Origin of the sequence: Aeromonas sp. QDB34, from assembly GCF_027705405.1 — a bacterium.
Classification (GTDB): Bacteria; Pseudomonadota; Gammaproteobacteria; order Enterobacterales; family Aeromonadaceae; genus Aeromonas; species Aeromonas hydrophila.
Genome location: NZ_JAPDBT010000001.1, coordinates 1 through 113,589, shown reverse-complemented (window position 1 = coordinate 113,589; position 113,589 = coordinate 1). Strand labels below are relative to the sequence as shown.

Here is a 113,589-nt window from a genome sequence, read left to right as displayed (position 1 = left end):
ATATCGGCAAACATGGCATCCACGTCGTCGCTGGAGCGCAGGGCAATGGCACGCTCCACCACGTCCCGGGTCAGATGCGGGGCAAAACGGGTCATGAAGTCATACATGTAGGTACGCAGGAAGGAGCCCTTGCGAAAGCCGATCTTGGTGGTGCTGTGGGCAAACAGGTGGCTGGCATCGAGCGCCACCAGATCGGTATCGACCTGGGGATCCAGCGCCATGGTCGCCATTACGCCGATCCCCACCCCCAGCCGGACATAGGTCTTGATCACGTCCGCATCGGTGGCGGTAAAGACGATGTTGGGCTCAAAGCCGGCCCGGTTGAAGGCGGTGTCGAGTTCGGAGCGGCCGGTAAAGCCGAACACATAGGTCACCAGCGGGAAGCGGGCGATGTCGGCGATGGAGAGCTTGCCCACCTGGGTCAGCGGGTGGCCCTTGGGCACGATCACGCTGCGGTTCCAGTGGTAGCAGGGCAGCATGATGAGATCTTCGTACAGGTGCAGCGCCTCGGTGGCGATGGCAAAGTCGGCCTGGCCCTTGACCACGGCTTCGCTGATCTGGGTCGGCGTGCCCTGGTGCATGTGCAGGGAGACTTTGGGAAAGCGCTTGATGAAGCCCTTGATCACATCAGGCAGCGCATAACGGGCCTGGGTGTGGGTGGTCGCAATGTGGAGCGTGCCCTGCTCGGGGTGAGTGTGCTGACTCGCCACCGACTTGATGCTCTCCACCTTGCCCAGGATCTCGTTGGCAATCTTGATCACGTCCCGCCCAGCCGGGGTGATCTGGGTCAGATGTTTGCCGCTGCGCTCGAAAATCTGGATCCCCAGCTCATCTTCCAGCATGCGCACCTGTTTGCTGATCCCTGGCTGAGAGGTGTAGAGGCTCTCTGCCGTTGCCGACACGTTCAGTCTGTGGTTGGCAACCTCAACGATATAACGCAATTGTTGGAGTTTCATGATGTTAGGCTCTAAAGGCGACTTGAACTAATACTAACAAACTTTTGCCTGATAGCCTTTCCTTCTTGGCCATTTATGGCTGTGCCTGCGCCAGCAAAAAATCCCGCAAGGCGCGGTTCGCCATGGAGAGCGGATCCCCCCGCCGCCACGCCACGCACAGATCGAGAAAGATCGGGGGAGCAAACGGGATCCCGGTCAGGGCGGGCTCTTCGTCCAGCGCCATCCGCAAGAAGGTGGTCACCGCAAACCCCTGCTTCACCACCGCCTTGAGCAGCGGGATGAGGTTGCTCTCAAAGGCGATATCGGGCTCGCAGCCCAGCTCCTGGGCCAGCGCTTCCATGTGCTCGCGGTGATAGAAGCCGCGGCGAAACATCGCCAGCTCCTGGCTGAAGAACTCGCTCAGCGATACGCTCCGGACCTGACGCAGCGGATGCTCCTCCCCCACCACCATCAACATCTCTTCACGCAGCAGCTGGGCCCCCTCCAGCGCTGGCGGCAGATCGCTGGTGATGAGGATGGCAAGATCCAGCGAGCCGTCCACCATGCGGCTCAACAGCTCGCGGGTGCCCGCCTCCTCCACCCGGATCTTGAGGCCGGGGTAGCGATGCTTGAAGGCCATCAGGAGCGGCGGAAAGTAATAGGAGCCCATCATGTAGGGGATGCCGATGCGCACCTCTCCACGCTCCAGCCCCTTGAGCTCGGCCATCTCGGCCTCGGCCTGATGCATCTGGCGCAGCAGGCGCTCGGCATGGCGGCAGAGCACCTCCCCTTCCGGGGTGAGCCGCACGTTGCGATCCTGACGGTCGAACAAGCGCAGCTCGAGCTGCTGCTCCAGCTTGGCGATGGCCATGCTGATGGCGGGCTGCGCCACGTGCAACCCGTTGGCCGCCTTGGTAAAGGAACCGGCATCCCGTACCGCCAGCAGATAGGTGAGCTGTTTCAGGTCCATATCAATTTGTCTTATCAGATGGATAACTTAAATATATTATATTTATGTTCTGGCGCGCACTAACCTGCAACAAAGCTGTCAGGACAATTGCATATGATCGAAGTCGGTAGTCGTGAATGGATCCGCGCCACCCTGGCCCTCAGCCTGGGCTCCTTCCTGGTGTTTCTCAATCTCTATCAAACCCACCCGCTGCTGCCGCTGCTGGCCGAGGTGTTCTCCGTCAGCTCGCTGTCGGCCGGCTGGACCCTGGCCGGCTGCACCGCTGGGCTCGCCACCTCGCTGCTTGTCTGCGCCCGGCTGGCGGATCGCTTCGGCCGACGCAGGATCATGCTGTGCAGTCTGACCGGCGCCATCCTGCTATCCCTGCTCATCAGCCTGGTCAGTCAATTTGAACAACTGCTGCTGCTACGGATCCTGCAGGGGGTCCTGCTGGCGGGGCTGCCCGCCACCGCCATCGCCTACATGGGGGAAGAGTTCAGCAAGCGGGCCCTGCTCTCCGCCGTCGGCGTCTACATCGCCGCCAACTCGTTGGGGGGCATCGCCGGCCGGGTGGTCGGCGGTCTGCTGGCTGGCTGGTTTGGCGACTGGCAGCACACTTTTCTCGGCATCGGCCTCATCAGCCTGGCGTTGCTGCCTATCGTCATCTGGCTACTGCCGGCCCAGACCCGTTTCGTGCCCGTCATCGCCAAGCCGGGTCAGTTTCGCCAGGCGATCGCCAGCCACCTCGGCAATCCGCTGCTGGTGGGGGCCTACCTCATCGGCGGCCTCAACTTCATGGTGTTTCTGAACCAATACAGCTACCTCACCTTCCTGCTGGCCAGCCCCCCATTCTCCTTGCCTACCCAGTGGCTCGGCATGCTGTTTCTGACCTATCTGTCGGGGACGGTGGCCTCCTCCCTCAGCGGCCGCTGTGCCCATCGCTGGGGCGCGCAGCGCCTGCTGCTGGTCGGCATAGCCCTGATGGCGCTCGGCAGCGCCCTACTGCTGGGCGGCTCGCTCGGCGCCATCCTCTCAGGCCTGCTCATCTCGAGCTTCGGCTTTTTCCTTGCACACGCCTGCGCCAGCGCCTGGGTCGGCCAGCACGTGGAGTGCAACCGGGCGCTCGCCTCGTCGCTCTATCTGGTGGGTTACTATCTGGGGGCCAGTCTGGGGGGGCTCTATCTGCACCCTTTCTGGGAACAGGGAGGGCTTGGGGGATTGGTGCTCGGCATCGAGCTGGTACTGGTCATCACGGCGGGGTTGAGCCTCTGGCTTGGCCACTTGAAGGGGCGCCCCGCCCGCCCCCGCATCTGCCATCCCTGATGCTATCTCGGCTATGAAACGGGGCCGGTCAAGCGGCCCCGTTTCATCAAGGCTGGTCGTAGTAGCCGGCAGGCACCGGCACCACGGCGCCGCTCACCAGCTCTTCCTCGATCACCTCGGCCAAGGTGCGCAGATGAAATTTGATCTGCCCAGAGGCCAGCATCACCACCACGTCAGGATTGCGCTCATCGCGCAGGTTACCGGTTTTGAAGGGCACCTCGGGATGGGCTGCCAACAAGGCGTCCAGCGAAGGCACCACCAGTTCGATATGTTCCAGCCCAGCCTGGTGGTTGCGACCCGGTTTGGGCGCCGCCAGCTCGATGCAGGGCACGATGCCATGGGTGTGGGGCACCGGTTGATGCAGGCGGTAGGTGGCGATGGGCCGTCCGCCAATCATCCCCTCCACCAGCAGGTCACCATGGCTTGCCAATAGAGCCTTCAGAGCCTGGTATTCCGACAGGGTGGCGGCCCGGTAGCAGAGGTGGTCCACCTCGATGGCGGCGGGATGGATGGCGAGGGCTTCCAGCTCGGTCAACAGCTGGCAAACAAATGGGGCCATCGGCCCCAGTGTGGTATCGAGTGAGTGCGACATAATCACCATTTCTTCTTGGGTTGGAACAGGACGTCCAGCTCGTCCGCCTCTTTGTCCTTGATGCTTTGCAGCTCTTTCTCGCTGTGCTCCTGCAGGTGGGCATCGAGTCCGGCCAGGCCCTGCCGCATGTCCTCTTCACGGGCCATCAGGTAGGGATCCTTGTCGGTGACGCTGGCCAGGGCTGAAAGCCCCTTGGTGTAGAGCTGCCGGCAAGTGCCGAACTGCCCCTGGATCTGGGCATCCATGGCCCGCTTCACCAGGTTGGCGATGTTGATCTTGAGCTGCATCAGCTCGAGGCGGCGATCCTCTTGGGCAAAGCCCTGCGGATCTATCTTGCCCTTGTTGTGTTCGACCCGCAGCACGGCCCGCATCTTCTTGACCAGCTGCAGCATCTGGATGGCCTGGCGATCAGACTCCGGGGTCTTGAAGTGCCCCTCATCCTGGCTGCTGTAGTTCTCCTGCACGTTCTTGATCTGGGTCTGCACGTCGGCAATGCGCTGCTTGAGCTGGCCGCTCGGCATCACCAGGGCGATGGCGCGATAGGCATCGAGGATCCGGTGCTGCAACAGCAACACTATGTTCTTGGAGAAGGGCACCAGGTTGACGTTAAGCAGCATCTATTCGGTTTCATCCACCACCGACTTGTGGCGGGCGATGGCGTGACGCTTGTCGGCCTCTGCCTTCTGCTTATATTGCTGCACCACGTTATAGGCGATGACCAGAAACAGGAGTGCGCCAATAGACAGCAATACCAAGGTTAAAATCATAGGAAGTCCAAACTCCTGTCCCAATCCAATTGCGTGATCCTACAACAGCTTACCTAGTTAAGGTAGTCCGCAGCGCGGAGCTTGCCCCCGATTTGTTGTGCCCAGACGGGCAGGAGCACAAGGGAAAGCCAGGATCACGCGGCGCTGGCGACACCGCCATTACCCCTTAGTATCGCCCATCGGGCCCATTACTTGAGGTTGAACCCTCTGGATCGCAGGAAATCCTGCATGAAGGGGCGTGCCTCCTTGCCCAGGATGCCCCGGATCTGGCCGCTCCAGCTCTGCTGCTTGTTGTTGCTGCTGCGGGACTGGTAGTAAGCCTCGATCTGCTGGTCGTAGCCGGCAAGCAGTTCGCGATCCAGTTCGGTCTGATAGCGGTTTTCATGCACCACCAGGGCCCGAGGCAGGCGGGGTTTCTGTTCGGGCGCCTGGGCGGGGTGGCCGAGGCAGAGGCCGAACAGCGGGATCACCTGATGCGGCAGCCCCACCGCCTCGCTCACGGCGGCCGGATTGTTGCGGATCCCACCGATATAGACGCCGCCAAGACCCATGGATTGGGCTGCTAGCAGGGCATTCTGGGCCATCAGGGCGCCGTCGATGGCACCGATCAGCAGTTGCTCCACAAAGCCGGTCTGGGCATCCGGCACCACGTCGCAGTGGCGATGGTAGTCGGCGCAAAACAGCAGGAACTCGGCGGCCTGGGCCACGTAGGCCTGGTGCCCCGCCAGTTCGGCCAGGCGGCTGCGCAGCGCCTTGTCGGTCACCCGGATGATGCTGTTGGCCTGCAGGAAGCTGGAGCTGGAAGCGGCCTGGGCCGCGCTCAGGATCTGGTCGAGCTGAATGTCGGTGATGGGCTCGGCGGTGAATTGACGAATGGAGCGATGGGCGAGAATAAGGTCGAGAGTCGGGTTCATGTTGCCTCCAGAGACGAAGCCCACACTCTACCCAAAAACAGCGAGGGGCCCAAGGCCCCTCGCATTAACACCGCAGCAGAGTAATCCGCTAGCCTGCCAGCGGATAGCGGCCAGCCTTGCAGCTGACCATGAAACAGCTCTCTTCCACCTGCGCCACCGTCATCGGCTTGCTGAACAGGAACCCCTGAAACACGTGGCAGCCCTGGGTGCGCAGGGCGGCGAGCTCGTGCTCATCCTCCACCCCTTCAGCCATGATGCCAAGACCCAGGCTGGTGGCCATGGCGACGGTAGCGCGGATCACCGGCAGGTTGAGGCCCACCACGAAGGAGCGATCCAGCTTGATGGTGTCGATGGGCAGCCGGTTGAGATAGGCCAGCGACGAGTAGCCGGTACCGAAATCGTCGATGGCAATCTTGATCCCCTGCGCACTCAGAGCGTCGAGGATCTCGATGCACCCCTTCATGTCCAGCATCAATACCGTTTCGGTCAGCTCCAGCGTCAGCAGGCTGGCCGCCACCCCGAACTCCTTGAGCTGCTGGGCCACCAGTTCAGGCAGGGCGGAAGAGAGCTGGAAGCCGGAAAGATTGACCGACACCGGCACGTTTACCCGCCACTCCCGTTGCCAGTGGGCCATCTGGGCCAGCGCCGTCGACAGCACCCAGCTGCCTATCTCGCGGATCAGCCCCATCTCTTCCGCCAGCGGGATGAACTCCACCGGCGAGACGTGGCCCAGCACGGGATTGTGCCAGCGCAGCAGCGCCTCGTACCCAAGCAGCTTGCCCTGTGCCACATCCACCTGAGGCTGATAGCAGAGGCTCAGCTCCCCCCGCCCGATGGCCTTGGCCAGGAACTGCTTCAGGGTCAGCTTGCGATGCAGAGTCTGCTGCATGCTGGGGGTGAAGCGCTGCCAGCGCAGCCGGCCCATCTGCTTGGCCTGGTACATGGCCATGTCGGCGCGGGTGATAAGGTTGTCGCCGTCGTCCGCATCGTCCGGATAGATGGCGATGCCGATGCTGCCGCCGATGGTCACCTCGGGCACGCCGCTCAGCTGCAGCGGCTTGGTCATCTGGGAGAGCATGAGGTCGGCTACCTCCTGCGCCCGATCGCTCGAGTGGCTGAGCGGCACCAGGGCAGTGAATTCGTCGCCACCGAGCCGGGCCAGCTCCACATCGCGCGGACAGATCTGCTTGAGCCGGCCGGCAACCCGCTCCAGCAGCCGATCACCGGCCTTGTGGCCGTAGTTGTCGTTGACCAGCTTGAAGTTGTCCAAGTCCATGAACACCAGCGCAAAACGCCCGCCCAGCCCGCAATAGGCCTCCAGCGATTTCATCAAGCCATAGCGGTTGAGCAGGCCGGTCAGCGAGTCGTGCCAGGCCAAGTGACGGTGTTCCAGCTCTTCCAGCTTGCGGTCGGTGATGTCGCGCATGGTGAGCAGGATCTGGGCCCCCTGCTGAATGTGGCGAAACTGGTACTGAAACCAGCGCATCCCCTTGAGGGTGCGGCACTCCCCCTCGGCCACCACTTCATCGAGGCGGGAGAGCTTCTGGTAGAAAGCCTCATCATTGCCGGAGAAGAGCTGGGAGAGGTAGCGGATCTGGTTGCCGAAACACATGTCGAAATGGTGGTTGCCGCTCTCCAGCTGGCCCTGATTGTCAAACAGACAGGCCAGGGTATCGCCGGTGGCGAGCGAGGACTCCTGATAGAGGGTATCGGCGTCGATCACCGCTTCGGTCATCATCATCAGCCGACCCGCCAGCTGGATGCCGGAGAGACGCAGGTAGATCTGCTTTTTCACGCCCTTGGGGGAAAGGGTCCACCACTCGCTGTAGCTGCGCCCCTGCTGGAAATCCCCGAGGTAACGCTGCAGCAGCAGATCGATGGCCTGTGCCATGTCGGCCGAGAAGTCGCGCGATTGCAGTTCGCCCAGCGAGCTTGCTTCCCACACGCTCAAGGCGGCGCGATTGGCCCAATAGATGTGGTGATGCCGGATGTCATAAACCCAGATTGGGGTATGCAGCACATCCATCCCGTTCAATAACCGTTCGTCTAGCGTATTCATCTAATATGGTGATTCATGATGTGTGATCACAGGGAAACCCAGCGACGGAGGACCCTCCCGGGCACCCGGTGCTGGTACAAAATCGGATCCAGCCCATAATGTGAAACAAGCATGCGCAAAGGGCTGACTTCATATGAAAACGCTACATGTGAAACCCATGGTCAGAAAAAACGGACTCACGTTGGTATTGTTGGGCATCATAGTAACCATTACTATGATTTTTATACTTTTTTTATTCGGTGAACAACCACTAATCCCCCTCGTCTCCGGCCTGCTGGCGGGTCTGATGATGATATTTATCGGCTCATTGAAGCTGATTGAACCACATTTCAGTCTCTCGCTCTGTCACGATTGTCTGCAATATCACCATAAATACGGCGGTTGGATCCTGAAATGGAGAAATATTCAGCGAATAGACCAGCCGCGCATTCATCTGGGCTGGGATCTGGTCCCCCTGCCCTATATCGGTTTGAAAATAAAAGATTACGACGATTTTTTGACATTGATCACACCCAGATTGGCAGTACGCCTGCTGACCGAGCAACGCAGCGTCTTGCTACAGGCACTGCGCAGCGAACAACCGGCCTGCAGCAGCGGGGGTTGTGCCTGTGCCTTTCAGGGCGAGGGATTGCTGGAAGAGAGCCATTTTCGCTCTCCCTCCGGCCAGCGCTATGAGGGGGTGATCGCCATGCTGGCCAACCGCATGGCCCGGCTGCGCGAGCTGCTCGGCTACGATCTGCTGGTGCCGGACAACAGCCTTGACCGGGATCCGGTCGAATTTGTCCGGCTGTTGCACCAGTACCAGCGGGAGTCGAATCTAATCCAGATCAATTAAACGCCGGATTGAGCTTGCCAAGGCGGGCGCCTCTTCTTAAGGTCACTGGCTTGTTACACCCAGAACACCGCTTATGAAGTACATCGAAGAGTTCTATCTGTTCGTCAAGGTGGTGCAAGAGGGAGGCTTCTCCCACGCGGCTGCCGCACTTGGCATGCCAACCGGCACCATCAGTCGACGTATTTCTCAGCTGGAAGAGCAGCTCGGCTGCTCCTTGCTACACAGATCCACCCGCAAACTCCGCCTCACCGACGAAGGATTGCGCTACTACGAGCGCCTGTGCACCCCGCTGGCCGCGATCGAGCAGGCCACTGGCGAGATCCAGGGCAAAGAGGCCGACATCAACGGGGTGATCCGTCTGGCGGCCCCCATCGCCCTCTCCAACACCATCCTGGTCGACATGCTGGCGGACTTTGGCCTGCACTACCCCGAGGTGCAGTTCGACATTACCCAGACCAACGACCACCAGCATCTGTTCGACAACGACCGGGATCTGGTGTTCTTCAACGGCGAGCTGCCACAATCCTTGCCCAACGCACTCTGCCTTGGCCACATCGAATACGGCCTGTTTGCCTCCCCGCTCTATCTGGAGAAGATGGGTACTCCGGCGCATCCCGCCCAGCTGGAAGAGCACGCACTGATCTACTGCTGGCCACACCAGCACTGGCAGTTGACCGATAGGGACGAGCAGACGGTACAGATCAAGCGCACCGCCAAACTGACCGTCAACCAGACCCAGGCTGCCGTCCGGGCAGCCAGACGCCACCTGGGGATCGTCAATGCCCCGCTCCACTACGTGCATCCCTTCCTGCAGGATGAGCAGCTGGTCCCGGTACTGCCCGACTGGAAAACCGGCAACCGGCCCTTCTATATGTTGCGCTGCCAGCCTCAGTTTGCCCCGCTGCGTGTTAAGATGTTCGCTGAATTTGTTGAAAAATATTCAGCGCGCTACCGGAATCGCCAATGGGACAATCAATTTTCACCGGCGACCAGCCTGTCCCATTGCATCTGACCGTTGGCGGGCCACACTTATAGCAATCCTCGTTGACCAGGCCAGCCTAACACTATGAATGTATTGATATGTGATGACTCAGGATTCGCCCGTAAACAGCTGGCCCGCGCCCTTCCCGCCGACTGGGACGTGACGCTGCATTACGCCGCCAACGGGCTGGAAGGGATAGAGCAGGTGCTGATGGGTCATGGGGATCTGATCTTTCTCGACCTGACCATGCCGGAAATGGATGGCTACGGCGTGCTGGAGACCCTCCAGCGGGAGGGGCTGCGCAACAAGGTCTTCGTGGTCTCCGGCGATATCCAGCCGGAAGCCTATCAGCGAGTGATGGGGCTGGGAGCGCTGGATTTCATCAAGAAACCCGCCGCACCGGAAACCCTCAGCGCCCTGCTGAAACAGCACGATCTGTGGCAGGCCAAAGGCGCCGCCACTGCCCATGACACCCGGCCCACCGGCCAGAGTGTCAGTGATGTCGGCAGCCTGGATACCGGCATCAAGATCAGTCCCGAGGTGCGCGACGTCTATCAGGAGCTCGCCAACGTCTCCATGGGCCAGGCCGCCGACCTGCTGGCCCGCCTGCTCAACGCCTTCGTGGTGCTGCCCATTCCCAACGTCAACGTGCTGGAAGTGTCCGAGCTGCACATGGCCCTCTCGGCCGCCGCCGACTCGGATACCCTCTCCGCCGTCTGTCAGGGCTTCATCGGCGCCGGTATAGCCGGCGAGGCGCTGATCCTGTTCCACGATTCCAGTTTCAAGGATCTGGCCCGGCTGATGAACCATCAGGGCGTGCTCGATCGCAACGCCGAACTGGAACTCCTGATGGATACTGCCAACGTGCTGATCGGCGCCTTTTTGCGCGGTTATGCCAGCCAGCTCGATACCCCCTTCAGTCAGGGCCACCCAGTGGTACTCGGCCAGCACAGACCCATCAACGAGCTCATCAACACCAACAAGAGCCGCTGGCGCCGCACCCTTGCCATCGAGATCAACTACCGGGTCCAGGATTACGCGGTGCAGTGCGATCTGCTGCTGCTGTTTACCGAAGATTCCATCGCCACCATGAACAACAAAATCATGCACATGCTCTAGGAGTGACCATGGAAATCCGTGAATTTCATTGGCTGATGAACATAGTCCAGAACCTGGATGTGGGGCTGGTGGTGCTCGACAAGGAGTACAAGGTGCAGGTGTGGAACGGCTTCATGGAGAGCCACAGCGGCCGGTTGGCCGGCGAAGTGCGCGATGGCGTGCTGTTCGAACTCTTCCCCGATGTGGATCGGGCCTGGTTCGAGCGCAAGGCCAACATGGTGTTCAAGCTCAACAACCGCGCCTTCAGCACCTGGGAGCAGAAACCCTATCTGCTGCGTTTTTCCAACTACCGCCCGATCACCGGCTCAGCTCCCCACATGTTCCAGAACCTCACGCTGGTGCCGCTGGCCGATTTTGGCGGTCAGGTGACTCACATCGCGGTAATGATCTACGACGCCACCGACGAGGCCATGCTGATGAGCGGCCAGCGCCAGGCGTGACCCGCTTTTTTCTCAACAATCAAACAGGGCGCCTTGGCGCCCTGTTTGATTGAGTGAACCTTAACGTACGACAAGGTACTCGGTGAAGGCATCGATCACCTCGTCGATGTCGTCATCGGTGATCTGCAGGTGGGTCACCAGCCGCATCTCGCCGTAACCGGAGAAGAGGATCCCCCGCTCCTTCATGAACGCGAGCAGCGCCTCGGCGTCCCCTTTCACCAGCCGCAGAAATACCATGTTGGTCTGCACCAGCGCGAGATCCAGCTCGATGCCGGGCAACGCGGCCAACCCTTCGGCCAGCCGTCTGGCACGGCGGTGATCATCCGCCAACCGGGCCACATGCTGATCGAGGGCAAACAGACCGGCCTGCGCCAGGATCCCCGCCTGGCGCATGCCGCCACCCAGCATCTTGCGCAGCCGTCTGGCGCGGGCGATGAAGACGCGAGAGCCCACCAGCAGCGACCCTACCGGTGCTCCCAGCCCCTTGGAGAGGCAGATGGAGATGCTGTCAAAGGGTGCGGCCAGCTCGTGTACCCCATGGCCGCTCGCCACGGCTGCGTTGAACAAACGGGCACCATCCAGATGCAGTTGCAACCCGCGTTCGTCGACGAACTTGCGCATCGCCTGCAGGTAGTGAAGAGGCAGCACCTTGCCGTTATGGGTGTTTTCAAGGCAGACCAGCCGGGTCTGTACAAAATGGGCATCATCAGGGGCGATCGCCGCGGCGACATCGGCCACTGCCAGCGAACCATCGGCCTGCATGGGCACCGCCTGCAGCGCGACCGAGCCCAGCACGGCGCTCCCCTGCGCCTCATAGCGATAGATGTGGGCCGCCTGACCCACGATGGCTCCCTCACCCCGCTGACAGTGGCTCATCACCGCCAGCAGGTTGGACATGGTGCCCGAGGGGACAAACAGTGCGGCCTCCTTGCCAAGCAGCTCGGCCCCGCGGGCCTCCAGTGCATTGACGCCGGGATCTTCCCCGTAGACATCATCCCCCACCTCGGCATGCAGCATGCTCTGACGCATGGCATCCGTGGGCTGGGTGACCGTATCACTTCGTAAATCGATATAGCGCATGACATCCCTCCTGAAGCAGGAGGATGACGTTAGCCAGCAGGAGCTGGCTTGGCAAGCGGGCCGTTTCCGGAATGTGAAGCCGGTGACGGCTTACCAGGGCAGCGGCTGGCCCTGCAGGTCGAGGAAGCCGCCGGACTGGGCCGGCGACAACTGGTTGATGAGATCAAGCAGACGCGGCGCCACCAGCGCCGGATCCTGCAAGGTCTCGGCCGCCAGTTCATCGAGAAAGGGTTGACTCATGGGGGTGGCCATCAGCCCCGGGTGCACGGTGACAACCCCGGCGGCGGGGAAGCGCTCCCGCCACTCGTGGGCCAACGTTCTTGCCCCCATGTTGAGCGCAGCCTTGCTCATCCGGTAGCTGTAACGGCTGCCCGTCTCGTTGGCGCCAAGACTGCCGGCCAGATCGGAAAGAGAGCAAAGCCAGAGGCGGGCATCCGGCGTCATTCGGCGGCTCAGGCAGGCGGCCAGAGCCAGCTGCGGCCAGGCGTTGGCAAGCAGGCTGTCGCACAGCCACCTGGGGTTGACCTCCTCCACCCGCCGCTCCGGCATGAAGTTGATGTCGTGCAGCAGGCCGATGGTGTTGATCACCACGCTCGGCAGCGGCGCCGTGTCATAGAGGGTGAACAAGGCATCGAAGGAGAGCACATCCACCTCCTGCAACGGGAAATAGCAGGCGGGATCCACGCCCTTGGGCAACTGCCTGCCGGCCAGCACCAGCTCCTCGCCACGGGCGGATAGCTCATGTGCCAGCGCCGCGCCCAATCCGCCGCTGCCCAAGATCAGATAGCCCATCACCCTCTCCCCGCTGCCCTCATCTGCTTTAGAGGGTATCAGAATAATCCCCGGCCGTTGCCCGGCCATCCCCATCCAGGCTCACGCCTCATGCAGGTGTTTGCCAAACTCCCGCGCCCGCGCCAGATCCAGAAATCCGTCAGCCTGCTTGTGACTGCGCAAGAACTGGTAGTAGGCGAGCAGGGTAACCAGCTCGCCTTCTGCGGGCAGGCGCTGCTGCGGCAACTGTTCCTGCAACAAGGTACCGGCGGCGCTCAGCGCTTCTCTGTCCACCACTTCCGCCTGCCGATAAAGGTAGCCGCAGCCGGTGGCAAGCCACTCCAGCGAGCAGTTGGCGGCCATGGCAATCTGGTTGGCCTTGCCAAGGCCGGGTTCGGCTCCTTTCAGATATTTACGGATCAGGGCCTCACTCAACCCCACCTTGCGGGCAAAGGCACTGATGCTGCCCGTCCCGATCAGGCTGTGCAAGCGCTCGGCAAAACCGTCCATTTCCTTCCCCTTCAGAACCAAAGTTCGAATTAACAAAAGCCGCATTATTGCCTTGCCAGCCAGAAGAGACCAAGATGCTGGCAGCATTTTTTCCCTTATCCGCCAAGGAGCCACCATGTCCGTATCCCGCCTCTCTCTGCATCCACAGGGCCCGACCTTTTCTCGCCTCATCATGGGTTACTGGCGTCTGATGGAGTGGCAACTCTCCCCGAACGCCCTGCTGGATCTGATGAAGTACCACCTGGATCTGGGGGTCACCACCATCGATCACGCCGATATCTATGGTGGCTACCAGTGCGAAGAGGCCTTCGGCAACGCCCTGCGCCTTGAACCCTCTCTGCGCAGCCGGATGGAGATCGTCAGCAAGTGTGGCATCGCCCTCACCGCCAAACCGGAACACGCGCTGAATCACTACAACACCGGCAAGGCGCACATCATCGCCAGTGCCGAGGCCTCCTTGCAAAAGCTGGCCACCGACCATCTGGATCTGCTGCTGATCCACCGCCCGGATCCCCTGATGGATGCCGACGAAGTGGCCGATGCCTTCATTACCCTCAAGCAGGCAGGCAAGATCAAGCATGCCGGGGTCTCCAACTTCACCCCTCGCCAGTTCGAGCTGCTGCAGTCGCGTCTGCCCTTCCCGCTGGTGACCAACCAGCTGGAGATCTCGCCGCTCAACCAGAGCACCACCCTGGACGGTACCCTGGACCAATGCCAGCAACTGCGCATCAAGCCGATGGCCTGGTCCTGCCTCGGTGGCGGGCGCCTGTTCCAGGCTCCCGAATATGCCCCGCTGCGTGCCGAACTCGAGCAGATCCGCCAGGAAGTGGGCGCCGAACAGATAGAACAGGTGGTCTACGCCTGGGTCATGATGCTGCCAAGCCAGCCGCTGCCGCTGATTGGCTCCGGCAAGCGGGAGCGAATTGCCGCCGCCGTGGCCGCTGAATCCATCGTCCTCAATCGCCAGCAGTGGTTCCGCATCCGCAAGGCGGCGCTCGGTTACGACGTACCCTGATTCGCCTGGCAAACGCCAGAAACAAAAACGGCATGGGGAAACCCATGCCGTTTTGCGTTATCGAGGCAGCTCAGCGATGACGCTGGGGGCGACCACGTGGTGCATCTGTCTTCGGCTTGGCCTGGTTGACTGTGATGGTACGGCCACCGATTTCGGTGCCATGCAAACCGGCGATGGCCTTTTCAGCCTCGCCATTGACAGGCATTTCAATGAAGCCAAACCCCTTGGACTGACCGGTATCGCGATCGATGATGATATCGACCTTGTCTACCTGCCCAAATTGGCTGAACACGGTTGTCAGTTCGTCGGCCGTCATCCGGTACGACAGATTACCTACGTAAATCTTCATGCCATCCACTCTCGATTCAAGGTGCCTTCTCTATCCAATCACCAACACAAAGGTAAGGGCACAACCCCCATGCCGGACCTGCCAGGGCATCATGCCTGGGCACTCCCCCGTACGGTTCACTCAAGTCATTGATCTCTTGGGTGAACAGAACGGGCAAGATCAATTCGAGTCACTGGCAGTATCTGAGCTTTGGGGAAGATTGTCGAGAAAATAGTCAGCTCATATGGGGAGCAGGGTATCCAGCAGCCCCTGCAGCGTGCGTCGACCATGCCAGGCGCGCTTAAAGCCAAAGCGATAGATGCCGGGCGCCACGACATGGGCGCCTTCCCGACTCAACCCCATCAGCGCAGTGGCGGCCGCCAACTGCTCATCGTTCAGCGCCAGATCCAGGCTGAAGGCCAGCCACTGACCATCGTGGCCCACCTTGCGATCCCGCTCGATCCCGACCAGTACCGATCTTGGCAAGGCCTGTGCCCGATCACTGCTGCCATTGAGCAGATAAAGATGCGTCTCGTCCCAGGCCAGCTCCGCCAGCCGCCAGCGCTGCCAGCTGCGAGGCAGTATCATCATCAGCAGCACTATGCCGCCAAACACCAGCCCCACCCAGGGCAGCAAGCCCATTTGCGGATAACCCAGACCGACGGCGGCCAGCACGGTGACCAGGCTCGCCAGCAACAGCACCACCATCACCGGATAGAAACGGCGAGCAGGGGGCATCAGCCAGACCAGTCCCTCTTTGTTCACCAGCTCACTGACCTTCATTCTCTTCTCCTCTTGCCTGTGCGTTCACACGCCCTGGATGCACCAATTTTGTCGCGCATTGTGCGCGAGCCCGACACCGGGATGCAACCGGGCTCGCTCATCGGGTGACGGCCTCACCGGACTCTTGGTATCATTCTCTTCATCTGAGCCCATTCGCATGCTTGTCGGGAGTCTCATGCTTGCCACCACCCTGCTCTTCATGGCCAGTACCTTTCTTGCCGAACCTCATCCCCACCAGGCTGAAGCGATTGGCGGCTACTCCGCCGGCTGCCTCAAGAACGGGGTAGCGCTGCCGCTGACCGGCCCCGGCTATCAGGTGATCCGCACCAAGCGACTGCGCTACTACGGCCACCCCGAGCTCATCGCCTACCTGACCACCCTGGCCAACCAGACCCGCATGGCCGGCATGCCGGATCTCTATATCGCCGATCTCGCCATGGCCCACGGCGGCCCCTTCACCTCCGGTCACCGCAGCCACCAAACCGGCCTTGACGCCGACATCTGGTTTCGCATGGCCAACCAGCCCATCTCAACATGGGAGCAGGATGCCCCCAAAGAGTGGGCGCTGATCGATGAGCCCAGCTACCGGGTGCTGCCCGGGCGCTTCGGCCCCCAGCAGCTAAACCTGCTGCGTTTGGCGGCAAGCAAGCCCGAGGTCGCCCGCATCTTCATCAACCCGGTGCTCAAGGCCGAGGTATGCAAACGGGCGCCTGATGAACCCTGGGTCGCCAAATTGCGCCCCTGGGTCGGCCACTTCAGCCACTTTCATGTGCGTCTGCGCTGCCCGGCCGGCAGCCCTGATTGCCAGCCTCAGGCGCCGATCCCGCCCGGCAACGGCTGCGGCGCCGAACTGGCCTCCTGGCTCAAAGACAAGCCGCAACTGCCCAAGGTTTCGATGGCTTATCACAAACCCAGGCTGCCCGCCCGTTGTGGCGGTTGACCACAAGCTGGTATGGTGAGCCGTTATCTGCAAAAAATGTCAATGGAGAACAACAAGATGGCCACTTCACTCTGGCAGAGGGCAACCCAGTCCCTGTTGGTTATGAGCCTGCTGCTGGGCCTGACCGGTTGCGGCATGAACAATATTCCGACCCTGGATGAGCAGGTCAAGGCGAGCTGGGGCCAGGTCGAAAACCAGTATCAGCGCCGTGCCGATCTGGTCCCCAATCTGGTGGCCACCGTCAAGGGTTACGCCAGCCACGAGCAGGAGACCCTCAAGGCAGTGACCGATGCCAGAGCCCGGGTGGGCAGCCTGCAGGTCAGCGATCCCGCCCAGCTCAAGGAGTTTGAAGCGGCCCAGAACCAGCTCTCCGGCGCCCTCTCCCGGCTGATGGTGGTGGTCGAGCGCTACCCGGAACTCAAAGCGGATCAGCAATTCCTCACTCTGCAGGCCCAGCTGGAAGGCACCGAAAACCGTATCTCGGTGGCCCGGCGCGACTACATAGAAGCGGTTCGTCAGTTCAATACCGAGATCCGCACCTTCCCCGGCGTTATCTGGTCCAAGCTGCTCTACTCGGATCTGGAGGCCAAACCCACGTTCAGCGCCAAGCCCGGTGCCGATGAGGCGCCCAAGGTCAGCTTCCAATGAAGCGCGTGATCCATGCCTTGTTGTCCTGCCTGCTGTTGTGGACGGCGGTGGTGTCCGCCGCCCCCACCTTTCCCGCCTTGAGCGGGCGAGTGGTGGACGAGGCCAACCTGATGTCCCGCAAGCAGGCACACCAGCTCACCCAGCAGCTGGCGGCATTCGAGAAGCGCAGCGGCATCCAGCTGGTGGTGGTCTCCATCGACACGCTGGCGGGCGACACCATCGAGGAGTACGGCTATCAGCTCGGCCGTCACTGGGGCATCGGCCAGAAGGGAAAAGATAACGGGGTGCTGCTGCTGATCGCCCAGGATGAACGCAAGGTACGCATCGAGGTGGGTTACGGGCTGGAAGGTGCCCTGCCCGATGCCATCGCCGCCAACATCATCCAAACCCGGATCCTGCCCGCGTTCAAACGCGGCGACATGGTGGCCGGGGTAGTCGCCGGCAGCCAGGCGATCATGCAGGCGCTGGCGGGCGAGTACAAACCGGTAGAGAACGCCAGCAAGGATAAGCTGGGCGGGCCCTGGCTGTTCATTCTGATGGTGATTGTGATGATCGTGCTGCACAACCTGCGTGGCGGTGGTGGCGGCGGCAGAGGTGGCCGGCGCCGCGCCGCTTACCTTGCCGGTGGCTTCGGTGCCGGTCGCTCCGGTGGTGGCTTTGGTGGCGGCGGCGGTTTCAGTGGAGGGGGCGGCAGTTTCGGCGGCGGCGGTGCCTCCGGTGGTTGGTAACAGGGATTAAGAGACAACACATGATTTCGAAACAGTTCTTTCACACGCTGCAGGCCAAGGTCAAACAGGCGGAGCAGGCAACCGATGCCGAGCTGGTGACCGTACTGGCCCCCGCCAGCGACGGCTATCGCTACATCCCCACCCTGTGGGCGGCGCTGCTGGCCATGCTCACCCCGCTGCTGGTATTCGAGCTCGGTTTCTGGCTCGGCTGGTACGAAATCCTGCTGGTGCAGTGGTCGGTCTGGCTGGTGCTGAGCATCCTGTTCCACTGGACCCCCATCAAGATGTACCTGATCCCCAAACAGGTTCGCCAGCACAGGGCTGCCCTGATGGCACGCCTGCAGTTTGTCGAACAGGGGTTGCATCGTACCCGGGACAGGCTGGGGGTGCTGATCTTCGTCTCGGTGGCCGAGCACTACGTGGAGATTCTGGTGGATGACGGCATCGCCCAGCACATCGACAATGGCCAGTGGCAGGAGATCATCGATGACTTCACCCGCCGGGTGCGCAACAAGGAGGTGGAGCAGGGTTTCCTCGAGTGCATCGAGCGGACCAGCGCCATTCTCACCGACGCCTTCCCCGCTACCCGTGACCAGAACGAGCTGCCGGACAGCCTGATCATCCTCCCCAAGCCCTGATCGGGTTTAAAAAACCGGCATTCTGTTCAAGGGATAGGCGTTCGATAAAGATTATGAAAAATAAGGGGAAAAGTGGTTGACCCAGGCAGCCCTTTCCCCTAAATTACGCCCCGTTCCAGCGCAACGGCGCTGCGAGCGAAAATTTGGTGAGGTGTCCGAGTGGCTGAAGGAGCACGCCTGGAAAGTGTGTATACGGCAACGTATCGAGGGTTCGAATCCCTCCCTCACCGCCAAATTTAAAGAACCGACCTGATGGTCGGTTTTTTGCTTTTTGGGTTTTCAGATGCGTAACTCCCGTTAGAAAAAGCAACCCCCCACAGGGGCAAGCAACGTTACCTGTGGCGAACGGCTGGCTTCCACCCCGAAAGGATCACGCAGAGTGACGCATCTCTCCCCATCACCCAATCTAAAAAAACTGGCTCAGGTGCCGGTTTTTACCTTTCAGCATTTGCAGTCTGATACGCCAGACCCCATTCTCGTCAAAATCCCGCGACAGCCCCCTCTTTTTCGGTAAAACGCCCTTCGTGGCCCGGCTCCTTGCCACCCGGGAAAGAAATCTGTCCATCAAGGTCAAGGCTCTGACTTTATTGCTCATCGATTGGATATCATTTTGAAAAACTGATACTTAAATAGCTACACTAGCCATTATCAATATTCAGGGATGTATAAAAAATGAGTTTAATCGGCTTGGTCCTGGCATTGATCGCCATCCTGGGCGGCAACATGATCGAGGGTGGACATCCCAGCGCCCTGCTCGATCTGCCCGCCTTCCTCATCGTGATCGGAGGTACCATAGGTGCCGCCTTGACCCAGTTCCCCTTCTCCGTTGTCGGCAGCACTCTCAAGCGTTTCAAGTGGCTGCTGGCCCCCCTCAAACTCGACATGCAGCAGCAGGCCGAACTGCTGGAAAACCTGGCCGGTAACGCCAGACGCAGCGGCATGCTGGCTCTTGAAGGCATGATCGACGAGATCAAGGATCCCTTCCTGCAAAAAGGGGTGCAGATGATGGTCGATGGCTACGAGAAGACCAAGATCCACGAGGTGCTGGAGAACGAGATCGAGTTCGAGCAAGAAGATCTCGAGCAGACCGTCAAATTCTATGAAGCCATGGGCGGCTACTGCCCGACCATGGGGATCGTCGGCGCCGTGTTCGGCCTGATCCACGCCATGGGCCTGCTGGATGCCCCTGACAAACTGGGTGGCGCCATCGCGGTGGCCTTTATCGCCACCATCTATGGGGTATCGGCCGCCAACCTCATCTTTTTACCATTTGGCAACCGCTACAAAGGGTTTGCCCATCAGATCCGCCACTACAAGGAGATGACCCTGACCGGTATCCTCTGCATCGTGGATGGCGAATCCCAGCAACGCCTGCAAGTCACCCTCGAACCCTATCTCGGAGGCCACGGTGGCAAAAAAGAAAAAGGCTGAAGCGCCGGAGAACCACGAACGCTGGCTGGTCTCCTATGCCGACTTCATGACACTGCTGTTCGCCCTGTTCGTGGTGCTCTACTCCTTTGCCATGGCCAAGCAGTCTGAAACCCGGGTGCTGATCCAGGGCTTCATCGAATCGCTGGGCAAAATTGGCCTCATCTCCCCTGCCGCGGGCTCCCCCGTGATGCAGGGCGGTACCGGGATCCTGGAACCCGAGTCCAAAACCACTCCCAGCAGCCCGAAGAAGGAGACGGTATTGGAGAAGGATGCCCCCATGGCCGCCTCGGACCCCTTCAACGAGACCATAGGTGCCTCGGAAAAGCCGAGCGCAACGGAATCATGGCCTCACAAGACCAAGGAGCAGGAGTGGGTGCAGGTCACCAAGAAGAAGCTGGAGCAACAGCTCAAGGCACAGATTGAATCCAAGGATCTGGAGGTGGAACAACTGGGCAGCCAGCTGGTGATCCGCATCGGCGAGAAGGCGCTGTTCCCGGCCGACTCCGCCTTCCTGCAGCCCCAGTTCATCCCGCTGGTCAACAAGATCTCCGGCATTCTGGCTGACATTCCGGGCAAGGTGGTGGTCACCGGCCACACCGACAACTCCCAGGCCCCGGTAGAGCTCTATCGCAGCAACTGGGAACTGTCGGTATTGCGCTCCGCCTCCATCGTGCACACATTGCTGACCAACCCCAAACTCGATGCCACCCGGGTCATCGCCCAGGGGGTAGCAGATGCCCAGCCACGCTATCCCAATGACACACCCGAGCATCGTCAGGCCAACCGTCGGGTCGAGATCACCCTCTCCCAGGGCAAGGCAGCCGAAGAGGCGCTACCCATCCTCAAACCCTGATCGAGCAGACCCCGCCTTGCGGGGTCTCTCATTTCACGATTAGTTTATTTTTCACACGATCCCGCCATTTCCGTCACATCCTAAAAGCGATTGAAAATGATTCTCAAATAGGAACATTGACTCCGCTAGCAAAATACGATTTTCCTCCCGATGATTAATAATTAATCCTTTGAAATGACATGTAAATCAGTACGAAAGTGGCATAATACGTAACATCCTTGTTAAGTCGCGTGATTAATTCGGTTAGGGAAAACTCCTATGTTTGCTGATATTGCTGTCCAGCATTGGGCTTTTGCTGTCTATGTAGTTGGGGCCATCTGCATCTGCCTGACCATGATCGGCCTTGCCGCCCTGCTGGGTGGTAGAGCCTATGGTCGTGCCAAGAACAAACCCTTCGAATCTGGCGTCGATTCGGTGGGCAATGCCCGTCTACGCTTCTCCGCCAAGTTCTATCTGGTTGCCATGTTCTTCGTCATCTTCGACGTCGAGGCACTCTACCTCTTCGCCTGGTCCGTCTCCGTTCGAGAAAGCGGCTGGGTCGGTTTCATCGAAGCCACCATCTTTATCTCCCTGCTGCTGGTAGGACTCGTCTACCTGTGGCGCATTGGCGCCCTCGACTGGGCACCGAAAAAGCGCGTCCTGACCGACAAGAAGCCAGACTGAATTACTGATTATCCCTTTGAGGTTGCACCATGAAGTACACCCTGACCCGGATCGACCCAGATGCGCCCGTTGAGCGCTACCCCCAGGAACAGCGCCAGACCGTCGAGGATCCCCTGGCTCAAGAGGCCTCACGCGGCATCATGATCGGGCGCCTCGAAGAGGTGCTGCAAGACACTGTCAACTGGGGCCGCAAGAACTCCCTCTGGCCTTACAACTTCGGCATCTCCTGCTGCTACGTAGAGATGTGTACCGCCTTCACCTCCCCCCATGATGTGGCCCGCTTCGGTGCCGAAGTCATTCGTGCCTCACCGCGCCAGGCCGATTTCATGGTGATCGCCGGCACCCCCTTCATCAAGATGGCCCCCGTCATCCAGCGTCTGTATGAACAGCTGCTCGAACCCAAGTGGGTCATCTCCATGGGTGCCTGCGCCAACTCCGGCGGCATGTACGACATCTACTCGGTTGTTCAGGGCGTCGACAAGTTCCTGCCGGTCGACGTCTATATTCCGGGTTGTCCACCCCGTCCCGAGGCATTCCTGCAAGCGCTGATGCTGCTGCAAGACTCCATCGGCAAGGAGCGCCGTCCGCTCTCCTGGGTGGTTGGCGATCAGGGCATCTATCGCCCTCAAATGCCTGCCGAGAAAGACCGCAAGCGTGGCGAGCGGATCAACGTCACCAACCTGCGCACGCCGGATGAGATCTGACCATGAAACTGACTCGAGAATTCCCCAGCAACTACGCCATGGCCCAGTGGCAACCGAGTGATCACAAAGACGCTCAGGTGATCGGCGAGCTGTTCGCCCATTTCGGTGCCGAACGTTTCACCATCCAGAATACCCGTACCGGCGTGCCGGTGGTCTGGCTCTCCCGCGAGCTGCTGCTGGATGTCATGGGCTTTCTGCGCAAGCTCCCCTCCCCGTTCGTGATGCTGTTCGATCTCAGCGCCACCGACGAGCGGATGCGCAGCCATCGCCACGATCTGCCCGACAGCGACTTCACCGTCTTCTATCACCTCATTTCCATCGATCGCAACGCCGACCTGATGCTGAAGGTGCCGCTCAAGGAAGGTGATCTGACGCTGCCCACCGTCAGCCGCCACTTCCCCAACGCCAACTGGTATGAACGGGAAGTGTGGGATCTGATGGGCATCAATTTCGATGGTCACCCCCACCTGACCCGCATCATGATGCCCAAGAGCTGGCAGGGTCACCCGCTGCGCAAGGATTATCCGGCGCGCGCCACCGAATTCGATCCCTTCATGCTCGATGCGGTCAAACAGGATCAGGAGCAGGACAACCTGCTGTTCAAACCGGAAGAGTGGGGCATGGCCCGTGGCAACGAGAACGAGGACTACATGTTCTTGAACCTCGGCCCCAACCACCCCTCCGCCCACGGCGCCTTCCGCCTGGTGCTGCAGCTCGATGGCGAGGAGATCCGCGACTGCGTGCCCGACATCGGCTATCACCACCGCGGGGCCGAGAAGATGGGCGAGCGCCAGTCCTGGCACAGCTACATCCCCTACACCGACCGGGTCGAGTACTTAGGGGGCGTCATGAACAACCTGCCTTACGTGCTGGCGGTCGAGAAGCTGGCGGGCATCAAGGTGCCACAGCGGGTCGACATGATCCGGGTGATGCTGGCGGAACTGTTCCGCATCCAGAGTCACCTGCTGTTCATCGGTACCTATATTCAGGACGTAGGTGCCATGACCCCGGTCTTCTTCACCTTCACCGACCGGCAGCGGATTTACACCATCATCGAAGCCATCACCGGCGCCCGTATGCATCCGGCCTGGTTCCGCATCGGCGGCGTGGCCCACGATCTGCCCGTCGGCTGGCAGCGACTGGTGCAGGACAACCTGTTGAGCTGGCTGCCCAAGCGGCTGATGGACTATGAGAAGGCCGCCATGCGCAACAGCATCCTGCGTGGCCGTACCATCGGTGTCGCCGCCTACAACACAGAGCAGGCGCTGGCCTGGGGCACCACGGGCGGCGGTCTGCGCGCCACCGGCCTCAACTTCGACGTGCGCAAGTGGCGCCCCTACTCCGGCTACGATCAGTTCGAATTCGAGGTGCCGGTCGGTGCCAACGGCGATGCCTACGATCGCGCCCTGGTGCGCATCGAGGAGGTGCGCCAGAGCATGCGCATCATAGAGCAGTGCATGAAGAACATGCCGGAGGGGCCGTTCAAGGCGGATCACCCGCTCACCACGCCGCCGCCCAAAGAGCGCACCCTGCAGGACATCGAGACCCTGATCACCCACTTCCTGCAAGTGTCGTGGGGCCCGGTCATGCCGGCCGCCGAGTCCTTCCAGATGATCGAGGCGACCAAGGGGATCAACAGTTATTACCTGACCAGCGATGGCTCCACCATGAGCTACCGGACCCGGATCCGCACCCCGAGCTTTGCTCACCTGCAACAGATCCCCTCGGTGATCCGTGGCCAGATGGTGTCGGACCTCATCGTCTATCTGGGCAGTATCGATTTCGTTATGTCGGATGTGGACCGTTGAGTAACGGCTGTTACCAAGACCCGTTACACGACAAAAAGGACAAGCCACAAAAGGTTAAGCCATGAGCCAGCAATGTCAGTGCCAACACAATCAGTCCCCGCAGGGACAGAGTTCATGCCAGAGCAAGGGGAACGATTTCGTCCTGAGCCAGGCAGAACGCGATGCCATCGAGCATGAGAAACACCACTACGAAGATCCCCGTGCCGCCAGCATTGAAGCGCTCAAGATAGTGCAGCAGGCCCGCGGCTGGGTACCTGACGGTGCCATCCACGCCATCGCCGCCGAGCTCGGCATCCCCGCCAGCGACGTGGAGGGAGTCGCCACCTTCTACAGCCAGATCTTCCGCCAGCCGGTCGGTCGCCACATCATCCGCGTCTGCGACAGCATGGTGTGCTACATCAACGGCCACGAACAACTGCTGGCCGGCCTGAAAGAGGTGATGGACCTGGCCCCCGGCCAGACCTCTGCCGACGGCCGCTTCACCCTGCTGCCGGTCTGCTGCCTCGGCAACTGCGACAAGGGGCCGGCGCTGATGATCGACGATGACACCTACGGTGGGCTCGACGCCGTCAGCCTGCTCAAGACCCTGGAGGCTTACCCATGAGTCTGGCATCCCTTGGTACCGCCAATCGCATCGCCCGTGCGGCCGAGACCCATCCCCTCACCTGGCGGCTGCGCGACGACGGCCAGCCGGTCTGGCTGGATGAATACCAGAGCAAGCAGGGTTACGATGCGGCCCGCAAGGCACTGGGCCAGATGAGCCCGGACGAGATCGTCGGCACCGTCAAGGATGCCGGCCTCAAGGGTCGCGGCGGCGCCGGTTTCTCCACCGGCGTGAAGTGGGGCCTGATGCCCAAAGACGAGAGCATGAACATCCGTTACCTGCTCTGCAACGCCGACGAGATGGAGCCGAACACCTACAAGGATCGGCTGTTGATGGAGCAGCTGCCCCACCTGCTGATTGAAGGGATGATCATCTCGGCCAAGGCCCTCAAGGCCTACCGTGGCTACATCTTTTTGCGCGGTGAGTACGTCGATGCCGCAGCCAACCTGCGCCGCGCGGTGGAGGAGGCCAAGGCTGCCGGTCTGCTCGGCAAGAACATCCTGGGCTCGGGCTTTGACTTCGAGCTGTTCGTCCACACCGGCGCGGGTCGTTACATCTGCGGCGAAGAGACGGCGCTCATCAACTCCCTGGAAGGGCGCCGCGCCAACCCGCGCGCCAAGCCCCCCTTCCCCGCCGTTTCCGGCGTCTGGGGAAAGCCCACCTGCGTCAACAACGTCGAGACCCTGTGCAACGTGCCCGCCATCATCGGCAACGGTGTGGCCTGGTATCAGGGGCTGTCGCTGCCAGGTTCGGAAGATCACGGCACCAAGCTGATGGGCTTCTCCGGCAAGGTCAACAACCCCGGCCTGTGGGAGCTGCCGTTTGGCATCACCGCCCGCGAGCTGTTCGAAAACTATGCCGGCGGCATGAAGCCCGGCTATCGCCTGAAAGCCTGGCAACCCGGCGGTGCCGGTACCGGCTTCCTGCTGCCCGAGCACCTGGATGCCCAGATGTACGCCGGCGGCATCGGCAAGGTCGGCACCCGGATGGGCACGGGCCTTGCCATGGCGGTGGATGACAGCATCAACATGGTCTCCCTGCTGCGCAACATGGAAGAGTTCTTCGCCCGCGAGTCTTGCGGCTGGTGCACTCCCTGCCGCGACGGCCTGCCCTGGAGCGTCAAGCTGCTGCGTGCGCTGGAGCGGGGCGAGGGTCAGCCAGGGGATCTCGCCACCCTGGAGCAGCTGGTCAGCTTCCTCGGCCCAGGCAAGACCTTCTGCGCCCATGCCCCTGGCGCCATCGAGCCGCTGGGCAGTGCGATGAAGTATTTCCGGTCGGAATTCGAGGCCGGCGTCAAGGCGCCGCAGGATAATCGCAAGCAGCTCAAGGGTATCCAGCCCAACCTGCTGGGCGAGCGCTGGTAAGGCACGCAGGGCGCCCGCCGCGGGCCCGCTGAACCGGCGCGAGCCAAAGAATTTATCTCATTGAAGTCAGGGAAGTTGTATGGCCACCATTCATGTAGACGGTAAAGAGTACGAGGTAGACGGGGCAGATAACCTGCTGCAAGCCTGTCTGTCCCTTGGTCTGGACGTCCCCTATTTTTGCTGGCACCCGGCGCTCGGTAGCGTCGGCGCCTGCCGCCAGTGTGCGGTGAAACAGTATCAGAATGCCGACGACAAGCGCGGCCGCCTGGTCATGTCCTGCATGACCCCCTCCACCGATGGCACCTATATCTCCATCGAAGATGAAGAGGCGAAGGAGTTCCGCAAGACGGTGGTGGAGTGGCAGATGACCAACCACCCCCACGACTGCCCGGTGTGCGAAGAGGGTGGCTCCTGCCACCTGCAGGACATGACGGTGATGACCGGCCACAACAGCCGCCGCTACCGTTTCACCAAACGCACCCACCAGAATCAGGATCTGGGCCCCTTCATCAACCACGAGATGAACCGCTGCATCGCCTGCTATCGCTGCGTCCGTTACTACAAGGACTACGCCGGCGGCGAGGACCTCGGGGTCTACGGCGCCCACGACAACGTCTACTTCGGCCGGGTCGAGGACGGCACCCTGGAGAGCGAGTTCTCCGGCAACCTGGTGGAGGTCTGCCCTACCGGCGTGTTCACCGACAAGACCCACTCCGAGCGCTACAACCGCAAGTGGGACATGCAGTTCGCCCCCAGCATCTGCCAAGGCTGCTCGGTCGGCTGCAACATCAGCCCGGGTGAGCGTTATGGCGAACTGCGCCGCATCGAGAACCGTTATCACGGCGCACTGAACCACTACTTCCTGTGTGACCGCGGCCGCTTCGGCTACGGTCACGTCAATCTGACCGACCGCCCGCGCCAGCCCCTGCTGCAGGATGGCAGTGACAAGCTGGCCATCACGGTGGACGGTGCCCTGAACCGTGCTGCCGATGCCCTGCGCACCGCCGCCGGCGTCATCGGCATCGGCTCGCCCCGCGCGTCGCTTGAGAGCAACTTCGCTCTGCGCGAACTGGTGGGGGCCGCCAACTTCTACAGCGGCGTCGAGCAAAGCGAATGGGAATGCCTGCAGAAGATGCTGCAGATCCTGCAGCACGGCGGCGTGCGCACCCCCAGCCTGCGTGACATGGAAGAGGCCGATGCCGTGCTGGTGCTCGGCGAGGATGTCACCCAGACCGCCGCCCGCATCGCCCTGGCTCTGCGTCAGGCCGTCAAGGGCAAGGGCCGCGAAATCGCCCGTAAGCTGAAGGTGGATCTGTGGCAGGTCGCCGCGGTGCAGACCCTGGCCCAGAACGAGCGCTACCCGCTGCTGATCACCAGCCTGGACAGCACCCGACTGGACGACGTGGCGAGCGGCACCCTGCACGCTCCCCACGCGGATCAGGCGCGCCTCGGCTTTGCCATCGCCCATCTGCTCGATGGCAGCGCCCCTGCCCTGACCGATCTCGCCCCCGAGCAGCAGACCCTGGCCGCCAGCTGGGCCGCGCTGCTCGGCAACGCCAAGAAGCCGCTCATCATCGCCGGCACCGGTGCCCGCAGCCAGGCGCTGCTTGAGGCAGCCAGCAACATCGCCCGCGCCCTCAAGGGCCGTGGCCAGGCCGTGGAGCTCGCTCTGGTCGCTCAGGAGACCAACAGCCTGGGGCTGGCCATGCTGGCCGGCAATGCCGCCCCGCTGGAAGCCGCCCTCGAGCGTATCGAAAGAGAAGAGAAGCTCGCGCTGGTGATGCTCGAGAACGATCTCTACCGCCGCGCACCGCGCAGCCGTGTCGATGCCGCCATCGACCGTCTGCAGCACCTGCTGGTGGTCGACCATCAGGACACCGGCACAGCCCAGAAGGCGAACCTGGTGCTGCCTGCCGCCAGCTTCGCCGAGGCCGACGGTACCCTCATCAACATGGAAGGCCGCGCCCAGCGTTTCTTCCAGGTTTATGCCCCCGCCTTCTACGACGCCGACATCCAGGTGCGTGAGAGCTGGCGCTGGCTGGCCGCCCTGCAAGGCGTGCTGGATCGCAAACCGCTGCGCTGGAACACCTTCGACGAGGTGAGCAGTGCCTGCGCCGCCAGCGCCCCGCTGCTGACCAGCATGCGCGAGGCCGCACCCAACGCGGGTCTGCGCATCCGTGGCATGAAGCTCGCCCGCGAGCCGCACCGCTACAGTGGCCGTACCTCCATGCTGGCGGATCAGAACGTGAGCGAGCCCAGAGTCGCCCAGGATCCCGACTCGCCCTTCAACTTCTCCATGGAAGGCTACGCCGGTGCCCGCCAGCCGCTGCAACAGGTGCCGTTCGCCTGGGCGCCGGGCTGGAACTCCCCGTCCGCCTGGAACAAGTTCCAGGATGAAGTGGGTGGCAACCTGCGCGCCGGGGATCCCGGTCGCCGTCTGCTGGAAGCGGGCGAGGACAGCCTCGGCTGGTTCGACACCGTCCCCGCCCCGTTCAGCGCCAAAGAGGCGCTGCAGGTGGTGAGCTATGACCAGCTGTTTGGCGGCGAAGAGCTGTCTGCCAGAAGCCCGGTCATCCAGGCCCGCATGAGCGAGCCCGTGCTGGTGCTGAACCCGGCCGACGCCAACCGTCTCGCCCTCAGTGCCGGCAGCCAGGTCGCCTTCTCCTGGGGTGGCCACCACTGGCGGCTGACCCTGCGTCTGAGCGAGCATCTGACCGCAGGTCTGGTGGGTCTGCCGCTCGGTGTCAACGGTCTGCCGACCGCCCTGCACCAGCAATATCTCGCTAACCTGCAGGAGGCCATCGCATGAGTGACTCTCTGATCGATCTGTTGCTGGAAATCGGCAAGGCATTGATCGTGCTGGTGGGGATCGTGGGGGCCGGCGCCTTCATGAGCTTCATCGAACGCCGTCTGCTGGCGCTGTGGCAGGATCGTTACGGCCCCAACCGGGTAGGCCCCTTCGGCCTGCTGCAGCTGGCGGCCGACATGATCAAGATGTTCTTCAAAGAGGACTGGATCCCGCCATTCGCCGATCGCCGGATCTTCGTGCTGGCCCCCATCATCGCCTTTACCGCCTTCATTCTGGCGTTTGCGGTGGTGCCGATCACCCCCACCTGGGGCGTGGCGGACCTCAACGTGGGGCTGCTCTACATCCTGGCCATCGCAGGGCTGGCGGTCTACGCCGTGCTGTTCGCCGGCTGGTCGAGCAACAACAAGTACTCATTGCTCGGCAGCCTGCGCGCCTCGGCTCAGACCCTCTCCTACGAGGTGTTCCTGGGCCTCTCCTTGATGGGTATCGTCATCCAGACCGGCAGCTTCAACCTGCGGGATATCGTGGAAGCCCAGGCAGGACTGTGGAACGTGATCCCCCAGATCCTGGGCTTCATCACCTTCCTGTTTGCCGGCGTCGCCGTCACCCACCGCCATCCGTTTGACCAGCCGGAGGCCGAGCAGGAGCTCGCCGACGGTTATCACATCGAGTATGCGGGCATGAAATGGGGTCTGTTCTTCGTGGGCGAGTACATCGGCATCGTGCTGATCTCTTCGCTCATCGTAACCCTGTTCTTCGGTGGCTGGCACGGCCCCTGGCTGCCGCCTTTCATCTGGTTTGCCCTGAAGACCGCCTGTTTCATGGTGTTCTTCATCCTGCTGCGGGCCTCCCTGCCCCGCCCCCGCTTTGACCAGGTGATGTCGTTTGGCTGGAAAGTCTGCCTGCCGCTGACCCTGCTCAACATGCTGGTCACCGGCGCCGTGGTGCTGATGAATGCGCAGTGAGGCCGCAATGGACAGAAAAATTGTGATGCCGTTTGGCTGGAACGTCTGCTTGCCCGCCGCCCTGCATCCCGCTCGGGATGCAGCCGGGACGGGCTGTGGTGCTGATGAATGTGCAGTGAGGCACGACTATGAAAATTATTAACATCATCAAGGGTGTCGGCACCCAATTGCGTAGCCTGGGGATGGTGTTCTCCCATGCCTGGAGCCCCCGCGAGACCCTCAACTATCCGGAACAAGCCGTCTATGCGGCGCCCCGCTATCGCGGCCGCATCGTGCTGACCCGCGATCCGGATGGCGACGAGCGCTGCGTGGCCTGCAACCTGTGTGCGGTGGCCTGCCCGGTCGGCTGCATCTCGCTGCAGAAATCCGAGCGGGAAGATGGTCGCTGGTATCCGGAGTTCTTTCGCATCAACTTCTCCCGCTGCATCTTCTGCGGCCTGTGCGAAGAGGCCTGCCCCACCACCGCCATCCAGCTGACGCCGGATTTCGAGATGGGTGAGTACCGCCGCCAGGATCTGGTGTACGAGAAGGAAGATCTGCTGATAAGCGGCCCCGGCAAGTATCCGGATTACAACTTCTACCGCATGAGCGGGATGGCCATCGACGGCAAGCCGAAAGGGGATGCCGAGAACGAAGCCAAGCCCATCGATGTCAAGAGCCTGCTGCCCTGAGGAGTCAATCATGGAACTGGCATTCTATGCCGCGGCCCTGGTCGCCATTTACAGCACGCTGCGGGTGATCAGCACCAGCAATCCGATGCACGCGCTGCTCAATCTCATTATCTCCCTCATCGCCGTGGCCATGATCTTCTTCTGCCTGGGCGCCTCCTTCGCGGGCGCCCTGCAAGTGATCGTCTATGCGGGCGCCATCATGGTGCTGTTCGTGTTCGTGGTGATGATGCTGAACCTGGGCTCGGCTCAGGATCAGGAAAAGAACTGGCTCACCCCCACCACTTGGGTAGGCCCCGGCCTGCTTTCGCTCATTCTGCTGGGTTTTCTGGCCTACGGCATTCTCGGGGTCACCGGCGGTGAACTCGGTCTGACCGACGTCAGTGCCAAAGCGGTCGGCATCGCCCTGTTCGGTCCTTACGTGCTGGCGGTGGAGCTTGCCTCCATCCTGCTGCTGGCGGGTCTGGTCACCGCCTATCACCTGGGCCGTGAAGACAAGAGCGGGGAAGTGCTCTCCGTGCCAAAAGCCTCGGCACATCCGTCTCAAGAAGGAGGTCAATGATGAACGGAATCCCGATGGAACACGGTCTGCTGCTGGCTGCCGTGCTGTTCTGTATCGGCCTGTGTGGCCTGCTGATACGTCGCAACTTGCTGTTTATCCTCATGAGTATCGAGATCATGATGAACGCGTCGGCACTGGCATTCGTGGTGGCGGGCAGCCGCTGGGCCCAGGCTGATGGCCAGATCATGTACATACTGGTGATTTCTCTGGCGGCAGCGGAGGCCAGTATCGGCCTCGCCCTGTTACTGCTGCTCTATCGTCGTTACCACACCCTCAACGTGGACACTGTGAGCGAGATGCGCGGATGAGCCTCCTATACCTGACTTTTCTGTTTCCGCTGCTGGGATGGCTGGTGCTGGCCTTCTCCATCGGTCGTTTCGGCGAGCGCACTGCTGCGCTCATCGGCGTCGGCAGCATAGGGCTGTCGGCCCTCACTACGCTGTGGGTCGGCATCGATTTCCTCAACACCATGCCAACGGGCGGCGTCTATACCCAGACCCTGTGGCAGTGGATCTCGGTGGGTAAATTCACCCCCACCTTCCGCCTGGCGCTGGACGGTCTGTCGCTGACCATGCTCGGCGTGGTCACCGGGGTGGGTTTCTTCATCCACCTGTTTGCCTCCTGGTACATGCGCGGGGAAGAGGGCTATTCGCGCTTCTTCACCTACACCAACCTGTTCATCACCAGCATGGTGTTTCTGGTGCTGGCCGATGACCTGCTGTTCGTCTACCTCGGCTGGGAAGGGGTGGGGCTATGCAGCTACCTGCTGATCGGCTTCTACTACCGCAATCCGGCCAACGGCGCCGCCGCTCTCAAGGCGTTCGTGGTGACCCGGGTCGGCGACGTGTTCCTCGCCATCGGTCTGTTCGTCCTCTACCGGGAGCTGGGTACCCTCAACATTCACGAGTTGCTGGTACGCGCACCGCTGATGTTTGCCGAGGGTTCCCCTGCCCTGTCGTTTGCCTGTCTGATGCTGCTCGGTGGCGCCGTCGGCAAGTCGGCCCAGCTGCCGCTGCAAACCTGGCTGGCGGATGCCATGGCGGGCCCGACCCCGGTCTCGGCGCTGATCCACGCGGCCACCATGGTGACCGCCGGTGTCTATCTCATCGCCCGTACCCACGGTCTGTTCCTGCTGGCCCCCGAGATCCTGCATCTGGTGGCGCTGGTCGGTGCCATCACCCTGGTGCTGGCAGGCTTTGCCGCCCTGGTGCAAACCGACATCAAGCGGATCCTGGCTTACTCCACCATGAGCCAGATCGGCTACATGTTCCTGGCCCTCGGTGTTGGCGCCTGGGAAGGGGCCATCTTCCACCTGATGACCCACGCCTTCTTCAAGGCGCTCTTGTTCCTCTCCGCCGGTGCCGTGCTCGTCGCGACCCACCACGAGCAGAACATCTTCAAGATGGGGGGCCTGCGCAAGAGCCTGCCGCTGGTCTATGCCTGCTTCCTGGTGGGGGGCTCGGCCCTGGCCGCGCTGCCGCTGGTGACCGCCGGTTTCTACAGTAAAGACGCCATTTTGTGGCAGGTGCAGGCCAGTGGCCAGAGCGCCCTGCTGTGGGCCGGTCTGGGCGGTGCCTTCCTCACCTCCCTCTACACCTTCCGCCTGATCTTCATCGCCTTCCACGGCAAGGAGCAGACCCAGGCTCACGCCGGTCACGGCCTGGCCCATCAGCTGCCGCTGCTGGTCCTGCTGGTGCTCTCCACCGGTATCGGTGCCTTGATCGTACCGCCGCTGGCGGGGGTACTGCCGGCAGGGCCGGGGGATCACATCGAAGAGGGGCGCCATGGGCTGGAGATCACCTCCGCCGTCATCGCCATCGCCGGCATTGCCCTGGCCGCCTTCCTGTTCCTGGGCGAGCGCCGCCTGGCCAGCAGCGTGGCCAACAGCGCGCCGGGCAAGTTGCTCAGCACTCTCTGGTTCAATGCCTGGGGCTTTGACTGGCTTTACGATCAGCTGTGGGTCAAGCCGTATCTGCTGGCGACCCGGCTGCTCGGCAAGGATCCGCTGGACTGGATGATGAACCTGCCGGCCTGGCTGGCACAGAGTGGCCACCAGCTGTTGGCCTGGACCGTTTCCGGCAAGTTGCGCTGGTATGCAGCCTCCATGGGGATGGGCGCCGCCCTGATCCTGGCCCTGCTGCTGCTCGGCTGATCCCGTGATGCAGCCCCTGAACTCGCAGCAGGCCCACGGGCCTGCACAGTGACTAGAACATAGACGAGAGCTGATATCGTGACCTTACTCTGGATCTTGTTAATACCCTTCATCGGCGGTCTGCTCTGTTGGCAGACCGAGCGATTCGGCGAGTACTTCGTACGCTGGGTCGCCCTGCTGTCGATGAGCGCCTGCCTGCTGCTCTCCTGCGCCATCTGGTGGAGCGGTGACTTCACCTTGGCTGCCCAGGGCGGCGTGCCCGTCTGGGCCGCCGAACTGCAACTGCCCTGGATCCCCCGCTTCGGCATCTCATTGCACCTGGCAGTGGATGGTTTGTCGCTGTTGATGGTGATCCTCACCTGCTTCATCGGCGTGCTGGCCATCCTCTGTTCCTGGAAGGAAATCGTGCAGCGCATCGGCTTCTTCCACCTCAACCTGTTGTGGATTTTGGGTGGCGTACTCGGCGTCTTCATGGCGCTGGATCTGTTCCTCTTCTTCTTCTTCTGGGAGATGATGCTGGTACCGATGTACTTCCTGATTGCGCTGTGGGGCCACTCGGTCACCGACGGCAAATCCCGGATCAACGCCGCCACCAAGTTCTTCATCTACACCCAGGTCAGCGGCCTCATCATGCTGGTCGCCATCCTGGGCCTGGTGCTGACTCACCATGCCGCCACCGGCGTGTTCACCTTTGACTATCAGGACTTGCTGAACACCCCGATGAGCAAGGGCGTGCAGTGGCTGCTGATGCTGGGCTTCTTCATCGCCTTCGCGGTCAAGATGCCGCTGGTACCGCTGCATGGCTGGCTGCCGGATGCCCACAGCCAGGCACCGACCGCGGGTTCCGTGGACTTGGCGGGGATCCTGCTGAAAACCGCCGCCTACGGTCTGCTGCGCTTCGCCCTGCCGCTGTTCCCCGAGGCGTCCGCCGAATTTGCCCCCTACGCCATGGTGCTGGGTCTCATCGGCATCGTCTACGGCGCCATCGTGGCGTTCGCCCAGACCGACATCAAGCGGCTGGTGGCCTACACCAGCATCTCCCACATGGGCTTCGTGATGATCGCCATCTACTCCGGCAGCGAGCTGGCCCTGCAGGGCGCCGTGGTACAGATGATCGCCCACGGCCTCTCCGCCGCCGGCCTCTTCATCCTGTGCGGTCAGCTCTACGAGCGTCTGCACACCCGCGACCTGCGTCTGATGGGCGGGCTGTGGGGCCGTCTGCGCTACCTGCCCGGCGTGATGCTGTTCTTCTCGGTCGCCTCTCTGGGGATGCCGGGCACCGGCAACTTCGTCGGCGAGTTCCTGATCCTCATCGGCAGCTTCCAGGTTGCCCCCGTGCTCACCATCATCGCCACCTTCGGGCTGGTGCTGGCCTCGGTCTATTCCCTCATCATGCTGCAGCGCGCCTGCTTCGGTACCCCCAAGGACGAGAGCGTCCTCAAGGGGCTCGACAGCCGCGAACTGGTGATGATGATGACCATTGCCGGTCTCTTGGTGCTGCTCGGTGTCTATCCCCAACCTGTGCTCGACACCGCGGGCAACAGCCTGCTGAGCGTGCTGCACTGGTACGCCCTGCCCTTCGCAGGAGCATTGCAATGAGAGTGACCGCTGTTAAACCGCTGGCCCTGTTGCCTTCCTTGTCCATTACAGGAGCACTGCAATGACCTTCACCGCTTCGCAACTGCTGGCCCTGCTGCCCCTGTTGCTGACAACCGGGGCCATGGTGGCCCTGATGCTGGCCATCGCCTGGAAACGGTGCGATGACACCGCCTTCGTGGTCACCATCGCTGGCCTCAACCTGGCGCTCTTCTCCCTACCCATCGTGATGGCACAGGGAGATCAGGGGGTCACCCCGCTGCTGCAGATCGATGGCTACGCCGTCTTCTACATGGGCTTGGTGCTCATCGGTGCCCTGGCGACCTGTACCTTCGGCCGCTCCTGGCTCAAGGGTTATCCGGACAACCGGGAAGAGTTCTACCTGCTGCTGCTGATCGCCACCGCCGGTGGCCTGGTGCTGGCCGGCTCCCGTCACCTCGCCTCCCTGTTCATCGGGATCGAGATGCTGACCCTGCCGATGTTCGGTCTGGTGGGCTACGCCTATCGCGAGCGCCACTCGCTGGAGGCCAGCATCAAGTACATGGTGCTCTCCGCCGCCGCCACCGCCTTCCTGCTGTTCGGCATGGCGCTGCTCTATGCCCAGGCCGGCAGCCTGAGCTTCAGCGATCTGGGGCTGACCCTGGCCACCACCCCGGCCCACCACCCGCTGCTGATGGGCGGTCTGGGTCTGATGCTGGTCGGCTTTGCCTTCAAGCTCTCCCTGGCGCCATTCCACCTCTGGACCCCGGACGTGTACGAAGGGGCGCCGGCCCCGGTGGCCACCTTCCTCGCCACCGTCAGCAAGATCGCGGTGTTCTGCGTGCTGCTGCGCTTCTACCTGGCGGTGCCCGCCGCCGCGGATCCCATGATCCACTGGCTGCTGGCCGCCATGGCGGTGGTCTCCATCGTCATCGGCAACCTGCTGGCTCTGCTGCAGACCAACATCAAGCGGATGATGGGTTACTCCTCCATCTCCCACTTCGGTTACCTGCTGGCGGTGATCGTGGCGAGCCGTCTCGGCCAGATGCCGGTGGAAGCGGCCGGCGTCTATCTGCTGATGTATCTGTTCACCAGCCTGGGGGCCTTCGGCGTCATCAGCATGATGTCCAGCCCCTATCGCGGCAAGGATGCAGACTCCCTGCACAGCTACCGCGGCCTGTTCTGGCGTCGTCCCTACCTGACCGCCGTGCTGACCGTGATGATGCTCTCGCTGGCCGGTATCCCCATGACGCTCGGCTTCATCGGCAAGTTCTACCTGATCGGGGTAACCGTCGATGCGAAGCTGTGGTGGCTCTCCGGCGCCATCGTGCTTGGCAGTGCGCTGGGTCTTTACTACTACCTGCGGGTCATGGTCACCCTCTATCTGCGCGAGCCCGGCATGCAACTGCGCGACGCCAAGGGGGACTGGGCCATCACCTCCGGTGGTCTGGTGGTACTGCTCTCCGCAGCGCTGGTGGTGGCACTGGGTCTCTATCCCCAGCCGGTCATCAGCCTGGTGCAGGGCTTCCAGCACGTGGTGCTGCACTGATTTCACGCCCCCCAAAAAACCGGCCCAAGTGGCCGGTTTTTTTATCAGCCCAGCGCGCCTCGCCGAGTCCCCACCTCGCCTCTCGGAAGCCTGAGCAGGACGAAACGTTATCTTTCTCGACCGTCGGCCCACAGCCCCATGCCCCGCTACAACTACCGCCCCCCCCTCTCATCTTCGAAGTGGCGGCACCATGAAGCAGCAGCGCGCTGTCTGCCTCGCCCTTTTCCCCCGCTTCCCTTCCGTCCTGCAACGCCCTTTACTTGTCTCACTCCCATAAAAAAACCGGCCACAGGGGCCGGTTTTTTGTTTTCGTTGCGCGCTTAACCCAGACGTACCCGGGCGTTGCGGAACATCCGCATCCAGGCGCCGTCCTCGCCCCAGTTGTCCGGGTGCCAGGAGTTGGCCACGGTGCGGAACACCCGCTCCGGGTGCGGCATCATGATGGTGGCGCGACCGTCGGTGGTGGTCACTGCGGTGATACCCGCCGGTGCGCCGTTCGGGTTGGCCGGGTACTGCTCGGTCACCTGACCGCGGTTGTCGACGAAACGCAGCCCCACCAGCCCGCTCTGTTGCAGCGCGGCCAGGTGAGCGGCATCGCGCACTTCCACTCGCCCTTCCCCGTGGGAGACGGCAATCGGCATCACCGAGCCCGCCATGCCGGCGAAGAAGGCCGACGGGGAGTCCTGCACTTCCACCAGGCTGAAGCGGGCCTCAAAGCGCTCGGAGCGGTTGCGCACGAAGCGCGGCCACAGATCGGCACCCGGGATCAGTTCGCGCAGGTTGGACATCATCTGGCAACCGTTGCACACACCCAGGGAGAGGGTATCGCCACGCTCGAAGAAGCGCTGGAACTGATCGCGGGCACCGTCGTTGAACAGGATGGACTTGGCCCAGCCTTCCCCCGCCCCCAGCACGTCGCCGTAGGAGAAGCCGCCACAGGCTACCAGGCTCTGGAACGCGTCCAGCTTGATGCGCCCCTCGAGGATGTCGCTCATGTGCACGTCTACCGCCGCAAAGCCGGCGCGGTCAAACGCCGCCGCCATCTCCACGTGGGAGTTGACCCCCTGCTCGCGCAGCACCGCCAGACGGGGGGAGACCCCGCGGGCAATGTAGGGTGCCGCCACGTCCTCGGCCGGGTTGTAGCTGAGCTTGGCCTGCAGGCCAGGATCGGCTGCGTCCTGACGGGCGGCATGCTCCTGATCCGCGCACTCCGGGTTGTCGCGCAGGCGCTGCATCTGCCAGCTGGTCTCGCCCCAGATGGTACGCAGGGCGGTGCGGCTGGCGCGGTAAACCTCCTGACCAGCCCGCCGCAGGGTAATGAGATCCCCCTCGCGCACCGTGCCGAGCACGTGGGAGCAAGCGGCCAGGCCGTGACCGGCCAGCAGGGTCATCACCGCTTCCTTGTCTTCACGGCGCACCTGGATGACGGCGCCCAGCTCTTCGTTGAACAGGGCCGGCAGCAGTTCGCCGCCAATGCGATCCAGCTGCAGGTCGAGGCCGCAGTGACCGGCGAAGGCCATCTCCACCAGGGTGACGAACAGGCCGCCGTCGGAGCGGTCGTGGTAGGCGACGAGTTTGCGATCGCTCACCAGCGCCTGGATGGCGTTGAAGAAGCCCTTGAGCTGGACCGGGTTGTCCAGATCCGGCGCCTTGTCACCCAGCTGGCGATAGACCTGGGCCAGGGCGGAGGCGCCGAGGCGCTGCTTGCCATTGCCAAGGTCGATGAGGATAAGGTCGGTCTCACCGAGATCGGTACGCAGTTGCGGCGTGACGGTATTGCGCACGTCCTCCACCCGGGCAAAGGCCGAGATGAGCAGGGAGAGCGGCGAGGTGACGCTGTGCTCCTTGCCATCCTGCTGCCAGCGGGTCTTCATGGACATGGAGTCCTTGCCCACCGGGATGGTAATGCCAAGGGCCGGGCAGAGCTCCTCGCCCACCGCTTTGACCGCCTCGTAGAGGCCGGCATCTTCGCCCGGGTGACTGGCGGCGGCCATCCAGTTGGCGGAGAGCTTGACCCGCTTGAGCGAGCCGATGTGGGCCGGCGCCAGGTTGGTGAGCGCTTCCGCCACCGCCATGCGAGCGGAGGCGGCGTGGGAGAGCAGCGCCACCGGGGTGCGCTCGCCCATGGACATGGCTTCACCGTGGTAGCTGTCGTAGGTGGCGGCGGTGACGGCGCAGTCAGCCACCGGGATCTGCCAGGGGCCGACCATCTGGTCGCGGTTGACCAGACCGGTCACGCTGCGATCGCCGATGGTGATGAGGAAGGACTTCTCCGCCACGGTAGGCAGACGCAGCACCCGCTCGGCAGCCTCGCCCAGGGTGATGCCATCGAGCGCCAGCGGCTTGCCCTGCGCCGGCAGGCTTGCAACCTCGCGGTGCATCTTGGGAGTCTTGCCCAGCAGCACGTCCAGCGGCAGGTCGATGGGGTGGTTGTCAAAGTGCTCATCCGAGAGAGTGAGATGCTTCTCTTCGGTGGCGGTGCCGATGACGGCATAGGGGGCGCGCTCGCGCTCGCACAGCGCCTTGAACAGCGGCAGCTTCTCCTTGGCCACCGCCAGTACGTAGCGCTCCTGGGATTCGTTGCACCAGATCTCGAGCGGGCTCATGCCCGGCTCGTCGTTCGGAATGGCGCGCAAGGAGAAACGACCACCGCGATCGCCGTCGCTCACCAGCTCCGGCATGGCATTGGAGAGGCCCCCGGCGCCCACGTCATGGATGAAGACGATGGGGTTGTCGTCACCCAGCTGCCAGCAGCGGTCGATCACCTCCTGGCAACGGCGCTCCATCTCGGGGTTATCGCGCTGCACCGAGGCAAAGTCGAGATCTTCTGCCGACTGGCCGGAGGCCATGCTTGATGCGGCGCCGCCACCCAGACCGATGTTCATGGCCGGGCCACCCAGCACGATGAGGGCTGCCCCCACCGGGATCTCCCCTTTCTGGACGTGCTCGCTGCGGATGTTGCCGATACCGCCTGCCAGCATGATGGGCTTGTGGTAACCGCGCACCTCGACGCCGTTGTGGCTCGGCACCTGCTCTTCGAAGGTACGGAAGTAGCCGAGAATGGCCGGACGGCCGAACTCGTTGTTGAAGGCGGCGCCGCCGAGCGGCCCCTCCTGCATGATGTCAAACGCGCTGACGATGCGGCTCGGCTTGCCGAAATCCTGCTCCCAGGGCTGCTCGAAGCCGGGGATGCGCAGGTTGGAGACCGAGAAGCCCACCAGACCCGCCTTGGGCTTGGCACCGCGACCGGTGGCACCCTCATCGCGAATTTCGCCGCCGGAGCCGGTGGCGGCGCCCGGGAACGGGGAGATGGCGGTCGGGTGGTTGTGGGTCTCCACCTTCATCAGGATGTCGACGCGCTCCTGATGATAGTGATACTCGCCGCTGGCGGGGCTTGGGAAGAAGCGGCCACCCTGGCTCCCTTCCATCACGGCGGCGTTGTCTTTATAGGCAGACAGGACATGATCCGGTGTCTGCTCGAAGGTGTTCTTGATCATCTTGAACAGCGACTTGGGCTGCTGCTCACCGTCGATGGTCCAGTCGGCGTTGAAGATCTTGTGGCGGCAGTGCTCGGAGTTCGCCTGGGCAAACATGTAGAGCTCGATGTCGTTGGGGTTGCGACCCAGCCTGGTGAAGTTCTCCACCAGGTAGTCTATCTCGTCATCGGCCAGTGCCAGACCGAGCGCCACGTTGGCCTCGGCCAGCGCGGCGCGACCACCGCCCAGCACATCCACCTGGGTGAAGGGGCGCGGCTCGTGATGGGCAAACAGGGCGGCGGCCTCGTTCATCTCGCCAAACACCGTCTCCATCATGCGGTCGTGCAGCACGGCGGCCACGTCGGCACGCTGGGCGGCGCTCAGCTCACCCTTGGCCTGCACGTAATAGGCGATACCGCGTTCGAGCCGCTTGACCTGATTCAGGCCGCAGTTGTGGGCGATGTCGGTTGCTTTGGAAGACCAGGGGGAGATAGTGCCGGGGCGGGGGGTAACGAGAAACAGCTGACCGCTGGGGGTGTGTTCGGGGATGGTCGGGCCGTAGCGCAGGAGCTGGCCCAAGGTCGCTCGCTCCGGGGGCGACAGCGGGCTCGAGAGCTCGGCAAAGTGCACGTATTCGGCATAGACATCCTCTATCTCTACTCCTCTCTCCTGTTTCATCTGCGCGAAGCGTTGCAGCAGTTTTTGGACACGAAACTCAGACAGTGCGGGGGCACCACGCAAGATATCCATATGACCTTTCTCACCAAGTGTTGAAGTGGGGGGGAATTGAGACGCGCGTATTATAGGGATCAGGCCCATGCCGGACAAACGTTTTTCTTGTTTTGCCCAGTGTGACTCGGTGCACACTCTCTGGTATAAAGGTGCCTCTTTTTTGACAAATGCCGATTTTTTCAACAAGGGTACTCACCTACTTGCGCTGCATTTTTCGACTGTTTATCGGGCTGACGTTGCTGCTGACCCTGGTCGGTTGCGACTTCTACACCCCCTCCAGCCAGCTGGAGCAGATCCGCCAGCGAGGCGAGATCCGGGTTGGTACCATCTACGGCCCCACCTCTTATTACCAGCGTGACGACACCGCCCAGGGGTTCGATTACGAGCTGGCGCAGAGTTATGCCGACTGGCTGGGGGTCAAGCTGACCATAGTGCCGGTCTACTCCACCGCCGAGCTGGTGGAACTGCTGAGAAAGGGCAAGCTGGATCTGGCTGCCGCCGCCATCGTGGTCACCCCGGAGCGGCGCCAGCTGTTTCGCTTCGGCCCCGGCTTCTACCAGGTCTCCCCCAAGCTGGTCTATCGCAACGGTTCTCCCAAGCCCAAGGACATCGGCGATCTCAAGGGCAACATAGTGGTGCCGGCCGGTTCCACCGGCGAAGATCTGCTCAAGGAGCTCGCCAAGCAGTACCCCAACCTGAAGTGGAGCACCAATCGGGATGCCGATGTGGAGGAGCTGCTCAAGCAGGTGGCCGACGGCAAGATTGACTACACGGTGGTGCAGGATACCGTGCTGGCCCGCACCCAGCGCTACTACCCCGAGCTCACCGAGGGGATGACCCTGGCCAAGAACCAGACCGTGGCCTGGGCCATGACCAAGCTGCCGGACGACAGCCTCTACGCCAGCATCATCGACTTCTTCGGCCAGCGCTTCATGGACGGCGCCATCGCCAAGCTCGACGAGAAGTACTTCGGCCACGTGCAGAATTTCGACTTCGTCGACACCCGCACCTTCCTGCAGCGGGCCAAGAGCCTGCTGCCCAAGTATCAGGATCTGTTCAAGACCCACGCCAACGTGGTGGACTGGCGCCTGCTGGCCGCCATCAGCTATCAGGAATCCCACTGGGATCCGGAGGCGCGCTCCTACACCGGGGTGCGCGGCATGATGATGCTGACCGAGCCCACCGCCAAGGCGATGGGGGTCAACAACCGGCTGCACCCGGAGGAGAGCATCAAGGGCGGCGCCCGTTATCTGGAGCAGATGATGGAGAAGGTGCCCGCCTCGGTGCCCGATGACGAAAAGGTGTGGTTTGCCCTCACCGCCTACAACATCGGTTACGGTCACATGATGGATGCCCGCCGCCTGACCAAGGAGCTCGGCAAGAATCCCGATGCCTGGAGCGACGTGAAAGAGGTGCTGCCGCTGCTGCAGCAGTCGCGCTGGCATCGCAAGGTACGCTACGGTTATGCCCGTGGCGGCGAGGCGCGCAACTACGTCAACAACGTGCGCCAGTACTACCAGAGCCTGCTCTGGCTCGACAACGAGCAGCAGAAAGCCCACCGCCGTGAAGAGCTGGACGATGATGACAGCAGCGAGCCGCCCAGTGCCGAACGCCCCACCGTCATCGCCGAAGTGGTCAAGCAGATCACCCTGCGCTGATCCCTTGTTGACAGGTTTGTTTTTCGGGTGGTTTCTCTGTTACCATCCGACCATACCGGAGCCTATCCGAAATTGTTTTTATCGCGCTATTTCATCCACTTGCACTCGGGATGACAGCACTTTCAGATAGGCTCCCATCATCACCCAAGGCCGGGATGGCCACCCAATGGGAGGAGACCAAGATGCGAGCTCGCAGAAGAACGACACTGGTCAGAAAAGCAAAGTGCGGCTGGAGCCCCAGACGCAAACTCAAGCTCAATGACATCAAACGCAAGATATGGCGCCGAAACCGCTCCTTCACCTTGCTGATAGCAGAACACACAGCATAAACCCGGCAATCGCCGGGTTTTTTATCGCCTCAATTCCCCGCCAGCGGGCTCACCTCAAACACCACTGCCCGCTTCGATACCAGGCTGTTGCAGTGATTGCAGAAGTAATCCACCGCGCCGCAGGCCTTGAGCCGCTCCAGCTCCTGCCGGCAGGTCGGGCAGAGGGCCCGGATCTGGAAACGGGCCTGGCACTGGCTGCAGGTGGTCTCGCGGCTGCGACTGTCCAGCTCGCCCTGACAGGCAGGGCAGTGAAGGTGACTCATGGTTGGCTCCTCGCAAAGTGAATGTGCAGTGGGCCCACCCACTGCACATTCCCCTCCCCTGGTCCTAGAAAAAACGGCTGCCGGTGAGGGCAGCCGCTGGGCCTTATTTCTTGGCTTTGGCCTTGAGCAGGCGCTTGCGTTGACGCTCCTGGCTCAGGGTCAGGGTATTTTTCTTGCCCTCGAACGGGTTGGCAGACTCCTGGAACTCGACCCGGACCGGCGTCCCCATGATCTTCAGCGACTTGCGGAAGTAGTTGATCAGGTAGCGCTTGTAGGAATCCGGCAAGTCGTTGAGCTGGTTGCCGTGGATCACGATGCGCGGCGGGTTGTAGCCACCGGCGTGGGCATATTTGAGCTTGACCCGGCGACCGTTCACCATCGGCGGCTGGTGGTCTTCCTGCGCCATCTGCATGATGCGGGTCAGCATGGCGGTGCTGGTACGACGGGTGGCGGACTGGTAGGCCTCCTGAATGGATTCGAACAGGTGGCCAACCCCGCTGCCGTGCAGGGCGGAGATGAAGTGTACGCGGGCGAAGTCGATGAAGCCCAGACGACGATCAAGCTCGTTCTTGACGTCCTCTTTCACCTTCTGATCCAGCCCATCCCACTTGTTCACCACCAGTACCACGGAACGGCCGGTGTTGAGCACGAAACCGAGGATGCTCAAGTCCTGATCGGTGATGGTCTCCTGGGCGTCGATCACCAGCAGGCAGACGTTGGCATCTTCAATCGCCTTGAGGGTCTTGATGACGGAAAACTTCTCCACCGTCTCGTGCACCTTGCCGCGACGACGCACGCCAGCGGTGTCGATGATGACGTACTTCTGCTCGTCACGCTCCATCGGGATGTAGACGGAGTCGCGGGTGGTCCCCGGCATGTCATAGACGATGACCCGATCTTCACCCAGCATGCGGTTGGTCAGGGTGGACTTGCCGACGTTGGGGCGACCGACGATGGCAAACTTGATGGGCAGATCGGCGAACGGCGTCTCCTTGGTGTCTTCCTTGGTGTCGAGTTCACCGGCAGCCACCATGCGCAGCAGGGCTTCTTCATCGAAGTCCTCTTCTTCCTCATCCTGCGCGGTTTCTTGTGTGGCGGCGTCGACCAGGGTCTCCAGATGGGGTGCCAGCGCCAGCTCCAGAAGGCTCAGTACGCCACGACCGTGGGCGGCCGCCATCTGGTAGACCTCGCCCAGGGCCAGACCGTAGAACTCGGACACGGCGGAGTCACCGTCGATGCCGTCGGTCTTGTTGGCCACCAGAAACACCTTCTTGTGGGTCTTGCGCAGGTGCTCGGCGATGGCCTGATCCGCCGCGGTCAAACCGGCACGGGCATCCACCATGAACAGCACCACGTCGGCCTCTTCGATGGCCAGCAGGGACTGTTCGGCCATCTTCAGCTCGATCCCCTCTTCGGTGCCATCGATACCGCCGGTATCCACCACGATAAATTCCAGCTCGCCCAACTTCGCCTGGCCGTACTTGCGGTCCCGGGTCAGACCGGGGAAGTCAGCCACCAGGGCATCCCGGGTACGGGTCAGGCGGTTAAACAGGGTGGATTTCCCCACGTTGGGGCGGCCCACCAGGGCTACTACAGGAGTCATAAAAGCCTCATTCTCAAGACGACAAAGGCTCCGGGTCCGAAGACCAGGAGCCGGATATTCAGATTGACGGGCGATCAGGGACGCTTGATAGCGTACAACTTGCCGCCACGGCTCTGCACATACAGGGTGTCACCGTCCACCAGGGGGGCGGCGTACAGACCACTGCTGTCGAGCTGCTGCATGGCCTTGATGGTACCGTCGGTACGATCCAACCAATACAGGTAACCTTCCACATCGCCGACCACCACATAGTCACCCAGGATGACGGGGGCAGTCACGGTGCGGTTTTCCAGCTGGGTATTGGACCACAGCTCGAGACCATTGCGACGGTCAACCGCAAACAGGTGGCTGCGGCTGTCGGTCAGCACGATGGCATTGCCGGTCACCGCCATGTCGCGGTAGCCGGAATACTTGCGCTTCCATACCTCGTCACCGGTCATCAGCTTGCGCGCCATCAGCTGGCCATTATAGGCGATGGCATAGAGCTCATCGCCGGCGATCAGCGGGGTGGCGTCCACATCGACCATCCGATCCAGCTCGGTGGCACCGCGCGGGTCGGCGACCTTGGACTGGCGCACCGGCTGACCATTGCTGAGCAGGGCGATGCCCACCTTGCCATCGGCGCGGCCGTACAGCACGGCGCCGTTGGTGATGATGGGGGCGCCGGCGCTGCGCAGGGTCAACGGCGGCTGTTCTTCCGCCAGCGTCCACTGCAGCTTGCCTTCATCGGTATCGAGCGCCACCAGGCGGCCCGAGGTGGTCAGCACCACCACCCGGCCATCTTCGACGGCAGGGCTCGCCACCACTTCACCCGGCACCGAAGTCTGCCACAGCACTTCGCCGTTCTCCTGGTTCAGGGCGTAGACCACCCCGTTCTCGGAACCCAGGAACAGCTTGCCGTAACGGGATACCAGGCCACCGGAGAGACGGGCGCTGCGCTTGTCGGCGTTGATCGGCAAGTCAGCCAGATCCACGCTCCACAGCTCCTTGCCGCTTTCGCGGTCAAAGGCGGTCACATCGCCATCGCGAGCGGCGGCATAGATGCGCTCCTCTTCCACCACCGGCTTGAGCTGGGAGTAGAAGTCGCCGATGCCGTCACCCACCGAGGAGGACCAGCTGGTATCGGCCGTGAAGGCGGACTCGACCTTGGGCAACGGCGCCATCGGGTTGAGATCCTCTTCCGAACTGAACAGGGAGCACCCCTGCAGGGCGAAGGAGACCGCAGCCCCCAACACCACCATCTTGAACAGATTACGCATCCGGAGCCTCACCCGTGGTCACCGCTGGCAACGCCAGATCGTCCATTTTCAGCCTGAGCTCGGCGCTGCCCTGCAGGCCGCCGGCATCGGCCGCCGCCTGATAGGCATCGCGCGCCTCTTCGGCCTTGCCCTGCTTGAGCAGCACGTCGCCGCGCACTTCCGCGACCTGGGCCTTGAAGGCATCGTTGTTGATCTTGCCAAGCTGGGCCAGCGCCTCGTCAGCCTTGCCCTGATCGTTCAGAACCCGGGCCAGACGCAGGGCAGCGATGGGACGGATGCTCTCGTCACCGCTGGTGGCCACCTGAGTCAGCTGCTCGGCAACCAGATCCAGCTTGCCGGCCTTGACAGCGGCGGCGGCCAGCTGCAGGGCAGCCAGTTCGGCATAGGAGTCACCCTTGTGGGCGCTGATGAAGCTTTGCGCCTGCTCGAAGCCGGCGGCATCACCCTTGGCCAGCTGGGCAGCCATTTCGTTGTAAGCCTGGGAGGCGGCCTCCTGGCTGGTCTGCTGATGCTCGTTGTAGTAGCGCCAGCCAAAGAGTCCAACCAGACCGATAACAGTTCCTGCGATCACCGAGGTTCCGTTCTCTTTCCACCAGCTCTTGATGACCTCAACCTGTTGTTCTTCGGTGGTATAAACTTCCACAGCTTACTCTCCTTTGGCTGCCAGCAGGGCAATGGCGGCGTCGACCGTGACGGTCTGTTGCTCGGCCTGGCCACGCAGATATTTGATGGTGATCTCCCCGTTTTGCACCTCGGTCTCGCCAAGGATCAGGGCAATGGCCGCGCCGCTCTTGTCGGCACGCTTGAGTTGTTTCTTGAAGTTGCCGCCGCCGCAGTGGCTCATCAGGCGCAAGTCAGGCAGGGCATCGCGCAGCCGCTCGGCCAGCTGGAAACCGGCCTGTTCAGTGCCCTCGCCCACCATGGCCAGGTAGACATCCACCGCCGGGCGGATATCACCGTTGAGTTCGAGGGTCTCGAGCATCAGCACCAGTCGCTCCATGCCCATGGCGAAACCCACCGCCGGCGTCGGTTGACCACCCAGCTGCTCCACCAGACCATCGTAACGACCACCGGCACAGACGGTGCCCTGAGCCCCCAGGCTGTTGGTGACCCACTCGAACACGGTGAGGTTGTAGTAGTCGAGGCCACGTACCAGCCGCTCGTTCACTTCATACTGGATGCCGGCGGATTCGAGCAGGCGCTTGAGCCCCTCGAAGTGGGCCAGGCTCTCTTCGCCCAGGTGATCGAACAGACGCGGGGCACCGACCAGAATGGCTTGTACCTTCTCGTCCTTGGAGTCGAGCACCCGCAGCGGGTTGCTGTACATGCGGCGCTGGCTCTCTTCGTCCAGCTGATCCTTGTACTGCTCCAGGTAGGCCACCAGCGCATCGCGGTAGGCGGCGCGCTCGCTGCTCTGACCGAGGGTGTTGAGCTGCAGGGTCACGTGTTCGCTGATGCCGAACAGACGCCACAGGCGGTGGGTCAGCATGATCAACTCGGCATCGATGTCCGGCCCGTTGATGCCGAACAGTTCGACCCCGAACTGGTGGAACTGGCGATAGCGGCCCTTCTGGGGACGCTCGTGACGGAACATGGGGCCCATGTACCACATCCGGCGTTCCTGGTTGTAAAGCAGACCGTGCTCGATGCCGGCCCGCACGCAGCTGGCGGTGCCTTCCGGGCGCAGGCTCAGGCTATCGCCGTTGCGGTCTTCAAAGGTGTACATCTCTTTTTCGACCACGTCGGTCACTTCACCGATGGCGCGCTTGAACAGATGGGTCTGCTCGACAATCGGCATGCGCACTTCGCTGTAGCCATAGCTGGCCACGACCTGGCGCAGGATCTGTTCTACTTTCTGCCATACCGGGCTCTGCTCCGGCAGGCAATCATTCATACCGCGAATAGCTTGGATCTGTTTTGCCACGTTGATACTCGAGAAAAAGAGGTAAAATTTGGCCGCATTATAGGGATTTTCGACCCCGAGGTAAAATCAGGGTATTCCAATGCGGGATGTAAAATCAGCAACCTAAAGACAGGGCCACCCTGAGTGGCCCTTGGTTGCTCAACCCTCGTCCACCTGGATCTGGTTGGCCGGATCCAGCATGGCGGCCCGGGCGCGAATGCGGCGCTCCAGGGTCGGGATGAGATCCTTGTTGTCGAGCCGGTCCACCCGCTGACCACCCTCGTAGAAGGCGCTCTTGTTGGCCGCCCCCGCCAGACCCAGATCCGAGACCAGCGCCTCGCCAGGGCCGTTCACCACGCAACCGATGATGGAGACATCCATCGGGGTGATGATGTCTTCCAGCCGCTCTTCCAGTGCGTTGACCGTGCCGATGACGTCGAACTCCTGGCGAGAGCAGGAGGGACAGGCGATGAAGTTGATGCCGCGAGAGCGGATGCGCAGGGATTTCAAAATGTCGAAACCCACCTTGATCTCTTCCACCGGATCGGCGGCCAGCGAGATGCGCAGGGTGTCGCCGATGCCTTCGCTCAGCAGCATGCCAAGGCCGATGGCGGACTTCACCGCGCCAGCGCGAAAACCGCCCGCCTCGGTGATGCCCAAATGCAGCGGCTGTTCAATCTGCTTGGCCAGCAGGCGATAGGCGCCGACGGCCAGGAAGACGTCGGACGCCTTGACGCTCACCTTGAAGTTGTCGAAGTTCAGGCGATCCAGATAGTCCACGTGGCGCATAGCTGACTCGAGCAACGCCTCCGGGGTCGGTTCACCGTACTTCTCCTGAATGTCTTTCTCCAGCGAGCCGCCGTTGACGCCGATGCGGATCGGGATGTTGTAGTGACGGGCACAGTCGACCACGGCGCGTACCCGCTCCTCGTTGCCGATGTTGCCCGGGTTGATGCGCAGGCAATCGGCACCGTACTCGGCCACTTTCAGGGCGATACGGTAGTCGAAGTGGATATCGGCGACGATGGGAATACGGGTCTGCTGCTTGATGAGCTTGAAGGCTTCCGCCGCTTCCATGGTGGGCACCGAGACCCGCACGATGTCGGCGCCAACCCGCTCGATCCGCTGGATCTGCTCGACGGTGGCGGCCACGTCCGTGGTCTTGGTGTTGGTCATGGTCTGCACCGTGATGGGGGCATCGCCCCCAACCGGTACATTACCGACCATGATCTGCCTGGATTTACGACGAATGATGGGAGATTCGTGAGCGGACATGGCGGACAGATTACTCCTGCGGCAGTGAGAGGCGAGCAGTCCGGCCGTTGTTGTAACGGCTCATGTCGATGGACTTGCCCTGATATTCGATATTGACGGCCATGGGCGCACCAATGATGAATTTGAGCGGCTCGGGTCCTTCCAGTACCAGTTCGTCATTGGCCTTCTTGAGGCCGCTGAACAGGGTCTTGCCCTTGGCATCCTTGACATCCAGCCAGCAGTCGGCGGTGAAGCTCATCTTCAGCTGGGGCACCTTGGCCGGCTCGCTCGCGGCGGTGTCGGCAGCCGGTTGCGTGGCAGTGGCGGCAGAGGTCGCAACAGCCGTGGTCGCCACGGCGCTGCTGGCATCGACCGGCATCGTGGTCACGGCGGCGCTCGCCACGGGGTCAACCGAGGTCGCGGCCGCAGCGGAAGTTGCCGGAGCAACCACAGGGTCAGCCACGTCCACCGCCGGCGGCACGGTGGCGCTCGGGGTGTTGCTGGTTGCGCCCATTTCAGTCGCGGCCAGGGCCTCGTCACCGGCGGAGCGACGCGCCGTGCTCTGCCACCACCAAGCGACGGAGAGCGCGATCAGCACCAGGATCACCAGCCAGGTGACAACCTTGAGGCGGCTGTCGTTGGCCTGCTGACGGGAGCGACGAGAGAAGCTCTGCATGTCGATGTTGTCGGGGGGCGTCAGCCCCAGCTTGTCATAAGCCGCGAGGATGGTCTCTTCCGGGATACCGACCAGCTTGGCATAAGTACGCAGATAGCCGCGAATGAAGGTATGGGACGTATGCTTGTCATACGTATCCGATTCGATCGCGGCAATCAGGGTCAGACGAAGGTGAATGCGAGACGCAACCTGTTCTCGCGTCCAGCCGAGCTGTTCACGGGCGTTGCGCAGCAGCTGGCCTGGGCCAACTGCCTGGGAGTCGTCTTGAAAATCGTGTGGCTGTTCAGTAGTCATTGGCTAAGTAACGCTTGGCTTGTTGCGAAGTGGGATATTGCCTTACCAGCTCAGTCCCGAATTGGTGAAGTAATGCTGGTTTGTCCATGGCCTGCGCCAGCCGCAATCTCAACCAGAGACTGTTCTCGTTCTCGTCTGACACATCAGCAAAACGGGCGAGATAGGCCTGCACATCAGGCAGCTTGCCATCTTTCATGGAAAGCTCAGCCATGTCCAGCAATAACCTTGGATTGCGGGGATTATACCCCAAGGCCAAGCGATAATACTCGCTTGCTTTATCATTTCTGCGATTTTGCGCGGCGCAAAGTGCCGCGTTTTCATAGGTATCGGCAATCTTGATGTAGTTGGGCTGGCTGACGGCCTGCAGGAAGGCCTTTTCCGCCTCGTCGAAGCGACCACGATTGCAAAGGAAGGCGCCATAGTTGTTCATCGCGTCAGCATTGGACGGATCCATGGCAAGGGCTTTCTTGTAGCTCTCTTCGGCCGCCTTGAAATCCTCCACCTGCTGGTAGAAGTAGGCAAAACCGATGTAAACCTGAGGGTTGGCAGGGTCATACTGCAGCGCGCGGTCAAGATTGAACTTGGCCTGCTCGGCGTTGCCCTGTTGCAGATATTGAATACCCAAATCCAGACGGGTCTGGGCTGCCGCCTTGAGATCGGGCCCCACTTCACGCTGGGTGGAATTCTGGCCAGCGTAAGTGGTCTCGGTAACACAGCCGGGCAGCGCGCAGAGCGCTGCCACTACGATCAATGTACGTGTATCCATTCCCTGACTATACAATGGCTTAGCAAGTTAAACCATTTTGACGGAAATCCCATCCTGTTGCATCCGATTTTTCATGGTGCGCTTGGTGCGATCGATCACCTCCCCCACCAGCTGGCCACAGGCCGCATCGATGTCGTCGCCACGGGTCTTGCGCACGATGACGGTGAAGCCGTACTCCATCAAGACCTTGGAAAAACGGTCGATACGGCTGTTGCTCGGCTTGCCGTAGGGGTTGCCCGGGAAGGGGTTGAACGGGATCAGGTTGATCTTGCTCGGGGTATCCTTGAGCACCTTGGCCAGCTCGTGGGCGTGCTGCATGTCGTCATTGATATGATCGAGCAGCACATATTCCACGGTCACCCGGCCGCCGTTGGCGTTGGACTTGCCGAGGTAGCGACGAACACCGGCGAGGAACTCCTCGATGTTGTACTTGTCGTTGATCGGCATGATCTCGGAGCGCAGCTTGTCGTTAGGAGCGTGCAGAGAGATGGCCAGGGCCACGTCAATCTGGTCGCCCAGCATGTCCAGCGCCGGCACCACGCCGGAGGTGGAGATGGTCACCCGGCGCTTGGAGATGCCGTAGCCGAAGTCGTCCATCATCAGGCGCATGGCCGGTACCACGTTGGCGAGGTTGAGCAGCGGCTCGCCCATCCCCATCATCACCACGTTGGTGATGGGACGCTTGCCGCCGACGATCTTGGCGGCGCGCCATACCTGGCCGATGATCTCGGAGACTTTCAGGTTGCGGTTGAAGCCTTGCTGGGCGGTAGAGCAGAACTTGCACTCCAGGGCGCAGCCTACCTGGGAGGAGACGCACAGGGTCGCCCGATCCTCTTCCGGAATGTAGACGGTCTCCACCTCCTGACCGCCAACCTGCAGCGCCCACTTGATGGTGCCGTCGGAGGAGCGCTGTTCGCGGCTCACTTCCGGCGCCCGGATCTCGGCGATCGCCTTGAGGCGCTCGCGCAGCACCTTGTTGACGTTGTTCATCTGATCGAAATCATCACAACCAAAGTGATAGATCCACTTCATCACCTGATCTGCCCGAAACGGCTTCTCGCCCAGTTCGACGAAGAAGGCACGCATGGCATCCCGATCAAGATCCAGCAGGTTGGTTTTTGTTTCGCTCATCAAGGGCCTCAGCTCACACACTTCATAAATTATCGGCTGACCTACGTCAGGGGGCGGCATTGTACAAATTATGGGTCCGCCTTTCCACCTGGAGAATAAGTGGATATTGACTGAATGACCAAAAAACAAAAGGGAGCCGAGGCTCCCTTGGGGTTCTTTCGACAGAAATCAGCCGCGCGGGCAGATCTCGGCGTCGGAGAAGAAATAGGCGATTTCACGGGCAGCGGAGGCCGGTGCATCGGAGCCGTGCACGGCGTTGCGGTCGATGCTCTCGGCGAAGCAGGCGCGCAGGGTACCGGCCAGGGCCTCTTTCGGGTTGGTGGCGCCCATGATTTCACGGTGACGACGGATGGCCTCTTCGCCTTCCAGCACCTGGATCATGACGGGGCCGGAGGTCATGAAGCTGACCAGACCGTCATAGAAAGGCTTGCCCTGGTGCTCGGCATAGAAACCGGCGGCTTGCTCGCTGCTCATGTGCAGCATTTTTGCGGCGATGACTTTCAGGCCAGCGCTCTCGAAACGGTTGTAGATGGCACCGATCAGGTTCTTGCTGACGGCATCCGGCTTGATGATGGAGAAGGTACGTTCGATGGCCATTGAGATCTTTCCTTAACTACAGAGATTTATTGTTAGAATCCATGTTCGGCGGCGATTATACGTAAACAAAAAGCGAAACAACACACAGAAAAGCAACTTTTTATTAAACAAATTCTTCCCTAAAACAACATCACCACTCATCTTGGCCCAGGCTGGCAGGAAAAAATGTGCGCTTGTGCACGATAGTCGTGTTAACCCCCTGAAACCCAGGCTATTGCTCACCCTCCCCCTGTCGAAAGGGCACCCGCAGGTGCCCTTGTCGTTGTCGGTCAGCGGACCTCCGCCATCAGGGTGTGGGCGATGGTGCGCATCCCCAGGGTGTTGGCCCCCGGTGCCCACAGGTTGTCGCCGTTCTCGCTGAAACAGGCGGCGAGATCGACGTGCAGCCAGCCCTGCCCCTCATTGGCGACGAAGCGGGAGAGGAAGCCCGCCGCGTTGGAGGCACCACCCGGACCGCCACCAGGCACGGGCCGGCTGTTGGCGGTGTCGGCATAGTGGGACGGGCACTGCTGGCGATGCCAGGGTTCCAGCGGCAGCGGCCAGGCGGGTTCCTGTTCGGCATCCGCATAACCCATGGCGCGGCTCACCAGCCCCTTGTCCAGCCCGAACAGGGCGTTGTAACGCCCCCCCAGCGCCATCACCGCCGCCCCGGTGAGGGTCGCGGCGTCGATGACCAGCGGGGCGCCGGAATCCCCGGCCAGCTGCAGGCCGTCGGCCAGCACCAGTCGCCCCTCGGCGTCGGTGTTGACGATCTCCACCGTGGTGCCGTTCTTGTAGGTGAGGATGTCACCCAGCTTGTAGGCGTGGCCGGAGACCAGGTTCTCGGCGCAGCAGAGGATGAGCTTCACCCGCTTGTCGAGGCCACGCAGAATGGCCAGCGCCAGGGCGCCGGTGACGATGGCGGCACCGCCCATGTCGTGCTTCATGGTCAGCATGCCCTGAGAGGTCTTCATGGAGTAGCCGCCAGAGTCGAAGGTGATGCCCTTGCCCACCAGCGCTGCCGCCACCGGGGCTTTGGGATCCTTGCTCGGGTTGAAGTCCAGCTCCAACAGCACGGGCTCGCGCTCGCTGCCACGGCCGACCTGGTAGAGACCGACCCAGCCCGCCTGCTGCAAGGCTTCGCCCTTGAGGATGCGATGACTGATCCGGTCCGGCGCCAGCTCGGTGATGAAGGCGGCAGCTTCAACCGCCAGCTCCAGCGGCCCCAGCTGTTCCGGCGTGGCATTGGTCATCTCCCGCACCCAGCGCCCGCACAGCCAGCGCGCCTCCAGCTCCTCTCGATCCTCCTCGGATGAAGTGGCCCACTGCAGTTCGACCTCCACCTTGGGGGTCTGCAGCCCTTGGGCAAAGGCCCACTGCTGCTCGCGCTCCCAGTGACCGGCCAGCACCACCTGCTGGATCCCCTGACTGCACAGACGCCGTGCCGCCTGCTGGATATCCAGCAAGGGGCTGGCGGTCACCAGATGGATCACCATGCCGTCGGCGCGGTGGGAGAGCAGCGCCCCCTCCCCCCACTCGGCCGGTGCAAACTCTCGGCTCAACCAGACGTTCATGCGCTCACCTCCTGCAACCAACGAGCGATGGTACGCAGACCGTGACCCTTGGCACCGGTCGCCCACAGATCATTGCCCGATTTTTGATAGGAAGCAGCCAGGTCCAGGTGCACCCAGCCCTTGCCTTCGTCACGCACAAAGCGCGACAGGAAGGCCGCCGCGGTGGTGGCACCGGCGGTGCCTTCGGCGGACGCCACGTTGCCCAACTCGGCAAAGGCGGAGGTGAGCTGACCCGCGTGCCAGGGCTCCAGCGGCAGCACCCAGGCTTGCTCGTTTTCGGCTTTGGCGGCTGCCAGCGCGCGGGCCTGCTCGGCCTCATCGAGGGCAAACACGGCGTTGTAGTCGCGGCCCAGCGCGGTCTTGGCAGCACCGGTCAGGGTAGCGGCGTCGAGGATGTAGGCAGCCCCGCTTTCGCTCGCGGCCAGCAGGCCGTCAGCCAGTACCAGGCGGCCTTCCGCGTCGGTGTTCTGGATCTCGACCGAGATGCCGTTGCGATAGGTGAGGATGTCGCCGAGCTTGAAGGCATGGCCGGAGACCAGGTTCTCGGCACAGCATAGGATCAGTTTCACCCGCTTGTTCAGGCCGCGGCTGATGGCCAGCGCCAGCGCACCGGTCACCATGGCGGCGCCGCCCATATCGGACTTCATCGGCAGCATGTTGTCGGAAGACTTCATGGAGTAGCCGCCGGAATCGAAAGTGATCCCCTTGCCCACCAGCGCCGCCAGCACGGGGGCATTGGCATCCCCGGTCGGGTTGTAGTCGAGCTCCAGCAGCACCGGCTCGCGCTCGCTGCCGCGGCCCACCGACCAGATCCCGATGTGACCGGCCTCCTGCAGCGCCTCCCCGGCGGTAATGCGGGCAGTCACCTTGTCACCGGCGAGACTGCGGATGAGCAGCAGGGCGGATTCCGCCAGGCTCATGGGGTAGATCTCCTGCGGGCACCCGTTGGTCACCTCGCGCACCCAGCGGGTCGCTTTGAGCAAAGTCGCCAGCTCGGCAGCCTCCTGATCGCTTTGCTCGCCGAAATCGAGCTCGCGAACCCCCTTGGCGGCATAGAAGCCTTGGGCAAAGGCGTAGCGACGCTCCCCATTCCAGCCCTCACCCACCAGCTTGACGCGCTTGATGCCGCTCGCCTCGAGGCGTCTGGCAGCGCGCTGGATGGCGCGCAGCGCCTCCTTCTCCTGGCCGCAGCCCAGATGGAGATGGGCTTCGTCTCCGTTGAAACTGAGCAGGGCACCCTCGCCCCAGTGGGCGGCAGCAGCCTGGGAAGACAACCGTACGTTCATCATGTCAGCCATGTTCTCTTGCTTCCTTTTTATTGGCACTTTCATCAACGAATAGGGAAATCACGGGCACAAAAAAGGCCGCTCCCTCAAGGGTCACGGCCTTCACCATATCATTACTGCACCACGAGATGCTGCACGCGCAATTCACTCATGTGTAATTAAGGGGTCATCAGTGGCGCTCAGACGCCAGATTCAGGGTGTACTTGGGCAGTTCCACCACCAGATCCTCGTCCGCCAGTCTGGCCTGGCAGCTGAGACGGGATTCCGGCTCCAGCCCCCACGCCTTGTCCAGCATGTCGTCTTCCAGCTCGTCGCTCGGCTCGAGGGAGTCGAAGCCTTCACGCACCACGCAGTGGCAGGTGGTACAGGCACAGGACTTCTCGCAGGCATGCTCGATCTCGATGCCGTTGCGCAGCGCGATGTCCAGAATGGTTTCACCGGTCGCGCCTTCGAGGGCCGCGCCGTCCGGACAAAGCTCGGGATGGGGCAGAATAATCAGTTTTGGCATATTACACCTTGTTGACGTTTTGTCCGGTCAGCACCTTGCGGATGGAGGCATCCATCCGGCGGGCTGCAAATTCGCCACTGGCAGCATCCGCCGCCTCGATGGCCTCTTTGATCTGGTTGGTGGTGCCCGTGCTGCGCATGGTCAGCAGATGGGCGATGGCGGCATCCAGCTCGGCCCGCTCGGCGGGGCTCAATAAAGCCTCGCCATCGGCAGCCAGCGCGGCGTTGAGACTCTCGACCACCCGGTCGGCCTCGACCTGCTGCTCCGCCAGCATGCGGGCGTCCATGTCCTGCTGGGCATTGGCGATGGAGGCGCTCAGCATGTTGAGGATGTCATCCTCACCCAGTCCATAGGAGGGCTTGACCTGGATCTCGGCCTGCACGCCGGAGGATTTCTCCATGGCGCTGACCGACAGCAGACCGTCCGCATCCACCTGGAAGGTGACGCGAATGTGGGCGGCGCCGGCCGCCATGGGCGGAATGCCGGTCAGGGTGAAGCGGGCCAGGGAGCGGCAATCGGCCACCAGCTCGCGCTCGCCCTGCACCACGTGGATCGCCATCGCGGTCTGGCCATCCTTGAAGGTGGTGAACTCCTGGGCACGGGCCACCGGAATGGTGGTATTGCGCGGGATCACCTTCTCGGCGAGACCGCCCATGGTCTCAAGACCCAGGGAGAGCGGGATCACGTCCAGCAGCAGCATCTCGGCGTCGGGCTTGTTGCCCACCAGGATGTCGGCCTGGATGGCGGCACCAATGGCCACCACCTTGTCGGGATCGATGCTGGTCAAGGGCGGACGCTGGAAGAACTCGCCCACCAGCTCGCGCACCAGCGGCACCCGGGTCGAACCACCGACCATCACCACTTCCAGTACCTCCTCCTGCTCGAGCCCCGCATCGCGCAGGGCGCGGCGGCAAGCCAGCAGGGTGCGCTTGACCAGCGGCTGGATCAGCTGGTCAAACTGGCGGCGGGTGACGGTGCCTTGCCAGCCGGCAAAGGTGCAGGGAACGGCGTCGGCGTCGGTCAGACCGTGTTTGACGGCGGCGGCCACATCTAGCAGCTCGCGCTGCAGACGGGCATCCAGCTCGCCGGTCAAACCGGCTTGTTCTTTCAACCAGTCTGCCAGCAGGTGATCGAAGTCATCGCCGCCCAGGGCCGAATCGCCACCGGTGGCCATCACTTCAAACACCCCGCGATGCAGGCGCAGGATGGAGATATCGAAGGTGCCGCCACCCAGGTCATAAACGGCGATCACCCCTTCCTGACCGGAGTCGAGGCCATAGGCGATGGCGGCGGCGGTCGGTTCGTTGAGCAGGCGCAGCACGTGCAGACCGGCCAGCCGGGCCGCATCCTTGGTGCCCTGGCGCTGGGCGTCATCGAAATAGGCGGGCACGGTAATGACCACGCCGTCGAGATCGCCACCGAGGGCGGCAGCGCCCCGCTCGGCCAGTTTCTTGAGGATCTCGGCCGAGACCTGAACCGGGTTGACCAGCCCTTGACGGGTCTGCAGCTGCGGCATGCCGTTGTCGGCCGCCACGAATTGATAGGGTTGCTGGCGGGTATCGATGTCAACCAGCGCCTTGCCCATCATCCGCTTGGCGGAAACGATGGTGTTGTGCGGGTCGAGGGCGGCCTCGCGCTTGGCATCGACGCCGACCCGGATGGTGTCAGCCTGGTAATGCACGACGGAGGGCAGCAGATCACGCCCCTGCTCGTCGCAGAGGGTATCGGCCTGACCGCTGCGCACGGCGGCGACCAGCGAGTTGGTAGTGCCAAGATCGATGCCAACGGCACGTTTGTGCTGATGAGGTGCGGCGCTCTGGCCGGGCTCGGCGATTTGCAGTAATGCCATGGGTAATCAAACTTCCAGCGTTAAAGGATCAAGACTCGAACAGCGAGTCTTCGAATCGTTCCAGCTCCTCGAGGAGCTTGTCGACAAACTTGAGTTTGCGAACACAATCAGCCGCTCGCGGATCCTCGCCTGTGGCGAGGGCCTGGGTCAGCTGCTGCATCAACAACTGGTGATCATGCCTGATCTCCTGGCGAAAATCCTTGATGGCACGCTCAGGGTCAGTCTCCCCTTTCAGGTCGGCCAGCCGCTCGCGCCACTCCAGTTGCTGCATCAGAAACGCGGTATCTTGCAACGTTTGTTGCTCGCCACGAAGTTCGGTGCCACGCAGGGAGAGCAGGTACTCGGCTCGGCGCAGGGGCGCCTTGAGGGTAGTGAAGGCATCGTTGATCTGGGCGGCACGTTGCACCGCAGCCAGCTGCTCCCGCTCGGGGGCGGTGGCAAAACGATCGGGATGAAACTGGGTTTGCAACTGGCGGTAGGTCTCTGCCAGCTGACGGGTATCGAGCTCGAAGCCTTCAACCAGCCCAAACAGCTCGAAATAATTCATGCAGACCTCTTAGACACTGATGCTGCCCCCATGCCGCTCGCGCTCAGGTGGGCGAAGCGGCATGGTTGAACCGGCCGTGGCCGACCAGTTCAACGGACAAGCGATCATGTGTTGCACACATCTCAGACACTGAAGCTTTCGCCGCAACCACACTCGCCCTTGGCGTTGGGGTTGTTGAACTGGAAGCCCTCGTTGAGGCCCTCCTTGACGAAATCCAGTTCGGTGCCATCCAGGTGGATCAGACTCTTGGCATCGACGATGATCTTGACCCCGTCCTGCTCGAATACCTGATCTTCATCTGCCAGCTCATCGACGAACTCGAGCACATAGGCAAGACCCGAGCAGCCGGTGGTCTTGACGCCGAGGCGCAGGCCGATGCCCTTGCCCCGGTTGGTCAGAAACGAGGAAACCCGTGCCGCGGCGGCATCTGTCATGGTAATGGCCATACTGCGCTCCTGACCTTAGAGACCTTTCTTCTGCTTGTAATCGGCGATGGCGGCCTTGATGGCATCCTCGGCCAGAATGGAGCAGTGGATCTTCACCGGTGGCAGCGCCAGCTCTTCGGCGATGTCGGTGTTCTTGATACCGGCCGCTTCATCCAGGGTCTTGCCCTTGACCCACTCGGTCACCAGGGAGCTGGAGGCAATGGCGGAACCACAACCGTAGGTCTTGAACTTGGCATCTTCGATGATGCCATCGTCGCTGATCTTGAGTTGCAGCTTCATCACGTCACCACAGGCCGGTGCACCGACCATGCCGGTAGCGATGCTGGGATCGTTCTTGTCGAAGCCGCCTACGTTACGGGGGTTCTCGTAGTGGTCGATTACTTTTTCACTGTAAGCCATATCTAACTCCTGCTAATTCCGTTGAACACCGATCCCGCGGATCAGTGATGAGCCCATTCGACCGTGTTCAGATCGACGCCGTCCTTGTACATCTCCCACAGGGGAGACATCTCGCGCAGACGACCGATGGAGTCACGGATAAGCTTGATTGCGTAATCAATCTCTTCCTCGGTGGTGAAGCGACCCATGCTGAAACGGATGGAGCTGTGCGCCAGCTCGTCGTTCAGGCCCAGTGCGCGCAGCACGTAGGATGGCTCCAGGCTGGCCGAGGTACAGGCAGAACCGGAAGAGACAGCCAGATCCTTCAGCGCCATGATGAGGGATTCCCCTTCCACATAGGCGAAGCTGACGTTGAGGTTGCCCGGCACACGCTGTTCCAGGTCACCGTTGATGTAGACCTCTTCGATATCCTTGATGCCGTCCCACAGACGCTGACGCAGGGCCATGATGCGCTGACCTTCGCTCACCATATCTTCCTTGGCGATGCGGAAGGCTTCGCCCATGCCGACAATCTGGTGAGTCGGCAGGGTGCCGGAACGCATGCCGCGCTCGTGGCCACCACCGTGCATCTGGGCTTCCAGGCGCACACGCGGCTTGCGACGCACGTAGAGGGCACCAATGCCTTTCGGGCCGTATACCTTGTGGGCGGACATGGAGAGCAAGTCAACCTTGAGCGCTTCCACGTCGACCGGGATCTTGCCCACGCTCTGTACCGCATCCACGTGCAGCAGGATCTTGCGGGAGCGGCACAGCTCGCCAATGGCGGCAATGTTCTGCACCACGCCGATCTCGTTGTTGACGTGCATGATGCTGACCAGGATGGTGTCATCACGCAGGGCGCCTTCGATCTGTTCCAGGGTGAACAGGCCATTGGGCATCGGCTCGAGGTAGGTTACCTCATAGCCTTCGCGCTCCAGCTGGCGACAGGTATCCAGTACCGCCTTGTGTTCGGTCTTGGAGGTAACGATGTGCTTGCCCTTGCCGGCGTAGAAATGGGCGACGCCCTTGATGGCGAGGTTGTTGGATTCAGTCGCACCGGAGGTGAAGACGATCTCGCGCGGGTCGGCACCGATCAGCTCTGCCACTTGATTACGGGCCAGATCGACCGCCTCTTCGGCTTGCCAGCCAAAGCGGTGGGAACGGGAAGCTGGATTGCCGAACAGGCCATCCATGGTGAGACACTGCATCATTTTTTCTGCGACACGCGGGTCCACCGGACAGGTTGCCGAATAATCAAGGTAAATAGGCAGTTTCATGTTTTTCTCCGTTACAGCCAGGGTCATACATCGACCAGCTGTGGAAAGCACGTTTGTTTATAGTTGGACTTTCAAGCTCACATCGCCGCGTTCTGCCCGATCTACCAGGGACAACACGGTTTTCATTTGTTCATCTTGCTTGCCGGCAATCCGGCGCACATCGGCCTGATCAACCAGCTCGGCCAGGGTGATGTCCCCCAGGAAGCTGGAGATCCGCTCGCTCAGGTCACGCCACAGGGAGTGAGTGAGGCACTGGGTGCCGCCGTGGCAGCCGCCCTTGCCGAGGCACTTGGTGGCATCCACCGATTCGTCGACCGCGGTGATCACCTGACCGACCGAGATGGCATTCGGCGCCAGGCCGAGGCGATAACCGCCGCCCGGGCCACGCACGCTGCTCACCAGGCCATGCTTGCGCAGGCGGGCAAACAGCTGCTCCAGATAGGACAAGGAGATGCCCTGGCGCTCCGAAATATCAGCCAGGGGCACGGGCCCCTGCTCAGCATGCAACGCCACGTCGAGCATGGCAGTCACAGCGTAACGTCCTTTTGAGGTCAGTCTCATATGCCTTACCGTTTTGCGAACCAATCAATATGGGCATATGGTCACATACCCGACTAAATCAGTCAAGTATATGGTTGAGTAATCCAGTCGGGTTTAATCCTGCGGTCTCGGTTTTTGCACCGAGGTCAAAATGCCGCGCAAGATATTGAGTTCCACCGCTTCCGGACGAGCCCGGTTGAACAGACGGCGCAGCTTGCTCATGACCTGTCCCGGATGATCGTCGGCGATGAAGCCGGTCTTGAGCAGCGTCTGCTCCAGGTGCTGATAGAAGCCTTCCAGCTGCTCGGCGCTGGGATAGTCCACCGCCATGTCGCTCTCGCCGACCTGTTCCTGCTGCAGCCAGTGCATTCGCACCTCATAGCAGAGGGTCTGCACCGCCATGGCCAGGTTGAGGGAGCTGTACTCCGGATTGGCCGGAATGGCCACATGGTAATGGCACTTTTGCAGCTCGTCGTTGGTCAGGCCGGTGCGTTCACGGCCAAATACCAGCGCCACCGGATGCTGCATCCCCTCGGTTACCAGCTTCTCGCCCGCTTCGCGGGGGTCCAGCATGGGCCAGCTCAGGGTTCGGGAGCGGGCACTGGTACCGATGACCAGACCACAATCCGCTATGGCTTCATCCAGGGTCGACACGATACGGGCATTGGCCAGCAGATCGCTGGCACCGGCGGCCAGCGCATAGGCGTTGTCATCGGGCTGTGCTTGCGGATCAACCAGTACCATCTGGCTCAAGCCCATGGTCTTCATGGCGCGCGCCGCAGAGCCCATGTTGCCGGTGTGAGAAGTGTTTACCAACACGATACGAATCTGATCCAACATGCCCAGTCAATCTTCAGTCAAAAATGGCGCGCAATTGTAACATAGCCAATCGCTATTTTGGCACCGTAAATGGCGCGCCAATTCACAACAATGACGCCGTTTTGCAGAACAAAGCGGTATGAGGCGGGTGTGCTGACTGGCTAGACTTGAAGGATGGGAAGGTGAAAAGTGGAGGCAACATGTGCCCACGCTGGCTTTATGAGAGGTTGCCGGTCTGCTATCTGCTGGTGGCGGTCGGCATCATCCTGCTCAGCTACTCCCCGCTGCTCTGGCTGGCGGGTACCTTGCTGTTTGTCGCTGGCGCCACCGTCTGGATGATGCGATCCAGCTATCGGCGCACCGATCTGGTCATCTTCCCGACCAAACGCTGGTTCCAGCCGGAGTGGCTCTACGAAGCCCAGCCGTTCATCTGGCTGGCGCTGGGTCTGCTGCTCTCGCGCCTTCCCAACGCCGGCGCCCTGCTGGCACTGCTTCCCTGTCTGTGGGCCTGTCGCTGCCTGTGGGCTCGCAATCACTACCGCCACCATGCCGATGGGCTGGTCTCACAACTGAGGCGCAACCCCACCCGCCGGCGCAGAGTGCGCCTCTTGCGCTGATCCCGCCTTCGCCCGTTCGATGAAGGTGGCGAGATCCAGCAAGGGATAACGCACCAGGCTTGGCAAACCGTCCAGATCCAGGCTGTCCATCAGGTTTTTCACCTCCAGCCCCAGCTCGGTGTTCCCTTCAATCTTCAGCTTGCGCTGGAAGAAGAGAGAGTCGGGATCTTCCTTGCGTCCGGCAATCAGGATGAGGTCGTTGGTGGTGCCGCTGAAACAGACATCGGCCTGCTCGCAGTGACGAGCCACCACCAGCTTGCCATCCTGCTCGCTGATGAACCAGCAGAGCTCCAGATCCGAGACTTCTACCTTAAGCCACTTGCCCGCCAGAAATTCAAAGTCGCCATCTGCGATGGCCTCTTTGAACACGCTGGCCAGCAGGCGCTCCATCAGGCTCTGCTGCAAGGAAAATGGCACCAGTTTGAGAGGATGGCGCAGAATGCGGGGAGCCTGTTCGACCAGGCGACGTTGCAGTTGTTGAAACACGATAAACTCCCAGTTTTTTGCGCATTCAAGCACAGGGCCGCAGCCATGATCCTGTTGGAAATCAAACTTGTGCCCACTTACCTCAAGAAGGGTAAAGCCACACAAAGCTGCCTCAGGTCAAAAAGTGGAAGGACGCCGGTGAATACAATCGGGCCACTTTTGGATTTTTGCCCTCTCGGAGCGTACCCGATGGAATTACTCTGTCCGGCAGGCAGTTTGCCGGCACTGAAAACAGCCGTGGATAACGGGGCCGATGCGGTCTATATCGGCTTCAAGGATGACACCAACGCCCGCCATTTCGCCGGGCTCAACTTCACCGACAGCAAGCTGGAGAAAGCGGCCGACTATGTGCACCAGCATGGCCGCAAACTCCACATCGCCATCAACACCTTCGCCCACCCGGGCTCCGATGCCCGCTGGCAGCAGGCGGTGGACAAGGGCGCCGCACTGGGTGCCGATGCCCTGATCATCGCCGACCTCGCCGTGCTCGACTATGCCAGCCGCCGCTACCCGGATCTGGAACTGCACGTCTCGGTGCAGGCCAGTGCCACCAACGCCGCCGCCATCCGTTTCTACCAACAGCACTTCAACGTCGGTCGGGTGGTGTTGCCGCGCGTCCTCTCCATGCATCAGGTGAGGCAGCTGGCCCGCGAGACTGACGTCGGCCTCGAGGTGTTCGCCTTCGGCAGCCTCTGCATCATGGCGGAGGGGCGCTGCTACCTCTCCTCCTACATGACCGGCGAGAGCCCCAATACCGTCGGCGCCTGCTCACCGGCCAAGTTCGTGCGCTGGGAGGAGACCCCGAGCGGCCTCGAGTCTCGCCTCAACGAGGTGCTGATCGACCGTTACGGCCCCGGGGAAAACGCCGGCTACCCGACCCTGTGCAAGGGCCGCTTCGAGGTGGATGGCCAGACCTACCACGCGCTGGAGGAGCCCACCAGCCTCAATACCCTTGGCCTGTTGCCCGAGCTGTTCCAGACCGGTATCCAGTCGGTCAAGATTGAAGGACGCCAACGCAGCCCCGCCTATGTGGAGCAGGTCACCCGGGTCTGGCGCGCCGCCATCGACGCCTATCAGGCCAATCCGGAAGCCTATCAGGTCAAGGCCGAGTGGGATGCCCAGCTCGCCCGCGTCTCCGAGGGGAGTCAGACCACCCTCGGTGCCTATCATCGCCAGTGGCAATAAGGAGCCCTGTTCATGAAATTCTCTCTCGGCCCCCTGCTCTTCTACTGGCCCAAGGCCGACATCCAGAGCTTCTATCAGGCGGCCGCAGCCAGCCAGGCCGACATCGTCTATCTGGGGGAAACCGTCTGCAGCAAGCGCCGTGAACTGAAAGTGGACGACTGGATTGCCCTCGCCCGTCAGGTGGCCGGCTCGGGCAAGCAGGCGGTGCTCTCCACGCTGGCGCTCATCTCCGCCCCCTCCGAGCTCAAGGAGGTCAAGCGGCTGGTCGACAACGGCGAGCTGATGATCGAGGCCAACGATCTGGGAGCGGTCCAGCTCGCCAGTGAAGCCGGGCTGCCGTTCGTCTGCGGCCCCGCCATCAACGCCTACAACGCCGACGTGCTGCGCATGCTGCTCAAACAGGGGATGCAGCGCTGGGTGATGCCGGTGGAGCTATCCCGCGACTGGCTGGTGCAGCTCAATCAGGATCTGGGCAGTGCCCGCCAGCAGTTCGAGGTGGAGGTGTTCGCCTACGGCCACCTGCCGCTCGCCTACTCGGCGCGCTGCTTCACCGCCCGCTCCCTCGACCGGCCCAAGGACAACTGCGAACTGGCCTGCATCGACTACCCCACCGGCCGGCTCGCCAGCAGCCGCGAGGGGCAGAAGGTGTTCAACCTCAACGGCATCCAGACCCAGTCCGGTTATTGCTATAACCTGGGCAACGATCTGGCCGGGATGGAAGGTCTGGTGGATGTGGTGCGCCTCTCCCCCGAGGGGCTGGACACCCTGATGATGCTGGAGCGCTTCAAGGCCAATGAACAAGGGCAGGCTCCCCTGCCCCTGCAGCAGGAGCGCGACTGCAACGGCTACTGGCGCCAGATCCCCGGCATGATGCTGGCCCAATGAGCCGGCGGTGTACCATCTGACGGGGGTAACTCACACCCTAGCATCACACCCGGACAGCAAAAAGGCCTCGCAATGAGGCCTTTTCTACATCATTCAAACCGGCAACAGGGCAAGCTCAGGATGCCTGCTTGCTGCTCTTGCCCTGGGCACTCTGGGCACCGGGCGGCAGGGGTTTGCGCGCCATCAGCTCCAGTTCGAGCAGGGCATATCTGTGCTCGATGAAGTCATACACGTTGTTGGCGAGCGCCAGCTTGAAGTAGCTGATGGCTTCCTTGCGGTTGCCCTTGGCCAGTTCAAACTTGCCGAGGTAGAAGTAGGTTTCGCACAGGCGCTCGGCGAGCTCCCGGTTGTCCTTCACCCCTTTCACCACATTGCCCATCAACTGGGTGGCATTGAGTTCGCCGGTATAGAGGCGCACCAGATCCCAGTTCCAGGCATCGTCATCGTACTTGTTGAGCCGCTCGCGCATCCGGCTCATGGCGGCCGGTGCATTGAGCTTCTGTTCGGCCAGATAGAGCCAGATCACCCGGTAGGGATCTTCCGGCTGCGCCTCGTAGAAGCGCTTCATATCGGCCGCGGCCAGCTCGGGACGATTGCCGTAATAGAGCGCAATGCCACGGTTCAGGTAGGCATAGTCATAATCGGGAGCCAGCTCGAGGGCGGAATCAAATGCCTCGTAGGCCTCGTCATAATTCTGCTGCTGCACCAGATAGACACCGATGAAGTTATAGGCTTCGGCGAAATCCGGCTTCTCCCGCAGAGCGCGGTTGAAATCCAGCCGCGCCAGGGAGCGCAAGCCTACCCGGTCAAACACGACAGCACGCTCATAAAACAGTTCAGCCCGTTGCTCCGTGGTCAATTCCATCTCGCTGAGCATCTGCCCGAGTCGCGCCAACGCCAACTCGCTCTGGTAAGAGACCTGCAGGGGGGTCGCCAATACCAGTGAAGCGGGTTGCGGCTTGGGAACTTGAGGCGCTTCAACCTGACTGCTACTGCTGCAACCCCACATGGGGAGCAGCAACAGGATACCAAGGAGGTATCCAATCCCTTTCCTGACGTTCAATGAACACTCCGACGCTTACGCTTGACCCGGCATATGGTAAAGGTCAGCCGACACTTTGTCATGTGGCTGAGCCTCTCTCCCTCAAATAAATCAGGATTCGACAGGGTATCCGGCATCACACCAGCCCCGAAAGCCACCATCGACGCTGACCACCCGACCGTAGCCCATCTTCTGCAAGTTCTCCGCCACCAGAATGGAGCGAAATCCCCCACCACAATAGAGGTAGAGCTCGGTGTCGGGATCCGGATAACGGGTCTCGATGTCCCGCTCGATCACGCCACGACCGAGGTAGGTCGCCCCCGGCAGATGGCCCCTGGCCCACTCGCTCTCTTCCCGCACGTCGACCAGGTGAAAGGTGCGCCCCTCATCCTGCCAGCGTTTGATCTGGTGCACATCGGTCTCCTGCACATGGGGACGAATGGCCTCTACCAGTGCCAGAAAACGAGGATTGTGTTGCATGGCTTGCTCCTTGCCTGTTGGCCAACAGCCGTGGGTGAAACCGTCATAATGACTCACCCGGACGATAAGAGAAAGGGCGCCTCGCGGCGCCCTTGTCATTTACGGCAGGATCTCTTGCTGATCCGCCCCCTCTTTTTCCACCTGGGTCGGCAGCATGTGCTCCCGCTTGACCCCGAAGAACATGGCGAACGAGCTCGCCACATAGATGGAGGAGTAGGTACCGAAGGCGACACCGATCACCATGGCCACCGAGAAACCGTGGATCAGCGGACCGCCCTTGAGCAGCAGCGCCAGCACCACCACGAAGGTCAACCCCGAGGTGATGATGGTCCGGCTCAGGGTCTCGGTCATGGAGAGATCCAGGATGTACTCGGTATCCCCCTTGCGCACCTTGCGAAAGTTCTCCCGCAACCGGTCGAACACCACAATAGTGTCGTTCAGGGAGTAACCCACCAGGGTCATCAATGCCGCCAGCACGGTCAGGTCGAACTCGTACTGGAAGTAGGCAAAGACGCCGAGGGTGATCACCACGTCGTGCACCAGGGAGAGAATGCCCCCCATGGCCAGACGCCATTCGAAGCGCACCGCCACGTAGATCAGGATACAGATGATGGAGGCCAGCATGGCCAGCGCACCGTCGGTCGCCAGCTCGTCGCCCACGGAGGGACCGACGAACTCGACGCGCTTGAGCACGGCCGCAGGATCGATCAGCTTGGCCGCCGCCAGCACCTCGTTACCCTGCTGCTCCACCTTGACCCCCTCTTTCGGGGTCAGGCGGAACAGGACGTCACGGCTGGAGCCGAAGTGTTGCAGGGTCGCCCCTTCTATCTTCTGCTCGTCCAGCACCTGGTGCACCTTGTCCAGGCTCACCGACTGCTGGAAACCCACCTCGATGGTGGTACCACCGGTGAAGTCCAGACCCCAGTTCAGGCCCCGATCGAACAGGAAGAACAGGGAGATCACCATCAGCAGGGTAGAGAAGACCACACCCGGCCTAGCATAGCGCATGAAGGGAATGGGCTTTTCAAAATGTAGAATCTGAAACATGTCTCTTCCTTAGATCGGCAGCTTGTCGAGGCGCCGTCCACCCCAGGCCAGGTTGATGATGGCGCGGGAGACCGTGATGGCGGTAAACATGGAAGCACTCAGACCAATCCCCAGCGTCAGGGCGAAGCCCTTGATGGCGCCGGTACCGATACCGAACAGGATCACACAGGTGATGAGCGAGGTGACGTTGGAGTCGGCGATGGTCGAGAATGCCCGATCAAAGCCCAGATGGATGGCCTGCTGCACCCCACGACCATTGCGGATCTCTTCACGAATACGCTCGTAGATCAGCACGTTGGCATCCACCGCCATGCCCAGTGTCAAGACGATACCGGCAATGCCCGGCAGGGTCATGGTGGCCCCCGGGATCATCGACATGATACCGACGATCAGCACCAGGTTCATGGTGAGGGCGATGTTGGCCACCCAGCCGAACGCACGGTAGTAGATCCCCATGAACAGCACGATCACCAGCATGGCCCAGCCGATGGCTTCCATACCGCTGTCGATGTTCTGCTGACCCAGGCTCGGGCCTATGGTGCGCTCTTCCACGATCTGGATCGGGGCGATCAATGCACCGGCACGCAGCAGCAGCGCCAGGTTGTGGGCTTCGTTGGCGTTGTCGATGCCGGTGATGCGGAACTGGCTGCCAAGGCGCGACTGGATGGTGGCGACGTTGATCACCTCCTCCTGCTTGCGGAACTTGCGCTTGCCGTCCGGACCCGGCTGACCGACCGGCTTGTATTCGATGAACACGGTCGCCATGCCCTTACCAACGTTGTCCTTGGTAAAGTTGGCCATCTTGTTGCCACCCTGGCCATCAAGCTTGATGTTGACCTGGGGACGGCTGTATTCGTCGAAACCGGACTGGGCACCCACGATGTGGTCACCGGTCAGGATGATGCGCTTTTGCAGCACCACCGGACGTCCGTTGCGATCGTTGTAGACCTTGGAGCTCGGCGGCACCCGACCATCGGCCGCGGCCTGGATGTCGGCAGTCTCATCGACCATGTGGAATTCCAGGGTCGCGGTCGCGCCCAGGATCTCCTTGGCACGGGCGGTGTCCTGAATACCGGGCAGTTCCACCACGATGCGCTCGGCACCCTGCTGTTGTACCAGCGGCTCGGCCACGCCCAGCTCGTTCACCCGGTTGCGGATGATGGTGATGTTCTGCTCGAGGGCGTACTTCTTCACTTCCTTGATCTTGGCTTCACTCAGACCGGCCAGCAGGACGAACTCGTCCCCCTTCTGCTCGGTGGTGAAGGTGAGATCCGGGTTCTGACGACGCAGGTGAGAGATGGCCTTGGCCTGATCGGCCTCGTCACGGAACAGCACCTGTACCTGATCACCGGCCCGGCGCACGCCGGAATAACGGATCTTCTGGGTACGCAGCTCGGAACGGAAATCCTGCACCATCTGCTCTTGCTGCTTGGTCAGCGCCTCGGCCATGTCCACTTCCATCAGGAAGTGCACACCGCCGCGCAGGTCTAGACCCAGCTTGAGCGGATTGGCGCCGATGGCTTCGAGCCAAGCAGGCGTGGAGGGAGCCAGGTTGAGAGCGGTAATGAAGTTGTCGCCCAGCTTGTTGGCGACGATGTCGCGCGCCTTGAGCTGCTCTTCGGTATTTTTGAAACGAACCAGGATGAAGCCGTGCTCGAACGCCGCATGCTTGACCGGGATCTGAGCCGCATCGAGCGTCTCCTTCACCAGGTCAAGGGTGTCCAGCTTGACTTCGGCCCCCCGGCTGGCAGAGATCTGCAAGGCCGGGTCTTCGCCGTAAAGATTGGGGGCTGCATATAGAAAACCGATGGCGATCACCACGACCACCATCAGGTATTTCCACAGCGGATAGCGATTTAACACGCTGTGCTCCTCGGGAGATTAGAGGGACTGGATAGAACCCTTGGGCAGAACGGCAGAGACGAAGTCACGTTTGATGGTGACCTGGGTCTGATCGTTCAGGGCCAGCACGAGGTATTCGCTGTCGGCGGATACTTTGGCGATCTTGCCGACCAGGCCACCGGAAGTGAGTACTTCGTCACCCTTGGAGAGGGAGCTCATCAGGTTGCGGTGATCTTTGGCGCGCTTGGCCTGGGGGCGATAGATCATGAAGTAGAAGATGAGGCCGAATACAGCCAGCATGATGATCATTTCCATGCCACCACCCTGTGCACCCGGAACTGCGCCTTCTGCATACGCCTTGGAGATAATGCTCATTTAACAACCTCTTATTGATGTAGATTTGAAAACTAGCTTATATATCGTTGTTATTTCACGTCATTTTCAGCTAACGGAGGCACGGGCTTCCCTTGCCGACGGTAAAACTCAGTTACAAAGTCGTCTAATTTACCCTGCTCGATCGCGTCCCGCAAACCCTGCATCACACGCTGGTAATAACGCAGGTTGTGAATGGTGTTCAGACGGGCACCGAGGATCTCGTTGCACTTGTCCAGATGGTACAAATAACTGCGGGTGTAGTTCTTGCAGGTGTAGCAATCGCAGTCGGCATCCAGGGTGCTGGTGTCCTCGCGATACTTGGCGTTGCGGATCTTGACCACCCCGTCGGTGGTGAACAGGTGGCCGTTGCGGGCGTTGCGGGTCGGCATCACGCAGTCGAACATGTCGATGCCGCGGCGCACCCCTTCCACCAGATCTTCCGGCTTGCCCACGCCCATCAGGTAACGCGGTTTGTCGGCCGGGATTTTCGGGCAGACGTGCTCGAGGATGCGATGCATGTCCTCTTTCGGTTCACCCACCGCCAGACCACCGACCGCGTAGCCGTCGAAGCCGATCTCCAAGAGACCGTCCAGCGACACATCCCGCAGATCTTCGTACACGGAACCCTGGATGATGCCGAACAGGGCATTCTTGTTGCCGAGTGCATCGAACTTGTCGCGCGAACGCTTGCCCCAGCGCAGGGACATCTCCATGGACTTGCGGGCCTCTTCGTAAGTGGCCGGGTACGGCGTGCACTCATCGAAGATCATCACGATGTCGGAGCCCAGATCGTACTGGATCTCCATGGATTTCTCGGGGTCGAGGAAGATCTTCTCGCCATTGATGGGGTGACGGAAGTGCACGCCCGCCTCGGTGATCTTGCGGATGTGGCCCAGGCTGAACACCTGGAAACCGCCGGAGTCGGTCAGGATCGGGCCCTGCCAGTTCATGAAGTCATGCAGATCGCCGTGGGCGCGCATCACTTCCTGCCCCGGCCGCAGCCAGAGGTGGAAGGTGTTGCCGAGCAGGATCTGGGCACCGGTCTCACGCACCTCTTCCGGGGTCATCCCCTTGACGGTGCCGTAGGTGCCGACCGGCATGAAGGCCGGGGTCTGCACGGTGCCGCGCTCGAATACCAGCTGGCCGCGACGGGCACGGCCGTCAGTGGTTTTCAGTTCAAATTTCATTGCTACCTCGTTGCGTCAGAGAAACAGTCTGACAGTAGGGGGCCCGAGGGCCCGGTATAAAGGACGTGGCTTATGCCTGCGCCCGGCGACGGGTGACGAACATGGCGTCCCCGTAGCTGAAGAAACGGTACTGCTCGGCCACAGCCGCCTGGTAGGCCGCCATAACGTTGTCGTAGCCGGCAAAGGCGCTGACCAGCATGATCAGGGTCGACTCCGGCAGATGGAAGTTGGTGACCATGGCATCGACCACCTGGAACTGGTAACCGGGGAAGATGAAGATGTCGGTGTCGCTGAAGAACGGCGCCAGCGGCTTGCCCTGAGCCAGGGTCACCTTGGCCGCGCTCTCCAGTGATCGCACCGAGGTGGTTCCCACCGCAATCACCCGGCCACCGCGGGCGCGAGTCGCCGCGATGGCGTCCACCACCTCCTGCGGCACTTCGGCATACTCCGAGTGCATGTGGTGATCTTCAATCTTGTCCACCCGCACCGGCTGGAAGGTGCCCGCCCCGACGTGCAGGGTGACGAACGCCGTTTCTACCCCCTTGGCACGGATCTTCTCGAGCAGCGGCTCGTCGAAGTGCAGGCCGGCAGTCGGCGCCGCCACGGCACCCGGCTTCTGGTTGTAGACGGTCTGGTAGCGCTCCTTGTCGGCATCCTCGTCGGGACGATCGATGTAAGGGGGCAGCGGCATGTGGCCGATGGCTTCCAGGATCTCCAGCACGGGGCGCGGATCGAGGAAGTGGATCTCGAACAGGGCATCGTGACGGGCGCGCATCTCGGCTTCGACTTTCTCGCCGTCGGCCCCGCCATCCAGAATGAGCCGGGTACCGGGCTTGGGCGATTTGGAAGAGCGCACATGGGCCAGCACGCTGTGCTCGTCCAGCATCCGCTCCACCAGCACCTCCAGCTTGCCGCCGCTGGCCTTCTGGCCAAACATGCGCGCCGGAATGACACGGGTGTTGTTGAACACCAGCAGATCGCCGGGGTTGAGCTGGTCCAGCACATCCACAAATTGACCGTGGCGCAGGGCGCCAGTTTGACCATCGAGCTGCAACAGACGACTGGCGGTACGTTCCGTCATGGGATAGCGGGCAATCAGCTCGTCTGGCAGATCAAAATGAAAATCGGATACTTGCATCTTTCACCTCGGGGGGAATCGGCGGCTAGTCTAGTTATCCCCTTCTTCCAAGGCAACCCAAAAGACCAAAAACCCAAGGGAGACAAGGGATAGCGAGCAATTATGTGAAGCAGGGCCAGTTAAAAAACCTTTAAGGTTTTGTATTGACCCTGATCATGTTTTGCCGAGGGGGGCTGGGCTAGGGTGAAAGTAGATACACAAGGAGGCCCACCATGATGACCCTATCCGAGATCATGACTGAACACCCCTTCACCCTGGGTCCGGAAAACAGCGTCAAACAGGCGATGGATCTGATGCAGCAGGAGTGGATCCGCCACATCCCCATCGTTGACGAACAGCATCATCTGCTGGGCCTGGTCACCCTCTCCGACATCCTGGCCACCCGCGAGTCCAAACTGCTGCTGATCAATCCGGAGCGGGAGGCGGAGTTCACCGACAGCGTGCAGCTCGACGAGATCATGACCCGCCAGGTGGCCAGCGTAGATCCCCACGCCGGCATCAAGGAGGCGGCGCTCTACCTGCAACGGCACAGATACGGCTGCCTGCCGGTACTCAAAGGACGCAAGTTGATCGGCATCGTCACCGAGTCGGACTTCATTGCCGTCGCCATCAACCTGCTGGAACTGATGGAGGAGCAGGAGCCGCCTGGCGACTTTTGATCTCAATTTAATGTAATAAAATTACAATAAAAGCGTTTTCAGCGTACTTGATCGGCAATAAAGCTGAAACTCTTTCATTTTGATTGAAAAATTACACCACAACCTTGCTTTGTGATCTGCATCACACTATCATAATCGTCATGCAATAGTTGCCGAGCGGAAGACGAGGGATTGTGCACCCGTCCTCTTCCTCTCATATGTCTGCAAGTTTGCACACCCCGTAGTTAGTCTTTGCTGTAAAGCTTTTGTTTATATAGCCATTCCTTGTTTGATGACCCGGCCTTGTCCTTGCGACGACGCCGGGATTTTTTTATCTGCGCGTTTCCCCTCCCCTCGCCCAGTGCGTACTGGCGCCTGCATATTGCAAGGTGGCAGAAGCACCACCTCTCTGCGGTTGGCAGACTGCCACCCGCCCCCTTGAAAAGCCGAAGCCGCGCACAGATGTTGAATCTCGACAAGGAGTTATCCCGGCATGCCGGCGATATTCATGTTAGGTACAGCAGCCATGGTTTATCTAATAAGTAGATTTAAGTGATTCAAAATTGCGGCTTTGATCGATTAGGAAAAGTCCCTATGATGAATCCATCGAAAGTTAAACGCCTCGTCCGGCACGACTCTTCAAACCCAGACAGGCATATGTACATCACCAAGGAGCAAATACATGTCTACCTACATCAACACTGAAATCAAGCCGTTCAACGCCACCGCCTACCACAATGGCAAATTCGTTCAGGTGTCTGACGCTGACCTGAAAGGCAAGTGGTCCGTGGTGTTCTTCTACCCGGCTGACTTCACCTTCGTCTGCCCGACCGAGCTGGGTGACCTGGCTGACAACTACGCCGAATTCCAGAAGCTGGGCGTCGAGATCTACTCCGTCTCCACCGACACCCACTTCACCCACAAGGCCTGGCACGACACTTCTGACACCATCCAGAAGATCCAGTACCCGATGATCGGCGACCCGACCGGCACCATCACCCGCAACTTCGGCGTGATGATCGAAGAAGCCGGTCTGGCTGACCGCGGTACCTTCGTCATCGACCCGCAAGGCATCATCCAGATCGTTGAAATCAACGCCGGCGGCATCGGCCGTGACGCCCTGGAACTGCTGCGCAAGGTCAAGGCTGCCCAGTACGTTGCCGCTCACCCGGGTGAAGTGTGCCCGGCCAAGTGGAAAGAAGGCGACGCCACCCTGGCCCCGTCCCTGGATCTGGTAGGCAAAATCTAAGCCTCCCCGCTCTGAAGACCGGCCCACTCAAGGGCCGGTCTGCTTTCTGGCCTGACAAAACGCCGACCCGCAATCAAAAGAAGGAATTCGAAGATGTTGGATACCAACCTCAAACAACAGCTGAACACCTATCTGCAGTACATCGTCAATCCCATCGAGATCAGCGTGTCCGGCAACGACAGTGACAAATCCGCCGAACTGCTGGCCTTGGCTGGCGAGATCGCCGAGATGTCCCCCAAGATTGCCATGACCGATGGCACTGCCGCCCGCAAGCCTTCCATGAGCGTCGCACCGAAGGGCCAGGCCCCGCGCGTTCATTTTGCCGGCATCCCCATGGGTCATGAATTTACCTCCCTGGTGCTTGCCCTGCTGCAAAGCGGCGGTCACCCCTCCAAGGCCGATGCGGCCGTGCAGGAGCAGATCCGCAACCTCAAGGGCGAGTTCCACTTCGAGACTTACATTTCGCTCTCCTGCCATAACTGCCCGGACGTGGTGCAGGCCCTCAACCTGATGGCCACCCTGAACCCCGGCATCACCCACACCATGATCGACGGTGCCCTGTTCCAGGACGAGGTCAACGAGCGTCAGATCATGGCGGTACCGAACGTCTACCTGAACGGTCAGCCGTTCAGCCAGGGCCGCATTTCGCTCGAAGAGATCGTCGCCAAGCTCGACACTGGCGCCGCCGAACGCAAAGCTGAAGAGCTGAGCGCAAAAGCCCCTTACGACGTACTGGTCGTCGGTGGTGGCCCGGCTGGCGCAGCCGCCGCCATCTATGCCGCTCGCAAAGGCATTCGCACCGCCATCGTCGCCGAGCGTTTCGGTGGCCAGGTGATGGACACTGTCGGCATCGAGAACTTCATCTCCGTGCCCTACACCGAAGGCCCCAAGCTGGCCGCGAGCCTGGAGCAGCACGTCAAGCAGTACGGCGTGGAAGTGATCACCGAACAGCGCGCCGCCGCCATCAGCAAGGATGGCTACGTCAACGTGGATCTGGCCTCTGGCGCTACCTTGAAGAGCCGCGCCGTGATCCTGGCGACCGGTGCACGCTGGCGCGACCTGAACGTGCCGGGCGAGCTCGAGTACCGCACCAAGGGCGTGGCCTACTGCCCGCACTGTGACGGCCCCTTCTTCAAGGGCAAGCGGGTTGCGGTGATCGGGGGCGGCAACTCCGGCATCGAGGCGGCCATCGACTTGGCAGGCATCGTCGAGCACGTCACCGTAGTGGAGTTTGCCGACACCCTGCGTGCCGACGAGGTATTGCAGAAGAAGGCCCGCTCCATGGGCAACATCGACATCATCATGAGCGCCCGGACCACCGAAGTGATCGGTGATGGCAGCAAAGTGGTGGGCATGGATTACGAAGATCGCACCACCGGTGAGATCAAGCATCTGGCAGTGGCCGGCATCTTCGTCCAGATCGGTCTGGTGCCGAACACCGAGTTCCTCAAGGGGAGCGACGTGGCCCTGACCCGCTTTGGCGAGATCGAGATCGACACCAAGGGCGCCACCTCCCTGCCCGGCGTCTACGCCGCAGGGGACGCCACCACGGTGCCGTTCAAACAGATCATCATCTCCATGGGCGCCGGGGCGACTGCCGCACTGGGAGCGTTTGATTACCTCATTCGCAATCCGGCGCCGGAAGCGACCAAAGCTGACGCCGTCACCGCCTGATAGCGACCAGATGAACAAAAAGCCGACTCACTGAGTCGGCTTTTTTTGTTGCTACGCACCCGCGACTCAGCCGGCCTTCGTCTGCTGGCCCTCATCCGATCCGGGGGTGGCATAGCTGGCGGGTACCGCCTCCCCCGCCAGATCCGTTCTCGGCTCCAGCTCCGCCGTCATGGGGGTATTGGGCGGCACCGGGATGAACACCTGATGATCGGCCAGCGGAATAGGCGCTCGTTGCCGCTTGCGCCAGCCAAGATACCCTGTCAGCAGCAGGCCACAGAGGGCGAAGTAGACGAACAGCCCCTCTGGCCCGAACTGCGCCATGACAAAAGGCGCCAGCAGTGGCCCGGTCATGGCGCCCAGGCTGTAGGCGAGCAGCAACCCCTGATTGGCCCCCAGCACCTGATCCGGGCGCAGCTCGTCGCAGGCGTGGCTGAGGCTCAAGGGGTAGATGGAGAACGCCATGCCGCCCAGCAGGAACACCAGGCCCCCCATCAGCGGCTCGCGCCAGCCGGCGGGCAGCAGCACCATCAACAGGGCCAGCAGCGCCAGCACGGCACCAAGCAGCAGGATCACCAGCCGCCGGTCGTAGCGATCGGAGAGACGGCCGATGGGGTACTGCAGGCACATGCCCCCCAGGATCACCAGCGCCATCATGTCCGCCACCTTGGAGAGCGACGAACCGCTGTCGGTAAAATAGAGCGGCAGCAGGCCGTAGATGGCCCCAAGGATGAGGCCGGAGGTAAAGCTGCTGCCCATCCCCGCCGGGGTGAGCCGCACCAGCTCCAGCACGCCGACCGGCTGGGGCGCCACCATGGCCGGGGTCGCCACCCGGGAAATCGCCAGCGGGATCACCGACAGGGTCGCCGCCATGGCGCACAGGGCGAACGGGGTCAACACCATGGGATCCACCCACTTGAGCAGCAACTGCCCCATGGCCAGGGATCCGTAGAGCAGGATCATGTAGAGGGACATCAGCCGGCCCCGGTTGGCCGGCGTGCTGGAGACCAGCATCCAGGACTCCAGCACCACGAACAGGCCGCCGGTGGCAAAGCCCCCCACCAGCCGCAGCGCCGCCCAGCTCAGCGGCTCCACCACCATGCCGTGCAGCAGAAACAGAAAGCAGAGCAGGGAGGCATAGGCCGCATAAGCCCGGATGTGACCCACCCGGATGATGAGGCGGGCATTGACGAAGGCCCCCAGCACCAGACCGCCGAAGTAGGCGGCCGATACCAGGCCGATGGCCTGGGCCGATACCTGCTCGGCAGACAGGCGCACCGTCAGCAGGGTGTTGAACATGCCGTGGCCCAGAATGAAGATCACCAGACTGGTCAGGGGTGAGAGGAACCTTGCGAGTATCATGGGGTCTCCCTGATTGGCTCAATCGTGAGCAAAACAACCATGGTACCGTCTGCTTCCCGCCCACTTCAACCCGAGCACCCCGCCAGGGCGCGGACCGCGGGCTATGCTTGCTGGGTATCCCATGATGGAGCGTCCCATCATGGTCATCACAGTGGAGACAGCCGACATGAAACCAGCCCTGCTTTTGGCCAGCCTGCTCTTTACCGGCAGCGCCCTCGCCTTTCACTGCCCCGCCGACATGAAGAAGATCGATGATGCCCTCGCCGCCAAACCCGCCCTCAGCGCCGACAAGCTGGCCGAGGTGAAGAAGCTGCGCGCCGAGGGGGAAGTCCTGCACAAGGCGGGCAAGCATCAGGAGTCCGTCGATACCCTGGCCAAGGCAATGGCCATGCTGGGGTTGAACAAGAGTTAGCGCAGGCACCACAGCCCACCGCTGCGAACAGCATCAGCCATGCCCTTGCGGGCCCTCGCCACCGGTGGCAAGGGCCCGCTGTTTATCTGGGCCCCTTGCTATCCCCGACTGCTACACCCGGCCGCTGTAGAGCAGGGTGTCGTAATTGAAGGCAATTACGCCATCGACTGCATGGCGGGCAAATTCCCGGGCGATCAGTGCCGTCAGCTCGGCATGGGCTTGCGAGCCGGCCACCGGGGCATAAGAAGAGGAGTTGAGCCGCCCCAATACTCCGTCAAGATCGAATAGCTGGCGGTTGGCGAAACGATCGAGCCGGTACTCCCCCTCGAAGAAGGCCTGAAAGTCCCCTTCGCCCAGATTGCGGTGATTGACCTCCTCATAATCTCCCGAATAGGTACGCAGGCCCGCCTCATAAGCCTTGAGAAATGGGGTGTCGGTCAGCCGGTCGTTCCAGATGAGGGCAACCCGGCCACCGGGTCTGAGCAGCCGCCGGCACTCCTGCTTGAAGGCGGCGCGATCAAACCAGTGAAACGCCTGCGCCACCGTCACCAGATCCACCGACCCGTCCGCCAGACCGGTGGCTTCGGCACTGCCATCCTGCCACTCGATATTGGTCACTGCCTGCAGCTGCTGCCGGGCCGCCCCGCGCATCTCCGCATTTGGCTCGACCGCCCAGACCCGCGCCACCCGGAGAGCCAGCAGCGCGGTCAGGATACCGGTGCCGGCCCCGATATCGGCCACCCGGGCAGCAGGCCCCATGGCCAACTCGCTGGCCAGAAAATCGAGCATGGCGGCAGGATAACTTGGCCGATATTTCACATAGGCCTCGACCCGGGTCGAGAATCGCTGGGTACTGTCCATTGCCACTCCTTGTGCTGGATCTGTGCGGGATCAGGGCCGAGTCAATCGCCCCGCCCCTCATCCTGCCCCGAACGCAATCGGCAAGGCAATCACCCCGTCATGGCGATCCAACATCATCGCTACTCACCTGAGCGCCGGGTCAGCCGATGCGCCGGCCTTGCGCATCCACCACCTGCTCCCCATCTTCCTTGCTGAAGGCTCCTTGCTGGGGGCTCGGCAGAATATCCAGTACCACTTCTGACGGGCGGCACAGCTTGGTGCCAAGCGGAGTCACCACGATGGGCCGGTTGATCAGGATAGGGTGCGCCAGCATGGCATCGATCAGTTCATCGTCGCTGAACTTGTTCTCGGCCAGTCCCAACGCCTCATAGGGGGGCACGTTCTGGCGCAGCAGGTCGCGTACCGGCATCCCCATGGCGGCAATCAAGGCCAGCAGGGTGTCGCGACCAGGCGGTGTCTCCAGATAGTGGATGACGGTCGGCTCAACGCCTGAGTTGCGGATAAGCGCCAGCGTATTGCGGGAGGTGCCGCAGGCCGGGTTGTGGTAGATGGTGATTTGAGCGTCATTCATGATGGGTTCTCTGGGTTGGTATAAGAGCGCTTCATGCGCAGGGCGACATTGACCAGGGCGATCAGTACGGGAACCTCCACCAGCGGGCCGATCACCCCAGCAAAGGCCTGATCCGAGCCCAGCCCGAACACCGCGATGGCGACGGCGATGGCCAGCTCGAAGTTGTTGCCGGTGGCGGTAAAGGCGATGGAGGCGTTCTTGTCATAGGGGATGCCCAGTTTCTTGCCCACCAAGAAGCTGGTGAAGAACATCAGCACGAAGTAGACCACCAGGGGCACCGCGACCCGCAGCACATCCATGGGCAGTTCGACGATCATCTCGCCCTTGAGGCTGAACATCAGCACGATAGTGAGCAGCAGCGCGATCAGCGTGATGGGGGAAATTGCCGGAATAAAACGCTCGGTGTACCACTTTTCCCCTTTCGCCTTGACCAGATAGTGACGGCTCAGGAAGCCAGCCAGAAAAGGAATGCCCAGATAGATCAGCACGCTTTGCGCGATATCCAGCATGGTGATGTCCACTGCAAAGCCCTGCAGGCCAAACAGTGGCGGCAGGACGGTAATAAACAACCAGGCCATCAGGCTGTAGGTGAGGATCTGGAACGCACTGTTGAGCGCCACCAGACCGGCGCCGTACTCCTTGCTGCCGCCGCCGAGATCGTTCCACACCAGCACCATGGCGATGCAGCGCGCCAGACCGATCAAGATGAGCCCCACCATATAGCCCGGCTGATCGTGCAAAAACACCAGCGCGATGACGAACATCAAGATGGGGCCCACCAGCCAGTTCATCACCAGCGAGAGGGTGATGGCGCGGCGGTCCCGGGTCATGGCCCCCATGGAGCCGTAATTCACCTTGGCCAGCGGCGGGTACATCATCAGGATCAGGCCAATGGCCAGCGGGATATTGGTAGTCCCGACCGACATCACCTCGTTCCACTGGGCAACTTGAGGAAACAGATAGCCAATCCCAACCCCGATGCCCATGGCGACAAAGATCCAGAGGGTCAGATTGCGGTCTAGAAAACGCATTTTTTTGCTGACGGGCAGATCGCAGCAAATACTGGTATTCATCAAAAGACTCCGTATATGAGGTAAATCAGAATTAAAACTAGAGGGGGCTGATGCACTCACCCCGACTTGGGGATGGGGTGACATAAATCTTGCAGCGCTTTCACCCCCACCGGCTCGACAGCCTGCAAGGGCACCACGGCATAACGCTTCGCATGCTCCTCCTTGACCGCGTCGATATGGAGCTGCTGGCGATACGCTCGCTGGGCCAGTAGTGGCGAGGTGACACTGGTCGGAGCCAACATATGATTGACTACCCAGGCCCAGGGCTCGATACCGGCGCGGCGCAAGTCGGCTTGCAAGTTGGTCGCCTCTTGTACCGGGGTAGGCTCGGGCAGGGTGACGATCATCACCTTGGTCTGTTTCGGGTCTTGCAACTGCATCATGGGGGTGGTGAAGTGCAGCCCCTTGCCTCCCATCTGACGGGCAATTTCCCGGTGATAGGCACCGGTCGCATCGAGCAGCAGCAGGGTATGACCAGTGGGGGCGGTATCCATCACCACGAAGCGCTTGCCTGCCTCGCGAATGATCCGCGAGAAGGCCTGAAACACGGCGATCTCTTCGGTGCAGGGGGAACGCAAATCTTCTTCCAGCAGGGCGCGGCCCTGGGCATCCAGACTCGCCCCCTTGGTGGCCAGCGCCTGGGCACGATAACGCTCGGTCTCGGCGTGGGGATCGATACGGCTGACCTCCAGGCTGGGCAGCGCCCCAGCCAGGGTCTCTCCCAGGTGGGCTGCGGGATCGGAGGTAGTCAGGTGAACCGGCAGACCCCGGCTGGCGAGCTCTACCGCCACTGCCGCCGCCAATGTTGTTTTACCCACACCACCCTTGCCCATCAGCATGATGAGCCCGTGACTATCAGTAGCAAGCTCATCGACCAGTTGCTTCAATCCGGGGTGTTGCTGGTTGTATGACTCGGCGGCAGTGCATGCGATCTCATTAACCCCACTGACGGGGCATGCACCGAGTAACTGGCGCAAGCTGTCCACGCCCACCAGATTGGTCGCCAACAGCGGCACGCTGTCTTGTGGCAAACTGGCCAGCAGCGCGGGCATATCAGCCATCGCCTGCTGCTCACGTTGCCATACGGCAGTCGCCAGGGGATCATCAGCCAGCTCGCTCTGCGGGAAGATGCCATTGATGACCAGCTGCTGATTGGCAAGACCGATGGTCGCCAGCTCGTCATGGGTACGCGCCACTTCCCGCAAGGTCGAGGCTTGCGCCCGGGCCACCAGTATAAGCCGGGTTTTTCCTGCATTGGCAAGGGCCGCAACAGCCTCTGCGTATTGGCTGCGCTGTTTTTCCAGCCCGGCCAATGGCCCCAGACAGGAAGCATCGCCCTTGCCCTGCGCCAGAAATTCGCTCCATGCCCCCGGCAGTTGCAACAGACGGATGGTGTGACCGGTCGGCGCCGTGTCGAACACGATATGATCGTACTCCCCCACCAGGCTGCTGTCGGTCAACAGGGCGGTGAATTCGTCAAAGGCGGCGATCTCCGTGGTACAGGCACCGGAAAGCTGTTCTTCAATGCTGCGTACCACGCTCTCAGGCAGCTTGCCGCGCACCGGGCCAACGACACGTTCGCGATAGGCTTGCGCGGCAGCTTGTGGGTCAATCTCCAGTGCTGATAACCCACTGACTGCCGCGATGGCGGTAATGCTGTTGCCTATTTGGGTGTCGAACACTTGCCCGACGTTTGAAGCCGGATCCGTGCTGACCAGCAGTACCCGTTTGCCTCTGTCACACAAGGCAACCGCACTGGCACATGCCAGCGATGTTTTACCCACCCCACCCTTGCCGGTGAAAAAGAGAAAGGGGGGCGCATCATTGAGAAACGAGTAGTTCAGCAACGGGGACATGAGAGACTCCTATCAGGAATAACGAGACAATTGGCCGAACAGAGTACTTGCCAGCCAGGCGATGGCGCCTAGCAGCAACCACTGCTGCCGGAGCAGCATCCACTCTTGACGATCCCTTTGATGGCACCGGCTTTGTTGAGCTCGGCTGCTGGCTGTTCACCTTCGGCACCATCACTTTCTGGTGCTTTCGGTAGCTCCAGTCCTGCATAGCGGATCAATTCAGCGCGGCTGGGATAGCGACCGGTGAGTACCACCTGGCCATCGACCAGCGTCACCGGTAATCCTTCTTCCCCGGACAGTTCCAGGAAGGAAGCCACTGCCGGGGTCTCGGCGAATACCAGAGGTTGCTGAGCCAGATTGAACCGGAACAGTGACGCCCCCTGCTGCTTGAGCCACTCGGCATCGCCAGCGAAGGTCACCAGATTTTGGTCAATGTCTGTGCCACAGACGCCGCTGGAGCAGCACAGGGCCGGGTCAAAAACCTGTATCAGTCTCATGGCCTACTCCTTATTGCAGCATGGCTGCGCAGGCAATACATGGGGTGAGCAGCCAGACTCAGCCCTCATCACCCCGCAGGCTTCCGGATGACCGGCGCAGCACTCTTCGGTGAGATAACCGATCAAATCGAGCATCAGGGGAATGTTGGCGCGATAGCGTAAAAAGCGCCCCTCCTGCTCCACCGAGAGCAAGCCCGCATGCAGCATGGCTTTCAGATGAAATGAAAGCGTGTTAGGAGCAATGTCGAGCTCGCTGGCCAACTGGCCGGCGACTTGCCCTTCCAGCCCGGCCTTGACCAGCAGGCGCCATACATCGAGGCGGATGCCGGACGACAGAGACTCGAAGACTTTAGTAGCAATATCTTTATTCATGTGAACCTCTATCAATCACCCCATCATTACAACTATACAAGAATAGTTGAAATGATCAAGGCGGCTTGGTACTGCCGTGAATCTGTTCAGGTTGAGCGACCGTTTACACAACACTCTTCACGGAAAAACGCGATGATCTCTTCCAGCACGTCGTATTGTGAGACGCACAGCAGGGTACGACTCTCCCGGTTCTGCTTGACCAGACCAACCGAGACCAGCGCGGCAATGTGGTGGCTTAGGGTCGATGCGGGAATCGCGAGCTGCTTTTGCAAGTCTCCAACAGGCAAGCCTTGCTCCCCCGCTTTGACCAAATGCTTGAAAATGAACAAACGAGTCGGATGACCCAGCTCTTTCAATGCCTTGGCAACCTCTTCCAATTGCATAGCTCACTCCTCTCGAGAACGTATATTTCGATAATACCAGAAATATCTTGACCGCCCCAATGATTCGATTATTTTGGAAATATAGTAAATCAAACAGGACATGAAGATGAATGACTGGTTAACCATGCTGACAGATGCATCTCAGATGTTTTTGTTCCTGGCCTTCGAGCTTTCTGTGCTGTTCCTGGTGATCAGTACCGGGGTCAGCTTGATCCGCCAGAAGATACCTGACACCAAAATCCAGGCCATGCTGGGGGCACGAAAAGGCAGAGGCTATTTTATTTCAGCAGCACTTGGCGCATTGACCCCTTTTTGCAGTTGCTCAACCATCCCTATGCTGCGTGGACTCTTGTCTGCCAAAGCCGGTTTTGGGCCAACCCTGACTTTCCTGTTTGTCTCACCGCTGCTCAACCCCATCATCGTCGGCCTGATGTGGGCCACCTTCGGCTGGCAAGTGACCGTCTTGTATGTCGTGATTGCAGCAGGCGTTTCTGTGCTGGCGAGTATGTTGCTGGACATGCTGGGGTTTGAGCGTCATGTCATTGACCCCAAAGAGGCCAAGCAAAGTAGCTGCGGCACCGGTTGTAACACCACGACACAAGAACCTGCCAGTGTGAGCGCAACAGCTTGCTGCTCAAGCAATGCAATCAAGTCCATCAAACCGCTAAAGGCTCAGACATCCTGCTGTACTGCGCAAGCCGATGAGGCCGCATCAACTGTCTCTTGCTGCGCAGATGGCACTGCGGCTCTGACTCAGGCCCCAGTCATTCCCACTGCCTTCGCCAAAGCGCGTCTTGATGCCTGGCAACAATTCAAAGACGTGCTTCCTTACTTGTTGCTGGGGGTGCTGATAGGGTCATTTATCTACGGTTTCATCCCCGCCGAATGGATAGCGGCCCACGCCGGGGCAGACAACCCGCTGGCGATCCCGTTCAGCGCCATCGTGGGTATTCCGCTCTATATCCGGGCAGAAGCCGTTATCCCGCTTGCATCAGTACTGATGAGTAAAGGGATGGGTATGGGGGCCGTGATGGCGCTGATTATCGGTAGCGCAGGAGCCAGCCTGACCGAGGTGATCCTGCTCAAGTCGATGTTCAGAACCCCTATGATTGCGGCGTTCCTGACCGTCATACTGGGGATGGCCGTCATGATGGGCTACTTGACACAGTGGCTTCTCTAAACCGCCCCAGCACTCAATCACTCACAACCGCTATCAACGACACAAAAGAAAAATGCCCTGCGATTGCAGGGCATTGTTGGTTTCCAACTTGAATGGCCGTGATCAGTGAGCCACTTACTTGGCGTAATCCTCGGTCGGGATGCAGGAGCAGAACAGGTTGCGATCGCCGTAGACGTCGTCGATGCGGTTGACCGACGGCCACAGCTTGGCGGCGCGCACGGCGTCCGACGGGAACACCGCCTCGGCGCGGCTGTAGCCACGGGACCACTCTGCGTCCATCACGTCATCCTGGGTGTGCGGCGCATGGACCAGCGGGTTGTCGGTGAGGCTCCACTGCCCATCCTGCACCTTGGCAATCTCGGCGCGAATGGCGGTCATCGCCTCGACGAAACGGTCCAGCTCGCGCTTGGATTCCGACTCGGTCGGCTCGACCATCAGGGTACCCGCTACCGGGAAGCTCATGGTCGGCGCGTGGAAGCCGTAGTCCATCAGCCGCTTGGCCACGTCCATCTCGCTGATGCCAGAGGCTTCTTTGAGCGGGCGGATATCCAGGATGCACTCGTGAGCCACCCGACCGTTGCGGCCGGAATAGAGCACCGGGAAGGATTCACCCAGCTTCTTGGCCAGGTAGTTGGCGTTGAGGATGGCCACCTGGGTGGATTTCTTCAGCCCCTCGTCTCCCAGCATGGCGATGTACATCCAGCTGATGGGCAGGATGCTGGCCGAGCCGAACGGTGCCGCCGACACGGCGCCGTTGTTGCGGCTCTCCTTGTCGGTCTTGACCACGGCGTGACCGGCCACAAACGGCGCCAGGTGCTTCTTCACGCCGATGGGGCCCATGCCCGGGCCGCCACCGCCATGAGGAATGGCGAAGGTCTTGTGCAGGTTGAGGTGGGACACGTCCGCCCCGATAAAGCCTGGCGCCGTGAGGCCCACCTGGGCGTTCATGTTGGCGCCGTCCAGATAGACCTGACCACCGTGCTGGTGAACGATGTCGCACACCTCCTTGATGGTCTCCTCGTACACCCCGTGGGTGGAGGGGTAGGTCACCATCAGACAGGAGAGCTGATCCCCCGCCTCGGCGGCCTTGGCGCGCAAGTCATCCAGATCCACGTTACCCGATTTATCACAGGCGGTGACGATGACCCGCAGGCCCGCCATCTGGGCGGAGGCCGGGTTGGTACCGTGAGCGGACGCCGGAATCAGGCAGATGTCGCGATGCCCCTCGCCGCGGGACTCGTGGTACTTCTTGATGGCGAGCAGACCGGCGTATTCGCCCTGCGCCCCGGAGTTGGGCTGCATGCAGACCGCATCATAACCGGTCACCTTCACCAGCCAGTTTTCAAGGTCGGCCAGCAGCAGCTGATAGCCTTTGGCCTGGGCCAGCGGGGCGAACGGGTGCAGCTTGCCAAACTCGGGCCAGGTCACCGGGATCATCTCGGCGGTGGCGTTGAGCTTCATGGTGCAGGAGCCCAAGGAGATCATGGCGTAGTTGAGGGCCAGATCCTTGGCTTCGAGACGGTGGATGTAGCGCAGCATCTCGGTCTCGGAGTGGTACTTGTTGAACACCTCGTGGGTCAGCACGGCGTCGGTGCGCAGCAGATCCTGCGGGATGGCGTGATGGGCCTGGGCCGCCTTGTCGAGGGCCTCGATGTCCAGACCGTGGCCTGCCCCCAGGAACAGTTCGAACAGCTCGGCCACATCGCCACGGGTGGTGGTTTCAGAGAACGACACGCCCACCGCACCGTCCAGATCCGCGCGCAGGTTGATGCCGAGCCCCTCGGCCTTGGCGATCAGCTCTGATTTGCCCGTGGTCAGCACGGTCAGGGTATCGAACCAGCTGGCATGCTTGAGGGCCACACCCTTGGCCTTGAGGCCGAGCGCCAGAATGGTGGTCAGACGGTGCACGCGGGAGGCGATGGTTTTCAGTCCCACCGGGCCGTGGTAGACGGCGTAGAAGCTCGCCATGTTGGCCAGCAGCACCTGAGCGGTACAGATGTTGGAGTTGGCCTTCTCGCGGCGGATGTGCTGCTCGCGGGTCTGCATCGCCATACGCAGGGCGGCCTTGCCACGGGCATCCTTGGAGACGCCGATGATGCGGCCCGGCATGGAGCGCTTGTAGGCATCGCGAGTGGCAAAGAAAGCAGCGTGGGGGCCACCGTAGCCCATGGGTACGCCGAAGCGCTGGGCCGAGCCCAGCACCACGTCGGCACCCAGCTCGCCCGGGGATTTGAGCAGCAGCAGGGAGAGCAGGTCGGCGCTGACGCAGGCCAGCCCTTTCTGGGCCTGCACCGCGGCGATGAGGGCCCGCAGATCTTTCACTTCACCCGTGGTGGTGGGGTACTGGAACAGGGCACCGAACACCTCTTCGGCGCAGGCCTGCGCGGCCGGGCCGACGGCCACGTCAAAGCCGAAGTGAACCGCCCGCTCCTTGACCACGTCGATCACCTGCGGGTGCACGTCGTCGGCCACGAAGAAGAGGTTGGATTTGGACTTGGCCATCCGCTTGGCCAGCGCCATCGCCTCGGCGGCGGCGGTCGCCTCATCCAGCAGGGAGGCACTGGCCAGATCCATGCCGGTCAAGTCCAGGGTCAGCTGCTGGAAGTTGAGCAGGGCTTCGAGACGGCCCTGCGCCAGCTCGGGCTGGTACGGGGTGTAGGCGGTATACCAGCCCGGATTTTCCAGCACGTTGCGCAGGATGACGTGGGGTACATGGGTATCGTGATAGCCCATGCCGATGTAGCTCTTGGCGACCTTGTTCTGGGCCGCATAGCCCTTGAGCTTGGCCAGCGCTTCCATCTCGGTCATGGAGGCGCCGATGCCGAGCGGACCCGGCCGGCGAATGGCGGCGGGGACAGTCTGCTCAATCAGATCATCCAGGCTCTCGGCGCCCACCACGGCCAGCAGGGCGCGCAGATCTTCCTCACCCGGCCCGATGTGACGGCGGATGAAATCGGTTTTTTGCTCGAGTTCAAACAGTGACTGGGTCATTTCCCTATTCCTGATAAAAAGTCCTGATAACAAAGTGTCTGACAGCCGACCTCGGCCGGCTTCACTCATGTTCGGCTGGCAGGGTGGCCCCTGCCGGCACCGGATGTCGCTCATAGCGACAGGGGGTCGTCTTGCGGCTGACCGGTTTGCCGCAGGCAAACCGGTGCGGACGACTTCACCCTCGCCGGTCGGCCTCCTGGCCGACGGGCACCTATACAAGCGGGCCCTGCGCATTGGCAGGGCCCGGGGGCATTACTCTTCGTCCACCACGTTCTGGTAGCCTTCGGCATCCAGCAGGTTGGCGAGCTCGCCCGCGTCGTCCAGCTTGATGCGGAACAGCCAGCCGGCACCGTAGGGGTCGGAGTTGACCAGCTCGGGGCTGCCTTCCAGCTCTTCGTTGACGGCCAGGATCTCGCCGCTCACCGGGCTGTAGATGTCAGAGGCGGCCTTGACCGACTCGGCCACGGCGCAGTCATCACCGGCACCAACCTGCTTGCCCACTTCCGGCAGATCGACGAACACCATGTCACCCAGCAGCTCCTGGGCGTGCTCGGTGATGCCGACCACGGCCTCGCCGTTGGCTTCGACACGGATCCACTCGTGGGAGGTGGCATATTTCAGTTCGCTCGGGATATGGCTCATTTGTGCTTCCTTTATTCACTTGGATCACTTGTCCCGGCGCGTTCGACAGACGTTGCCGGGGCAAGGGGGTCTGGCGAAGGGCAGCCCCTTCGCCGCAATGGGTCGTTACACCAGCTTCTGGCCGTTGCGCACGAAAGCCGGCTTGGTCACTTTGACGGTGACCAGTTTCTTGCGGATCTCCACCGAGGCCTGTTCGCCAATATCACGGGGCACCCGCGCCAACGCAATACTGTACCCCAGGGTGGGCGAGAAAGAGCCGGAGGTGATCACACCTTCCCGCTCTTCTCCAGCGGCGGTGGTGAAGGTGACCGGCATGCCGCTGCGCAGCACGCCCTTCTCTTCCATCACCAGGCCCACCAGCTTGGGCTGGCTGCCGGCGGCTTTCTGGGCTTCCAGCGCGGCGCGGCCGATGAACTGGCGATCGCTCGGTTCCCAGGCAATGGTCCAGGCCATGTTGGCGGCAAGGGGAGAGACGGTTTCGTCCATGTCCTGGCCGTAGAGGTTCATGCCAGCCTCGAGGCGCAGGGTGTCACGGGCACCCAGGCCGCAGGGGGCCACGCCGTTGTCCAGCAGCGCCTGCCACAGATCGCACGCCTGCTCTTGCGGCACCACGATCTCGTAGCCATCTTCACCGGTGTAGCCGGTGGTGGCGATGAAGAGCTCGCCGGCCTGCACGCCGAAGAAGGGCTTCATGCCTTCCACTGCGGCATTTTGCTCGGCGCTGAACACCTTGGCCGCCTTGGCCTTGGCGTTGGGGCCCTGCACCGCGATCATGGCGAGCTCGGGGCGCTCGGTCACGGTCACCCCGAAGTCCTGGGCGTGGTGGCGGATCCAGGCCAGATCCTTCTCGCGGGTGGCGGAGTTGACCACCAGGCGGTAGAAGGTCTCGCCAAGGTAATAGGTGATGAGGTCATCGATGACACCGCCTTCCGGGGTCAGCATGCCGCTATAGAGGGCCTTGCCGAAGACGGTGAGCTTGGCCACGTCGTTGGCCAGCAGGTGTTGCAGGAAGGCTTTGACCCGCTCGCCGGTCAAATCGACGATGGTCATGTGGGAGACGTCGAACATGCCGGCATCGGTGCGCACCTGATGGTGCTCTTCCAGCTGTGAGCCGTAGTTGATGGGCATTTCCCAACCGTGGAAGTCCACCATCTTGGCGCCGGCTTCCAGGTGCTTGGGATGCAGTACTGTAGTCTGGATCATCGCTGTGTTTCCTTAAGCGTTCGCGACAACACTCACGCATTGCTCGCCCGGCAACCACCATGGTTGTCTACCTGGGTGGCAGCAAGCGACGTGCCTAAGTCTGTGCTCGTTCCGGCCCCGCAGGGCAAGAGTGATTCCTTGAACGCAGCGGATTATAAGCCAAGCGGACGCGCATGCCGCTCAAAAAAAACTAATCCACCGCCAGTAAACAGACCCCAGACACTAAGGTAAAAACAGAGATAAAAACAGACCAAACCTGGTAATGGCGATATTAAATTTCGATTTTTACCGTTTCGTCACAATTTGGAGAAAAACGTTTCGCTGACCACCCAGATTAAAGGCTGATGCCCAAACCGGGTCATCAGCCTCATCACATTAGTTTTGTTGTGAAAACAGCCGGGTATTATTAGATTTTTTCACCCTTGGTCAGGGCGGGCAGCTCGCCTTCCAGCCCCATGGCGGCCCGGATCACCCTCTTACTTCGGCCGGGTCGGCAAATTGTTCCCCTTGGCCAGGGCCGGCAACTCACCCTCTAACCCCATGGCGGCCCGGATCACGCTTTGCTTGAGCGGCGTCAGCAGATCGAAGGCGCACAGCCCGGCCCCACGCACCAGCTTCTTGAGCGGATTGGCACCGGCGAACAGTCGCTTGAGCCCCTCCATCGCCGCCAGCATGCTGGCCGCCTCGCTCTTGCGCCAGCGCTCATAGCCGCGCAGGTTGGCGAGCCGGCCGATGTCCTTGCCCGCCGCCTGATTGCGCAGGATCTGCTCGGCCAGGGCGGCGGCATCCAGCAACCCCAGGTTGACCCCCTGCCCCGCCAACGGGTGGATGGTGTGAGCGGCATCCCCCACCAGCACCAGCCGCTCGCGGGCAAAGTCGCGGGCATAGCGGGCGGTGAGCGGGATGGCGCTGCGCGCCCCTGCCACCTTGCACAGGCCGAGGCGGCCGTCGAACGCGGTGGTGAGCTGGCGGTTGAATTGCTCTTCATCACACTGACAGAGCGCCTCGGCACGAGCCGCTGGCACCGACCAGACGATGGAGCAGAGATCCGGTTGCCACAGGGGCAGGAAGGCGAGCGGCCCCTCGGGAGTGAAGATCTGACGCGCCACCGCCTCATGCGGCTCGGCACAACGCACCGTCGCCACCAGCGCGTGATGGCCGTAATCCCAGCTGGTGAGCGGGATATCGGCCTGCCGGCGCACCCAGGAGTGGGCGCCATCGGCCGCCACCACCAGCTTGGCCGACAGCGCGCGGCCATCTTCCAGCAGCAGGAGCGACCCCGCCTCGCCGCTTTGCAGGCTGCTCGCCCGGGCCGGGCTCAGCAGCTGGATGTTGTCGCCATCGAGAATCGCCTCCAGCAGCGCCAGCTGGATGACCCGGTTCTCGACGATGTGGCCGAGCTCGGGCTGGCGCAGGCTGGCGGCATCAAACGCGATCCGGCCAAAGCTGTCCTGCTCCCACACCTCCATCTGCCCGTAGGGCTGCAGGCGGCGGGCCTCGATCCCGCGCCAGGCGCCCACCTGCTGCAGGATGCGCTGACTGGCCAGACTCAAGGCACTGACCCGGTTGTCCGGCGCCTCGTCAAGCGCGGGCTCCGGCAGCTGCCCCTCGATCACGGCGACCTTGAGCGCACTTCCCTTGAGCGCGGCGGCGAGCCCCAGGCCCACCATGCCGCCCCCCACAATCACCACATCCACGTTTTGCATCTGCATCGTTTATATCCTTTCAGGGCTGATCGCGGGATCAGCGAGGGCACGCCCGAAGGCGCACCCGTTCAATACCCATGACGTCACCTCGCCTCAGGGGCGGCACACATCGGCGACAAAGCCCAGGGTGCGGGAGGCCAGCGGCGCCTTGAGGCAGCTCAGCCGCCCCATCAGGGAGAGCGCCAGGTTGCGACCTGCCACCAGCGGGTCATGATCATTGGAGAAGAGCTGGGCCAGCGAGGAGGTGAGCCAGACCGTCTGGGCCTGATCCCCCTTGCGCTGCTGCCAGTAGCCGCTGAGCACCTCAAAGCTGCCGATATCCTCCCCCGCCGTCAGCGCCCGGCCCACCGCCTGGGTGAGCAGGTCCAGATCGCGCATGCCGAGGTTGAAGCCCTGACCGGCGATGGGATGCAGCAGATGGGCGGCGTTGCCCACCAGTACGGTGCGCTGGGCCAGCGGGTAGTCGGCCACCGTCAGCACCAGCGGATAGACGTGGCGCTGGCCGGTTTGCAGGAAACGGCCGAGGCGCCAGCCGAAGGACTGCTGCAGGCGGGCCAGAAACGCGGCGTCATCGAGCGCCATCAAGGCCGGCGCCTCATCCCGCGCCACGCTCCAGACCAGGGAGGAGAGCCCGCCCTGCATCGGCAGCAGGGCCAGCGGCCCCCCTTGGGTGAAACGCTCGAAAGCCCGCCCGGCCGGGTCTTCGGCCGTCTTGACGGTGGCGATGATGGCGCTCTGACCGTAGTCGTGACGGGTCACCGCCAGCTTGCACTGCTGGCGCACGAAGGAGTTGCCACCATCGGCCGCCACCAGCAGGTGGGTCTGATAACGCCCGCCGCCGGCCAGGGTCAGGTTCACCCCTTCCGCCAATGGCTCCACGTGTTCGAGCTGGGCCGGACACAGCATGCGGATCTGCGGGCAGGCGGCAATCGCCTGCTGCAACGCAATGCCCGCCGCCGACAGCTCGATCACCTGGCCAAGGGCTGGCAGGCCATACTCCGCCGCCGTCAAGCCGGCCTGGCCGAAGTGGCCCCGATCCGACACATGAATCTGGCTGATGGGGCTGCAATGGGGAGCAAAACAGGACCAGAGCCCGTGCCGGGCCAGCGCCTCGCAGGTGCCGGCGGAGAGCGCGATGGCGCGGGCATCGAAGCCGGGATGCGCATTGAGCTCGGGGGCGCTCGCCTCCAGCAGCAGGATCTGCAGGGGCTTGGGCCCTGGCAGGGCCGCGAGGGAGAGCGCCAGCACGGCGCCGCTCATTCCACCACCGACGATGGCCACATCGACGTGGTTCAGATCAGATTGAGACATGAGATGAGGGGAAAGACTGAAAACGTGGGGTCATGCTAACACAAAGCGTGGGGTCGGGATGCGAAGCCACGGGCAAAAAAGCGCAGTCCCTGTCGTCACTTGCCTCATCACGGCGGGTCGGCGCTGGCGAAGTCCAGATGTAAAAAGAGCGCCACCAGGCGCTCTTTATCAAGTTCGGCCGACTCAGTGCAGGGTCGGCGGCGTGCTCGGGGCATCCGGCCGCTTGCCGAACTCCTCGAAGCTCATCATCACCCCGAGGCGCACGTGCTCGTAGAGCACCAGGAAGGAAGCTTCGTTCTCTTCATCTTCCTGATCGAACTCGGCGGAGACCTGGGTGATGCTGGCGATATCCTGGATCATCTCCTGCAGCTCTTCGGAAGCCTTGGAGAGCTCCTGCTGCACCACACCGAAACCGGCCAGGAAGGCCTGGGACCAATCCACCAGCGAGTCGATGCGCTCGTCAAGCGGCGCTTCGTCGCTTGGCAGCAGCAGCTCGACCCCTTTCTGGGCCATCAGGCTCTCGATCACCTGGTGATAGAGATCGGTCATCACCTGGCGCACCGGGGCCGGCAGACCGAAACCGTCGTTGACCAGATCATTGAAATGGGGCAGCCAGCTCTTGTCGTCCAGTGCCACACCACCGCACACCAGACCGCAGATCACGCCATGGGCCTCTACAGCCGTCGCCATCAGCTCATGCTGCTCCATCAGGTCGGCCACGGCCGCGTATTTCAGGGGGTTCGTTTTGCTCATCGAAGATCCGCTCAAAGTTCAGGCAAATATGCAGAATTAATGGTCAGGATCCTAGCATTCTCCCCCTTCCAGAGCCAGCAAGGCCTTGAAACTTCTGCATCTGCGCTATATAGTCCCGCCCAGTTGTCCACGTGGATAAAGGCGGAAATCAGCTCCGCCGTATTGAGGAAGGCATGAGCACAGAGGCCGTAGAAATCGTCATTTTGGGACGTCCCTACAAGGTATCCTGTCCCCTGGGACAGCAGGATGCCCTGCGCCAGGCCGCCGACCAGCTGACTGATAAACTCATCGAGCTGCGTCAACGCTCCAAGGTCTCCAGCAACGAACAGCTGGCGGTGATGGCAGCGCTCAATTTTTGCCATGAGCTCTGCCTTGAAAAAGAGAAAAATCACCAATACTCTGAGACCATGGACAAGCGGATCAAGATGCTGCAACGCACCATCGAAGCGGCCTTGATCGAGCACGGACAATATGGCGAATCCAGCGACGAAGGCCTGCAGCCCTAATCGTCCACCGTTTTAAAATTCCCTGGGGTGTTTGTCAGCCGGTTCAAGTCCCCGAGCCGATATTCATACCAAACAGGGGATCTGCCTTCTGGCTATTGCGCATGCTCGGCACGACCGAGAAGCCTGCGGTCAGATCCGATCCCCGCCTTGAACCGACGGTTCAAGGGCCCAAACCGGCAACGGCATCTCCGGGGTACCAACAGCAAAAAGCCCGTCACCAACGTGACGGGCTTTTTCTTTATCTCCTGCGCCATCCCTCTCCCCTGCCGCTGCAACCCTTCGGCAATGCCCGTAGCGCCAGCCACAGCGGTCCATAAAAAACCCGCCGGCTTGGGCGGGTCTTTTCTATGCGCTCGGCTCAGACAGCCATCTGTTGATGGGGTGAGCCGTGGTGGCGCAACCAGAGGAAGCTCAGCGCCACGATCAGCACCATCAGTGTCATGATGGCCCCCAGGGTCACCTGCCCTTCCATCGGGAAGCAGGCTGCCAGCAGCGTCACGATACCGGCCCCCAGGTTCTGCATGCCGCCGAGGATGGCACCGGCGGTGCCCGCCTGACCCGGGAAGGGTTCGATGGCACAAGAGGTAGCGGTCGGATAGAGAATGCCGCTGCCGATAAAGTAGACGGCGGCGCCGCCGACCAGGGAGGCAGCACTCACAACCCCGAACAGACCCGGCAGCAGGATGATCAACGACCCCAGCGCCAGGAAGACGATGCCAAGGCGCATCAGTTTGCCCTGGCTCAGACGAAAACTGAGCTTGGCAGAGAGCCAGGCACCGAACAGGTAACCGGGCAGCGGCAGCACGAACAGCACGCTGACGGTGCGGGCACTCAACTTGAGCACATCGCCGAGCAGCACGCCGGCCGCCGCCTCGAACACCGCCAGGCCGGCAAAAGTCGCCATCAGGCAGAGCAGGTTGCCCTGAAAGCGCGGATTGCCGAGTACGTGGCGATAGGCGGCACCGACTCGCAGCGGCTGTTGGCGTGCGGTCGCCGGCAGCGTCTCAGCAAACCAGGCCAGCAGCGCCAGGGTCGTTACCGCACCGAAACCGAACAGGAACCAGTACCCGGCACGCCAGTTGAACAGCTCGGTCAACCAGCCGCCCAGCACCGGCGCCAACAGCGGGGAGAAGATCACCCCCATGCTCACCAGGCTGTTGGCCCGGTTGAGCTCGGCGCCGCTGTAGCGATCGCGCATCACGGTCCGGCTCATGGCGCCACCCGCTCCGGTGCCCAGCCCCTGAATGAAGCTGCCCACCAGCAGCGCCATGAAGCTTGGGATCAACTGAATGGTCAGGGTGCCCACCAGAAACACCATCATGCCGATCAGCAGGATGGGGCGACGGCCGATGCGATCCGACAGCGGGCCGTAAACAAACTGGGAGAGCCCGTACGGGATCAGGTAACAGGCCATCACCGCCTGCAACTGGCCGGAGGCCACGTTGAAGTCCCCCGCCATCATGGGAATGGAGGGCACATACAGGGTCTGGGTCATCTGGCCCACAGCGACCATCAGAATGGTCAGAAAAAACAGCGGATAAAAACTGTGCCGATACATATCTCAGTCCCGAAAATCATCAAAAAGCTGCCGCACCCCTGGCAGAAACCTGCAGAGGGGATCCAAAAACACAGAGTCAATCAAAGGTGAAAATACAAGGCGGAGAACCCGCACCGGCCGGGAGCAGGACACTCCCTAGGCTTGCGGTGATCTTAGTGATTCAGATCACGAAAAACGAACGAATCTTTATAATCAGCTTTCCCTAGTTTTTCTAATGTGACGGGGTTTTTAGTCCCGTCAGCAATAAAAATCAACGCGTTACCATCTGCTGGGCCTGTTTGACCAGATCCTCCGGCTTCTCGTTGCGCGGCGGTATGGTGATCCCCTTCTGGCAGGCGGGCTTCTCTGCCATCCGGTCCATCCAGGCTTGCAGATGCGGCAACCCCTCGATGGAGATGCCGCTCCAGTCATGAATGCGCACCCAGGGCCAGGTAGCGATGTCGGCGATGCTGTACTCGTCGGCCAGATATTCGTGATGGGCCAGATGGCTGTCGAGCACCTCGAACAGACGGCGCCCCTCCTTCTGGTAGCGCTCGATGGCGGCCGGGATCTTCTCCGGGAAGTAGCGATAGAAGACGTTGGCCTGCCCCATCATGGGACCGACCCCGCCCATCTGGAACATCAGCCACTGGATGGCCTGGGAGCGGCGCTTGGGATCTGCCGGCAGCAACTTGCCCGCCTTCTCCGCCAGATAAAGCAGGATGGCGCCGGACTCGAACACGGCGAAGTCACCATTATCCCGATCGACGATGGCCGGGATACGGCCGTTGGGGTTGATGGCCAGAAACTCGGGCTTCTTCTGATCCAGCGCCGACAGATCGAGCGGGATCACCCGGTAGGGCAAGCCCAGCTCTTCCAGGGCAATCGCCACCTTGAAGCCGTTGGGCGTAGCGGCGGTGTAAAAATCGATCATCATGAACTCCTTGTGATTCACACATTGGTGCAGAGACGGCCACAGCCTCGCTCATGCGAGACGACAACGGACACAGAGCGGATGCCGCACCGGCATTTGCTCCGATGCCGGCATGGCAAAGCGGCACAATACTGGTCAGTTATGACAAATATTGTGCCGCTTGAACAGCCCGGACGCAGGGAGGAGCGTGACTAGTTGCACAGCCCCATGGGTTGGCGCTGGCGCAGCAGGATCAGGCGGGACAAGAGCGGGAAGTAGGACTCCAGTTTGCTCAGCAGCACCCGGCTGCAGGCGGGATCGGCGAGTTCCGACTCTTCCAGCACGATGCCGTTTGAGACGAAGTAGAAGCGCGGGTCACGCACGTCCGGCCCCTGAATGGTGAGGGTTGCATCGCCTTTGCGCATCAGCAGCGGTAACACCGGCAAGCCGAATGTATCGCTGTTGCGCTGCCAGGCAAATTCCGGCCAGGCCGCGTCGCCATCGAGCAGCAAGATCGCCGCCTCTTCCTTGCCTGGCTGCCATTGGCAAGGCTGGGCAATGCTCACTTCGTTGAAGTAGTCGCCATATCCGGTCGATGCGCGCAAGGCAGCCAGCAGCCCCTGAGTAGTGATTGCCGACGGTTTTTGACTGACTAATGACAAATTCATGATCCACGTCCCTATGCTCAATGCAGCCTGTTATTCGGCTGCTGCCCATAAGACTAGACCAAAAGGAGCCTATATTGGAGCCGTCAGATCTGGCAGTCGCCAAGGCTAGGAGGATGGCGTATAACGGTTGCCATTCTCGCGAAGACTGGTATGATACCGCGTCCTTTTATTCCCCGTTCTTTAACATCCAGTGGTGAACCTATGCATCCGATGCTGAATATCGCCGTGCGCGCTGCGCGCAACGCCGGTCAAGTAGTAGTAAAAGCCTTCTCTCAACCCGAGAACATCGAGGTTATCCAGAAAGGCAGCAATGACTTCGTGACCAACGTTGACCGTGAAGCCGAAGCGGCCATCATTCACACCATCAAGAAATCTTACCCGGAACACAGCATCGTGGCTGAAGAGTCTGGTGAGATTACCGGTACCAATCCGGACTACCAATGGATCATTGACCCACTGGATGGCACGACCAACCTGGTCAAAGGCATTCCGCACTTTGCCGTCTCCATCGCCCTGCGCGTGAAGGGCAAGACTGAACAAGCCGTTGTTTACGATCCGATCCGTGACGAGCTGTTTACTGCTACCCGTGGTAGTGGTGCCCAGCTGAACGGTTATCGCATCCGTGTCGGCAAGGCCAAAGAGCTGGCCGGTACCATCCTGGCCACCGGTTTCCCGTTCAAGCAGAAGCACCACATCGAGCCGTACCTGAAGATGTTCCAGAGCATGTTCATCGAGTGTGCCGACATCCGTCGTGCCGGCTCTGCGGCGCTGGATCTGGCCTACGTGGCTGCCGGTCGCGTCGACGGTTTCTGGGAAATCGGCTTGAAGCCCTGGGATACCGCAGCCGGTGAGCTGCTGGCCAAAGAGGCCGGCGCCATCGTCACCGACTTCGTCGGTGGTCACAACTACGAAAACTCCGGCAACATCGTGGTTGCCAACCCGCGCGTTCTGAAAGAGATGCTCGGCAAGATCCGTGAGAATCTGCCGGAGTCCCTGGCCAAATAAGCCAGCCTCGCGCAGCACACGTACCACAAACCCGGCCCAGGCCGGGTTTTTTATGGCCGTCAGCAAGGGAAGCGTGCCAATCTGCGTCATATCCCTACACGTCATTGCCCTACCTATCCCATCGGTGTGGCTGCATCCGTTGCCCAACCAAGGCGGCCTTTGTAGATATCTCGTCAACACGGCAAGAGGATGCCCCCCCTTCGAACCAGAACCAGCTCTGCGCCACCACCCGGCCTCCTCCCTCAGGCGGCTCTCGGACCACCCCGGCTGCTAGCTTCTGCCATCGCAGACTTGCGGCGCCGTTCACCGAACCCGTGTTGTTATCCCTTCATTGCAAACCACATGACCTAGAAAGTTGCCGCCAGCCAATAACAAACAACCCGGCCAGAGCCGGGTTGTTTGGGTGCCTGCCAATGCAGACAGCGGTTGCGGCACCCTCTCTGGCGCGCAGCAGCATTACGCCAGGCGGAAACGGCCGATGGTCTGACGCAGACCGGCGGCCAGCTGGCTCAGCTCCAGGCAGGCGCGGGCGGTATGATCGGCCCCAACGGCGACCTCGTTGGAGGATTCATTGATCCGCTCCACGTTGCGACCCAGCTCATCGGAGACCGCATCCTGCTCGCCGCAGGCGCTGGCAATTTGAATGGCCATGTCGGCGATCTGGGCCACCGCCTCTTCAATCTGCTGGATGCCATTGCTGGTCTGCTCGCACTGCTCCACGCACTGGCGGATCATCTCGCAGCTCTGGCCGGTCACCTCTTTGGCCTGGTTGGCACGTGCCTGCAGGGTTTCGATGATGGCAACGATCTCGCCGGTGGAAGCCTGGGTGCGACCCGCCAGGGTACGTACCTCGTCGGCCACCACCGCAAAGCCGCGGCCCTGCTCACCGGCGCGGGCAGCCTCGATGGCGGCGTTCAGAGCCAGCAGGTTGGTCTGATCGGCAATGCCGCGGATCACATCCACCACCACGTTGATCTGGGCGGATTCACGCTCCAGCTCGGTGACCAGGGTGCCCGCCTGTTCAATCTCCTCGGCAACCCGGGTAATGGACATCAGCGAGCTCTGCACATCCTGATTGCCACGGCGTGCCAAGGCATTGGCGGAGCTGGCCGACTCGGACGCGGTCTCGGTGTTGCCTGTCACATCGGCCACGGTGGCCTTCATCTGGGCCATGGCGGTGGCGACCAGCGAGATCTCCTGCTGCTGGCTCTGGATCCCCTGTGCCGACTGCTCGGAGACGGCGCTCACCTCTTCAATGGCGGCACCCAGCTGAGTCACAGCCGCCACCACCTCTTCAATCAGGCCACGCAGGTTGTCCTGCATCTTGAGGGAGGCCTTGGCCAGCATGCCCAGCTCGTCGCGACCGATGTGCTGGCGATCCAGCTGATGGGTCAGATCACCGGCGGCGATGGCGTTGGCCTGCGCCACCACGGCCTGCAGCGGCAGGCAGATCTGGCGAGTCAGGAACCAGGTCATGGCCACCATGAACAGCAGCAGGCTGCCGATGCTCACCATGGCAAAACTGGTCACCATGTTGACGCTGCCAAGCAGGCTGCCACGGTTCTCTTTCACAAAGCCCAGATTCACTTCCACCAGACCGTTGACCGCCTGCTCCAGCTCGCCATAAATGGGGTTGGACTGGAACAGCTGATCCTTGGCCTGGGCCAGCTGACCCTGCACCAGCAGTTGATCCACCACATTGACCGAGTTCAGATAGCGTTGCCACTCCTGCTTGGCGCGGTTGAACACCTGGCGCTCATGGTCGGCACCAACCGTGGCCTCATAGGCACGAAAGGCCTGCTCGACTTTCTGGACGCTGGCCTGGATCCGGCCGCGACGGGCCTGCAGATCAGTGGCGTCATCCACCATCAGCAGGGCAAACTGGGCACGGCGCACGTAGGATACGTCGTAGAGCAGGTTCTCGACCGAGAGCACGCTCGGCAGGGTGGAGTCGGTAAAATTCAGCACGCGATCGCGCACGCCGCGCAGCTCGCTGGAGAGAAAAATACCGAATATCACGTTGACGGCGGCAATGACCGCAAAGACCACGGCAATCTTTTTGCCGATAGACAGATTTTTGTAAAACATGGTGGCTGGTGATCCTCGACTGCTGACAAGCAGGTGCACAGTGGCGATCACATCCGTATGAACTGGTAACCCGGGCTTTCCTGGCGGGAGATGGGACGTAGCGAAAGACCAAGGGAAGGGTGGGTTTCGCGAGGGCGGCACTTTACCACAAACCTGCCTACTCCTTCACCAGCTTTCGCCGCAACAAAGCAAGTTGTTTTTCCGTACAACCCGATCTTCATCACAAACTATTCAAGGCGACCAAATCATTTCAAATAGTTAGCCGATGAATGCAATCGATGCGCCGGCATGGACAAGTCAGGCCCGGCTCGCTGTAATGCAAGAGTCCCCGGATGGCGCCTCGCCGTCCCCGCCATCAAGCAAGAGAGGTGATCTTCATGGATAACGCGTCGGCCCTGCCCCTTTCCTCCTGGTCTGCCCAGCTGCGCGAGCAACTGCGGGCACGCCCGGTGATCGCCATCGGCCTGCTCGTTGCACTGGCGGCCGTCGTGCTGTTGCTGCTGCAGAGCCTGGTGATGCTGGCCGCCGGCGACATCAGCCCCGGCGTTCGCTACGGCCTGCTCGGCGGTCTGGCCGGCTTTGCCGCCACCGCGCTCGGCGCCTTGCCTGCCCTCTTTCTGCGTTCGGTCCCCCAGCGGGTGGAGGACAGCATGCTGGGCTTTGCCGCCGGCATGATGCTGGCGGCCAGCGCCTTCTCCCTGCTGCTGCCGGGGCTTGAGGCGGCAGAGGGGATCACCGGCGACGGCTTTCTCGCCGCCGCCGTGGTGGTGACAGGCATGACCCTCGGGGTGCTGCTGATGCTGGGGCTCGATCAATTCACCCCCCATGAGCATGACAAGACCGGCCCCTGTGGTCCCGGTCACCAGAGCTGCTCCCGGGTCTGGCTGTTCGTGTTTGCCATCGCCCTGCACAACCTGCCGGAGGGGATGGCCATCGGGGTGAGCTTCTCCCAGGGTGACATGTCGGTGGGTCTGCCGCTCACCACCGCCATCGCGTTGCAGGACATACCGGAAGGGCTGGCGGTGGCGCTCGCCATGTGCGCCGCCGGTTTTCGCCCCGGCAAAGCCGTGCTGGTCGCCATCGGCAGCGGTCTGCTTGAGCCGCTCGGGGCCCTGCTCGGTGTCGGCCTCTCCAGCGGGCTGGCCATCGCCTATCCCATCGGCCTCGGGCTGGCCGCCGGTGCCATGCTGTTCGTGGTCTCCCACGAGGTGATCCCCGAGACTCACCGCAACGGCCACCAGACCCACGCCACCCTGGGCCTGATGGCCGGGTTTGCCTTGATGATGACCCTCGATACGGCGCTTGGTTGATAAGATTCTGATATATGGCGTAATGTTTCAGCACTAGCGCCGTGACATCGGCGGGCAACGTCGCATTTCCCCACGCATTGAGGGCCAGCATGACATGATATTCCGAGTGATGGTGCTGGGTTGTCTGCTGGCAGTCGCTCACCGGGCCGTCTCTGCCACCGAAATCTATCGCACGGCGGCGCAGCCCGAATCCGCTCCCAAATACACCCAGATGGCGGATGGCCGCATCGGAGGATTCTGCGTCGAGCTGTTTCGACTGCTGGAGCGCCAGGAGCCCGCCCTGCGCATCCAGGGCGATCAGCGCTTTGTGCCCCTCAAGCGACTGGAGAAGCAGGTGCGTTTCGGCCAGCTCGACTTCATCTGCGGCGTGGGCGACAACCCGGATCGTCGCAACCACTTCCTCTATCTGCAGCCCCCCATCTTCACCGTACGCTACCACCTCGCGGTGCGCAGCGATGATCCAATCGAGATCCGTCAGTGGGACGACGTCAGGGCCCTTGGTGAAGAGGGCATCATCCTCATCAATCACGGCAGCGGCGCCATCGAACGGCTACAGGCCCTGCAGGGACTCATCATCGACAGCGGCGGGATCAGCAGTGCCGCCAATTACGACAAGCTGCTGATGAAACGAGGGCGCTTCGTCTACTACCGCTCACCCGGCTTCGAGGCCGACCTGCTGCGCCACCATCTGAGCGGCCAAATTCGCATCCTCCCCACCGCCATGGAAACCATTCCCTTCTATATCCTGTTTTACCAGCGCACCTCCCCTGCCCGGCTGGCCCTGTTCGCCAATGCCCTGCAACGGCTGGCAGACAGCGGCGAGCTGGCTAACCTGGCCAAGCGCTACCCTTAAGCCCCCTTCACATCGCGCTGCATCGGAATGCTCGGCGCCATCGCCAACTTTTGTTATGATCCACAACAACTTATTCGGCCGCATGGCCATCAAGACGAGGTGAGTGATGAAAGTAGGTATTATCGGCGCCATGGAACAGGAAGTGGCCCTGCTGCGCAGCCAGATGAACAACCCGACCACCCTGCAACTGGGCGGCTGCGAGTTCTATCAGGGCACCCTGGCAGGCAAGGAAGTGATCCTGACCCGCTCCGGCATCGGTAAAGTCGCCGCCAGCGTCGCCACCAGCCTGCTGCTGGAAAAATTCGCTCCCGACTACGTCATCAATACCGGCTCTGCCGGCGGCTTTGCCCAGGACCTGCACATCGGTGACGTGGTGATCGCCAGCGAGATGCGCTTCCACGATGTGGATGTCACCGCTTTTGGCTACGAGATGGGCCAGATGGCGCAGCAACCGGCCGCCTTCCCCTGCGACGAGACGCTCATCGCCGTCGCCCAGGATTGCATCGCCGAACAGGGCAAGCATCAGACCAAAGTCGGCCTCATCTGCACCGGCGATCAGTTCATGTGCAAGCCGGACGCCATCGCCAAAGCCCGTGCCGATTTCCCGCAGATGCTGGCGGTCGAGATGGAAGGGGCTGCCATCGGTCAGGTATGCCACATGTTCAAGGTGCCCTATCTGGTGGTGCGTGCCATGTCCGACATCGCCGGCAAGGAACAGGTTGAATCCTTCGATGCCTTCATCGAGGTGGCCGGCAAGCACTCCGCCGAGGTGATCATCAAGATGCTCGACAAGCTGTGATCCCACTCACCACGCTGGAACAGATGGCCGCCACTCCGGCGGCCATCTTGCTCGGGGCCGCCCTGCTGGAGGCCATCGTGCCCTGGCCGGCCCACTATCGGCTCTCCGCCGTCGTGCCGCTGCTGACCCGGCTGGGTCACAAGGTGTGTCGCCCCGATGGCGCCTCCGGTCAGCAATTGCAGGCCGGTCTGCTGGCCATGCTGATTGTCTGGCTGCCTTGCGCCGCCGGACTCTGGGCGGTGCGCAATCTCTCGCTCTCGGAGCCGCTGTTCGATCTGCTGTTTCTGCTGCTGATGCTGGAATCGCGTCCGCTGCGGGAGCTGGCCCGTGCCACTCGCTCGCTGACAGACCAGGATACGCTGGTGGTGGCCAGGTTGCAGGCCGCCCCCTGGCTCAGGCGCGATACCGGCAAGCTATCCCTGATGGGGCTTGCCAAGGCGGTCAGCGAAAGCTGCGCCCTGCGCCTGATAGGACAGTGGGCCGGCCCTCTGCTGGGGTTCACCCTGGCGGGTGTGCAAGGTGCCCTCCTGTGGCGCCTCGCCCAGTTGATGAATCAGGGCTGGAGTCCGAAACTGCCAGCCTTTGCCCACTTTGGCCGGGCCGCCGCCGTGCTCTATCAGGCCCTGTGCACCCCTGCCATCTTGTTGCTGGCACTGCCCTTGTGCCTGACCCAGCTGCGCCAGTTGGCAAGCCGGTTGCGCACCGCGATACGCTGGCCCTACCCCGCGATGGGAATACTGCTGGCGCTGCTGTCCGGCTCGCTGGGCTGCAAGCTCGGTGGCCCCCGCTACTATCAGGGCAGCTTGATCCGTTTCCCCGTGTTTGACGCCGCCGCCGAACCGGAGGCCGGCACGGCCCTGCGCCTGCTCAACCGCCTGCAACAAGCCGGTTGGGGCTGGTTGGCGCTGGCAGCGTTGCTCACTGTGCTGGAGCAACTGCATGGCTAGATGGTTCACCCTGCTCTGCCTGTTGTGCGTGTCGCCCGCCTTGCTGGCCGGGACGCCGACACGCATCGTCAGCCTCACTCCTCATCTGACCGAACTGCTGTTTGCCATCGGCGCCGGCGATCGCATCGTGGCCACCGATGATGCCTCCGATTATCCACCCGAGGTCAAGCGCCTGCCCCAGGTGGCCAATTACCGCAGCATCAATCTGGAAGCCCTGCTGGCCCAAAAGCCCGATTTGATCGTCGCCTGGCGCTCCGCCCAATCCCGTATACTGGCCCCCGTCGAGCAGCTGGGGATCCCGGTGTTCTATTCAGAACCGACCGACTTTGCCTCCCTTGCCACCGAGATGCGGGCGCTGGGAAAAACATTGGGGGTGGAACAAACCGCCAATGCCGAGGCCGATGCCTATCTCGCTCGCCTGGCCGCACTTGGGCAGCGCTACGGCAAGCCCAAGCATATCAAGGTGTTTTATCAGCTCTGGTATCCACCGCTCACTAGCGTTAGCGGCAATGCCTGGCCCGCCCAGGCCATCGAGTTGTGCGGCGGGGAAAACGTGATGGCAGCTGCCCGCACGCCCTACCCTCAGGTCAGCCTGGAGCAGGTGATCAAGGCCAATCCGGCGCTGATCCTGGCGGGGAGTCAAGATCCCGACGCCCTGCGCCACTGGCAACAATGGTCCAATCTGGACGCCGTCCGCCATCAGCGCCTGCGCCTCATCAACTCGGATGAACTGCATCGTTTCACCCCGAGAGCCCTCAACGCCGTGGAGCAGATATGCCGTGCGATCACACCAGAACATCCTTGAACCGAGATAATAATTTTTATAGAAATAAAAATTTGGCCCCAAAATTGCATCAATCCAAGGTGGGTGAATTATGACCCTTAGTCTATTATGCAGTAATCAATATAATTGATATTACATACTAATGACCTTCATTCTCTTGCCTTACTCTGGTGATACAAAATGAATGACGAGATACTTGCACTTATTGGTCGCAACATTTATTTATTTGCTCGGGATGTCCAACAAGCAGATGCACATCTCTGGCAAACCGTGACCAACTCCCGATTTTTGGTATTGGGGGGTGCCGGTTCCATTGGTCAAGCGGTGACCAAAGAGATCTTCAAGAGAAATCCACGCAAGTTGCATGTTGTCGATATCAGCGAGAACAATATGGTCGAGCTGGTGCGCGATATCCGCAGCTCGTTTGGTTATATCGATGGTGATTTTCAGACGTTCGCCCTGGATATCGGTTCCATTGAATATGACGCCTTTATCAAGGCCGATGGCGCCTATGATTATGTGCTCAATCTCTCTGCCCTCAAGCATGTGCGCAGTGAGAAGGACCCCTTCACTCTGATGCGCATGATCGACGTCAATGTGTTCAACACGGACAAAACCATCCAGCACTCCATCGACATGGGGGTGAAAAAGTATTTCTGCGTCTCGACGGACAAGGCGGCCAATCCGGTCAACATGATGGGGGCTTCCAAGCGCATCATGGAGATGTTCCTGATGCGTCGCAGCGAGCAGATTGCCATTTCAACCGCGCGCTTTGCCAACGTGGCCTTCTCCGATGGTTCCCTGCTGCACGGATTTAACCAGCGCTTGCAAAAGCGTCAGCCCATCGTCGCCCCCAACGACATCAAACGTTACTTCGTGACACCTCAGGAGTCCGGGGAACTTTGCCTGATGTCCTGCATCTTCGGTGAGAACAGGGATATCTTCTTCCCCAAGCTCAGCGAATCCCTGCACCTCATTACCTTCGCCGAGATCGCCGTGAAGTATCTGGATCAGCACGGTTACAAGCCGTATCTGTGCAAGGACGAGGATGAGGCCAGAACCCTGATGGCGAGCCTGCCTGAGCAGGGGATGTGGCCTTGCCTCTTCACCGAGAGCGACACCACGGGTGAAAAAGACTTCGAAGAGTTTTTCACCGACAAGGAAGTCCTGGATATGGCCCGGTTCGAGAACCTGGGCATCATCAAGAATGAGCCCTCATATCAGAATGATCTGCTCAACCATTTCGAACAGACCATCGCAGCCATGAAAACCAAACGCGCCTGGGACAAGAAAGAGCTCGTCGAGCTGTTCTTCACCATGATCCCGGACTTTGGCCATAAAGAAACTGGCAAATATCTAGACGGAAAGATGTGAGGAGTCGGTATGCATACCCAATTGATACGTTTTATTCGTGATACCTACAAAACCGATGACTTCATCCCTCTTCACGCCCCGACCTTTGCCGGCAATGAGCGCCAATATGTGCTCGATACCCTGGAAAGTACCTTCGTTTCCAGCGTGGGCGCCTATGTTGAACAGTTCGAGCAGCAAATAGCGGCTTTTACCGGTTCTACCCGTGCCGTTGCCACCATGAACGGCACGGCAGCGCTGCACATCGCGCTCTACATGGCAGGGGTTCAGGCCGGCGATCTGGTGATCACCCAACCCCTGACCTTCGTGGCGACCTGCAACGCCTTGCATCACATGGGCGCAGAGCCCGTGTTCGTGGATGTGTCACGCCAGAGCCTGGGTCTGTGCCCTATTGCCCTGGCCAACTGGCTGGAAGAGCACGCCTCTCGCACCGAGACCGGCGCTATCCACAAGGCAAGCGGGCGCCGCCTGAAAGCCGTCGTGCCCATGCATACCTTTGGTCATCCGGTCGAACTAGACGAGTTGCAGGCCGTGTGTCAGGCCTGGGGCATAGCGCTGGTTGAAGATGCAGCCGAAAGCCTCGGCTCTTATTACAAAGGTAAACATACGGGGACGCTGAGTGCATTTTCCGCCCTGAGCTTCAATGGCAACAAGATCATCACCACGGGTGGCGGTGGCATGGTGCTTTGCCAGAATGCCGAACAGGGGGCGCGTACCAAACACATCACCACCACGGCCAAGGTGCCCCATCCGTTCGAGTTCTATCATGATGAACCCGGCTTTAACTACCGCATGCCCAATCTGAATGCGGCCCTTGGATGTGCCCAGATGGAATCCCTACCGCACTTCCTGGCGCAAAAGCGGGCTCTGGCTATGCACTATGCCGAGTTCTTCAAGGATCAGGCATGCCTGTTTGTGACCGAGCCTTCCTATGGACGCTCCAACTACTGGCTCAATGCGATCGTCTGTGAAGATCAAACCCAGCGGGATACATTGCTGACCGAGCTGAACAAGGCCGGCGTCATGACCCGGCCAGTATGGAAGCTGATGCATCGCTTGCCGATGTTCTCCCATGCCCTGCGGGGAGACCTAACTCAATCAGAATTCATTGAAGCTCATCTGATAAACTTACCAAGTACGCCTGTACTCCGAGGATAAGACAATGGTTGCAGATCTATCGTCAGATATCTACTACCAGCGAGCTTATTCGGCCTTGTATGAGAGAGCCAGTACTTACTTTCACTTTTTCTATGAAGAAGGATGTCACTACGTAAAATTTAGTGCTTTGAAACGCCGAATAATGAATGTTGCGGGAATAAAAATAGATGAGGAGCTATATGATTTAGAAACGCCTTATGGGTATGGTGGTCCTATCTCTAACTGTATGGATGAGCAATTTTTACAAAATGCCTTCACTGCATACAGAGAATACTGTAAACAGCATCACATTATATGTGAATTTATCCGATTTCATCCCTTTAACAGTATGGCTGATAAAAGCATGTTGTTTGACATGCACTTTCCTGAGCGACAAGTAGTTATTGTTGATTTAAAAAAAACGATAACAGAACGTCGCAATCTTTATTCAAAAACGACGAGAAACATTGTTAGAAAAGCAGAAAAAAACTTGTTAGTCGAAACTGAAGGTGTAAACCTTAATGACTTCATTGGTATGTATTATCTGACTATGAAAAAAAATGCCGCGAGCAATTTTTTCTACTTTAAAGAAGATTACTTCAAAGAGTTGATGAATTTAACGGGAGTATCCCTCCTCGCTATTAAAAAGGAAAATATTTACGCATCTATTGGTTTTTTTATGTGTAGTAAAGAACTTGCTCATTATCATCTTTCAGCCAATAACCCTGATTTTGTTAAAGAGAATGGTAATTATCTGCTGCTTGATGCTGCATTCGAGTTTGCGAAAAGGCAGGGATGCAAATATATGATGTTAGGAGGAGGACGGACATCGTCTCCAGATGATAGCTTATTTCTATTTAAGTCTAAGTTCTCGCCATTAATCTCCCCTTTTTATATTGCAGGTTTGGATTTTATGCCAAAAAAACGCCAGATGTTGAACCAAATTTGGTGTGAACAAAATCAAGGAGTGCAACCTCCAAAATTATTCCAGCTATACAGAGCTGAGAGGAACACATGATGAGCAATACTTTTATTATTGCAGAGGCTGGAGTGAACCATAATGGTGACATCAACTTAGCAAAAAAATTGATCGATGTAGCCTTTGATGCCGGCGTTAATGCTGTAAAATTTCAAACATGGAAAACTGAACTACTGGTAACTAAAGACGCAAGAATGGCGAACTATCAGATTGATAATACCCAGAGAGAGGAAACTCAGTTTCAAATGCTGAAACGGTTGGAGTTGAGTTACTCCGACTTCATTTTGCTAAAAGCATATTGTGATGAAAAAAATATTATTTTTATGTCTACACCAGATGAAGAGCAAAGTGCAACATTTCTAAATAACTTACAAAGTATTTTTAAAATTGGCTCAGGTGAGCTCACTAATACTCCATATCTTCGACATATTGCTAGTTTTGGCAAACCCATAATTCTCTCTACTGGTATGGGGAATCTATCTGAAATAGAGCATGCATTATTTACTCTGACTAAAGCAGGTATGAACCTATCCGATATTACAGTACTTCATGCAACAACAGATTACCCTACTGCGCCTTGTGATGTGAATCTGCGGGCAATGACTACAATATCGCATGCATTCCCTGGAGTTGCGATAGGTTATTCTGATCATACATTAGGTATCGAGGTATCTATTGCAGCAGTCGCCCTTGGTGCAAGAATTATTGAAAAACATTTTACTTTAGATAAAACGATGGCGGGCCCTGACCATAAAGCAAGTTTGACACCAGAGGAGCTGAAAAAAATGGTAGAAGCAATTCGAAATATTGATCAGGCCTTGGGTCATGGTTGGAAAATGCCAACTGATGCGGAGAAATTAAACCGTGATATTGTTAGAAAAAGCATTGTCGCAGGACGAGATATTCCAGTTGGCACACTGCTTTCACCAGATATATTGAAAATAAAACGCCCAGGTAATGGTATCTCACCAACTCGTTGGGATGAAGTTGTAGGGTCGGTAGCGCAAAAAAATTATCGTGAGGGGGAGCTGATCTAGTGCGTAAGATCTGTGTAGTAACTGCCACTCGGGCGGAATACGGGTTACTTAAGTGCCTACTAGAGGATATCCAAGCTGATAGTAACCTTGAATTACAAATCATATCTACCGGCGCCCACCTTTCTCCAGAGTTTGGTTTGACAAATCAGCAAATTGAAGAAGATGGTTTTGCTGTTAACAAAAAAATTGAAATACTCTTATCGTCAGACACACCTATAGGTGTCAGTAAAAGTATGGGACTAGCTCAAATTAGTTTTGCTGAAGCATTTGATGAGTTAAAGCCAGATATTGTTGTAGTATTAGGGGATCGCTATGAGCTTATCCCTATAGTCTCGGCTGCCAATATTGCTCGTATTCCTGTTGCACACTTGAGTGGGGGTGAGCTAACTGAAGGGACCATAGATGAAACGATTCGCCATGCTATTACTAAGTTGTCACAACTTCACTTTACAGCTATGGATGAGTACACCCACCGAGTGATACAGATGGGTGAACAGCCAAGCAGAGTGTTTACAGTTGGTGAAGTTGGCTTGGACAACTTAATGCGAATGAAACTGATGTCTCGCTCAGAGTTTGAAAAGTCAATTGGGTGTAATCTTAAAGCACGAAATATCCTCTTTACTTATCACCCAGAAACAACTAAAGATATTTCTGAGATAGCAATTGATTTCTCTAATATTTTACGAAGCTTAGATAAACTAGAGGATACATTATTAATATTCACTAAAGCCAATGCTGATGTAGGCGGCCGATTGATAAATAAAATGATTGATGATTACGCTGCTCAAAATAAATACAAGGCGATCGCATTTACTTCATTAGGACAGCTAAGATATTTATCTGCATTACAATATGTAGATGCCATTGTGGGTAACTCTTCTAGCGGAATTGTAGAAGCCCCCTCATTCAAACTTGCTACTATTAATATAGGTAACCGTCAAAAAGGACGTGTTAAAGCTACTAGTGTTTTAGATGTTGATGTGGATACAAAAAAAATATTTGACTCGATACAACATATTTACACATCAGAATTTAAAAATATTCTGGAAAACACCACTAACCCATATGGGCAGGGTAATAGCTCTCAAAAGGTATTAAATACATTGAGGCTGGTGGATTTGGACAGCTTAAAGATAAAGTGTTTCTATGATGTTAAATTCTAACCGCAAACCGATAGGTGGCGAACAAGAAATTGCTCAAGATGGTCTGTTTTACGGGACAACAAACAGTGGTCGCTCATCTTTAAGATGGGTATTACTCTCTATGGAGTTGCAAGGCAAGCGAGTTCTGGTACCTGACTTTGTTTGCCAAGTCGTTGTTGATGTCCTACATGAATATGATATTCATGTAGATTTTTACAGTGTAAAAGAAAGCTTTGAGTTTTCTCTACCGGATTGTTTGGATGATTACGATGCACTATATGTAGTGAAGTATTTTGGACATGAATCAGCAACATTTAAAAGCGTAGTAAATAATTCTTCATTACCTTTAATTATAGATTGTGTATTCGATGTTCAGCTGCCTGAGATCAATACAAAGGCTCATTGGTGCTATTTTAATAGCTTGCGAAAAATAACTGTAATAGCTGATTTTAGTCAGATTATTTCTAATAAGCCTTTGTTGATAGTAAATAAATTAAGAATATCTTCTTTTTCGAAAAAAAAATATCAAGCAAAAGAAACTAAATACAAATTCTTACACTTATCACAAGGTCATGAAGTAACGTACTTGAAATATTTTTCAAATGCAGAGTCTATAATCGATGAAAATAAAAACATTTTTGAACCAGAGGATAGAAGTATTTATTTGATGGGGTGTTTTTATTCTTGTTTAAAAGAGGACTTAAAAGTTCGTCTGCAAAACTTAACTTTCTCTAAAACTATATTGAGTGACATTAATTTCATTAATATCACCCCTACCTTTCCTAGTTTTTTGCCTTTGCTTTTAAATAAACGAGATGAAGTAAGGCATGAGCTGATGAGAGACTCTATTTATCTAGCTATTCATTGGCCCGCAATTGAACAATCAGAAAATAATCTATCTGACAAACTATTGTCACTACCTTTAGATTCCAGATATACTAAAGAAGACATTGAGCGTATATGTAATATAATAAATAGAGTTGAAAGATGAAGAGCAATGCACTAATTTCTCAGCTAAAAATCTTGTACTTTGAAGGGTTTCTTTGTTTTAGTTCTGAAATGCTGATATTTCAGTGATACCATGTAACATTTATTATTAAAATTTTTAATGTTCATTTCTAGTAACAATCATCCACGTAGAGATGAACATAGCGCCACAAAAATAATTTTAATATTAAAGTAAATATTTTCACCATAAAGGAATGCAACTTATGAACCATGATCATTTGAAAAGATATAAAACCAGCAGTCACATTAAAATTTAATTGCTTTTTGTTAATTTAAAGATCCATGAAGAATTTACTTTACATAAACGCCACTTAGGTGACCTTGATGTAAAGTTAGAGTATCAATAAAAGAAAAACATCTAGTAAAAGGAGAGGGGTTTATGTCAAATGATAACATTTGGAATTCTGTATTCAAAAACCAAGAATGGGGAAAGTATCCCAGTGAGGACTTAATCAGATTTATTGCAAGAAATTTTTACTCGATTAAAAACAGGCTAGATGTTAAAGTTCTCGAGATTGGATGTGGCCCTGGCGCTAATATATGGTTTCTTGCTAGGGAGGGATTTTCTTTTTGTGGCATTGATCGTTCAAGCATTGCCATTGAACAGGCAAGCTTGCGCCTTGATAAAGAATTTCCAAACTGGCGACAACACGGTGAATTAATTGTTGGAAATGCAGATGACCTACCATATGCTAGTGAGTCATTTGATGCTGTTATTGATAATGAATGTATTTATTGTGCTGATTATGAAACTGCGAAACATATTTATAATGAAGCATGGCGGGTAACAAAATACAGTGGGAGACTATACTCAAGAACATTTTCATCAGGTTCTTGGGGGGATGGTTGTGGTGAACATACTGGTTATAATCGCTGGGTTTGTACAGAAGGACCACTAACAGGTAAAGGTCAAAGTAGATTTACCTCATTAGAGGATGTATTTGAATTAGTAAAAAACTATAATGTCGACTCCATTGAAAAAATAACTAGAACTGAAAACAACATGAAATACACAGTCTCTGAATTTCTAATCCTGTGCAGCAAAATATAACAGTTCAACAATGCCAAACCTAACGCTGGAAAGTTTGCACTAGGTTTTACATAAATACTTTGGATCTACTTACGCAAATATTAAGTATACTTTTAAAAAAACATATAATTGACTTGCGTATGTCAACGCTCTTGTTAATATATTCTTTATTCAAAGTATTTCATTTTTAACATATGTAACATCTGATGGTGACAACCATGAGCCATAACTGGAAAAATGTATTAATCACACCGACTTCAACCATCTTAGAAGCTCTAGGTGTTATTAATAAAGAAGCCCTAAAGGTTGCATTAGTTGTTGATACAAACGGCCATCTTGTTGGTGTTGTAACCGACGGTGACGTTCGTCGTGGTTTGCTAAATGGCCTATCGCTACATGATACTGTCATTAAAATTATGAATACAAGTCCAACAACAGCAGAGGTCGGTCTCCAGCGTGAAGAGCTCATCTCGCTCATGGAATCAAAATGTATTTTATCCATTCCATTGATTGACAATGGTCTAGTTGTCGGTTTGGAAACAATCCAAGGCTTATTAAGCAAACCAACATACGATAATCCGATTTTTATTATGGCAGGAGGACTTGGAACTAGATTGAGGCCTCTCACCAATCTCTGCCCAAAGCCGATGTTGAAAGTGGGAGGAAAACCACTTCTAGAAATATTGATTAATCAGTTTCTCAAAGCTGGCTTCATAAATATTTATATATCTACCCATTACATGCCTGAGCAGATCACTAGTTATTTTGGCGATGGATCATCTTGGGGAGCTAATATCCAATATATACATGAAGATACGCCACTAGGAACAGGCGGAGCATTGGGTCTACTTCCGGCAGACACCCCCCCCTTACCACTTATCATGATTAATGGTGATGTGCTGACAACTGTAGATTTTAATCGACTACTCGACTTTCATAATAAATATCAACCAACTGCTACAATGTGTGTCCGTGAATATGACTATCAAATCCCATATGGTGTTATCAATGGTGATGGACATCATATTATAAATATGCAAGAAAAACCAATTCTACGATACCTAGTAAATGCTGGAATCTATGTAGTAAGCCCTGATTTGTTTATGAACATGCCTAAAAATGAGCGTATTGATATGCCAACGCTACTTGAGCAACAAATAGCAAAGCAAGCAGATGTATTAATGTTTCCAATCAATGAATATTGGCTTGACATCGGCAGAATTGATGATTTTAATAAAGCACAAATAGATATCAAGGACCTTTAATAATGAATCTAAATATTGCGATTATACCTGCGCGGGGAGGGAGTAAACGCCTTCCGAATAAAAATAAATTACCATTAGCAGGAAAACCGTTAATAACCTGGACTATAGAGGCCGCTCTTGAAAGCCAACTTTTTGATCTGGTTCTTGTAAGTACAGACTCTCAAGACATTGCTAACATCTCTGCCAATTCTGGTGCAATAGTGCCATTTATACGACCCGCTGAATTAGCAACTGATACGGCTACCACTAATGATGTCATTAGCCACATGGTTAAGTGGGTTGAATCACAATATAGAGCAGTAGATATGGTCACACTACTACAACCAACATCTCCATTGCGGAATGCAAATCATATTAAAAGAGCTATGGCTCTTTATAATATGAAAAATGCGTCTGCTGTCATCTCTGTATGCGAACTCGAACACCCAATTCAATATTGCAATAAATTACCAGACAATTTAAGTATGGCAGGCTTTATTCCAACTATTGCAAATCGACGTAGCCAAGAACTGGAACGTTATTATCGAGTAAATGGTGCAATTTATATCTTTGACAGACAATACGTTGGTTCATTGTCAGATATTTACTCTAATAACTCTTTTGCCTATATTATGGAAAAAAGTGCATCTATAGACATCGATGATGCATTTGATTTATATCTGTCCGAGTGTATTAAAAATAGAAAACCGACCTAAAGGTCGGCTTTTTTATTTCTTAAACAAATTTATTGTTTCATCATCAACTGTATCTATGCTGTTAAGGGCATTGGGATACATCTCTTGTGCTTTTCTCATAAAATCTAACCAAATTTCGATTGCGGGTTTCATCATGGCTAATGCTTTATCTTCTTCTTTAAACAGATAAAGAATAGAACTCAGCATAGCGAACATATGATTCATTGAACCGTACAACCGGCGTTTTTCAAGATAGTTGTCGCGTAAACCTGTTTTAAACTGCCTGTTTTTGCTCTGGTTCGGACCTATCAGGA

General features: G+C 59.8%; 108 protein-coding genes, 1 tRNA gene, 1 other RNA gene and 1 pseudogene (1 of these 111 only partly in view). 52 read left to right on the top strand and 59 right to left on the bottom strand.

What is annotated here, in order from left to right; genetic code table 11:
- A protein-coding gene (cysB, locus tag OKC29_RS00555; RefSeq protein WP_010634254.1) for an HTH-type transcriptional regulator CysB crosses the window boundary here: on the bottom strand, positions 1–956 show its 5' portion. The gene continues 19 nt to the left of window position 1, outside the view; only the first 956 of its 975 coding nucleotides appear in the window; it begins with the start codon at positions 954–956; its stop codon lies off the left edge, out of view.
- A 73-nt stretch (positions 957–1,029) separates the two neighbouring features.
- Positions 1,030–1,905 carry a LysR family transcriptional regulator gene (locus OKC29_RS00550; protein WP_044799810.1) on the bottom strand — a complete coding sequence of 292 codons (876 nt, stop codon included), beginning with the start codon at positions 1,903–1,905 and terminating at the stop codon, positions 1,030–1,032.
- A 93-nt stretch (positions 1,906–1,998) separates the two neighbouring features.
- On the opposite strand from OKC29_RS00550, the gene OKC29_RS00545 reads away from it, so the two are divergent.
- Positions 1,999–3,207 (top strand): MFS transporter, encoded by a 1,209-nt coding sequence (locus OKC29_RS00545; protein WP_073349846.1) that lies wholly within the window; start codon positions 1,999–2,001, stop codon positions 3,205–3,207.
- Between the two features lie 46 nt (positions 3,208–3,253).
- Here the strand turns inward: OKC29_RS00545 and OKC29_RS00540 are convergent, their stop codons facing one another.
- The 4 genes and pseudogenes from OKC29_RS00540 to OKC29_RS00525 form a co-directional block, all read right to left on the bottom strand.
- Positions 3,254–3,808, bottom strand: a complete 555-nt coding sequence (locus tag OKC29_RS00540) for a VOC family protein (RefSeq protein WP_044799808.1) — start codon at positions 3,806–3,808, stop codon at positions 3,254–3,256.
- Positions 3,802–4,566: pseudogene (locus OKC29_RS00535) on the bottom strand (DNA repair protein). Before OKC29_RS00535 ends, OKC29_RS00540 begins: the two are co-directional and overlap by 7 nt.
- 188 nt (positions 4,567–4,754) lie before the next feature.
- Positions 4,755–5,480, bottom strand: coding sequence for an oxygen-insensitive NADPH nitroreductase (nfsA, locus tag OKC29_RS00530; RefSeq protein WP_073349842.1), 726 nt, complete (start codon positions 5,478–5,480; stop codon positions 4,755–4,757).
- 88 nt (positions 5,481–5,568) lie between these two features.
- On the bottom strand, positions 5,569–7,506 hold the full coding sequence (locus tag OKC29_RS00525; RefSeq protein WP_044799806.1) for a putative bifunctional diguanylate cyclase/phosphodiesterase: 1,938 nt from the start codon (positions 7,504–7,506) through the stop codon (positions 5,569–5,571).
- A 166-nt stretch (positions 7,507–7,672) separates the two neighbouring features.
- Here OKC29_RS00525 and OKC29_RS00520 point away from each other — a divergent pair, with 166 nt between their 5' ends.
- From OKC29_RS00520 to OKC29_RS00505, 4 genes are all read left to right on the top strand, one after another.
- Positions 7,673–8,374 (top strand): DUF2982 domain-containing protein, encoded by a 702-nt coding sequence (locus OKC29_RS00520; RefSeq protein WP_073349840.1) that lies wholly within the window; start codon positions 7,673–7,675, stop codon positions 8,372–8,374.
- Positions 8,375–8,447: 73 nt separating this feature from the next.
- Complete coding sequence (locus OKC29_RS00515) at positions 8,448–9,386, top strand: LysR family transcriptional regulator (RefSeq protein ID WP_011705681.1); 939 nt, start codon at positions 8,448–8,450, stop codon at positions 9,384–9,386.
- A gap of 54 nt (positions 9,387–9,440) precedes the next feature.
- Entirely contained in the window at positions 9,441–10,475 is a 1,035-nt protein-coding gene (locus OKC29_RS00510; RefSeq protein WP_073349838.1) for a response regulator, read from the top strand.
- An 8-nt stretch (positions 10,476–10,483) separates the two neighbouring features.
- A complete protein-coding gene (locus tag OKC29_RS00505) occupies positions 10,484–10,915 on the top strand; it encodes a PAS domain-containing protein (RefSeq protein WP_005346525.1) in 432 nt (143 codons plus the stop codon).
- A gap of 60 nt (positions 10,916–10,975) precedes the next feature.
- On the opposite strand, the gene ltaE is transcribed toward OKC29_RS00505, so the two are convergent.
- The 3 genes from ltaE to OKC29_RS00490 all read right to left on the bottom strand — a co-directional run bounded on the left by ltaE (position 10,976) and on the right by OKC29_RS00490 (position 13,276).
- A complete protein-coding gene (gene ltaE / locus OKC29_RS00500; RefSeq protein WP_073349836.1) occupies positions 10,976–11,995 on the bottom strand; it encodes a low-specificity L-threonine aldolase in 1,020 nt (339 codons plus the stop codon).
- Between the two features lie 90 nt (positions 11,996–12,085).
- Positions 12,086–12,787, bottom strand: a complete 702-nt coding sequence (locus OKC29_RS00495) for an SDR family oxidoreductase (RefSeq protein WP_073349834.1) — start codon at positions 12,785–12,787, stop codon at positions 12,086–12,088.
- Between the two features lie 81 nt (positions 12,788–12,868).
- Positions 12,869–13,276 carry a helix-turn-helix domain-containing protein gene (locus OKC29_RS00490; protein WP_073349832.1) on the bottom strand — a complete coding sequence of 136 codons (408 nt, stop codon included), beginning with the start codon at positions 13,274–13,276 and terminating at the stop codon, positions 12,869–12,871.
- A gap of 115 nt (positions 13,277–13,391) precedes the next feature.
- Between OKC29_RS00490 and OKC29_RS00485 the strand changes: the two genes are divergently transcribed.
- On the top strand, positions 13,392–14,291 hold the full coding sequence (locus OKC29_RS00485; RefSeq protein ID WP_060389100.1) for an aldo/keto reductase: 900 nt from the start codon (positions 13,392–13,394) through the stop codon (positions 14,289–14,291).
- Between the two features lie 70 nt (positions 14,292–14,361).
- Here OKC29_RS00485 and OKC29_RS00480 read toward each other — a convergent pair whose 3' ends face one another.
- Together OKC29_RS00480 and OKC29_RS00475 are read right to left on the bottom strand one after the other, a co-directional pair.
- Positions 14,362–14,640, bottom strand: coding sequence for an RNA recognition motif domain-containing protein (locus OKC29_RS00480; RefSeq protein WP_026080382.1), 279 nt, complete (start codon positions 14,638–14,640; stop codon positions 14,362–14,364).
- A 219-nt stretch (positions 14,641–14,859) separates the two neighbouring features.
- The gene (locus OKC29_RS00475) at positions 14,860–15,402 is read right to left on the bottom strand and encodes a hypothetical protein (protein WP_049049044.1); all 543 of its coding nucleotides are present in this window, start codon (positions 15,400–15,402) and stop codon (positions 14,860–14,862) included.
- 175 nt (positions 15,403–15,577) lie between these two features.
- Between OKC29_RS00475 and mepA the strand changes: the two genes are divergently transcribed.
- The 20 genes from mepA (at position 15,578) to nuoN (ending at position 36,063) form a co-directional block, all read left to right on the top strand.
- The gene (gene mepA, locus OKC29_RS00470; RefSeq protein ID WP_049049043.1) at positions 15,578–16,342 is read left to right on the top strand and encodes a penicillin-insensitive murein endopeptidase; all 765 of its coding nucleotides are present in this window, start codon (positions 15,578–15,580) and stop codon (positions 16,340–16,342) included.
- A 42-nt stretch (positions 16,343–16,384) separates the two neighbouring features.
- Positions 16,385–16,990: a LemA family protein gene (locus OKC29_RS00465; protein ID WP_162275663.1), complete on the top strand. Its 606-nt coding sequence runs from the start codon at positions 16,385–16,387 to the stop codon at positions 16,988–16,990.
- The gene (locus tag OKC29_RS00460; RefSeq protein WP_073349822.1) at positions 16,987–17,718 is read left to right on the top strand and encodes a TPM domain-containing protein; all 732 of its coding nucleotides are present in this window, start codon (positions 16,987–16,989) and stop codon (positions 17,716–17,718) included. The genes OKC29_RS00465 and OKC29_RS00460 overlap by 4 nt, the downstream gene beginning before the upstream one ends.
- A gap of 20 nt (positions 17,719–17,738) precedes the next feature.
- Positions 17,739–18,356, top strand: a complete 618-nt coding sequence (locus OKC29_RS00455) for a TPM domain-containing protein (RefSeq protein WP_073349820.1) — start codon at positions 17,739–17,741, stop codon at positions 18,354–18,356.
- Positions 18,357–18,501: 145 nt separating this feature from the next.
- Positions 18,502–18,589, top strand: a tRNA-Ser gene (locus tag OKC29_RS00450).
- 439 nt (positions 18,590–19,028) lie between these two features.
- Entirely contained in the window at positions 19,029–19,787 is a 759-nt protein-coding gene (locus tag OKC29_RS00445) for a flagellar motor protein (protein WP_011705668.1), read from the top strand.
- On the top strand, positions 19,765–20,640 hold the full coding sequence (locus OKC29_RS00440) for a flagellar motor protein MotB (RefSeq protein WP_011705667.1): 876 nt from the start codon (positions 19,765–19,767) through the stop codon (positions 20,638–20,640). Before OKC29_RS00445 ends, OKC29_RS00440 begins: the two co-directional genes overlap by 23 nt.
- A gap of 258 nt (positions 20,641–20,898) precedes the next feature.
- On the top strand, positions 20,899–21,303 hold the full coding sequence (locus tag OKC29_RS00435; protein ID WP_016350419.1) for an NADH-quinone oxidoreductase subunit A: 405 nt from the start codon (positions 20,899–20,901) through the stop codon (positions 21,301–21,303).
- 29 nt (positions 21,304–21,332) lie between these two features.
- A complete protein-coding gene (locus tag OKC29_RS00430; protein ID WP_005299840.1) occupies positions 21,333–22,007 on the top strand; it encodes a NuoB/complex I 20 kDa subunit family protein in 675 nt (224 codons plus the stop codon).
- Positions 22,008–22,009: 2 nt separating this feature from the next.
- Positions 22,010–23,815 carry an NADH-quinone oxidoreductase subunit C/D gene (nuoC, locus tag OKC29_RS00425; RefSeq protein WP_011705665.1) on the top strand — a complete coding sequence of 602 codons (1,806 nt, stop codon included), beginning with the start codon at positions 22,010–22,012 and terminating at the stop codon, positions 23,813–23,815.
- Positions 23,816–23,876: 61 nt separating this feature from the next.
- Positions 23,877–24,419 (top strand): NADH-quinone oxidoreductase subunit NuoE, encoded by a 543-nt coding sequence (gene nuoE / locus OKC29_RS00420; protein ID WP_060389069.1) that lies wholly within the window; start codon positions 23,877–23,879, stop codon positions 24,417–24,419.
- Entirely contained in the window at positions 24,416–25,783 is a 1,368-nt protein-coding gene (gene nuoF / locus OKC29_RS00415) for an NADH-quinone oxidoreductase subunit NuoF (RefSeq protein WP_073349816.1), read from the top strand. The genes nuoE and nuoF overlap by 4 nt, the downstream gene beginning before the upstream one ends.
- Before the next feature lie 79 nt (positions 25,784–25,862).
- The gene (gene nuoG, locus OKC29_RS00410; protein WP_073349814.1) at positions 25,863–28,592 is read left to right on the top strand and encodes an NADH-quinone oxidoreductase subunit NuoG; all 2,730 of its coding nucleotides are present in this window, start codon (positions 25,863–25,865) and stop codon (positions 28,590–28,592) included.
- Positions 28,589–29,557 carry an NADH-quinone oxidoreductase subunit NuoH gene (nuoH, locus tag OKC29_RS00405; protein ID WP_011705661.1) on the top strand — a complete coding sequence of 323 codons (969 nt, stop codon included), beginning with the start codon at positions 28,589–28,591 and terminating at the stop codon, positions 29,555–29,557. Before nuoG ends, nuoH begins: the two co-directional genes overlap by 4 nt.
- A gap of 128 nt (positions 29,558–29,685) precedes the next feature.
- Complete coding sequence (gene nuoI, locus OKC29_RS00400; protein ID WP_011705660.1) at positions 29,686–30,228, top strand: NADH-quinone oxidoreductase subunit NuoI; 543 nt, start codon at positions 29,686–29,688, stop codon at positions 30,226–30,228.
- Positions 30,229–30,238: 10 nt separating this feature from the next.
- The gene (nuoJ, locus tag OKC29_RS00395; RefSeq protein ID WP_011705659.1) at positions 30,239–30,787 is read left to right on the top strand and encodes an NADH-quinone oxidoreductase subunit J; all 549 of its coding nucleotides are present in this window, start codon (positions 30,239–30,241) and stop codon (positions 30,785–30,787) included.
- Entirely contained in the window at positions 30,787–31,095 is a 309-nt protein-coding gene (nuoK, locus tag OKC29_RS00390; RefSeq protein WP_005299823.1) for an NADH-quinone oxidoreductase subunit NuoK, read from the top strand. Before nuoJ ends, nuoK begins: the two co-directional genes overlap by 1 nt.
- Positions 31,092–32,939 (top strand): NADH-quinone oxidoreductase subunit L, encoded by a 1,848-nt coding sequence (gene nuoL, locus OKC29_RS00385; RefSeq protein WP_073349812.1) that lies wholly within the window; start codon positions 31,092–31,094, stop codon positions 32,937–32,939. The genes nuoK and nuoL overlap by 4 nt, the downstream gene beginning before the upstream one ends.
- Positions 32,940–33,017: 78 nt before the next feature.
- On the top strand, positions 33,018–34,538 hold the full coding sequence (gene nuoM, locus OKC29_RS00380; RefSeq protein ID WP_016350413.1) for an NADH-quinone oxidoreductase subunit M: 1,521 nt from the start codon (positions 33,018–33,020) through the stop codon (positions 34,536–34,538).
- A gap of 61 nt (positions 34,539–34,599) precedes the next feature.
- Positions 34,600–36,063: an NADH-quinone oxidoreductase subunit NuoN gene (nuoN, locus tag OKC29_RS00375; RefSeq protein WP_073349811.1), complete on the top strand. Its 1,464-nt coding sequence runs from the start codon at positions 34,600–34,602 to the stop codon at positions 36,061–36,063.
- A 320-nt stretch (positions 36,064–36,383) separates the two neighbouring features.
- Here nuoN and purL read toward each other — a convergent pair whose 3' ends face one another.
- Positions 36,384–40,289 (bottom strand): phosphoribosylformylglycinamidine synthase, encoded by a 3,906-nt coding sequence (gene purL, locus OKC29_RS00370; RefSeq protein ID WP_162275661.1) that lies wholly within the window; start codon positions 40,287–40,289, stop codon positions 36,384–36,386.
- Positions 40,290–40,438: 149 nt separating this feature from the next.
- Between purL and mltF the strand changes: the two genes are divergently transcribed.
- Complete coding sequence (mltF, locus tag OKC29_RS00365; protein ID WP_011705651.1) at positions 40,439–41,929, top strand: membrane-bound lytic murein transglycosylase MltF; 1,491 nt, start codon at positions 40,439–40,441, stop codon at positions 41,927–41,929.
- Positions 41,930–42,287: 358 nt separating this feature from the next.
- On the opposite strand, the gene OKC29_RS00360 is transcribed toward mltF, so the two are convergent.
- From OKC29_RS00360 to trmJ, 20 genes are all read right to left on the bottom strand, one after another.
- Positions 42,288–42,521, bottom strand: a complete 234-nt coding sequence (locus OKC29_RS00360; RefSeq protein ID WP_011705650.1) for a zinc ribbon domain-containing protein — start codon at positions 42,519–42,521, stop codon at positions 42,288–42,290.
- Positions 42,522–42,624: 103 nt separating this feature from the next.
- Positions 42,625–44,124: a ribosome biogenesis GTPase Der gene (gene der, locus OKC29_RS00355; RefSeq protein ID WP_011705649.1), complete on the bottom strand. Its 1,500-nt coding sequence runs from the start codon at positions 44,122–44,124 to the stop codon at positions 42,625–42,627.
- 74 nt (positions 44,125–44,198) lie between these two features.
- On the bottom strand, positions 44,199–45,383 hold the full coding sequence (bamB, locus tag OKC29_RS00350; protein ID WP_024944077.1) for an outer membrane protein assembly factor BamB: 1,185 nt from the start codon (positions 45,381–45,383) through the stop codon (positions 44,199–44,201).
- On the bottom strand, positions 45,376–46,026 hold the full coding sequence (locus OKC29_RS00345; RefSeq protein ID WP_073349807.1) for a YfgM family protein: 651 nt from the start codon (positions 46,024–46,026) through the stop codon (positions 45,376–45,378). The genes bamB and OKC29_RS00345 overlap by 8 nt, the downstream gene beginning before the upstream one ends.
- Positions 46,027–46,029: 3 nt before the next feature.
- Complete coding sequence (gene hisS, locus OKC29_RS00340; RefSeq protein WP_011705646.1) at positions 46,030–47,307, bottom strand: histidine--tRNA ligase; 1,278 nt, start codon at positions 47,305–47,307, stop codon at positions 46,030–46,032.
- Positions 47,308–47,445: 138 nt separating this feature from the next.
- The gene (gene ispG, locus OKC29_RS00335) at positions 47,446–48,561 is read right to left on the bottom strand and encodes a flavodoxin-dependent (E)-4-hydroxy-3-methylbut-2-enyl-diphosphate synthase (RefSeq protein ID WP_016350405.1); all 1,116 of its coding nucleotides are present in this window, start codon (positions 48,559–48,561) and stop codon (positions 47,446–47,448) included.
- A gap of 10 nt (positions 48,562–48,571) precedes the next feature.
- Positions 48,572–49,510, bottom strand: coding sequence for a cytoskeleton protein RodZ (gene rodZ, locus OKC29_RS00330; protein ID WP_073349805.1), 939 nt, complete (start codon positions 49,508–49,510; stop codon positions 48,572–48,574).
- Positions 49,500–50,291, bottom strand: a complete 792-nt coding sequence (gene tapF / locus OKC29_RS00325; protein WP_073349803.1) for a PilW family type IVa pilus biogenesis/stability lipoprotein TapF — start codon at positions 50,289–50,291, stop codon at positions 49,500–49,502. The genes rodZ and tapF overlap by 11 nt, the downstream gene beginning before the upstream one ends.
- 12 nt (positions 50,292–50,303) lie before the next feature.
- Complete coding sequence (locus OKC29_RS00320; RefSeq protein WP_011705642.1) at positions 50,304–51,407, bottom strand: bifunctional tRNA (adenosine(37)-C2)-methyltransferase TrmG/ribosomal RNA large subunit methyltransferase RlmN; 1,104 nt, start codon at positions 51,405–51,407, stop codon at positions 50,304–50,306.
- 168 nt (positions 51,408–51,575) lie between these two features.
- Positions 51,576–52,004, bottom strand: coding sequence for a nucleoside-diphosphate kinase (ndk, locus tag OKC29_RS00315; protein ID WP_011705641.1), 429 nt, complete (start codon positions 52,002–52,004; stop codon positions 51,576–51,578).
- A 269-nt stretch (positions 52,005–52,273) separates the two neighbouring features.
- A complete protein-coding gene (gene pepB / locus OKC29_RS00310) occupies positions 52,274–53,557 on the bottom strand; it encodes an aminopeptidase PepB (protein WP_073349801.1) in 1,284 nt (427 codons plus the stop codon).
- Positions 53,554–54,855, bottom strand: a complete 1,302-nt coding sequence (gene pepB, locus OKC29_RS00305) for an aminopeptidase PepB (RefSeq protein WP_073349799.1) — start codon at positions 54,853–54,855, stop codon at positions 53,554–53,556. The genes pepB (OKC29_RS00310) and pepB (OKC29_RS00305) overlap by 4 nt, the downstream gene beginning before the upstream one ends.
- A gap of 157 nt (positions 54,856–55,012) precedes the next feature.
- Positions 55,013–55,351, bottom strand: coding sequence for an ISC system 2Fe-2S type ferredoxin (gene fdx / locus OKC29_RS00300; RefSeq protein ID WP_005299781.1), 339 nt, complete (start codon positions 55,349–55,351; stop codon positions 55,013–55,015).
- A 1-nt stretch (position 55,352) separates the two neighbouring features.
- The gene (hscA, locus tag OKC29_RS00295; protein ID WP_073349797.1) at positions 55,353–57,200 is read right to left on the bottom strand and encodes a Fe-S protein assembly chaperone HscA; all 1,848 of its coding nucleotides are present in this window, start codon (positions 57,198–57,200) and stop codon (positions 55,353–55,355) included.
- Between the two features lie 28 nt (positions 57,201–57,228).
- Positions 57,229–57,747 (bottom strand): co-chaperone HscB, encoded by a 519-nt coding sequence (gene hscB, locus OKC29_RS00290; protein WP_016350399.1) that lies wholly within the window; start codon positions 57,745–57,747, stop codon positions 57,229–57,231.
- A gap of 122 nt (positions 57,748–57,869) precedes the next feature.
- Positions 57,870–58,193, bottom strand: a complete 324-nt coding sequence (iscA, locus tag OKC29_RS00285; RefSeq protein ID WP_011705636.1) for an iron-sulfur cluster assembly protein IscA — start codon at positions 58,191–58,193, stop codon at positions 57,870–57,872.
- Between the two features lie 15 nt (positions 58,194–58,208).
- Complete coding sequence (iscU, locus tag OKC29_RS00280; protein WP_005299770.1) at positions 58,209–58,592, bottom strand: Fe-S cluster assembly scaffold IscU; 384 nt, start codon at positions 58,590–58,592, stop codon at positions 58,209–58,211.
- Positions 58,593–58,633: 41 nt separating this feature from the next.
- Complete coding sequence (locus tag OKC29_RS00275; RefSeq protein ID WP_073349795.1) at positions 58,634–59,848, bottom strand: IscS subfamily cysteine desulfurase; 1,215 nt, start codon at positions 59,846–59,848, stop codon at positions 58,634–58,636.
- 57 nt (positions 59,849–59,905) lie between these two features.
- Entirely contained in the window at positions 59,906–60,409 is a 504-nt protein-coding gene (gene iscR / locus OKC29_RS00270) for a Fe-S cluster assembly transcriptional regulator IscR (protein WP_011705634.1), read from the bottom strand.
- Positions 60,410–60,502: 93 nt separating this feature from the next.
- Positions 60,503–61,228 (bottom strand): tRNA (cytosine(32)/uridine(32)-2'-O)-methyltransferase TrmJ, encoded by a 726-nt coding sequence (trmJ, locus tag OKC29_RS00265; RefSeq protein ID WP_073349794.1) that lies wholly within the window; start codon positions 61,226–61,228, stop codon positions 60,503–60,505.
- Positions 61,229–61,407: 179 nt separating this feature from the next.
- On the opposite strand from trmJ, the gene OKC29_RS00260 reads away from it, so the two are divergent.
- On the top strand, positions 61,408–61,824 hold the full coding sequence (locus OKC29_RS00260; protein ID WP_073349792.1) for a hypothetical protein: 417 nt from the start codon (positions 61,408–61,410) through the stop codon (positions 61,822–61,824).
- Here the strand turns inward: OKC29_RS00260 and ubiT are convergent.
- Positions 61,771–62,310, bottom strand: a complete 540-nt coding sequence (gene ubiT / locus OKC29_RS00255; RefSeq protein WP_039214938.1) for a ubiquinone anaerobic biosynthesis accessory factor UbiT — start codon at positions 62,308–62,310, stop codon at positions 61,771–61,773. The two genes, OKC29_RS00260 and ubiT, sit on opposite strands and share 54 nt — an antisense overlap.
- A gap of 189 nt (positions 62,311–62,499) precedes the next feature.
- Here ubiT and ubiU point away from each other — a divergent pair, with 189 nt between their 5' ends.
- The gene (ubiU, locus tag OKC29_RS00250; protein WP_073349790.1) at positions 62,500–63,495 is read left to right on the top strand and encodes a ubiquinone anaerobic biosynthesis protein UbiU; all 996 of its coding nucleotides are present in this window, start codon (positions 62,500–62,502) and stop codon (positions 63,493–63,495) included.
- Positions 63,496–63,507: 12 nt separating this feature from the next.
- Complete coding sequence (locus tag OKC29_RS00245) at positions 63,508–64,380, top strand: U32 family peptidase (RefSeq protein WP_073349787.1); 873 nt, start codon at positions 63,508–63,510, stop codon at positions 64,378–64,380.
- 115 nt (positions 64,381–64,495) lie between these two features.
- Here the strand turns inward: OKC29_RS00245 and nlpI are convergent, their stop codons facing one another.
- The 7 genes from nlpI to queA all read right to left on the bottom strand — a co-directional run bounded on the left by nlpI (position 64,496) and on the right by queA (position 71,491).
- On the bottom strand, positions 64,496–65,443 hold the full coding sequence (nlpI, locus tag OKC29_RS00240) for a lipoprotein NlpI (protein ID WP_280940144.1): 948 nt from the start codon (positions 65,441–65,443) through the stop codon (positions 64,496–64,498).
- Positions 65,444–65,533: 90 nt separating this feature from the next.
- Positions 65,534–65,902, bottom strand: a complete 369-nt coding sequence (locus OKC29_RS00235) for a rhodanese-like domain-containing protein (protein ID WP_017410225.1) — start codon at positions 65,900–65,902, stop codon at positions 65,534–65,536.
- A gap of 99 nt (positions 65,903–66,001) precedes the next feature.
- Positions 66,002–66,949, bottom strand: a complete 948-nt coding sequence (gene secF / locus OKC29_RS00230; protein WP_016350392.1) for a protein translocase subunit SecF — start codon at positions 66,947–66,949, stop codon at positions 66,002–66,004.
- Positions 66,950–66,958: 9 nt separating this feature from the next.
- A complete protein-coding gene (gene secD, locus OKC29_RS00225; RefSeq protein ID WP_011705625.1) occupies positions 66,959–68,812 on the bottom strand; it encodes a protein translocase subunit SecD in 1,854 nt (617 codons plus the stop codon).
- Between the two features lie 18 nt (positions 68,813–68,830).
- Positions 68,831–69,166 carry a preprotein translocase subunit YajC gene (yajC, locus tag OKC29_RS00220; protein ID WP_011705624.1) on the bottom strand — a complete coding sequence of 112 codons (336 nt, stop codon included), beginning with the start codon at positions 69,164–69,166 and terminating at the stop codon, positions 68,831–68,833.
- 50 nt (positions 69,167–69,216) lie between these two features.
- Entirely contained in the window at positions 69,217–70,353 is a 1,137-nt protein-coding gene (gene tgt, locus OKC29_RS00215; RefSeq protein ID WP_010634306.1) for a tRNA guanosine(34) transglycosylase Tgt, read from the bottom strand.
- Between the two features lie 70 nt (positions 70,354–70,423).
- Positions 70,424–71,491 carry a tRNA preQ1(34) S-adenosylmethionine ribosyltransferase-isomerase QueA gene (gene queA, locus OKC29_RS00210; RefSeq protein WP_016350388.1) on the bottom strand — a complete coding sequence of 356 codons (1,068 nt, stop codon included), beginning with the start codon at positions 71,489–71,491 and terminating at the stop codon, positions 70,424–70,426.
- Positions 71,492–71,703: 212 nt separating this feature from the next.
- On the opposite strand from queA, the gene OKC29_RS00205 reads away from it, so the two are divergent.
- From OKC29_RS00205 to ahpF, 3 genes are all read left to right on the top strand, one after another.
- Positions 71,704–72,150, top strand: a complete 447-nt coding sequence (locus tag OKC29_RS00205) for a CBS domain-containing protein (RefSeq protein WP_073349785.1) — start codon at positions 71,704–71,706, stop codon at positions 72,148–72,150.
- Positions 72,151–72,811: 661 nt separating this feature from the next.
- Positions 72,812–73,378: an alkyl hydroperoxide reductase subunit C gene (gene ahpC, locus OKC29_RS00200; RefSeq protein ID WP_011705621.1), complete on the top strand. Its 567-nt coding sequence runs from the start codon at positions 72,812–72,814 to the stop codon at positions 73,376–73,378.
- Between the two features lie 93 nt (positions 73,379–73,471).
- On the top strand, positions 73,472–75,052 hold the full coding sequence (ahpF, locus tag OKC29_RS00195; RefSeq protein WP_073349784.1) for an alkyl hydroperoxide reductase subunit F: 1,581 nt from the start codon (positions 73,472–73,474) through the stop codon (positions 75,050–75,052).
- Positions 75,053–75,118: 66 nt separating this feature from the next.
- Here the strand turns inward: ahpF and OKC29_RS00190 are convergent, their stop codons facing one another.
- On the bottom strand, positions 75,119–76,411 hold the full coding sequence (locus tag OKC29_RS00190) for an MFS transporter (protein ID WP_041216333.1): 1,293 nt from the start codon (positions 76,409–76,411) through the stop codon (positions 75,119–75,121).
- A 166-nt stretch (positions 76,412–76,577) separates the two neighbouring features.
- Between OKC29_RS00190 and OKC29_RS00185 the strand changes: the two genes are divergently transcribed.
- On the top strand, positions 76,578–76,823 hold the full coding sequence (locus tag OKC29_RS00185) for a hypothetical protein (RefSeq protein ID WP_029301252.1): 246 nt from the start codon (positions 76,578–76,580) through the stop codon (positions 76,821–76,823).
- Positions 76,824–76,934: 111 nt separating this feature from the next.
- Here the strand turns inward: OKC29_RS00185 and OKC29_RS00180 are convergent, their stop codons facing one another.
- The 7 genes from OKC29_RS00180 to OKC29_RS00150 form a co-directional block, all read right to left on the bottom strand.
- Complete coding sequence (locus tag OKC29_RS00180; protein WP_073349780.1) at positions 76,935–77,684, bottom strand: class I SAM-dependent methyltransferase; 750 nt, start codon at positions 77,682–77,684, stop codon at positions 76,935–76,937.
- A 139-nt stretch (positions 77,685–77,823) separates the two neighbouring features.
- Positions 77,824–78,255, bottom strand: coding sequence for a glutaredoxin-dependent arsenate reductase (gene arsC / locus OKC29_RS00175; RefSeq protein ID WP_073349778.1), 432 nt, complete (start codon positions 78,253–78,255; stop codon positions 77,824–77,826).
- On the bottom strand, positions 78,252–79,328 hold the full coding sequence (arsB, locus tag OKC29_RS00170; RefSeq protein WP_162275660.1) for an ACR3 family arsenite efflux transporter: 1,077 nt from the start codon (positions 79,326–79,328) through the stop codon (positions 78,252–78,254). The genes arsC and arsB overlap by 4 nt, the downstream gene beginning before the upstream one ends.
- A 56-nt stretch (positions 79,329–79,384) precedes the next feature.
- Positions 79,385–81,184, bottom strand: a complete 1,800-nt coding sequence (arsA, locus tag OKC29_RS00165) for an arsenical pump-driving ATPase (protein WP_073349777.1) — start codon at positions 81,182–81,184, stop codon at positions 79,385–79,387.
- 68 nt (positions 81,185–81,252) lie between these two features.
- Complete coding sequence (gene arsD, locus OKC29_RS00160) at positions 81,253–81,681, bottom strand: arsenite efflux transporter metallochaperone ArsD (RefSeq protein WP_049049116.1); 429 nt, start codon at positions 81,679–81,681, stop codon at positions 81,253–81,255.
- A 3-nt stretch (positions 81,682–81,684) separates the two neighbouring features.
- A complete protein-coding gene (locus OKC29_RS00155; RefSeq protein ID WP_049049137.1) occupies positions 81,685–82,053 on the bottom strand; it encodes an ArsR/SmtB family transcription factor in 369 nt (122 codons plus the stop codon).
- 86 nt (positions 82,054–82,139) lie between these two features.
- Positions 82,140–82,436 (bottom strand): ArsR/SmtB family transcription factor, encoded by a 297-nt coding sequence (locus OKC29_RS00150; RefSeq protein WP_011705611.1) that lies wholly within the window; start codon positions 82,434–82,436, stop codon positions 82,140–82,142.
- Between the two features lie 106 nt (positions 82,437–82,542).
- Here OKC29_RS00150 and OKC29_RS00145 point away from each other — a divergent pair, with 106 nt between their 5' ends.
- Positions 82,543–83,616 carry a permease gene (locus OKC29_RS00145; RefSeq protein ID WP_073352403.1) on the top strand — a complete coding sequence of 358 codons (1,074 nt, stop codon included), beginning with the start codon at positions 82,543–82,545 and terminating at the stop codon, positions 83,614–83,616.
- Between the two features lie 114 nt (positions 83,617–83,730).
- On the opposite strand, the gene gcvP is transcribed toward OKC29_RS00145, so the two are convergent.
- From gcvP to OKC29_RS00115, 6 genes are all read right to left on the bottom strand, one after another.
- Entirely contained in the window at positions 83,731–86,607 is a 2,877-nt protein-coding gene (gene gcvP, locus OKC29_RS00140) for an aminomethyl-transferring glycine dehydrogenase (RefSeq protein ID WP_073349773.1), read from the bottom strand.
- 252 nt (positions 86,608–86,859) lie between these two features.
- On the bottom strand, positions 86,860–87,249 hold the full coding sequence (gene gcvH / locus OKC29_RS00135) for a glycine cleavage system protein GcvH (protein WP_010634317.1): 390 nt from the start codon (positions 87,247–87,249) through the stop codon (positions 86,860–86,862).
- Between the two features lie 105 nt (positions 87,250–87,354).
- Complete coding sequence (gene gcvT / locus OKC29_RS00130; protein ID WP_016350379.1) at positions 87,355–88,452, bottom strand: glycine cleavage system aminomethyltransferase GcvT; 1,098 nt, start codon at positions 88,450–88,452, stop codon at positions 87,355–87,357.
- A gap of 476 nt (positions 88,453–88,928) precedes the next feature.
- Positions 88,929–90,164, bottom strand: a complete 1,236-nt coding sequence (locus OKC29_RS00125; protein WP_162275659.1) for an FAD-dependent 2-octaprenylphenol hydroxylase — start codon at positions 90,162–90,164, stop codon at positions 88,929–88,931.
- An 87-nt stretch (positions 90,165–90,251) separates the two neighbouring features.
- Entirely contained in the window at positions 90,252–91,469 is a 1,218-nt protein-coding gene (ubiH, locus tag OKC29_RS00120; RefSeq protein WP_073349762.1) for a 2-octaprenyl-6-methoxyphenyl hydroxylase, read from the bottom strand.
- 183 nt (positions 91,470–91,652) lie between these two features.
- Entirely contained in the window at positions 91,653–92,222 is a 570-nt protein-coding gene (locus OKC29_RS00115) for a UPF0149 family protein (RefSeq protein ID WP_011705605.1), read from the bottom strand.
- A 173-nt stretch (positions 92,223–92,395) separates the two neighbouring features.
- On the opposite strand from OKC29_RS00115, the gene zapA reads away from it, so the two are divergent.
- Complete coding sequence (gene zapA, locus OKC29_RS00110) at positions 92,396–92,728, top strand: cell division protein ZapA (protein WP_016350376.1); 333 nt, start codon at positions 92,396–92,398, stop codon at positions 92,726–92,728.
- Positions 92,729–92,744: 16 nt separating this feature from the next.
- Positions 92,745–92,927, top strand: a non-coding RNA gene (gene ssrS / locus OKC29_RS00105) — 6S RNA.
- A gap of 159 nt (positions 92,928–93,086) precedes the next feature.
- On the opposite strand, the gene emrD is transcribed toward ssrS, so the two are convergent.
- The 3 genes from emrD to OKC29_RS00090 all read right to left on the bottom strand — a co-directional run bounded on the left by emrD (position 93,087) and on the right by OKC29_RS00090 (position 95,846).
- Positions 93,087–94,286 carry a multidrug efflux MFS transporter EmrD gene (gene emrD, locus OKC29_RS00100; RefSeq protein ID WP_016350375.1) on the bottom strand — a complete coding sequence of 400 codons (1,200 nt, stop codon included), beginning with the start codon at positions 94,284–94,286 and terminating at the stop codon, positions 93,087–93,089.
- A 250-nt stretch (positions 94,287–94,536) separates the two neighbouring features.
- Positions 94,537–95,199 (bottom strand): glutathione S-transferase family protein, encoded by a 663-nt coding sequence (locus tag OKC29_RS00095; RefSeq protein WP_011705602.1) that lies wholly within the window; start codon positions 95,197–95,199, stop codon positions 94,537–94,539.
- 191 nt (positions 95,200–95,390) lie between these two features.
- Positions 95,391–95,846: a hypothetical protein gene (locus OKC29_RS00090; protein ID WP_011705601.1), complete on the bottom strand. Its 456-nt coding sequence runs from the start codon at positions 95,844–95,846 to the stop codon at positions 95,391–95,393.
- Between the two features lie 201 nt (positions 95,847–96,047).
- Between OKC29_RS00090 and suhB the strand changes: the two genes are divergently transcribed.
- The gene (suhB, locus tag OKC29_RS00085) at positions 96,048–96,851 is read left to right on the top strand and encodes an inositol-1-monophosphatase (RefSeq protein WP_016350372.1); all 804 of its coding nucleotides are present in this window, start codon (positions 96,048–96,050) and stop codon (positions 96,849–96,851) included.
- Positions 96,852–97,307: 456 nt separating this feature from the next.
- Here suhB and OKC29_RS00080 read toward each other — a convergent pair whose 3' ends face one another.
- Positions 97,308–98,939, bottom strand: a complete 1,632-nt coding sequence (locus OKC29_RS00080) for a methyl-accepting chemotaxis protein (RefSeq protein ID WP_162275658.1) — start codon at positions 98,937–98,939, stop codon at positions 97,308–97,310.
- A gap of 377 nt (positions 98,940–99,316) precedes the next feature.
- Here OKC29_RS00080 and OKC29_RS00075 point away from each other — a divergent pair, with 377 nt between their 5' ends.
- The 14 genes from OKC29_RS00075 to OKC29_RS00010 all read left to right on the top strand — a co-directional run bounded on the left by OKC29_RS00075 (position 99,317) and on the right by OKC29_RS00010 (position 113,296).
- The gene (locus tag OKC29_RS00075; protein ID WP_073352401.1) at positions 99,317–100,249 is read left to right on the top strand and encodes a ZIP family metal transporter; all 933 of its coding nucleotides are present in this window, start codon (positions 99,317–99,319) and stop codon (positions 100,247–100,249) included.
- A gap of 94 nt (positions 100,250–100,343) precedes the next feature.
- Positions 100,344–101,102 carry a substrate-binding periplasmic protein gene (locus tag OKC29_RS00070; protein WP_073349758.1) on the top strand — a complete coding sequence of 253 codons (759 nt, stop codon included), beginning with the start codon at positions 100,344–100,346 and terminating at the stop codon, positions 101,100–101,102.
- Positions 101,103–101,208: 106 nt separating this feature from the next.
- Positions 101,209–101,901, top strand: a complete 693-nt coding sequence (gene mtnN, locus OKC29_RS00065; RefSeq protein WP_073349756.1) for a 5'-methylthioadenosine/S-adenosylhomocysteine nucleosidase — start codon at positions 101,209–101,211, stop codon at positions 101,899–101,901.
- Complete coding sequence (locus OKC29_RS00060; RefSeq protein WP_162275657.1) at positions 101,898–102,848, top strand: cobalamin biosynthesis protein; 951 nt, start codon at positions 101,898–101,900, stop codon at positions 102,846–102,848. Before mtnN ends, OKC29_RS00060 begins: the two co-directional genes overlap by 4 nt.
- Positions 102,841–103,653, top strand: a complete 813-nt coding sequence (locus tag OKC29_RS00055; RefSeq protein ID WP_073349754.1) for an ABC transporter substrate-binding protein — start codon at positions 102,841–102,843, stop codon at positions 103,651–103,653. Before OKC29_RS00060 ends, OKC29_RS00055 begins: the two co-directional genes overlap by 8 nt.
- 159 nt (positions 103,654–103,812) lie before the next feature.
- Entirely contained in the window at positions 103,813–105,006 is a 1,194-nt protein-coding gene (locus OKC29_RS00050) for a UDP-N-acetylglucosamine 4,6-dehydratase (protein WP_073349752.1), read from the top strand.
- Positions 105,007–105,015: 9 nt separating this feature from the next.
- The gene (locus OKC29_RS00045; RefSeq protein WP_073349751.1) at positions 105,016–106,161 is read left to right on the top strand and encodes a LegC family aminotransferase; all 1,146 of its coding nucleotides are present in this window, start codon (positions 105,016–105,018) and stop codon (positions 106,159–106,161) included.
- Between the two features lie 4 nt (positions 106,162–106,165).
- Positions 106,166–107,158, top strand: coding sequence for a femAB family protein (locus tag OKC29_RS00040; RefSeq protein ID WP_073349749.1), 993 nt, complete (start codon positions 106,166–106,168; stop codon positions 107,156–107,158).
- Positions 107,158–108,156: an N-acetylneuraminate synthase gene (gene neuB / locus OKC29_RS00035; protein WP_174892453.1), complete on the top strand. Its 999-nt coding sequence runs from the start codon at positions 107,158–107,160 to the stop codon at positions 108,154–108,156. The genes OKC29_RS00040 and neuB overlap by 1 nt, the downstream gene beginning before the upstream one ends.
- The gene (neuC, locus tag OKC29_RS00030; RefSeq protein WP_073349745.1) at positions 108,156–109,319 is read left to right on the top strand and encodes a UDP-N-acetylglucosamine 2-epimerase; all 1,164 of its coding nucleotides are present in this window, start codon (positions 108,156–108,158) and stop codon (positions 109,317–109,319) included. Before neuB ends, neuC begins: the two co-directional genes overlap by 1 nt.
- Positions 109,303–110,289: a pyridoxal phosphate-dependent transferase gene (locus tag OKC29_RS00025; RefSeq protein WP_073349743.1), complete on the top strand. Its 987-nt coding sequence runs from the start codon at positions 109,303–109,305 to the stop codon at positions 110,287–110,289. The genes neuC and OKC29_RS00025 overlap by 17 nt, the downstream gene beginning before the upstream one ends.
- 396 nt (positions 110,290–110,685) lie before the next feature.
- Positions 110,686–111,357 carry a class I SAM-dependent methyltransferase gene (locus OKC29_RS00020; protein WP_073349741.1) on the top strand — a complete coding sequence of 224 codons (672 nt, stop codon included), beginning with the start codon at positions 110,686–110,688 and terminating at the stop codon, positions 111,355–111,357.
- A 197-nt stretch (positions 111,358–111,554) separates the two neighbouring features.
- Positions 111,555–112,601 (top strand): nucleotidyltransferase family protein, encoded by a 1,047-nt coding sequence (locus OKC29_RS00015; protein WP_073349739.1) that lies wholly within the window; start codon positions 111,555–111,557, stop codon positions 112,599–112,601.
- A 2-nt stretch (positions 112,602–112,603) separates the two neighbouring features.
- The gene (locus tag OKC29_RS00010; protein ID WP_073349738.1) at positions 112,604–113,296 is read left to right on the top strand and encodes an acylneuraminate cytidylyltransferase family protein; all 693 of its coding nucleotides are present in this window, start codon (positions 112,604–112,606) and stop codon (positions 113,294–113,296) included.
- Between the two features lie 12 nt (positions 113,297–113,308).
- On the opposite strand, the gene OKC29_RS00005 is transcribed toward OKC29_RS00010, so the two are convergent.
- Positions 113,309–113,589: hypothetical protein (locus OKC29_RS00005; protein WP_270668741.1), on the bottom strand; the 281-nt coding region annotated here is incomplete at its 5' end.

What these genes read in the sequence shown, in the direction of transcription:
- OKC29_RS00550 (WP_044799810.1), bottom strand. Translation starts at nt 1,905, where the DNA reads ATGGACCTGAAACAGCTCACCTATCTGCTGGCGGTACGGGATGCCGGT.
- OKC29_RS00545 (WP_073349846.1), top strand. Translation starts at nt 1,999, where the DNA reads ATGATCGAAGTCGGTAGTCGTGAATGGATCCGCGCCACCCTGGCCCTC.
- OKC29_RS00540 (WP_044799808.1), bottom strand. Translation starts at nt 3,808, where the DNA reads ATGGTGATTATGTCGCACTCACTCGATACCACACTGGGGCCGATGGCC.
- nfsA (WP_073349842.1), bottom strand. Translation starts at nt 5,480, where the DNA reads ATGAACCCGACTCTCGACCTTATTCTCGCCCATCGCTCCATTCGTCAA.
- OKC29_RS00525 (WP_044799806.1), bottom strand. Translation starts at nt 7,506, where the DNA reads ATGGATGTGCTGCATACCCCAATCTGGGTTTATGACATCCGGCATCAC.
- OKC29_RS00520 (WP_073349840.1), top strand. Translation starts at nt 7,673, where the DNA reads ATGAAAACGCTACATGTGAAACCCATGGTCAGAAAAAACGGACTCACG.
- OKC29_RS00515 (WP_011705681.1), top strand. Translation starts at nt 8,448, where the DNA reads ATGAAGTACATCGAAGAGTTCTATCTGTTCGTCAAGGTGGTGCAAGAG.
- OKC29_RS00510 (WP_073349838.1), top strand. Translation starts at nt 9,441, where the DNA reads ATGAATGTATTGATATGTGATGACTCAGGATTCGCCCGTAAACAGCTG.
- OKC29_RS00505 (WP_005346525.1), top strand. Translation starts at nt 10,484, where the DNA reads ATGGAAATCCGTGAATTTCATTGGCTGATGAACATAGTCCAGAACCTG.
- ltaE (WP_073349836.1), bottom strand. Translation starts at nt 11,995, where the DNA reads ATGCGCTATATCGATTTACGAAGTGATACGGTCACCCAGCCCACGGAT.
- OKC29_RS00495 (WP_073349834.1), bottom strand. Translation starts at nt 12,787, where the DNA reads ATGGGCTATCTGATCTTGGGCAGCGGCGGATTGGGCGCGGCGCTGGCA.
- OKC29_RS00490 (WP_073349832.1), bottom strand. Translation starts at nt 13,276, where the DNA reads ATGGACGGTTTTGCCGAGCGCTTGCACAGCCTGATCGGGACGGGCAGC.
- OKC29_RS00485 (WP_060389100.1), top strand. Translation starts at nt 13,392, where the DNA reads ATGTCCGTATCCCGCCTCTCTCTGCATCCACAGGGCCCGACCTTTTCT.
- OKC29_RS00480 (WP_026080382.1), bottom strand. Translation starts at nt 14,640, where the DNA reads ATGAAGATTTACGTAGGTAATCTGTCGTACCGGATGACGGCCGACGAA.
- OKC29_RS00475 (WP_049049044.1), bottom strand. Translation starts at nt 15,402, where the DNA reads ATGAAGGTCAGTGAGCTGGTGAACAAAGAGGGACTGGTCTGGCTGATG.
- mepA (WP_049049043.1), top strand. Translation starts at nt 15,578, where the DNA reads ATGCTTGCCACCACCCTGCTCTTCATGGCCAGTACCTTTCTTGCCGAA.
- OKC29_RS00465 (WP_162275663.1), top strand. Translation starts at nt 16,385, where the DNA reads ATGGAGAACAACAAGATGGCCACTTCACTCTGGCAGAGGGCAACCCAG.
- OKC29_RS00460 (WP_073349822.1), top strand. Translation starts at nt 16,987, where the DNA reads ATGAAGCGCGTGATCCATGCCTTGTTGTCCTGCCTGCTGTTGTGGACG.
- OKC29_RS00455 (WP_073349820.1), top strand. Translation starts at nt 17,739, where the DNA reads ATGATTTCGAAACAGTTCTTTCACACGCTGCAGGCCAAGGTCAAACAG.
- OKC29_RS00445 (WP_011705668.1), top strand. Translation starts at nt 19,029, where the DNA reads ATGAGTTTAATCGGCTTGGTCCTGGCATTGATCGCCATCCTGGGCGGC.
- OKC29_RS00435 (WP_016350419.1), top strand. Translation starts at nt 20,899, where the DNA reads ATGTTTGCTGATATTGCTGTCCAGCATTGGGCTTTTGCTGTCTATGTA.
- OKC29_RS00430 (WP_005299840.1), top strand. Translation starts at nt 21,333, where the DNA reads ATGAAGTACACCCTGACCCGGATCGACCCAGATGCGCCCGTTGAGCGC.
- nuoC (WP_011705665.1), top strand. Translation starts at nt 22,010, where the DNA reads ATGAAACTGACTCGAGAATTCCCCAGCAACTACGCCATGGCCCAGTGG.
- nuoE (WP_060389069.1), top strand. Translation starts at nt 23,877, where the DNA reads ATGAGCCAGCAATGTCAGTGCCAACACAATCAGTCCCCGCAGGGACAG.
- nuoF (WP_073349816.1), top strand. Translation starts at nt 24,416, where the DNA reads ATGAGTCTGGCATCCCTTGGTACCGCCAATCGCATCGCCCGTGCGGCC.
- nuoG (WP_073349814.1), top strand. Translation starts at nt 25,863, where the DNA reads ATGGCCACCATTCATGTAGACGGTAAAGAGTACGAGGTAGACGGGGCA.
- nuoH (WP_011705661.1), top strand. Translation starts at nt 28,589, where the DNA reads ATGAGTGACTCTCTGATCGATCTGTTGCTGGAAATCGGCAAGGCATTG.
- nuoI (WP_011705660.1), top strand. Translation starts at nt 29,686, where the DNA reads ATGAAAATTATTAACATCATCAAGGGTGTCGGCACCCAATTGCGTAGC.
- nuoJ (WP_011705659.1), top strand. Translation starts at nt 30,239, where the DNA reads ATGGAACTGGCATTCTATGCCGCGGCCCTGGTCGCCATTTACAGCACG.
- nuoK (WP_005299823.1), top strand. Translation starts at nt 30,787, where the DNA reads ATGAACGGAATCCCGATGGAACACGGTCTGCTGCTGGCTGCCGTGCTG.
- nuoL (WP_073349812.1), top strand. Translation starts at nt 31,092, where the DNA reads ATGAGCCTCCTATACCTGACTTTTCTGTTTCCGCTGCTGGGATGGCTG.
- nuoN (WP_073349811.1), top strand. Translation starts at nt 34,600, where the DNA reads ATGACCTTCACCGCTTCGCAACTGCTGGCCCTGCTGCCCCTGTTGCTG.
- purL (WP_162275661.1), bottom strand. Translation starts at nt 40,289, where the DNA reads ATGGATATCTTGCGTGGTGCCCCCGCACTGTCTGAGTTTCGTGTCCAA.
- mltF (WP_011705651.1), top strand. Translation starts at nt 40,439, where the DNA reads ATGCCGATTTTTTCAACAAGGGTACTCACCTACTTGCGCTGCATTTTT.
- OKC29_RS00360 (WP_011705650.1), bottom strand. Translation starts at nt 42,521, where the DNA reads ATGAGTCACCTTCACTGCCCTGCCTGTCAGGGCGAGCTGGACAGTCGC.
- der (WP_011705649.1), bottom strand. Translation starts at nt 44,124, where the DNA reads ATGACTCCTGTAGTAGCCCTGGTGGGCCGCCCCAACGTGGGGAAATCC.
- bamB (WP_024944077.1), bottom strand. Translation starts at nt 45,383, where the DNA reads ATGCGTAATCTGTTCAAGATGGTGGTGTTGGGGGCTGCGGTCTCCTTC.
- ispG (WP_016350405.1), bottom strand. Translation starts at nt 48,561, where the DNA reads ATGTCCGCTCACGAATCTCCCATCATTCGTCGTAAATCCAGGCAGATC.
- rodZ (WP_073349805.1), bottom strand. Translation starts at nt 49,510, where the DNA reads ATGACTACTGAACAGCCACACGATTTTCAAGACGACTCCCAGGCAGTT.
- OKC29_RS00320 (WP_011705642.1), bottom strand. Translation starts at nt 51,407, where the DNA reads ATGAGCGAAACAAAAACCAACCTGCTGGATCTTGATCGGGATGCCATG.
- ndk (WP_011705641.1), bottom strand. Translation starts at nt 52,004, where the DNA reads ATGGCCATCGAACGTACCTTCTCCATCATCAAGCCGGATGCCGTCAGC.
- pepB (WP_073349801.1), bottom strand. Translation starts at nt 53,557, where the DNA reads ATGAACGTCTGGTTGAGCCGAGAGTTTGCACCGGCCGAGTGGGGGGAG.
- pepB (WP_073349799.1), bottom strand. Translation starts at nt 54,855, where the DNA reads ATGGCTGACATGATGAACGTACGGTTGTCTTCCCAGGCTGCTGCCGCC.
- fdx (WP_005299781.1), bottom strand. Translation starts at nt 55,351, where the DNA reads ATGCCAAAACTGATTATTCTGCCCCATCCCGAGCTTTGTCCGGACGGC.
- hscA (WP_073349797.1), bottom strand. Translation starts at nt 57,200, where the DNA reads ATGGCATTACTGCAAATCGCCGAGCCCGGCCAGAGCGCCGCACCTCAT.
- hscB (WP_016350399.1), bottom strand. Translation starts at nt 57,747, where the DNA reads ATGAATTATTTCGAGCTGTTTGGGCTGGTTGAAGGCTTCGAGCTCGAT.
- iscA (WP_011705636.1), bottom strand. Translation starts at nt 58,193, where the DNA reads ATGGCCATTACCATGACAGATGCCGCCGCGGCACGGGTTTCCTCGTTT.
- iscU (WP_005299770.1), bottom strand. Translation starts at nt 58,592, where the DNA reads ATGGCTTACAGTGAAAAAGTAATCGACCACTACGAGAACCCCCGTAAC.
- OKC29_RS00275 (WP_073349795.1), bottom strand. Translation starts at nt 59,848, where the DNA reads ATGAAACTGCCTATTTACCTTGATTATTCGGCAACCTGTCCGGTGGAC.
- iscR (WP_011705634.1), bottom strand. Translation starts at nt 60,409, where the DNA reads ATGAGACTGACCTCAAAAGGACGTTACGCTGTGACTGCCATGCTCGAC.
- trmJ (WP_073349794.1), bottom strand. Translation starts at nt 61,228, where the DNA reads ATGTTGGATCAGATTCGTATCGTGTTGGTAAACACTTCTCACACCGGC.
- OKC29_RS00260 (WP_073349792.1), top strand. Translation starts at nt 61,408, where the DNA reads ATGTGCCCACGCTGGCTTTATGAGAGGTTGCCGGTCTGCTATCTGCTG.
- ubiU (WP_073349790.1), top strand. Translation starts at nt 62,500, where the DNA reads ATGGAATTACTCTGTCCGGCAGGCAGTTTGCCGGCACTGAAAACAGCC.
- OKC29_RS00245 (WP_073349787.1), top strand. Translation starts at nt 63,508, where the DNA reads ATGAAATTCTCTCTCGGCCCCCTGCTCTTCTACTGGCCCAAGGCCGAC.
- OKC29_RS00235 (WP_017410225.1), bottom strand. Translation starts at nt 65,902, where the DNA reads ATGCAACACAATCCTCGTTTTCTGGCACTGGTAGAGGCCATTCGTCCC.
- secF (WP_016350392.1), bottom strand. Translation starts at nt 66,949, where the DNA reads ATGTTTCAGATTCTACATTTTGAAAAGCCCATTCCCTTCATGCGCTAT.
- yajC (WP_011705624.1), bottom strand. Translation starts at nt 69,166, where the DNA reads ATGAGCATTATCTCCAAGGCGTATGCAGAAGGCGCAGTTCCGGGTGCA.
- tgt (WP_010634306.1), bottom strand. Translation starts at nt 70,353, where the DNA reads ATGAAATTTGAACTGAAAACCACTGACGGCCGTGCCCGTCGCGGCCAG.
- queA (WP_016350388.1), bottom strand. Translation starts at nt 71,491, where the DNA reads ATGCAAGTATCCGATTTTCATTTTGATCTGCCAGACGAGCTGATTGCC.
- OKC29_RS00205 (WP_073349785.1), top strand. Translation starts at nt 71,704, where the DNA reads ATGATGACCCTATCCGAGATCATGACTGAACACCCCTTCACCCTGGGT.
- ahpC (WP_011705621.1), top strand. Translation starts at nt 72,812, where the DNA reads ATGTCTACCTACATCAACACTGAAATCAAGCCGTTCAACGCCACCGCC.
- ahpF (WP_073349784.1), top strand. Translation starts at nt 73,472, where the DNA reads ATGTTGGATACCAACCTCAAACAACAGCTGAACACCTATCTGCAGTAC.
- OKC29_RS00190 (WP_041216333.1), bottom strand. Translation starts at nt 76,411, where the DNA reads ATGATACTCGCAAGGTTCCTCTCACCCCTGACCAGTCTGGTGATCTTC.
- OKC29_RS00185 (WP_029301252.1), top strand. Translation starts at nt 76,578, where the DNA reads ATGAAACCAGCCCTGCTTTTGGCCAGCCTGCTCTTTACCGGCAGCGCC.
- OKC29_RS00180 (WP_073349780.1), bottom strand. Translation starts at nt 77,684, where the DNA reads ATGGACAGTACCCAGCGATTCTCGACCCGGGTCGAGGCCTATGTGAAA.
- arsC (WP_073349778.1), bottom strand. Translation starts at nt 78,255, where the DNA reads ATGAATGACGCTCAAATCACCATCTACCACAACCCGGCCTGCGGCACC.
- arsB (WP_162275660.1), bottom strand. Translation starts at nt 79,328, where the DNA reads ATGAATACCAGTATTTGCTGCGATCTGCCCGTCAGCAAAAAAATGCGT.
- arsA (WP_073349777.1), bottom strand. Translation starts at nt 81,184, where the DNA reads ATGTCCCCGTTGCTGAACTACTCGTTTCTCAATGATGCGCCCCCCTTT.
- arsD (WP_049049116.1), bottom strand. Translation starts at nt 81,681, where the DNA reads ATGAGACTGATACAGGTTTTTGACCCGGCCCTGTGCTGCTCCAGCGGC.
- OKC29_RS00155 (WP_049049137.1), bottom strand. Translation starts at nt 82,053, where the DNA reads ATGAATAAAGATATTGCTACTAAAGTCTTCGAGTCTCTGTCGTCCGGC.
- OKC29_RS00150 (WP_011705611.1), bottom strand. Translation starts at nt 82,436, where the DNA reads ATGCAATTGGAAGAGGTTGCCAAGGCATTGAAAGAGCTGGGTCATCCG.
- OKC29_RS00145 (WP_073352403.1), top strand. Translation starts at nt 82,543, where the DNA reads ATGAATGACTGGTTAACCATGCTGACAGATGCATCTCAGATGTTTTTG.
- gcvP (WP_073349773.1), bottom strand. Translation starts at nt 86,607, where the DNA reads ATGACCCAGTCACTGTTTGAACTCGAGCAAAAAACCGATTTCATCCGC.
- gcvH (WP_010634317.1), bottom strand. Translation starts at nt 87,249, where the DNA reads ATGAGCCATATCCCGAGCGAACTGAAATATGCCACCTCCCACGAGTGG.
- gcvT (WP_016350379.1), bottom strand. Translation starts at nt 88,452, where the DNA reads ATGATCCAGACTACAGTACTGCATCCCAAGCACCTGGAAGCCGGCGCC.
- OKC29_RS00125 (WP_162275659.1), bottom strand. Translation starts at nt 90,164, where the DNA reads ATGCAGATGCAAAACGTGGATGTGGTGATTGTGGGGGGCGGCATGGTG.
- ubiH (WP_073349762.1), bottom strand. Translation starts at nt 91,469, where the DNA reads ATGTCTCAATCTGATCTGAACCACGTCGATGTGGCCATCGTCGGTGGT.
- OKC29_RS00115 (WP_011705605.1), bottom strand. Translation starts at nt 92,222, where the DNA reads ATGAGCAAAACGAACCCCCTGAAATACGCGGCCGTGGCCGACCTGATG.
- zapA (WP_016350376.1), top strand. Translation starts at nt 92,396, where the DNA reads ATGAGCACAGAGGCCGTAGAAATCGTCATTTTGGGACGTCCCTACAAG.
- emrD (WP_016350375.1), bottom strand. Translation starts at nt 94,286, where the DNA reads ATGTATCGGCACAGTTTTTATCCGCTGTTTTTTCTGACCATTCTGATG.
- OKC29_RS00095 (WP_011705602.1), bottom strand. Translation starts at nt 95,199, where the DNA reads ATGATCGATTTTTACACCGCCGCTACGCCCAACGGCTTCAAGGTGGCG.
- OKC29_RS00090 (WP_011705601.1), bottom strand. Translation starts at nt 95,846, where the DNA reads ATGAATTTGTCATTAGTCAGTCAAAAACCGTCGGCAATCACTACTCAG.
- suhB (WP_016350372.1), top strand. Translation starts at nt 96,048, where the DNA reads ATGCATCCGATGCTGAATATCGCCGTGCGCGCTGCGCGCAACGCCGGT.
- OKC29_RS00080 (WP_162275658.1), bottom strand. Translation starts at nt 98,939, where the DNA reads ATGTTTTACAAAAATCTGTCTATCGGCAAAAAGATTGCCGTGGTCTTT.
- OKC29_RS00075 (WP_073352401.1), top strand. Translation starts at nt 99,317, where the DNA reads ATGGATAACGCGTCGGCCCTGCCCCTTTCCTCCTGGTCTGCCCAGCTG.
- OKC29_RS00070 (WP_073349758.1), top strand. Translation starts at nt 100,344, where the DNA reads ATGATATTCCGAGTGATGGTGCTGGGTTGTCTGCTGGCAGTCGCTCAC.
- mtnN (WP_073349756.1), top strand. Translation starts at nt 101,209, where the DNA reads ATGAAAGTAGGTATTATCGGCGCCATGGAACAGGAAGTGGCCCTGCTG.
- OKC29_RS00055 (WP_073349754.1), top strand. Translation starts at nt 102,841, where the DNA reads ATGGCTAGATGGTTCACCCTGCTCTGCCTGTTGTGCGTGTCGCCCGCC.
- OKC29_RS00050 (WP_073349752.1), top strand. Translation starts at nt 103,813, where the DNA reads ATGAATGACGAGATACTTGCACTTATTGGTCGCAACATTTATTTATTT.
- OKC29_RS00045 (WP_073349751.1), top strand. Translation starts at nt 105,016, where the DNA reads ATGCATACCCAATTGATACGTTTTATTCGTGATACCTACAAAACCGAT.
- OKC29_RS00040 (WP_073349749.1), top strand. Translation starts at nt 106,166, where the DNA reads ATGGTTGCAGATCTATCGTCAGATATCTACTACCAGCGAGCTTATTCG.
- neuB (WP_174892453.1), top strand. Translation starts at nt 107,158, where the DNA reads ATGAGCAATACTTTTATTATTGCAGAGGCTGGAGTGAACCATAATGGT.
- OKC29_RS00025 (WP_073349743.1), top strand. Translation starts at nt 109,303, where the DNA reads ATGATGTTAAATTCTAACCGCAAACCGATAGGTGGCGAACAAGAAATT.
- OKC29_RS00020 (WP_073349741.1), top strand. Translation starts at nt 110,686, where the DNA reads ATGTCAAATGATAACATTTGGAATTCTGTATTCAAAAACCAAGAATGG.
- OKC29_RS00015 (WP_073349739.1), top strand. Translation starts at nt 111,555, where the DNA reads ATGAGCCATAACTGGAAAAATGTATTAATCACACCGACTTCAACCATC.
- OKC29_RS00010 (WP_073349738.1), top strand. Translation starts at nt 112,604, where the DNA reads ATGAATCTAAATATTGCGATTATACCTGCGCGGGGAGGGAGTAAACGC.